The following is a 113,878-nucleotide window of genomic DNA, read 5'->3' as shown; positions in this document are numbered from 1 at the left end:
AAGAATCCCTTTTGCTTCAATAGCTTAGCGTATGCGACGTGACGGAAGCTGAGCGACGGGTGAGAGGCGGCGCCCTCTGCGAAGCGAGCCCGCGATGGTTGACCGACCTGGCGAAAGATTATTTTTATGGCAAATAAATCACATTTGCACGTGCCATTCAGCGCGTCGAACCCGAGTGTCCACCGACGGCACTCGGGTGAACAAGGAGGCTCCAGCGCAGCCTCCTCCCAACTGCTGTTTCCTGCCCATAGCGGAAAAGCGTCGCTTACCTGAACGGGGAGGTCGCCAATGTTGGCAGCGCTCAAGGCGCTTCAACTACTGCCCGCCCGAAGGCTCGACTCCATTTGCATCGCCACACTGCGATAGCCGGGGCCCGAGCAAACGATGCAGCAAAAGCCCGAGTGCGGCTCCAACGCACTCGGCGGCGATGAAGCCGGACACGCTCGACGGCGCGATGCCAGCAAAGCTGTTGCTGAACATGCGCCCGAACGCCGCCGCCGGATTGGCGAACGACGTGGAAGCCGTGAACCAGTAAGCCGCGCCGATGTAGGCAGCCACCATGGCAGACGCCTTACCCTGCGGCGTGCGCAGGATGACCAGCAGCAAACCAGCTGTCGCCACAGCTTCGGCAATCCATTGGCCGAGTCCGCTGCGCAGCTTGGTCGAGAACTGGATGAGCGACAGGTCGAACATCGCGTGCGCCAGCCATGCGCCCAGCACGGCGCCAACGAGTTGCGCGATCACGTAGGGCATCAGGTCAGCCCAGGGCAACTCACCCTGCGCCACCATCACCGCGCTGACTGCCGGGTTGAAATGCGCGCCGCTGGTCGGGCCGAACACCTCGATCAACACATACAGGCCGCCCACCGTGGCAGCCGTGTTGGCCAGCAACGCAATCGCCGCGTTCCCGCCCGCCAGCCGCTCGGCCATGATGCCCGAGCCGATCACGATGGCCAGCAGCAATGCCGTTCCCAATGCTTCGGCAAGAAGGCGGGTTCGCAGGTCAGCCATGGCGCTCAGCGTTGCGAGATGCGCTCGAGGTTGGCCTGCAGCTCGGTGTTGCTCAGCGTGTCGAGCGGCAACATCAGCAGTTGCAGCACGCGGTAGCCGATGGCTTGGCGCGTCATCTCGAAGGCGTGGCGCTTGCCTGCGTCACCGCCCGGTGCGTTGGATGGGTCTGCATAACCCCAGTGCACCTTGACCGGGCTGCCTAGCCAGTACGGGCATGGCTCGGCAGCCGCGCTGTCGCACACGGTAATGACGACGCGCATCTGTGGCGCACCGTCTGCCACGAACGCATCCCAGCTTTTGCTGTGGTAACCCTTGGTGTCCATGCCCGCATTGGCGAGCGCTTCCAGCGCGAACGGGTTGATACGGCCGCTCGGCGCACTGCCTGCGCTGTAGGCGCGGACATCCTTGTTGAGCACCTGCGCCCAGTGGTTGAGCATGCCCTCGCTCAGCACGCTGCGCGCGGAGTTGTGGGTGCAGAGAAACAATACGTTGGTGGTCATTGGTACACAGGCCTCAACACTGACAGGCCGTGGAACTGACATCGAGACATGGCTCGCCCTTGCAGCAGTTCTCACTCAGAAAGCCAAGCAGCGCGCTCATGTGAGCAAATTCGGCGCGATAGATGAGGTTCCGGCCATCACGCTCCTGCGTCACGAGTTGCGCATGCATCAACTCCTTCAGATGGAACGACAGCGTGGCGCCCGGCACATCGAGCTGCTCGGCAATGGCACCGGGCGTCAGGCCCGCAGGCCCCGCGACCACGAGCATGCGGAACACCCGCAGGCGCAGGTTGTGCGCGAGGGCGGCCAGGGAACGGATGGCGATGTCTTCTTCCATATTTCCAATTTACTGGAAATATGGAATAAATGAAAGCGCCATCGCTTGAGTAGATTTCGACGGCTGATATGTAGCGATATCTACAGCATTGCTGCGACTCGTACACCTATCTATTCTGCTGTCATGACACGTCTTCCGGACTCTTGGCTGTTGCTAATCGTCAGCTTGCCGACCTCCAGCGCGACCGTGCGCATGCGAGTGTGGCGCGCCGTCAAAGCGCTTGGCTGTGCCGCCCTGCGCGACGGGGCCTACCTGCTGCCCGCGCATACGGAGCAGGCTTCCCAGCTCAATGCACTTGCGGACGAAGCCGTGCAGGAGAACGGGCAAGCCTGGGTTCTGCGCGTCCAAGCTCAAGGGCCCGACGAGACAGCCGCCTACCAGGCACTGTTCGATCGCACATCAGACTACGCAGATTGGCTCGCTGAACTGGCCGAGGCCCGCAAAATGCTGCCTGACTTGGCAGCGGCCGACCTCAATCGACTGCGTCGCAGGCACGCCCGCGCATACGAGGCCATTCACAGGATCGACTTCTTCTCCAATGAAGCCTCCATCCGCGCACAAGCGCAGTGGCGCGATTTTGCGGGCGCGATTGAGGCGATGCAGTCGACCGGTGAGCCACGCGCGGCGGCCGGCAGCATCGCGCGATGCGACCCTACGCAGCATCAAGGGCGTGTGTGGGCCACGCGCCAACACCTCTGGGTGGACCGTGTCGCCAGCGCCTGGCTGATCCAGCGTTTCATCGATCCGCATGCGCGCTTCCTTTGGTTGGAAAGCCCAACCGATTGCCCCGCCGACGCACTAGGCTTCGACTTTGACGGTGCGACCTTCACCCACGTTGGCGACAAGGTGTCGTTCGAGGTGCTGCTCGCGAGCTTCGGTCTGGACGACAACGCAGGGCTTGCCCGCATTGGTGCCGTGGTGCACGCGCTTGATGTGGGCGGAACCACCGCCCCCGAAGCCAGTGGATTCGAGGCCATCCTGGCCGGCGCTCGCAAGCGGTTGGCCAATGACGATGTCCTTCTGATGGAATTCAGCGTCGTTCTGGACTCCCTATATGCCCACTTCTCGGGCAGCCGCAAACCAAGCTAGCCCCCCAAAAAACGATGACAAACGCGCCCCGCACCATTGCACCAATGCCGCCATCCATCCATGAGCGCCCAAGGTACGCGCTCCGGCAACTGGTGCTGTACTTCCTTCGACTCGGCACCTTTGGTTTTGGCGGTCCCGTTGCGCTGGCTGGCTACATGCGCCGTGATCTGGTGGAAGCGCGCCAATGGATTACGGAGGCCGACTACAAAGAGGGCCTCGCATTGGCGCAGCTCGCGCCCGGGCCGCTGGCCGCACAGTTGGCTATCTACTTGGGCTACGTTCACTACCGCATTCTCGGGGCGACCCTGGTTGGCATCGCCTTCGTGATTCCGTCGTTCCTGATGGTTGTGGCGTTGGGTTGGGCCTACGTGCGCTTTGGCGGGCTAGCGTGGATGCAGTCGGTGTTCTACGGTGTCGGCGCGGCGGCGATTGGCATCATCGCTATCAGCGCCTACAAACTCACGACAAAGAGCGTCGGCAAGGACAAGCTACTGTGGCTCATCTATCTGGTTCTGGCGGCGGTGACAGTCGCCACCGAGTCGGAGGTGGCTTGGCTGTTCCTTGCAGGCGGCGTACTCGTTTGGTTTTGGCGCGCGCCGCCCAAGTGGATACGCCAGGGCAAGGTGAACGCGTTTGCCGCGACACCCATCGCCGCAGGCAGCGGCATGCTGAGCATGATCGACTGGCCGCTGCTGTCCCAGATAGGTGTGTTCTTCGCCAAAGCTGGCGCTTTCGTGTTCGGCTCGGGGTTGGCCATCGTGCCATTTCTGTATGGCGGCGTCGTCACCGAGCACCACTGGCTCAGCGAGAAGCAGTTCGTCGATGCAGTGGCCGTGGCCATGATCACACCCGGGCCGGTCGTGATCACCGTTGGCTTTATCGGCTATCTCATCGCGGGCTTGCCGGGTGCCTGCGTAGCAGCGGCTGGCACGTTTCTGCCGTGCTACCTGTTCACCATCCTGCCGGCACCGTACTTTAAGAAATACGGCAAGCTGCCGGCCATCCTGGCATTCGTGGATGGCGTGACCGCAGCAGCCGTGGGCGCCATCACCGGTGCAGTGATCGTGCTAGCCAAGCGCTCCATCGTTGACGTGCCGACCGCGCTGCTGGCGCTGGTCACAGTGGCGTTGCTGCTCAAGTTCAAGAAGCTGTCGGAGCCAGTCATCGTTGCCGGTGCAGCCTTGATCGGCCTAGCCGTCTATCCGCTGCTCCATCATTGAGCTGGCGGCTGTCGTGCAATGGATCACCGACCCTGCACCGGACCACGAATGACAATGCCAACGGAATCAGCCACACTCAATGCTGCTTGGCATCGAGCATGTAGCCTTCGCCGCGAATCGTGCGAATCAGTTTGGGTTCCTTGATGTCTTCTCTCAGCTTGTGACGCAAGCGCGAGATCTGCACGTCGATGCTGCGATCAAATGCATCGGTTGACTTGCCGCGCGCGGCATCCATCAGGTATTCGCGGCTGAGTACGCGCCCCGGGGCGGCAAGGAACGCATTGAGGAGGCGGAACTCGGCGTTCGACAGCGGGATGACCGTATTGTCGACCGCGATCAAATGGCGGCCAATGAGGTTCAGACGCCAGTTTGCGAACCGGCACTCTTCCTGGGTATCGGCATGCGCATGCAATTGGGCGCGCGCGCGGCGCAGGATGGTCTGGATGCGCGCCACCAGCTCACGGGGCTCAAACGGCTTGACGACGTAGTCGTCTGCGCCCAGTTCGAGCCCTACGATTCTGTCTGTCATCTCACCGCGCGCCGTCAGGATGATGATCGGGATATCCGACTTCGCGCGAATTTCGCGACACAGATCGAGCCCATCGCCATCCGGTAACATCAGATCCAGCACGACAATATCGGCGGTGCCGTCTGCAAGCGCACGATGCATATCGGCACCGTTGGCGGCTTGCGTGGTGACCATGCCGAAATCGGCCAGGCAATCACACAGCAAGCCCCTGATCTGCGCGTCGTCGTCGACCGCGAGAACATGAATCGATTTGGTCACGGTGTCTCCCCCCTTTCCGGTGTCGTAGCAGCTGCGTGCCGCCCTCGCGCCCATGGAATTATGAGCCGCCAATATAAGGGCTTTTTTGTACGGATTATTTCAAGCTTGAAATAATCGATCTGGGTGCTGTTGCACATACGTCCACGGCCAAGCGCCCCGCAAGATTCCGGTCACGCCGGTAGCGCAGCGGGATGCGCGCTTCACACGCGCCATCGCGCCCCGCTCGGGCGCTACCTCCCGTGCATCCAGCTTCGTATCAACCTCGATACAAAGTCGAGATGAAGTGGAAATGCCCAGGCTTTAACGTGCTCCTCAACAAGACCTATCAAGGCAGGAGACACGTGGCATATGAACTACGCCCAACCCAAACCGCACGCTCGTCGAATGGCCGGCATCGCATTCGTGATCGCATTGCATGTGGTGATCCTGTACGCGCTGCTGAGCGGTATCGCGACCAACGTCGTGAAGATCATCACGACGCCGATCGAAACGCGTCTGATTGAAGAGGTCAAGCCTCCGCCCCCGCCTCCACCGCCCCCCAAAAAGCTGGCGGAGCCCCCGCCGCGGCCGAAGCACGTTGCACCACCGCCGTTTGTGCCGCCGCCGGAAGTCCATACCGCTATACCACCGTCGCAAAACACCATCACCGCGCAGTCGGCCGCACCAACGCCGTCTGCACCAGTCGCACCTCCAGCACCGGCGGCGGCACCCGCGCCCGTTGCCGCAAGCGTGGGCGTTGTGTGTCCGAACTCGACGCAGGTGCGCGCGGGCATCCGCTACCCGCGTGAAGCGATCAAAGACAGCCTCACGGGCGACGTTGTCGTGGCGTTCACGGTCGGTACCGACGGCAACGTGAAAGACCTGCGTGTCACGACATCCGCCGCACCTGTGTTGGATCGCGCGGCTGAGAACGCCGTGCGGCAGTTCCACTGCATCGCGCAAGGCCAGGAGGTGCGCGTGCAGGTGCCTTTCTCTTTCAAGCTCGATTGAGGCTGCAACCGACAGCCGATGCCATCACGTTGTTCCAACACGTTCCAGGAGACAAATATGTTCAAACGCTTCTACCCAGCTGCTGCCGCCATCGCTCTGACGCTGGCAACCAGCGCAGCGCATGCCGCCACCGATGCGGTCACGAATCCATACGGCCTCGAAGCGCTTTGGAAAGGTGGCGATCTGATTGCCCGCGGCACGCTGCTGATCCTCATCGTGATGTCGATGGGCAGCTGGTACATCATCGTCGCGAAGCTGCTTGAACAGGCGCGCGTGCTCCGCCGTGCAAAAGCTGCCGAAGAGGTCTTCTGGACTGCGCCCACACTTGCAGAGGGCGCACGCGCGCTCAACGAGGACTGCCCCTTCCGCTTCATTGCACAGGCCGGCCTCTCTGCATGGGATCACCACGATGGCGCGATGCTGGAGCAGATCAACCTGGATACGTGGGTCACCACCGCCGTTGAGCGCGCAACCAACACCGTTTCCAGTCGCCTGCAGGACGGCCTCTCCTTCCTGGGTACCGTCGGGTCAACCGCGCCATTCGTGGGGCTGTTCGGGACGGTGTGGGGCATCTATCACGCGCTCACGGCCATCGGCATTGCCGGCCAGGCGTCGATCGACAAAGTGGCCGGCCCGGTGGGCGAAGCCTTGATCATGACCGCCATCGGCCTGGCCGTGGCTGTGCCGGCTGTGCTCGGCTACAACTGGCTGGTCCGGCGCAACAAGGCGGTAATGGAGCGCGTACGCGGCTTCTCCGCCGAACTGCACACCGTTCTCTTCACGGGCAAGACCACGGCTGCCGCTGCCGCCGCCACGCGGTCCATGGCCATCGCGCGCGTGGGGTGAGCCATGGCCATGTCCGTCGGAACCGGCAGCAGTGACGAGCACGATGAGGTGATGTCCACCATCAACACGACGCCGTTGGTGGACGTGATGCTGGTGCTGCTGATCATCTTCCTGATCACCATTCCGGTGGTCTCGCACACCGTGCCGGTCACGCTTCCCAAAGAAGCCGTGCACCCGCTGCAAACCACACCCCAGAACGTGATCCTCGCGGTCACGAAAGACGGCGATGTGTTCTGGAATGAAGGCCGTGTGCCGGACACCCAAGCGCTTGTCGATCGGCTCAAAACGGTGGCTGTGCAAACACCGCAGCCGGAAGTGCACATCCGTGGCGACCTGGATGCACGTTACGCGGCCATCGGGCGTGTCGTGCTCGCCTGTCAACGCGCCGGTATCGCGAAGGTGGATTTCATTACCGAAGCACCGCCGCGCCAATAACCAGTCACCCATTCACACCACAAGGAGGCCCGTCATGGCAATGACGATGCATGGCGGCAACGGCGATGAGGCCGAGGTCATGGTCGAGATCAACACCACCCCGCTGATCGACGTGATGCTCGTGCTGCTCATCATGCTCATCCTCACGATCCCCATCCAAACGCATGCGGTAAAGCTGGACATGCCGACCGACGCGCCGGCGCAGCCCCAGCAGACAACGCCGACCATCGTGCAGATCGACGTCGCACCCGATGGCTCGCTCGCCTGGAATGGCGAACCGGTGGCCACCCGCGCGCAACTGGAAAGCCGGCTTGAGGCAGTCAGCGCGGACCCCGCACCAACTGAGCTGCATCTGCGTCCGGACAAGGCGGCGCCGTATCGGGCCGTTGCCATGGTTATGGCGTCCGCCCAGCGGCTGGGTGTGAAGCGCATCGGGCTGGTCGGCAACGAGCAGTACATGCCGTAAGCGGCGCTGCGCGGTCACTCGGCCCCCGGTCACCTTCTCGCACCCTCCTCACTTGTCGGCTCCGCCATGTTCGACTCGAAACTCGACTTACCTTCCCCCGCCATGGGGATCTCCCCGCCAAGGGAAGCGTCCGCTGGCGCGCTTGCCTGGTTCGGCCTCGCGGTACTCGTGATCGTCGCGTTCTTTGCCAATATCGACCGGCAGATCCTGGTCCTCCTTACCGAACCCATCCGGCAGGATTTCGGTCTCTCGGACCTGCAGATCGGCCTGCTGCAGGGCGCCGGCATCGCGCTCTTTGCGGGCGCGGCGGCGCTGCCGATTGGGTGGGTGGCCGACCGCGTCGACCGCCGCCTCGTGCTGGCGGTGTGCATCTTGGTCTGGAGCGCAGCGACTGCCACCTGCGGGCTCACCACTGGCTTCTGGCAACTCTTCATCGCCTCGATCGGATTGGGTATCGGAGAAGCCGGATTGATGCCCATCATCTACGGCATGATTCCCGACCTGTTTCCCGCACGACAGCGCGTGCTCGCCAACTCGGTGTTCGCGCTGGTCAATCTGCTGGGCGCCGGCGCGGGCATGGCCTTGGGAGGCGCGCTACTGCAAGGCGTCACGACGATGCACGGCACGCTACCCAGTGCGCTGGCCAGCTTCTCGCCCTGGCGTCTGGCGTTCTTTGCCGTTGCCATCCCTGCGCCGCTTCTGGTCATTCTGGTCGCCATGATCCGCCCCAAGCACGGCGACCCCAGCAGGCATCAGCACGCCGCCGGGCAAGTCGCTACGTCGCCCCTGACCGCGCGTGTCTACTTCCGGCGCGAATGGACCATGATGGCGAAATTCTTCGGCGCGATTGCGTTGGTCAACATGGCGTTCGCCGGCATCACCGCCTGGATGCCCATCGTTGCCGTGCGGAACTTTGGCGCGGCCCCAGCCGCGGCGGGTGGTGGATTGGGGGCCGCGGCCAGCATCGGCAGCATCGTGGGCTGCATCCTGGGCTGGCTGATCGCTCGCCGCATCGGGCCTCGTTTCGGCGTTTTGGCCCCGATGCGTGTGTGTGAGTGGGGCGCGCTGGCCGCGGGTGTTGTTTCCCTCCTCTACCTGACCGCCGGTTCGGTGACATTCGTCTACGGCCTCTTTGGTCTGCAGTTCACTTGCGTTGTCGCCGGCATGGTGCTGTTTCCCGCGATCATGCAAAGCATCTGCCCAGCACATCTGCGCTCGCGCGTGGCCGCCATCGGCGTGCTGACAACCATCGTCGTTCAGGCGGGTAGCCCGGTATTCATCGGCGTGATGTCGGACCACCTGCATGCGGTCAACCACGGTCTCCTGCTGACGATCATTGGCGTCGCCCTTGTTGGCTTCCTTTCCGCGTGCGTGCTGATGCGCGCGGCCGGCAAAGGCGTGCGTGACGCCATCGAGCGCTACGCATAGCGCACCGCCCCACCGTCCCCCGAACCCCATGACATCCTGCTCTCTCTCGACTCAGATCGAGCGCTGGCCGCTGGCTGCGCCTTTCCAGATCACCGGTTATCTCATCGACACGGCACAAGTGGTCGTCGTGACGATCGCTGACGAACACCATGAAGGCGTGGGTGAGGCGGCTGGCGTCTTCTATCTTGGCGAGACGCCCGAATCGATCGTGGCGCAAATCGAAGCCGTACGCCCCTCCATCGAACGCGGCATCACCCGTGCGCAGTTGCTGGCGCTACTGCCGTCGGGCGGTGCGCGCAATGCGGTGGACGCCGCGCTTTGGGCATTGGAATCGAAGCGTGAAGCCTTGCCGGTCTGGCGCATTGCGCAGCTTCCGCCACCGCGCCCGCTGCTCACCACGATGACGATCGGCGTCGATACCCCACAGGCGATGGCAAGCAAGGCGCGTAGCCTGGGCCAGGCCCGTGCGCTCAAGATCAAGCTCGATGGCAGCGTGCGCGATGCCAGCCGCCTGTTGTCGATTCGTGAGTCCAGACCTGACGTCCCGCTCTCCGTCGATGCCAACCAGGGCTGGTCGCGCGTGCACCTCGATACGATGCTTCCGGTGTTGCAGCAAGTCGGCATCGACATGCTGGAACAGCCGTTCGCCATCGGCGCTGACACCTGTCTCGACATGCTGGACTACCCGATTCCCCTGGCCGCCGATGAGTCGTTCCAGGATGTGCAGGACCTGCCCAGCGTCGCTCGTCGGTACGACATCGTCAACATCAAGCTCGACAAGTGCGGCGGACTTACGCGCGCGCTTGAACTCGCCAGCAGCGCACGGGCTGCAGGCCTCTCCGTCATGGTTGGCTGCATGCCGGGGACGTCATTGGCGATCGCACCCGCCTTCCTGCTTGGGCAGCTGTGCGACCGCATTGACCTCGATGGCCCGCTGTTCCTCGCCAAGGATCGTCCTGTTGGCGCCCACTACACGGACGGGCTTTTGCTGTATCCGGACGCTGCCTGGGGATCCGCCGTCGATAACGCTGTGCTCCCATAACGCCCGCCATGCAGCACATTGCCTCTTCACTTGCCGCAAAGCTCGACGCCCTCTTTGCGCCGTATCAGCGTAGTGACGCACCGGGCCTCGTCGTGGGCATTGCCTACGGTGATGCGTTGCGCTATCGCCGTGGCTTTGGCATGGCCAGCTTGGAGCACAACGTCGCCAATACGCCATGCACACGCATGCGCATCGGGTCTGTCACCAAGCATTTCGCTTGCCTGGCCGCCATGCTGCTTGTGGAAGCCGGCAAGCTCGACATTGACGCGCCGGCGCGCCGCTACCTCTCTGAGCTTCCCGCACGGGACAACGATCCCACGCTTCGCCAGCTCATGAATCATTCCGGCGGAGAGCGGTGCTTCCTTGACCTCTTCATGCTCACACAAGGATTGAGCATGGTGCCCATCGGTGCGCCACTGGCCATGCAGGCGCGCCAGTCCGAGGGCAACTTCCCCGCAGGCGAGCGCGCCATGTACACCAACGGCGGCTACCAGATGCTGTCGCTCGTGATTGAACGCATCAGTGGCATGTCGTTCGAGGCGTTCCTGGCAGAACACCTCTTCGGCCCGATGGGCATGATCAACACCATTGCGGCGCCCCACGACCTGCAGATTCTGCCTGGCATGGCGACGCTGCATGTAAGGGGTGCCACCGGCGGCTGGGAACGCGGGCTACTGCCTGGATGGCGTTGCCTGGGTGAGGGCGCCATCGTTTCGACTGTGGATGACATGCTGCACTGGATCGCACACCTGCGCGGCAAGAAAGGCATTGGTTGCGCTGCCACCTGGCATGAAATGCTCACCCCTGTCCGTTTCAATAGCGGGGAGGTCGGCATTTACTCGCTCGGCCTGATGCAGACAACCTATCGCGGCGTCCCGATGCTGCACCACTCCGGTGGCTCGATCGGCGGTGCATGCCAGATGTTGACGGTGCCTGAGCATGGCCTCGACATCGTGATCATGACGAATGCAGACACGATCAATCCGATCGCGTTGTCCAAGCGTGTGATCGACATCGTGCTGGAGGCGCATCTCTCGCCAGTGGAATGCCGCCCGGCAACGTCTGTTGAGTATCCCGCGTGGTTGGGGACGTACTACTCACACGAAACCGGCGCCTATTGCGAGATTGTTGACCGCGATGGCGCGCTGCATCTCATTCACCACAATCTCGTCATTCACCCCTTGCCGCTCAAAACGGTGCCAGACAGGCCGAGAACGTTGGCGCTGGATGAAGGCCCGGAGGGCGCGCTTTACCTGAAACTCCACAGCGACGGATCGCATCTCGACATGACGCAGTGCGGGCAAAGCCAGACGCTGGACCGCCTCGCCAATACGGCGCCCCATGCAGCCGATGCCGCCAACGGATTGGTCGGACGCTACGTCAGCCCGGATGCCGACGCGCTTGCCGTCATCACGCAAGCAGGCGATGCACTGGCGATGCATGTCCAAGGCAAACACGGCGCGGCGCACTACCGTCTCGACCCAAAGTCGAACGACATGCTTGCCTTCACGCCGCACGACCCCAGCAGCATGGCGTATGGAGCCATGCGCCTCTCACGCGACGGCAGTGGCAGCACAACGTCTTTCCGGCTTGACACCTGGCGCACGCGCAACTTGCTGTTCACTCGCGTTGACGACGATACAACCCCATGACAAGCACCTCAGAAAACCGCATGCACGAAGCGCTGTCGGCGCTGTTTCGCCCCTACGCGTGCAGCGATGGTCCGGGCGTGGTGGTCGGCATCGCACAGCATGGTGAACGGCTCTACCGGAAGGCATTCGGCATGGCGAGTCTGGAGCATGCACGAGCGCTGACCACCGCCACGCGCCTGCGTATCGGCTCTGTCAGCAAACACTTCACTTGCCTGGCGGTACTGCTGCTCTGCGAGGACGGTCTTCTTGATGCGGACGCCGGCATCGGAACCTATGTTCCTGAGCTATCGCGCGCTGGCAGTGCGCCAACGCTGCGTCAGCTGATGTCACATCGCGGTGGGCAACGCTGTGCGCTCGATCTGGCCTTGTTGACGCAAGGCTTGGCCATCCCGCCGCGTGGCGCAACGCTTGCTGCACAGATCCGGCAACGCGATGAGAATTTCCGCCCCGGCGAGCGCATGATGTATTCGAACGGCGGCTATCACTTGCTCTCGCTCGCCATTGAACGTGCCAGCGGCATGCCGTTTGACGCGTTCCTGCAAGCGCGGATCTTTACCCCGATGGGTATGCACCAGACCGCTTCCATCGACAGCGATATGACGGTTGTGCCGGGTATCGCCAGTTTTCATCTGCCCGACGGCAACGACGGGTACCTGCGTGGCATCTTTCCCTCAAGAGAGATCCTGGGTGAAGGCAGCATTGTTTCGACGGTCGATGACATGCTGCGATGGACCGCACACATGCATGGCGACAAGACCATCGGCACCGACGCAACGTGGGCGCAGATGCTGGAGATGCCCGTGTTCTCCAGCGGACAGCGCAGCCACTACGCCCTGGGCCTCAAGCAAACCAACTATCGCGGCGTCGAGCTCACCCATCATTCGGGCGGTGTTATCGGGGGCACCAGCCACATGGTGTTCTGCGCCACACACGGGCTGGATGTGGTGCTCCTCAGCAACGGCGCGCTCGATGCCCCAATCGACCTTGCCCATCGCATCGTCGACATCGTGCTCGCCGATGTACTGAGCGGCGACGGGCCACCGATACCGGTGCGTGCGTCGGCGCATGCGGCACGGCTGGGTTGCTATCGCTCGTTGGATAGCGACGCAGTGTATGCGCTGGAGGACCGCGACGGTGCATTGACACTGGGTGGCTGGCTCTGCGCGGGGAAGCCCCTGCCGCTCTATCCGATTGAAGGGAGCCCCACCAACGATGTCGCCATCGAAGCTGGCTCTGACGGCGCCTTCTCCGTGCATTGGGGAACACGCAACGCGCCCGATGACCTCGATCATCTGCGGATCGCCCATTGCGGCCATGCCGAGACATTCCAACGCCTCGCAGAACCACCGCTGATGACCGCTGACCTCGCCGCTGCTGTGTGCGGCATCTATGAGAGCCACGATGCCAACGCGCGCGCAACCATCGAACCCGATCCGGCTGACCGCAATGCGCTGATGCTTCGTATGCAAGGCTCGGCTGGCGGTTGTGATTACCGACTGACACCCATCGCAGAGAACGTCTTTGGCATGGCCCCCATTGCTCCCCTGGGTTTCATTGACGGCATCGTGACGCTATCGCACGGCCCATCCCAGCCGATGACGACGGGCTTCCGCATCGATACCCAACGGAGCCGGCGCATCGCGTTCACGCGGGCAGTTGGCAGTTGGGCCCGATACCCCGACCCCTGCATCTAAGAGAAGACAGCTAACCCCGGAAAAACGAAGCGGCACGGCTGCCGCTCCGCCCGTTCTCAAATCTCCCGCGAGAACGTGAGGTTGCGCGTGCGCGCGGTATCCAGCCAGAAACGCGAAACACGTCCATTGACACGATCGGCGGTCAGCACGCCGGTGGAGAAGCCTTGCGCATCTGCCGGCTCGAACATGAAGACGTCTTCGCTGACGGGGACAAGCCGGTAGTTGACGCCACCCATCGTGCCCTCAAGCCGCATCGACATGGCGCCGTTCGAAAGCGTCAGCCCGGCATGGCCTGCGGCATCACCGCTGAAGTAAGCGCCCTCCATACCGGCGAAGGCATCGGAGAGGGGCGGTGCCTCATCTGGCAGCCTGGCCAGCACCGATGCGTGGCCGCAATCCATGAGTTCGATCGCCGTCACGCGGCCAGCCGACGTTTCGACGGATCGGATCATCAACGCGCCACCAGTACCGTCCTCAATGTGCAAGCCCTCTGGCGTCTCGATCAGCGGTAACGCCAGGTGCTTCTGGTTGTGGATCACGGCGGCAAGGTGCCCATCCCGATCGACAACCTCACAGTACGCGCGATCGGCACGCGAGAAGTATCGGCCCAGCAGCGCTTCATGGCCATGAGTGATCAGTGGCGCGGCGCGCGGTGCACCGAGTACCTCGTCGCCCAGGACAACGTCGACGATTTGCGTTGCCAGTGCAATCGGGTCCACCGGCACGCCGTTGGTAAGAATCACCACATCGAGCGCATGCGCCGCCACGGTCAACATCTGGCATGAGCCGCCGAACACGCCGCCGGCGTGGTGCAGCAGTTCAACATTGCGATGCGGGGTGCGCATCAGCCCAAGCGCGTACACGCCCTCGGCCCCGCTGGAATAGCGCGGTTTGGTCAGCATCTGCCGCCACATGTCTTGGGTGCCAAGCTTGTCAGGCGCGCGCAGATGGGCCGTCCAACGGAGCATGTCATCGATGGTGGACACGATACCGCCTTCACCACGCACTTCCCACGAAGGGAACAGGCCGCGAATAAAGCCACCCTTTCCGTCCGGTACATGCTGGGTGGCCATGCGGGGCCGAATCTGCATATCGTCGGCAACGGCCTCGGTATCGACCATGCCCATCACACGGAAGATGCGTTCCGACAGGAAGCTCTCGAACGGCATGCCGCTGACGCGCTCAATGGCGAGCGACAGGAGGTGGTAGCCGCCGTTGCAGTAGATCATCCGCTCTCCGGGGCGGAAGTTGACGTCGCGTTGGCGAACCTCGGCCGCCAACGCCGCGCCCCGAGGCATGGTCACCACGCCCTGCGTCAACACCCATAGGTCCAGGTAACAGCGGTAACCACCCGTGTGGGTCATCAACTGACGGAGCGTGGGATTGCCGGCGAGGAACGGTAGCTCCGGAATGTACGTACGGATGCCCGCGTCAACATCCAGCTTGCCCTCCTCTGCCAGGAGCAGTGCGGCGAGGCACGTGAAGTGCTTGCTCGTCGAGCCGATCCGCATGCGCGTTGCGGGCGTGTTGATGGTGCCGTGCTCAATACTGGCCAGCCCGAAGCCGCGCCGGTACAGCGCATCCCCGCGCAACGCAACGCCGACCACGAGGCCCGGCTGGTCCGCCTTGTTGTACGGCTCCAGCAACGCGTCGAGTTGCTTCCTGATATCCAATCGATCGTATGTCATGCCAAGCAGCAATGTGAGTTAGAAGGGAACCGTCAGCGTTGCGCCGATCGTGCGAGGCTGTGCCACGCTGACCAGCGCGGGGCCACCCATCGGAACCAGCGACGTACCCGCCGCAAGCAAGGCACGACGGTCAAACAGGTTGCGGACGTAGAACGCGAGGCTGAACTTCTTGAAGTCGAGCCCCGCCTGCAGATCCGTCATGGCATAGCCCGGCAGGGGATAGTCCGGGCGACCTGTATTGCTACCAAAGCCTGCGTGGCGACTGCCGACAAACCGCTGGCTGACCCCTGCGTAGGCGGGATACCCATTCACCGCGAAGAGGTAGCTGGCCGATAGCGTGGCGGCAACCCGGGCAGAGTTCGGAAGCGGATCACCCGAATTGGTGCCCGTGCTGGCATTGCCCGTGGTCAGTTTTGCGTCGATGAGCGACACGCTCAGCCCGAGGTTCCAGTGGCGATTCGGGCGAAACGCGCTTGAGAGCTCCAACCCTCTGATCCTTGCATCGCCGGCATTGAGCACCTGGTTGACGCCATTGACCGCGCCGAACTGCTGGATGTTCTTCCACTGGATGTCGTACACCGTTGCCGCGACCGACATGCGCTTGTCCAACAGATCGGCCTTGTAGCCAGCCTCATAGGTCCACAGCGTATCGGGGCGGAACGTGGGATTCCCGGACGAAGGCAACCCCGTGACGGGGTCGACCAGCAGCGCATTCGGCCCACCTGGGCGATACCCGCTGGCCGCACGCAGATAGACGTTGCTGTCCTTCGTCAGCGCATAGCTCGCCGTAAGCATGTACGTCTTGCTGGTATCCGACGAGGGTGCGGTGATGGTCTGCGTCGGCCCTGCCAGCGCGCCAAACATGGTCTGCTGGTACTCCTGCGTGTTGTGGGCGACACGCAAGCCACCCGTCAACGACAGACGCGAAGTCAGGTGATAGGTCAGATCGCCATAGGCCGCGTACTCGCTGTAGGTGCTCGGGGCTTCAAGCGCAGTCAGGTTCGGGCCAATGGTGCCGTCGGACAACGTCGTGATGAGCCCTTGGCTCGCGTCACTGCGCTCGCGCGTGTAGAACACACCGGCAAGCCATTCCAGCGTCCGGTTGCCGGGCGAAGTCAGGCGAAACTCCTGTGTGAACTTGTTCGTCGTCGCCACGTTCTTGGCGACAACGGAGTTCACATTGAGCCCCAGGCCGTTGAGCAGCGGGACATACACCACCGACAGGTCTTGCGGTGCGTCAGAGCGCATCGACTGGTATGACGTGATCGAATTCGCGCGAGCCCAGCCGAACTCGTACTCAACCCCGGCGGAATAGAGTTGGACGTTCTGATGAAAGGGCTCTGTCGCAAAGAGCCGCGTTGTCAGATCGCCGTCCACAGGTTGCCCATTTTTGCCATAGGCAACGTAGTTCGGTGCATTGCGGTTGATGTTCTGCGTCAACGCGGTCAAGCGCAGCGTCAACTCACTCGTGGGCGTCAGCAGGAACGACGCGCGCGCGCCGTAGGTATCGCTGCGGTCAACACGTGAACCCGCCTGTGGTCCCACGGCATTGACATAGCCTGCGTCGTGCTGGCTGAACATCGAGATCCGTGCCGCCGCAACATCGGTCTTCAGCGGAAGGTTCAACACGGCGTTGGCAGAGTTGTTCACGCCGCCGTGCTTTGTCACGGAAAGGCCTGCAGACGCCTGGCCCGAGAACTCGCTGGAATCCGGCTCGTTGGTCACGTACTTGAGCAGACCGCCCATCGCGCCCGCACCGTACAGTGTTCCTTGCGGGCCCCGCAGAATCTCGATGTGGTTGAGGTCCAGCAGGCTCATGTCGAGCGCGAACGTCGCGCCCTGGGAGAACACCGTGCTCCCGCCAAATGCCACGTCATCGACATACACGCCAACGGTCGGCCCGGTCTGCTCGCCTGTCGTCACGCCGCGCATGCTGATCTGCCCGGAGCCGGCGCCGCCTGCCGTGTTCAGATCCACACCGGGTTCCGAAGACAGGAAGTCGGACATCGTCTTCGCGCCACCTTTCTGCAGCTCTTCAGCCGAGACCACGTTGATCTGCATCGGCACTTCACGTGCGGGCTCCCGGCGGCGCGTTGCGGTCACCACCACCGTGTTGAGGGTGGCGCCCTCCTTACCCTGCGACACGGAAGTCTCCGCTGCTGGTGCAGGCTTATCCGCTGGGGTCGGTGCGCTTGCGGGCTTCACTCCGGATGTCGTATCCGACGCGGCATCGGGCGCCGCAACCTGCACCGTCTCTTGTGAAGGCTTCACCGTTTGTGCCTGCGTGTACAGAGAAGCCAAACCAAGTACCGGTCCAGCAAACCACGTTATGTATCGTCCACGCTGGCGAAACAACGACGCGGTTGCATCCGCTCTACGTGTCCTTCGATTGTTCATTTTCACTGTCGTCTCCTCCGAGTTTTCCGCTTTCTGATAGCGGTGTTCAAAGCACTGCTCCACTTCGCAACTCATCGGCAACGGTAAGTGCATGGCATTTCTGTTTCGTGTGTACTTTGTATCGGCCTTGAAACAAGCGGAGGCGTGAAAGCGCTTCACGCATGCATTGTTTCAACGTTGAAATGGAATACAAACAAAGTCGATACAGTCGAGCGCGATAATCCCGCTACGCTTACTTGTATCCGTATTCGACGTACCGCAGGCCACCTATGCACAAGCCATCATTTGATTCCGCGTTCTATCGTTTGCTGTTCGTGATGCTGACGATGGTGCTGATGACTCAGGTCGGTGCCAGTCTCGCCGTGTGGCGGCTCTACAGCGATGCGGCGTTCAAGCCGCCTCCGGGCATGAGCGTTCCGTTACAGGTATTTCTGGCCGTGCTGATCCAGTTGGTGCCGCTATTGATCTCGGCCTGGATCGGCGCACGCATGCTCGCGGCACCCTTTCGTTCGTTGGCCCATGGGGCTGCCGAATTGGCGAACAACATCGACGCACCGCCCATCCGCGAAGCCGGCCCCATCGAAGCGCGACAGGCGGCCCAGGTTTTCAACTCGATGCAAGCGGCCATACGGCGGCAGATGAGTGAGCGGAACCGATTCCTAGCCGCCGTCTCGCATGATTTGCGCACGCCATTGACACGCATGCGGCTACGCCTTCGCACGCTGGAAGACTGGGAGTTGAATGACCGGCTGCAGAGCGACATCGACGAGATGACGCAGTTGCTGGACGCCACGTTGTCGTTCTTGCGGAATGCGGAAGTCGTTGAAGCCTCCAGCCCGGTCGATATCAACGCGCTGGTGGACGCGATAGCGGAAGATGCCGCCGAACGCGGGCAGCGCGTCACCATCAGCGGCGAGATACGCGCGGTGATGGCGCAACCGCTTGGTTTGAAGCGATGCCTGACGAATCTGGTGACCAACGCCATCCGGTACGGTGAGGAAGCGCATATTCGCCTGACCGACGGACCCTCGTTCATCTGCATTGATGTGGCCGACCGTGGCCCAGGCATCCCCGAGGCGCTGTTGGCACGCGTGCTTGAACCGTTCTACCGGCTTGAGAGCTCGCGCAACAAGGACACCGGCGGCACGGGCCTCGGACTCGCCATCGCGAGCGACATCGTCAAGCGACACAACGGATCGCTTGAACTGCACAACGATCCGGCGGGCGGCTTGATCGCGACGGTGAAACTGCCGCGACGGTAGCCGGACACCGCACAGCGCGCCAGCGCTCCCGTGTCGAACGCGATACAGAGTGCTCACAAACCAGCAACAGCGTATGCCTACAGTGAGGTTTCGATCTCGACGCCTCCCGTAGGATTCACGATGAAGCTATTCACCGCGCAACTTTCGACCGAAACGAATACGTTCGCGCCCTGCCCCACCGGCTGGGGCGGCTTTGAGGAATCGGGCATCTTCCACGGCGATGCAAGCCTGCGGGCCCCACAAGGCATGGGGTTCGCCCTTGCGGAAGCGCGGCGCCTTGCAGAGCGCGATGGGCATGAGATCGTCGAGGGCATCTGCGCAGAGGCACAACCATCAGGCCCCACGATTCGCGCCGTCTATGAATCGTTGCGAGACGAGATCCTTGGCAAGCTCGAAGCAGCCCAGCCGCTAGACGGTGTGCTCCTGCTGCTGCACGGCGCGATGGTCGCCGAAGGATACGACGACTGTGAAGGCGATCTGCTATCCCGGGTGCGTGCCATTGTCGGCCCCGAAGTGCCGATTGCCGCCACACTCGATCCGCACTGCCATTTCACGGAGCGCATGCGGCGCTCGGCGGACATCCTGATCGCCTACAAGGAGTATCCGCACACCGACCCCATCGACCGTTTGCGCGAAGCGTATCAACTGCTGCTCGACACCGCGGCAGGAAAGATCCGTCCCACGACAGGGGTCTACGACTGCCGCATGGTGGGTGCCTGGCACACCACCAGTGAGCCCATGGCTACGTTCGTTCAACGCATGAAATCGCTGGAAGGACGGGACGGCGTGTTGTCCGTGTCGTTCGGGCATGGGTTTCCGTGGGGCGATGTTCCGGAGGCCGGTGCAAAGTTCTGGGTCGTGACCGACAACAACCTCGCCGCTGCGACGGCGCTGGCCACGCAGCTTGGCCACGAATTCTGGGCCCTGCGCGAAGCCACGCGCCCTGCATGGCTCGACGTCGATGCCGGGCTGGACCGTGCCCTGGAAGTTGGCAGCGGCCCCGTCGTGATTGGCGACGTTGCCGACAACCCGGGTGGCGGAGCACCAGGAGACAACACGATGATCCTGCGCCGGATCATCGAGCGACAGATTGCCAACGTCGCCATCGGATGCTTCTGGGATCTCGGTGCGATCCAGATCTGTCACGACGCCGGCGTGGGCGCAACCTTCGACTTGCGCCTGGGTGGCAAATGCGGCGTGGCCTCCGCGGACCCGCTGGACCTGCGCGTGACCGTGCGTGCGCTGTCCGACCAACATACGCAAAGCATCTCGGGGCTGACCATTCCGTTTGGGCGCGCCGTTTGGCTCGAGGCTGCCAATGGGGTCGATATCGTTCTGGCCTCGGTACGCAACCAAGTGGTTGGCGTCGATGCGTTCACTGGCCTGGGGATCGATTTTGAAAGCAAGCGGCTGGTTGTCGTGAAATCGACCCAGCACTTTCAAGCCGAGTTCGCCCCGCGCGCCAAGGCGATCCTCCACATCGCAGCGCCAGGGGCTGTCACACCGAGCTTCGCCGATCTGAACTATCAGCGTCGCGACCTCAACTACTGGCCCCGCGTGTCGAACCCCTTCGAGGCGTAAGTCCGCAACCCAAGGGCATATCCGCCAGAAGCGCAAGAACATCTGCGGCCGTCAAACGGCCACGCCTTTCAATACGTCGGGCAGTCAGATCCATGAACATTGTCGTCGTGGGTGCCGGAATCTCAGGCACCGTCACCGCGTTGACCCTCGCACGCGAAGGTCATCACGTGCAACTGATCGAGCGCGCAGATGCCGCGGCGACCGGTGCCAGCTTCGCCAACGCAGGCCTGATCTCACCAGGACACAGCTTCAGTTGGGCGGAGCCTGGAATCATCCAAGTCGCGCTGCGCTCTTTGTTGCGCTCCAACGAAGGCCTGGGCATCTGCGCCCCTTGGAAGCCGGCGCTCCTGCGATGGGCGTGGCTGTTCGCTCGCGAGGCGACGCTGGAGCGGTGGCTGGACAACTCCCGAGCTGCGCTGGCGCTCGCCGCGTACTCGCGCGACCTGCAATTTGGCGATCCGCTGGTACTGACTGAAGCGTATGGCGGCAAGCAGGCCGGCATCCTGTATCTGTACGGGAGCGGGGCGCAACCCGGCCAGCATGATTCAGAACTGCTCGCTGCAGCCGGTGAGCCGTTTGAGCGGGTCGACACTACGCGGTTGTTGAACATTGAGCCCATGCTGCGCGGTGCGTCAGAACAGTTTGCACACGCAATCTACTGCCCGAAGGACGGGACGGGCGATGCAGCACGCTACGCACACGCAGCCTTGGCAGAGGCGGAGCGTCTTGGTGCGGTGGTGCGATTTTCCGAGACGGTACGCACGTTGAAAACGCGCGGTGATCGCGTCGTCGGTGTCGAGACGGAGCGTGATTGCATCCCGGCGGACGCCGTCGTGATCACAACCGGTCTGGCGTCGCGCCGGCTGCTGGCGCCCTTGGGATACGACCTGCCGATCTACCCCGTCACGGGCTACTCAATCTCTTACACAGGTGTTCGCGATGCATCGCCTCGTGTGGGCGCTGTCTCGATCCCTCACAAGATCGCGTGGGCATCGTTTGCACCAGAAACCGTTCGGTTCACGGGATTCGCCGACATCGGCAGGCCCAGTGCACAACGCATCGCCAAACGTCTTGCCGCCCTTGAGGCCTTTGCCGCACGTATCTGCACGCGTCTGAATCGCGTACAACCCAGCCGGTGGGTCGGCTATCGCCCCATGACGCCCGACAACCTGCCGTTTCTCGGCGCCACCCGCCATACCAACCTTTGGCTGAACTGCGGGCACGGCGCGATGGGCTGGACGATGGCGTGCGGCTCCGCGCGCACCGTAGCCGACCTCATCAGCCAACGACAACCTGTGTTGGATCCGTCGCCGTATCGCTGGGATCGCTATCGGCTTCTGGGCCGGCGCCAGGCACACGCTTGATCTCCCCCTCACCTCACCTCAACGCAATCCACCCCGATGACGACCTCCCCTGCTTACGTGCCTGCACCTCCTGGCCTACCTTTCTCGACGGCGGTACGTGCCGGCGGCTTCTTGCTGCTGTCCGGCCAAATTCCCTTTGATGCCGACAACAAGCCGCACGGCGGAACCATCGAAGAACAGACGCACGCTGTCCTGCAAAGCATTTCCACCACGCTTGAAGGCCTGGGCAGCTCTCTGCGCCGCGTCGTGAAAACTACCGTCTGGTTGAGCGATCTCGCGAACGTTGCCGCGTTCAACCAGATCTACCTGCGCCACTTTCAAGAAGGTGCCTACCCCGCACGGAGTCTGGTCGAGGCCAAGCTGGCTTTTGGCGTCGCCGTCGAAATTGAGGTGCTGGCCATTGATGACAGCGTGAGTTCGTAGCACCTCAGTTCAGCCACTACATACGCAAGCCACGCGTTACGAAATACCCATGCATTTCAGCGTCGACACCATCGAGACGCGATATGAATGCGGGTCGTTCTCGGCCACAAGCTGGAGAACGGCCCCGTTCCCCTCAGGCTTCGCTCGAACAGAGGCCTGGCGGCGCAGTATTGATCCTGACCAAGGGAGGCGGCAAACTCGAGCTTCTTCCCTGGTCAGTCCTGGAGGTTCGCCATGCGTGTGCTGATCGTCCTGCTTGCCGCGGTACTCAACACCTATGCGTGGGCGGATTGCCGGAGCCAAGTGGACCACGCCCAGCTGTCAGGCAAAGGTGCGCTGTGCCTTCTGGGCTTCTGCCTTTACGACGCGCAGCTATGGAGCACACAGACGCCACCCAGCTACGACACGCCGTTTGCGCTGGAGATCACATACCGGCGTGCCATCACCCGCGCAAAGCTCATCGAGACGGCGCTCGATGAAATCCGCCGCCTGAACGTGCCCCCGCCGCCCGACTCAACCTTGCTGCAGTGGCAGGAAGCCATGACGCCGGCCTTCATCGACGTGAAGCCCGGTGACACACTGTGCGGCGTCTATCTGCCGGGCCGCGGCGCACGCTTTTATGCCAATGGGCAACTGACAACCGAGGTGGACGACACCGCCTTCGCGCATGCGTTTTTCGATATCTGGCTGGCACCTGGCACCCGTGCTCCCGCATTGCGCCGCCGTCTTCTGGGGGAGTCCCATTGATGCATATACGACTGCACGCTGGAAGTGCTTGATGTCGTAGCGCACGCCTCAACCCGAGCAGGCGTTCTGGATGCCTGTACGGGTGCGGCTTGCACAACGCAATGACGGCATCAACGCGCTTGGCTAGGCAGACCTAGCACTTTTCAAACCGATAGAGCACCACGCCCCATTCATTGCCGCGCGCATAACCAAACAGTTCCGACACCGCCATATAAAACATGCGCCAGCGCTGAAACCACACCGCCGCATCGCGCTCGCCATAGGTCTGCACAAACACTGGCATCAGCCTGTGGCGCGCAGCGTCCAGGTTGGCGAGCCAATGATTGGCTGTACGTGCGTAGTGCGTGCCATTCACCCACCATTGACGCGTCACGCGCAGATCGTCCTGAAACTGCAGCAGCAGATTCTCCGAAGGCATGGTGCCGCCGGTAAAGAAATACTTCGACATCCAATCCGTGCCGCCCTGTACCTGGAAGTGATACGCCAGCGTGCGATGCGCGAAGAGGTGCACAAACAGCACGGCATCGGGCCGCATCCAGCGCGCGATCTTGCTGAGCAGCTGGCCGTAGTTCTTCATGTGCTCGAACATCTCGATCGACACCACGCGGTCGAAGCACCCGCGTGCCGGCACGTCGGCAAACTCGAAGTCGGCAATGTTGCCGGTGTGCACGGTCAAGTTTGCAATGCGGCGCTCGGCCGCCCGCGCGCGAATCCACGCGCGTTGGCTGTGCGAATTCGACAGCGCCACAATGCGCGCCTTCGGATACTGTGCCGCCATCCATAGCGACAGCGAACCCCAGCCACAACCCAGATCGAGAATGCACTGCCCATCCGCCAGGCCTGCGCGCTCTGCATAACACGCAAACATCGCGTCTTCGGCCTGTGCGAGCGTCTCTTCGCCCGTTGGGTACAGCGCGCACGAATACTTCAAGCGCGGGCCAAGATGCGCCGCAAAGAAGGCTGCCGGCAATTCGTAGTGTTGCGTGTTTGCCTTGTCCGTCTCAATGGCGATGGGGCTGACGCGCAACGCGTCGAGCAACGTGTTGAAACGCCGCGCACGTAACTCCCCGTCGTGAATCCCCTCGTCTTGCAAACGCTGCCGCATCAGCGTGCGCATGCCCATGCGGATGAGCGTGTCTGGCACCCAGCCCCGCTCACAGCATTGGATCAGCCAACCATCGCGCGGGTCCGGGGTGGCCTGGGCGGGTGCGGATGGTGTTGACGGCGTGCTCAGCGTGGTCATGCAGGTCTCCTCACGATTGGCAGATCAGCGGCGCGGCGGCCAGGGGATCAGAACACTGGTGGTGCGTGCGTAGTTCGCGTAGTCCGCGCGCGTGGTGTTGAACACGGCCACCAGCATCCGCAACACAACGAGAGCAGCAGCGCGCGGCGACAGGCTCACACCCGCTCCAGCAGGAACTGCGACACACCGATCCGGCCCTCATCAAACCCCGCTTCGCAATACGCAAAGTACAAGCGCCAGATACGGATAAAGGCGTCATCAAACCCGAGCGCGCGCACCGCATCGAGCTGGGCTTCAAAGCGCTGGCTCCAGCGGCGCAAGGTCTCTGCGTAATCGCTGCCGAAATCCAGACGATCGAGCACGCGCATGCCGTGTTGTTCTGCCAACTGGATAAAGCGTTCGCGGCTCGGCAGCATGCCGCCCGGAAAAATGAACTGCTGGATGAAGTCGGTGCCGGCGCGGTAGCGTTCGAACTGCGCTTCGTCGATGGTGATGCTCTGCACGAGTGCGCGGCCGCCATGGCGCAGGCAGCGCGCCAGCGTTTGAAAGTAAGTTGGCCAGTAAGCCTCGCCCACAGCCTCGAACATCTCGATGGAGACCACAGCGTCGTAGGCAGCGTCGATGTCGCGGTAGTCGCGCAGTGCAACGCGGGCGCGCGGTTCGTCCGCCAACCGCTGTGCGGTGTAGCCGCGCTGGGCTTCCGATAGCGTGATGCCATGCACATGCGCGCCGCGTGCACAGGCCATTTCCATCAGGCCGCCCCAGCCACAGCCGATCTCCAGCACATCCATGCCGGGCCCCAGCCTGAGCTGGTCGCACACGCGCCGGTACTTGGCCGTTTGCGCATCGGCCAGCGTCTGTTGCGAGTGGCCGTTGAACCAGGCGGCCGAGTACGTCATTCCCTCGTCCAGCCACAACCGGTAGAAGTCGTTGCCCAGGTCATAGTGCAGATGGATATTGCGGCGACTGCCTTTGCGGGTGTTCCGGCGCAGCAGATGGCGCACACGCAACCAGGTCCGCGCAAGGGCATGCCCGAAGATGGCCTGCTCCAGCGTGGCGGCGTTGACAATGGCCAACCGCAGCAGGTTGGTCAGATTGCTCGTGTCGATCCATCCGTCCCGATAGGCCTCGGCAAAGCCCACGTCGCCGCTGCGCAGGATACGGGCACAGGCACGCCAGTCGTGGATGCGCAGATCCGCATGCAACGGCGATGCCGCATCGCCAACCCGCACTTCGCCATCGGGCGTGGTGAGATGGAGAAAGCCGTGGCGCAGGCGCCCTGCCAGCGCCAACAGCAAGCGCCCGGCGGCGGGAACGTGGGGTGGCACCCAGGCAAGAGAATGCGTGGCTGTCATTGGGTGTTCTCCAGAGAAGAAGCCTCATGCGCGGCGCGGCCAAAAAACGGCACGCCATTGAACCACAGCCGCAGCGCCTGCCAGTGAATGCGGCCGATCACCTGCAGCGCCAGCAACGGTTGGCGCAGGAGTGCACGGCGCAGGTGCGGGGCATCGAACGGCTGCAGTCGCCCGCCGATGGCGGTGTGCAGCAGCAGGCCGTCGTGGTCGTGATAGTCAATGCGCGCGAGTGCCGTGGTTGCCGTCTCGGCAAAGCGGAATTGATAGCCCCCTTCGACCCGACAGAACGGAGAGACATGCAGTTCCTTTCGGCAACGCAGCACCGTGTGCGCACCAATGGCACCGCCATCCGCCGCACACAGCAGGTAGCGGTGGTGCTGGCCAAACGTGTTGTTGACCTCGGCCAGCACCGCGCGCAGCTGGCCGGCCGCATCGTGGCAATACCAGAACGACACGGGGTTAAACATCCAGCCCGCAATGCGCGGAAACGTCTGCAGCCAGACCTCGCCATCGGCGGCTAAGCCGGCGTCACGCAGCACGCCGCGAATCCACACGAGCAGATCAGAGCCGTCGCGTGGGCCGTAGTCACGCGTGCGCAGCGACAGCGGCCGCCAGCAGTCCACGCCAAACCACGTGCCCGTCAGCCGCTCAAGCGCGGAGAGCTTCACGCGCACCGCAAACACCGGGTAGACGAAGCGATTAGCCACCGGCCGCAAGCGGCGGTGCATGACCTGGCCGACGAGGAGCTGTGCGTCTTCGCTCATGACGCCACCTGCGCCCAGGCGGGTGCGCAACCAAAATCGGCAGCCACGCGCAGGGCGGATTTCAAGCCGTCTTCATGAAAGCCATACCCCGTCCATGCACCGGCAAACCACGTGCGGCGTTGCCCTTGCAGCGCGGGCAGGCGGGCCTGCGCGTCGATGGCCGGCTGGTCGAACACCGGGTGCTCATACGCGAAGCGCTGATACTCCAGTTCAGGTGCGGGCGGCGCTGGTGGGTTGAGCGTGACCACGACCGGAGTCGATACCGGCAGCGGCTGCAATTGGTTGAGCAGATAGCTCACGCAGGGTGCGCCGCCGGCTGCCCCAGCTTGCGATGCGTCAATGTAGTTCCAGGCCGACCAGACCCGCCGCCGGCGCGGCAGCAGGCGGGTATCGCGGTGCAGAAAGGCGGTGTTGGGCTGATAGCGGAATGCCCCGAGCACGGCACGCTCGTCATCCGTTGCATCGTCGAGCATGCGCAGCGTCTGGGGTGCATGCGTGGCCAGCACCACGGCATCGTAGCGCTCGCTGCCTGCATCAGTCAGCACATCAACATGGGTGGCCGCCCGGCGAATGCCGCGCACGGGTGTGGCAACACGGACATCGGCCAACCGGCTGGCGATGGCGTGCACGTAGCTGCGCGCGCCGCCTTTGACCGTGCGCCAGCGTGGCCGGTCGAAGATCTGCAGCAAGCCGTGGTTGAGGCAGAAGCGCAGAAATGTCTCGGCGGGAAACGAAAGGATGTCGCGGCTGGGGGTGGACCAGATGGCCGCCGCCATCGGGAGCAGATAGTGCGCGCAGAAGGGCTCGCCATAGCGGCCCGCGGCCAGCAACGCGCCAAGGCTGTGGCGGGCACGCCGTGCGGCCGCCAGGTTGGCGTGCGCCTGCCGGTTGAAGCGCAGGATGTCGCCCAGCATCGACAGAAACGGGGCAGACACCAAGTTGCGCGGCTGTGCAAACACCGTGCGCAGACTCGTGCCCGCCCACTCCAGCGCACCATTGCCCACCGATACGCTGAACGACATGTCACTCTCGCAATGCGCCACGCCCAGCGCATCAAACAGAGCAATCAGGTTCGGATAGGTGCGCGCGTTGAATACCAGAAAGCCCGTGTCCACCCCAAACACGTGTCCGCTGTCTTCAATGTCGACCGTGTTGGTGTGCCCACCCAATCTGGGCGCCGCTTCAAACAGCGTGACGGCATGGCGCTGCGCAAGACAGTACGCCGCAGCCAAGCCTGAGATGCCCGAGCCCACCACCGCAATGCGTTGGCCGGACGCCGGCACAACCGAAGGTCGTACGCCGTCAGCCGCCCCGGTATTGCCGGGTGGATCCAAGGACCATTCCATTGAAATTGTCTCCAAGTGCGGGCGATGCGCGCATCACCCCTACCGGTTCATGTGACGCTTACCGGCATATACGCAGCTAAGGCTCCGGTGGATGCAGCGTTTCAACGCGGATGGCGTATTCCATCGCGTCTTCGAGCATCAGGCGGGCACGGTTGGTGACGTCGCCCAGGTGCCGGTGCAGTTGTTCATCCACCGGGGAGCACACCGCGCAGGCAATCGCGGCGCATTCTTTTCCTGTGCCACGCGCGTCCCCTTGAATCACAGATTGCATCCAATGAAATGACAGAGCGCCAACCGGGTCAACAGAATGAACAGGAAAACACGGGGCAACCCCACTCATGAATCGCAATTGAGTTGAGTTGAGCTCACTTTTACGTGTCACACGGAAGCGCGGCGCGTAGCCGACCGTGACCCAACGCGGCTGGGTGGATTGCACGCACGGCAACGCGTTCCGGGCGATTGCGGCACATTGGCAAGCGGTGCACGTTGAAACAGGCGTGTCTTACTTATGCGGCCAACTCGATCTCAACAGTACGCCGCATTGCCGGAGGGGAAGCCGTGCAATCCCAAGCGACGCTTATCCCCCTGCCCACTCCCGCCGAATCAACTCCAGCCCTTCGCGATAGCTCGTCACCTTGAACTCCGGGAACCGACGCTTGAACCGGGTGGAATCGAACAGGTTGTCCTGCTCGTACCGCGGCAGCAGTTCGCGAATCTCGCGCACCGGCTTGGAGAAGAGGCCGGCAGCAGTCATGGCCCATTTGCCGATAACCGTGTAGGACGCCTCCCGGCCAAACACGTCGCTGGCCATGGCGACGAACTGCTTGTACGTCAGCCGGTCATCATCGCAGGGCAGATGCCAGGTCTGCCCGAACGCGTCAGGCGTGTTGCCCAGTGCGGCCAGCGCGCGGCTTGCGTCGGGGGTCCAGATGAGCGTGCGCCGGGTGTCGTCGCGCACCGGCACGCGGGGCTTCTTGCCGGCCTCCAGGTTTTCGATGATGAGCGCGTTGGTGAAGCTCTGCGTCTTGCCCGGGCCGTAGAACTCGGGGGCCCGGCCGATGAGCACGGGAATCTCTCCGCGCGCCATCTCGTCCAGCACCATGGACGCCATCGCCGCCCGCACCCGACCCTTGCGCCCCACCGGCGCGAACGGCGTGGCCTCCGTCTGCAGCCGGGCATCCTGCGGATACATGTAGGTGTTGTCGAAATAGGCGAACTTGGCGCCCGCTGCCCGACTGGCATCCAGCGCGTTCTTCAACATGACGGGAAACTGCGTTTCCCACAGCTGCGTGTCCGGCGGCAGGCCAGCGGTGAAATAAACGACGCTGCTTCCCTTCACGGCCTCGGCCGTCTGCTTCGCATCAAGGAGGTTGGCGGGCACCAGGCTGTCGGTGTCATTCACCTTGCGCGGCGTGCGGCTCACGAGCCGTAGTTCGCTTGTGTAGTTGCGGTGCAACTCCCGCGCCAGTTCCATGGCGATCTGACCGTTCGCTCCCAATATCGTCTGCATTTCTTCCGCCTTTGAGAAGTGGCTTCTCGTGGTTGTTGGCAGGAGACTAACGTTGAAGGCAACTTCAAGGTCAAGCCCGTCGCTGTACCGAATTCAAACGCCTTGACCTTCAAGTTGAGTTCAATCTTAGAGTGTGTTCGCTGGTCAACCCACAGAGGAAAGGTCAACGCACATGGATACGCGGTTTACACAGGTCGAATTCGGGCCGCACACGGTCGACGTGCTGAAAGGCGGCTATTACGACCGCTATCGGATGAACCCGAACCTGGATGAGGTGGCGCTGGACCCTGCCACAGGCAATATCGATTTCTTCCGCCGGATTCCCAAACGCCTGGCCGCCTCGCGCGTTGGCCCAACCTGGGCGCCCAACTTCTACTACCGCTCCAGCAGCATTCAACTGCTGTTTCTGGCGCCGCTCTCGCGGTTGCGGGCGACGCTGCCCGAACCGCTCGAACCATTGCGAGCACTCCCTGGCTATGGGCTCGTTGCGCTGACCTTCTTCTCCTATGCGGTGTGCGACAACGATCCGTACGACGAAGTGTCCGTTGCCGTGGTGATCCGCCGGCCCGGCGCGCGTGGTTCTCATGCGCTGGAGCTGCTCGATTCCATGCGCCGTCGCAGCTACGTCGCGCATGTGCTGGCCCTGCCCGTCACCACGGAAATTGCGCGGGTGCGCGGCGTGCATGGCTACCAGTTGCCCAAGTGGCGCGCCGACATCAGCATGCACATCGGGACCACCGTGCGCGCCAGCATTGCCGCGCCTGGGGGCAGACCAGACCTGACCCTGCATGCGCCGCTTCCGGCCTTGCACAACGTCGTGCCGCAGTCCCGCATGGGGACAGCGACCATGATCAACCAGGTCGATGGCGTATGGCATCAGAGCACGGTGCAGAGCAACACGCTGTCGTTCGCCCAACGCCTGTTTCCGCGCGGCATCAAGCTGGTGCGCAACGGCGGCCCACTGAGCCAGTTGCTGGACGGGCTCGGTGCATCTACCGTTCTTCGGTTGGACGTTGTCAAAGATGCGCAATTGGTTTTGAATCTGCCGACGCCGCTGCCGGCTTTTGATCATTCCGCACTGTGAGGACAACGGCGTTCATGCAGGCCCGCTCATCCGCCCAAGAAAGGAAGACCCCATGACCGCCCCGGACCATGACCTCGTCGTGTTTGGCGCCACCAGTTTTGTCGGCCAGATCCTGACCCGCTACCTGGCCGAGCAGTTCTCGGGCCAGGCGGAAACCCTGCGCTGGGCCATTGCAGGCCGATCCGAAGCAAAGCTCAACGAACTCAAGCGCTCGCTGGGCGCAGCGGGTGTCGCTCTGCCCATCATCGTGGCGGATGCGGCCAACGAAGCCCAGTTGCGCACGCTGTGCGCACAGACCCGGGTGGTGATGTCCACGGTGGGCCCTTACGCGCTCTATGGCGAGCCACTCGTCAAGGTCTGCGCCGAAAGCGGCACCGACTACTGCGACCTCACTGGCGAGACCCAGTGGATCAAACGGATGATCGAGAAGTACGAGGCGACCGCGCAGCAATCGGGCGCACGCATCGTCCACTGCTGCGGCTTCGACTCGGTACCGTCGGACATGGGTGTCTACTTCCTGCAGCAACAGGCGATGCAACAATGGGGCGCACCGGCCACCCACGTGAAGATGCGCGTCAAGACGCTCAAGGGCGGCGCATCGGGCGGCACCGTGGCCAGCCTGATCAACGTGGTGCAGGAGGCCGCCGCCGACCCCGCCTTGCGCAGGGCGCTGGCCAACCCGTATGCCCTCTGCCCCAACGGACATGGCTTCACGGCACGCCAGCACTCCACGAGGGGTGCGGCGTTCGATACCGATTTCGATGCGTGGATCGCCCCCTTTGTCATGGCGGCCATCAACGAGCGTGTAGTGCACCGCTCCAACGCGTTGTCCGGCAACGCCTATGGCAACCAGTTCACGTATGACGAAGCGGTGATCACCGGCAGCGGCCTGCAAGGCCGCCTGAGAGCCGTGACGATGGTCGCAGGCCTGGGGGCGTTCATGGTGGGCATCGTCATCAAGCCCACGCGAAGCCTGATGGAGCGCTTCCTGCTGCCCAAACCCGGCGAGGGCCCCAGCCCGGCAGCCCAGTTGGCGGGCCGCTACGACATCCGCTTCTTCGCGCGCACCGACGACGGCAAGACCTTGCGCGTGAAAGTGACGGGGGATCGCGATCCGGGCTACGGCTCCACCGGCAAGATGCTGGGCCAGGCCGCTGCCAGCCTCGCGCTGGACCATATCAAGAACGGCATCAAGACCGGGCGCCCCGGCGGCTTCTGGACACCGGCCACGATGTTCGATGACCGCTTCATCGCACGCCTGACCCGCTACGCAGGCTTGCGCTTCGAGCGCCTATGAGCGGCGTAGTAGAAGCGATGTAGAAGATAGAAGAAACAACACTGGAAGGCGGGCGACGCAGCAGTGCATCGCCCGCCTCCAGTGTGTGGCGCAGCGCTTAGTGGCTCGAAGCGCCCGCTGCACCAAGGCCCGTTTCCGAACGCACTTGCTGTGCCGCGAAGGAGGCCTTTTCAGCCTTGGCACGCGCGCTGGTATCCAGCACCGAGAACAGCCACACGCCCACAAAGCCGATCGTCATCGAGAACAGCGCCGGCGAGGTGTACGGGAACCACGCCGAGCCCTTCGGATACCCCAGCGTGGCTTCCCACACTGACGGCGACACGATCGTCAGCCCCACTGACGAGATCAGCCCCAAGAACCCGCCGATGACCGCGCCACGCGTGGTGCAGCCCTTCCACAGCATCGAAAGGAACAGCACCGGGAAGTTGGCCGACGCCGCCACCGCAAACGCCAGCGACACCATGAACGCGATGTTCTGCTTCTCGAAGGCGATGCCCAGCAGCACGGCGATCACGCCCAGCACCAGCGTGGTGATGCGCGACACCTTCAGCTCATCGGCGCTGTTGGCCTTGCCGTGCTTGAAGACCGTGGCATACAGGTCATGCGACACCGCCGACGCACCCGACAGTGTGAGCCCTGCCACCACCGCCAGAATCGTGGCAAACGCCACCGCCGAAATGAAGCCGTAGAACACGTCACCGCCGACCGTCTTGGCGACCAGCACTGCAGCCATGTTGGCTGTGCCCGCGCCGCCCTTGATCACACCCTTGGCCACGTCGGACAACTCCGGGTTGGTCAGCACCAGCGTGATCGCACCGAAGCCGATGATGAAGATCAGGACGTAGAAGTAGCCGATCCAGGTGGTGGCCCAGAACACCGACTTGCGCGCCTCCTTGGCATCCGGCACCGTGAAGAAACGCATCAGGATGTGCGGCAGCCCGGCCGTGCCGAACATCAGCGCCATACCGAACGAGATGGCCGAGATCGGGTCTTTGATAAAGCCGCCCGGCGACATCACCGACAGGCCGATCTTGGTGGCATCGTCCGGCGATTTGCCGGCATTTGCAGCAATAGCGGTCTTCACTTCAACGGCCTTGGCGAACAGCGCTTCCGGGCTGAAGCCGTACTGCGCCAGCACCATGATGGCCATGAACGTCACGCCGGCCAGCAGCAGGCACGCCTTGATGATCTGCACCCACGTCGTCGCCGTCATGCCGCCAAACAGTACGTAGACCATCATCAGCGCGCCGACGATGACCACCGCCACCCAGTAGTCGAGCCCGAACAGCAGCTTGATGAGCTGCCCCGCGCCGACCATCTGCGCGATCAGGTAGAAGGCCACGACCACCAGCGTGCCGACCGCGGCAAAGCTGCGGATCGGCCCTTGCTCAAAACGGTAGCCCGCCACATCGGCAAAGGTGAACTTGCCAAGGTTGCGCAGCCGTTCGGCCATCAGGAACGTGATGATGGGCCAGCCGACCAGGAAACCGATGGAGTAGATCAGGCCGTCGTAACCGGAGGTCATCACGGCAGCAGAAATCCCCAGGAAGGACGCGGCCGACATGTAGTCGCCCGAGATCGCCAAGCCATTCTGGAAACCGGTGATGCCGCCGCCGGCATTGTAGAAATCCGCCGCAGAGCGCGTGCGCGAGGCCGCCCACTTGGTGATCCACAGCGTGCCGGCCACGAACAGCGCAAACAGCACGATGGCCGTGGTGTTGGTTGCCTGCTTGGCGGTCTCGCCAACATCGCCGCCCGCCGCGATGGCGACACCGCAGGCGCCAGCGGCCAGAAGTGACACCAGCATCATGGAAAGTGTCTTCTTCATTTGGCGACATCCTGCAGGATGTCCTGCGTCAGTTGATCGTATTCGTTGTTTGCGCGGCGCACGTACAGGCCGGTGATGACGACGGTGAAAACGATCACCGCCATGCCGACGGGAACGCCGACACTCATCACACCCGCGCTCATCGGCTTGGCGAGAAACGGCTTATTGAATGCGATCAGTGCGATGTAGCCGTAGTACACGACCAGCATTGCCACTGTCAGAAAGAGGCCGAGCGCATTGCGTCGGCGCTTGAGCTGCGCGTACTTCGGATGCGCCGCGATTTTTGCTACCAAACCATCCTGCATCACCTGTCTCCTGAATTGCTCTTGAATGAGTGCGGCGATTCTGGATAGCGAAACTGACTGAACTCTTACTCGGGCCCTTGTGAGCGGTGTGGCAGGCACTATGGTTTTCCCTAGCGCTGTCGGGCTTGTTGCCGCGGCACGCGCTGCGGCGGCGATGGATAAATGCGCTCGCAACTGTGGTCACGTCAAAGCCGCACCACTCTTCACGAAATCGCGAGAGGTGGATGGTGACCGCCCTGTGGAGAGGACAGCGTTGCGTGAACCAGACGTGGAGGGAGGAGCGGTGAGCGATCTAACCGCTGCCGCAGGATCGGCGAGGTAACCGCGTGTGCGAGCCTGACGAAGACGCGCAAGCCGCCACGTGTCACATGGCCAGCACAGATCGAACCGATGGTCTGCGCCGCCTCAGATCAACTCACCGGTCTGAAGCGGCGCCCCGCGTTTTCGTTAGTTCTTGATGGATTGCTTTGCAGCCTGCTCAATAAGCTTCGCCACTTCGGCCGGATGCGAGATGTAGGCAACGTGGCTGGCGTTCTTGATCTCGATCGTCTTGCTGCCTGCACGTGAGGTCATGAAGCGCTCCAGGTCAGGATTGATCGCGCGATCTGCGGTGGCCACGAGGGCCCAGCTCGGCTTCGTCCTCCAGGCTGCCTGCTTGATCGGCACGCCAAACGACTGCGCAGCTGGTGTCACCTGCGAGATCGCCATGAACTTGGCTTCAGCGGCGGGCACGTCGGCGGCAAAGTCGGCATGGAAGGCTGCCGGGTCAAAGTACAGGAAGCCATCGGGGGTCGGCTTGATGGCCTGGGTGGCGGGCGGCATCTTCTTGGTCAGGTCGAGCGGGCTTTCGCCAGTGTCGGGCTGGAACGCGGCCACATAGACCAGACCTGCGACCTTCTCGTGGTTGCCAGCCTCCGTGATGACGGCGCCACCGTAGCTATGGCCGACCAGGATGCTGGGGCCGTCCTGCGCCTCAACCACGCGGGTGGTGGCCTTCACGTCTTCATCGAACGACGTCTCGGGTTGCTGCACAACGGAGACCTGGTAGCCATCGCGCATGAGAATCTTGGCCACGGCCTGCCAGCCCGAGCCATCGGCAAAGTAGCCGTGTACCAGCACGATGTTCTTGACGGGCGCGGCCGCCGCGGCGTTCGAGCTAAACGCCACTGCTGAGAAGGCGACTGCGGCGGCGCGGATGGCGTATGAAAGGGCTTTCATGGTGACACTCCTTGGGGCTGTGGAAAAAGGCACATCGTCTGAAGGCGAAGCGGCAGAACGAACGGTGGATCAGGGAAGAACAGCCGCTGATCGACGCGTCGCCGGATATCCGTCTTGTGCACCAGTTGTTCTACCTATGAACAGCTGTGCGCATAGCGGATGTGACCTGAATCCTAGGAATGCCACCAAAATTACGCAAATACATAGCACCGATATCGACTATCCGAATTTCAGATAGTGGTGGCGAGCCTGTTCAGCCCCCCACGTCGCGCCTATCGCGCCAACGCCTTATGCACCAGCAAACTCGATGACCGGTTCGCAACGGAAGGGGAAATTGGAAATTGACAGCGTTCGCCCGGTAGCACAGCGCATGCGCTTTGGGATGCAGTTCGGTAGCCAGCGCACGCTCGATGACCATCGCGCATCTCAATGCAGCCAGAGCCATCGTGGTGCAACGCGTCGAAAACGACTGCGGAGGGAGATCGTGCGCGGCCTGATCCGCAGATCAGCGTTGTGGGCGTTCAGTGGAGTCTGCGGATGCCTGCCCGATCGCCTGCGCAGCAGACAGCCCAGCCCCGTCTGGCTCGGACGGGCGCTTTGCATGGCCGATGCGCTGCGCGTGATAGATACCGGCGTGGCCTGAGAAGAGGTAACTCACCACGCAAGCAATGCCGGCAAACGTGCCGACCTCGGGGCCGAAGAGCTCCATCGCCATCAGGGTCGATGCAATGGGCGTATTGGCTGCGCCCGCAAACACCGCAACAAACCCCAGCCCCGCCAACAGCGGGAATGGCAGCGGCAACACATAGCCGAGCGCATTGCCCAGCGTCGCGCCGATGTAGAACAGCGGCGTCACCTCCCCGCCCTTGAAGCCGGAAGCCAGCGTCACGATGGTGAAGGCAGCCTTGCCGGCAAAGTCGTATGCCGGCAGCGGCGTGTGGAATGCATCAACGATGACGGGAATGCCCAGCCCGAGGTACCTGTCTGTCCCCAGCGCCATTGCTCCCGCCACGACTGCGCAGCCGCCCAGCACCGGGCGCAGCGGCCCAAACGGAATGCGGTGCTTCAGCAAGCGGCCGAGCTTGTGCGTAAGCGCCGCAAACGTCTTGCCCGCCAAACCGAAGACGATGCCGGCCAACACCACCAGGCCAATCGCAACCGGCGTGAGATGCGGAACAAACGGAATCGCATACGGCGTGTGATGCACCCCCAGCAGTGGCGGCACCAGATCACCAATGATGGCCGCAATCAAGCACGGCAGGATCGCGTCATACCGCAAACGCCCGATGGCGAGCACCTCCAAGCCAAACACGGCACCGGCCAGCGGCGTGCCAAACACGGAAGCAAACCCGGCACTGATGCCGGACATCAGCAAGATGCGACGGTCGCCCGGGTCAAGCTTGAACAAGCGCGTCAGATAGTCCGCAAAACTGCCACCCATCTGGACTGCCGTCCCCTCACGCCCAGCCGAGCCACCAAAGAGGTGGGTGACAACGGTACCGAGCAGGATCAGCGGCGCCATGCGCTTGGGCACCACGCGCTTCGGGTCGTGAATCTCGTCGATCAGCAGGTTGTTGCCGCCCTCCACCGAACGGCCCGCGTAGTGATACAGCAGGCCGACGGCAAGGCCGGCCACGGGCAACAACCAAAGCAGCCACGGGTGCGCGATGCGCGTATCGGTCGCCCAGTCCAGCGCCAGCAGCAGCACCGCGGAGCCCAGCCCGGCAAGCGTGCCAACGAGCGACCCCAGCGAGAGCCAGCGCAACAGATACGCCAGCATGAGCAGCGGCTCGGAACGTGTGATCTTTGTCTTCATGATGGCCAGATTCGAAGAACGCAAACCTGGACGACAGGATGTCGTATGGACGTGTGCCTACAACTTCCCTGTCCAGGAACTTGTAGGCATCATCAGCTGGCAGTTGCTGCCGGCGGTTAAGGGAGGAATGCCATCTCCACAAGATCGCGAATTGTGCCTGAAATCAGCAACGCCGTGGGCATGCGCGTGACGCCCATCACGGCACAGGCCGTGTCACTCGGCCTGCCCGGAGCGCGCAAAGATGTCCCAGCTCGCCATGAACAGCGCGGCGACGAGCGGCCCGATCACAAAGCCGTTGATGCCGAACAGCGCCATCCCGCCCAGCGTTGAGATCAGCACGACCCAGTCGGGCATCTTCGTATCCTTGCCGACGAGGATCGGGCGCAGCAGGTTGTCGACAAGGCCGATCACGCCCACGCAGAACACCACGAGGATCGCGCATTTCCCCAGCTCGCCCGTCGCCAGGAAGTACAGCGCGGCCGGCACCCAGACAATGCTCGCGCCAATCGCGGGCAGCAGGGAAAGAAATGCCATCAGTGCGCCCCACAGCACGACGCCCTCAATCCCCACGACCCAGAAGATGAAGCCGCCGAGTGCGCCCTGCACCAATGCCACCGCAATGTTGCCCTTCACGGTGGCACGCACGACCGTGGTGAACTTCGCCAGCAGCAGGTTCTTGTGCTCCTCATCGAGCGGCAGCGCGCGGCGCACGCGACGGCCGATCTCGCCACCGTCACGCAGCAGGAAGAACACCATGTAAAGCATCACGCCAAAGCTGACGACGAACTGAAACGTGTTCTGACCGATGCTGAGCGCCTGGGTGGCGGCAAACTGGCTGATCTGCGCGGCACCGTCGCTAAGCTTGCGCTGGAGCGCAGGCAAGTTGGCCAGACCGTACTTGGCAAGCAACTGCTGGATCGACGTCGGCAGTACATGGATGGCGTCCTGGAAGTACTGCGAATAATTGGGCTGCGCGTTCTTGATTTCCTGATAGACGTAGGCCACTTCCTGCACGAGCGTGATGGCCACGAACAAGAGCGGCAGGATCACGATCAGGATGATGAGGGTGAGCGTGACAAGCGCGGCCAGATTGCGTCGCTTGTTGAACCGGGCGACCAGCCAGCGCTGCACGGGCTGGAACAGAATCGCCAGGATGCCCCCCCAGAACACCGCCCCAAAGAATGGCGAGAGTATCCAGCAAAGCCCGATGGTGACGATAAACAGCAGAAAGTAGAAAAAATACCGGCGGTCGTTTCCGCTATCCATGGTGCGCCTTCGCGTGCAGGTGAAGTCTGAAGGCCCCGGGCAAGGCCAGAGCCACGTGAGTTGAACCGGAGTATGCCCGCGACGGTGCTGTTGTCATAGCGGTTGCGCACGCCACCACCAGCGCAAACAAAGGTGGGGTTACACGGGCGTCGGGTTGCGCAACCCGAAGACCATCAGCGCAACCAGGCGTTTCGCACCGGCTTCCCAATCCGTGTCGACGCCGAACGTTGCAACACCGGCGATTGCGCACAGCAGTTCAAGCGGCTCGATCGGATGATGGATCTCGCCCGCCTCTCTTGCACGCTGCATCAGCAAGGTCAGTGCCTCGACGATCGCGTCGGCAGACAGGGTGCATACATCGCTCTCGCCGCCGGCCATGCAGTTGAGCACGTCGGCATGAATCTGCTTGTTGGCCAGATAGCCGACGAACAGGAGCAGCCAAGCCTGAATGGCGTCCAATGGCGCGCGTTCGGCGGACAGCTGCTGCGCAGCCTCCACGAGGCGATTGCCTTCATCCCGGTAGATCTCGTCGATCAGCGCCTCGCGCGTCGGAAAGTGCCGGTACAGCGTGCCGATCCCCAGGCCCGCCTCGCGCGCAATCTCTTCAAGGCTGGCGGAAACCCCCTTCTGCGCAAACGCCACCTTGGCCACGTCCAGCAGGCGTTGGCGGTTGCGTTCGGCATCGGCTCGGGGTTTTCGGTTTGTGATCTTCTCGGCCACTGAATCAGGTCTCGCTTGACAAACGGAGGATGCCTCCGCATATTAAGCGGAGGCCGCCTCATGTTATGTCCTCCCATCCGACGGCGCAAGGCATCATCACAGCGGAGGACGCATCAGCCGGGGCTCGATGCCCTTGCCTGGTCCGCTAGCCCCTTGCTGTTGGAGTTCCCCCTCATGTCCGCTTGGCCCTCACCGTCTGCCGCCCCGAGTACACCGACCGTCTCCGGCACAGATCGCGCTTTCCACAACGCAGCCCGCCGACCCAAGACCGGTTTCTGGGCAGGACTGCGTCTGCTGTGGGCCTTCATCAACAAGCCGACAGGTACGGTGCCGGACCAACCGGTGCCAACCCAGGCGTTGACGCGTGACGCACTGCTGGCGGCGCCCGATCGCTCGCTGTTCCGCCTCGGGCACTCGACCGTGCTGCTCAAACTGCGCGGGGTGTTCTGGCTGACCGATCCAGTCTTTGCGGAGCGTGCCTCGCCGGTGCAGTGGCTCGGCCCCAAGCGGTTCCACGCGCCGCCCATCGCGCTGGCAGACCTGCCGGAGATCGAGGCGGTCATCCTCTCGCATGACCACTACGACCATCTGGACCGCGCGACCGTCCGCACGCTGGCGCCCAAGGTGAAGCACTTCCTCACACCATTGGGCGTGGGCGATCGGCTGATCGATTGGGGCATTGCCGCCGACAAGGTGCAGCAGCTCAACTGGTGGGAATCGACCACGGTAGGCGGCCTGCAGTTCACCGCCACGCCGGCGCAGCACTTTTCAGGCCGCACACCGTTTGACAACAATCGCACGCTATGGGCGTCGTGGGTCATGATCGATGACGACCTGCGGCTCTTCTTCAGCGGCGACACCGGCTACTTCCCCGGCTTCAAGACCATCGGCGAGCGCTTCGGACCATTCGACCTGACCCTGATGGAAACCGGTGCCTACGACCCGCGCTGGGCCTACGTGCACATGCTGCCGGAGCAGACCGTTCAGGCGCATCTGGATTTGCGCGGGCGCCGGCTCGTGCCGATCCACAACGGCACGTTTGATCTGGCGTTCCATGCCTGGCAGGAACCGTTCGAACGCATTGCCGCGGCGGCGCGAGCTCACTCGGTAGAGGTGCTGACGCCAACCATCGGTGCGCGGCTCGACATGGTGCAGCCGGGTCCGACGCCCGCTTGGTGGCGCGCCCGGCCCGAAGCATCGCCGCTGGCTACCGAGCCTTCCACGGCAACCTGAGCTGCCCGCCACGCTACAAGTTCACCGGTCAATCATCGGCAGAACTTGCTCCCGCACGATCGCCATGATGTGCGATCGCTGTCGGCAGGCCGCCCATGACCTCCCATTGTCGTAGGTCAAGTCGCGCACGAACCTGCGCGCGCGAAATCACGGGCAACGGGTTCGCTGACAGCACCAGTACTGCTGCCACGACAGAAGTCTGTGACGCCAATATCCCAACGTTCCGCTCCAGGCACGCCACCGGGAATTCGCCGCGCACGCTAAAGGATCCGCAAGAATCTTTTTTCATTTGTTTGCAGTCTGGGGGCCGCACGCGCGTTCAATGGCGGCGTAAAGATGCCCTCCGTCCTGCCGTTAGGCTGGATGAGCATCGCGCACATCCGCTGCGCCGCCACCTTCGCCGATTTGCCCGCCAGGCCCGCCACGACGCCACTGCTCCCGCTCATGTCCTCAGAAACGTCGATGGACAGGCGCTTCGGCGCCAGTGTCGCCATCGTCCTCATCCCGGTGCTCTCGCTCTCATGCTGGCTGCTCGGCTATGCATGGCTTGCCTATGGCCGGGCAGATGACGCCGCGCGCAGCTTCCAGGCGCTGCGCGCCGTGCTGTTGACGATGGAGAGGGTCTCGGCCGAGCGCGGCCCCACCAACGGTGTGCTGGGCGAAGACCTGCCGCTGCCGGCCGAACGTACCGCCGCCCTGCAACGCATGCGCGCTGCCAGCGATGAACACTTCGCCACGCTACTCGCCACGCTGCAACCCGATCGCTGCCCCGGCTGCATTGCCGACGCCGATGCCGTGCGCCAGGCGCAGGCTGACCTGGCCAGCGCACGCCGGAACGTAGACAACCTCGTCGCCCTGCCCCTGCCGTCGCGCACCAACGGCGCGCTGGCGGATGCGGTGGACCGCATGATCGGGGTGATTCCCGAATTCATGCCGATCGTCAACGCGCGCACGGCCAACATCACGCGCGGCGACCCCGACGCGCTCAACTGCCTGACACTGGCCCGGCTGGCCGCCGACCTGCGCGAATATGCCGGCCAGCTCGGCTCGCGCTTCACCAGCGCGCTGGCCATGCGCCGCAAGCTCACGCTGGATGAACAGCTCGCCATTGCACGCACGCATGGCCGTATCGACCAGTTGCGCGCCATGATCGAAACGCGCGTCGTGCGCGGACCCGCGCTTGGCCAGCACGCCATGGACACACTGAATGCACAGTACTTTGGCGATGGCTTGCGCTATGTCGAAGCCGTGCGCGCCGCCACCAGCCAACCCGGCGGCGCGGATATCACCACCGGCCAGTTCGCCGAGCGCTATGTGCCGACCATGCGCGCCATCACCGATTTTCGCGACAACGTGTTGCGCCTGGCCGAAGACGATATTCGCGAGCACCGGCGCGCCATGCTCTGGGTGCTGCTGGGCTCGGCGGCGGCGGTGCTGTCGGTGCTGGGGGCGCTGGCGTGGATGATCGTCTCGTTCCGCCGTGACGTGGTGCGCCCGTTCGTCAACGCCACGCGCCTGATCGATGCCATCGCAAGCGGCAACCTGAGCCTGCATATCCCGACCAGCTTCACGCGGCGCGAGATCCGCGCGATGTTCGAGGCGATCCGCGTGCTGCGCATCAACAGCATCGAGCGGCGCCGGCTTGAACTGGAGCGCGCGCACCTGATGCAGGAACTCGCGCGCATGGCCGAGACCGACCCGCTCACCCAACTGCTCAACCGCCGCGCCTTTGAAGATCAGTCGATTGCGATGTGCAGGGCGCCCACACCCAAGGCACCGCTCATCGCGCTGGTGATGTTTGACGTCGACCACTTCAAGCGCATCAACGATACCTACGGCCACGCAATCGGTGACGAGGCACTGCGCACCGTCGCGCGCCTGTGCCGCACCGATGGCCGTGCGGCCGACCTGGTGGCACGCATTGGCGGCGAGGAATTCGCGGTGATGGTGTGGGCGGAAAGCCCGGAGCAAGCACGCAGCGTGGCCGAGCGCCTACGCAAGCGCATTGCCGAGGTGACCGTACCAACCGGCACCGACGTACCCTGCCGCATGACGGCCAGCTTTGGCGTGGCCGTGGCGCAGGCGGTGGACCACCCTTCGCTCGAATCGCTGCTCAAGCGCGCTGACCGCCTGCTGTACGAGGCCAAGCTGGCCGGGCGCAACCGTGTGATGACCGATCCGCCGTCGCCTGTACACGACCTGTCGGCGGCGGCCGAGTAAGACGTATGGCGCGTCAGGGTTGATTGGCGCGCCAGTACTCCGCCGGCGCCTTGCCGACCAGACGACGGAAATCGCGCGTGAAGTGCGCCTGGTCGAAATAACCCAGCGCGTGCGCAAGTTCTGCCAGATCGACAGTCGCGCCGTTGGCAAGCTGATCGGCCGCTTCATGCAGGCGGTAACGGCGGATCACCCACTTGGGCGTCACGCCAACGTACTCAGAAAACACCTGCTGCAGCGTGCGCTCACTCAGGGCCGCGCGTTCGGCAAGATCGCGCACCTGGGTCAAGCCTGCGTTCTGCTGCAGCATCTGCAGGATGGCGTGGATGCGCTCAACCTGCGGGTCGGGCGTCGGCAGCACACGCAGCAGCAGCGTTTCTGCGGCGGACACCATGCCCGCGTCATCCGGCGCGCTGAGCACGATGTCTTCGGCTTGCGCATCGTCGCAATCGAGCAGCGTGGACACCGGCAGCACCTTGTCGGTCAGCAGGTGCACGGGCTTGCCGAAGAACGCGCGGAAGGCGCCGGGCCGAAAGCGCAGGCCGATCACGCGGCCCGCCTCGGCCAGCGTGGTCTCGAAGGCGCCCGACACCACGCCAAAAATGCCCGTCTGCCGCCGGTCGAACACCACGTTTACGCACGGATACGGCAGTGTCCGCTGCGTAAATGGCGGCAGACCGCGCAAGTCCCATTCAACAATCCAGTGGTGATCCAGCACACCGGCCAGCGCGGCACTCGGCTGGTAGCGGTTCAAGCGAACGCGCTGACGAAAGGCCAGCGGATCGACCACGCCCTTGGGGCTGTCGGCAACGTCACGCAGGTCGGCCATGGAAGTGCCATCAGAAGCAATGCCGCGATGATGCACCGCCACAGCGGATTTTTCCAAGACGGTGCGGAATCGTCAGCCTACAGTGGCAATCTCAGATCCACGCACACACCGGAGACCACGATGTCGCAAGACCGCCACCTGATCCTCTACCACTCGCCGCGCAGCCGCTCGCGAGGCGTGCGCATGCTGCTCGAGGAACTGGGCGCCGACTATGAACTGCGCCCGTTCGACCTGAGCACGGGCCAGCATCACAGCCCCGAGTTTCTTGCCATCAACCCGCTGGGCAAGGTGCCGACGCTGTGCCACGGTGATGTGGTGGTGACCGAGCAAGCCGCCGTCTACATGTATGCGGCAGAGCTGTATCCGGAAGCCGGTCTGTCACCGGCAGTGGGCGATCCGCTGCGCGGCGCATACCTGCGTTGGATGGTGTTTTACGGTGCGTGCTTTGAGCCGGCCGTGGTGGACCACTCGATGAAGCGCCAGCCAGCCGCCTATTCGATGTCGCCTTATGGCGACTTTGACACCGTGATCAACACGATCAACGCACAGCTCGCCAAGGGGCCATACCTGCTGGGTGAACGCTTCACGGCGGCAGACGTGCTGTGGGGTGCCGCGTTGGATTGGATCACGAAGTTCAAGCTGATGCCGGAAACACCGCAGGTGCGTGCCTACATTGACCGCGTCATGGCGCGCCCGGCCATGCAACGTGCGCAAGCGGCCGATCTGACGCTGGCGGCACAACAGGACGCAGCCAAGGCGGCCGCCAGCGCAGCCGCCCCGGGAGCCTGAGTCAGGCTCAGTGCGACAGACGGAACTGCCCCACAGCCTCGTTGAGGTTGTGGGCCTGTTCCTCGAGCGATTCCGCCGCAGCGGCAGCTTGCTCGACGAGCGCCGCATTCTGCTGGGTCACCTGGTCCATCTGGTTGACGGCCTGGTTGACCTGCTCGATGCCACTGCTCTGTTCTTCCGACGCCGACGAAATCTCGCCCATGATGTCCGTCACGCGCTTCACCGCATCAACAATCTCGGCCATCGTCACGCCGGCCTGATCGACCAGCGCCGTGCCGTTGGAAACACGATCCACCGAGTCGCTGATCAGCGCCTTGATCTCCTTGGCCGCACCGGCTGAGCGCTGCGCCAGGCTGCGCACTTCGCTGGCCACCACGGCAAAGCCGCGACCTTGCTCGCCCGCACGGGCGGCTTCCACCGCAGCGTTCAGCGCCAGGATGTTGGTCTGGAACGCGATGCTTTCGATCACGCCGATGATGTCGGCAATCTTCTTGCTGCTCTCGTTGATGCCGCCCATGGTCTGCACGACCTGGCCGACCACGTTGCCACCGCGCGTGGCGACGTCTGATGCCGTCACGGCGAGTTGGCTCGCCTGACGCGCGTTGTCGGCGTTCTGCTTCACGATCGACGTGAGTTCTTCCATGCTCGATGCGGTTTCTTCCAGCGAGCTGGCTTGCTCTTCCGTGCGCTGCGACAGGTCGGCATTGCCGGCGGCAATCTCCTGCGCGGCGGAGCGCACCGAATCGCTGCCCAGGCGGATCTGCTGCATCACTGCCGTGAGCTTGTCGGCAAACGCATTGAACGAGCGGGCGATCTGCGCAACTTCGTCTTCGCCGTCCGACGGCAGCCGCTTGGTGAGGTCACCGCTGCCCGAGCCGATGTCGTCCATCGCATCGCGAATCAACGACAGGCGGCGGAACGCACGCGCAGTCATTGCGCCGACGATCAGGGCGGCGACGATGGCCACCGCCACCAGCGCGCCAATCGAGGTCATCACCAGCGAGCGCATGCCGGCCGTGGAATCAGACTTGTCCAGCGCCACGATCAGGCCCCAGTCGGTGCCCCTCACGCTCTGGCGCCACAGCAGCTTGGGAGCGCCCTCGATGCTGACTTCCGTCAGCTTGTCGGCTTGTGCCAATGCCGCCAGCGCGCTTTCGCTCAGCCCGGCGGCCAGGTCGGTCGCCGGCTTGAGCGTCAGCTTGTCATTCGCATGCGCGACGATCTTGCCGGCCGCGTTGACGAGGAAGCCGTAGCTGGCCGGCGTCGGATGAATGGCCTTGACGTTGGCGATCACGCTGTCCATCGCCACGTCACCGCCGATCACGCCCTTGAGGGCGCCGCCCTGCAGGATGGGCACCGCAAACGTCACCACGAGCTGGCCCGTGCTGGCGCTGACGTACGGCGGCGTCACCACCGGCTTGCCGGCGTCCACGGCCTGCTTGTACCAGGGGCGCGCGGTCGGGTCGTAGGTAGGCGGAATGCCTTCCGGGTTGGAGAATTTGTACGTCTTGTCGGGATAGCCGACATAGATGTTGATGAAGCCGCCTGCCTGGTGCACAGCCTTGAACACCGGCACCGGGTCAGCCGTGAGTGCAACATCTTGCAGGGACGCCACCATCTGCGTCTTGGTGGCAACCCACTCATCAATGGTGGAGGTACTGCCACGCACAATGGCCTGCAGGCTCTGACGGGTCGATTCTTCGTTGTACGAGCTGGTAACGAGGTAGTTAAGGCCACCAGCGAAAGTCAATGCGCCGACCACGATGGCAACGCAGGTCAGCAAAATGCGGGTACGAATGGAAGCAAGCACGGTATGGTTTCCTACGAAGCCCATGGCGGCGGTTCCGCCATGTAAGGCAAGCAGCACATGGCCCTGTCAGCCGTGCCGTCGCTCAAGAAACGGCCGTCGTAAGGAAATCTGAAGCCTGGTCTGATGCCAGTTACGCGCATGACACATTGCCGTGGCAGGCAACGCACTACAATCGCCCGTTTCGTATCAAGCCGATAGCCAAACGGCGCCTCATCTACCAAAAGGAGTCCACATGAAAACCAAAGCCGCCATCGCCTGGAAAGCCGGTGCTCCGCTCACTGTGGAAGACGTTGACCTGCAAGGCCCGCGCGCTGGCGAGGTCCTGGTCGAGATCAAGGCCACCGGCATCTGCCATACCGACTACTACACGCTCTCGGGCGCCGACCCGGAAGGCATTTTCCCGGCCATCCTGGGCCATGAGGGTGCAGGGGTGGTGCTGGAGGTAGGCGCTGGCGTCACTTCGCTCAAGGCCGGTGACCACGTGATCCCCCTCTACACGCCGGAATGCCGCCAGTGCAAGTTCTGCCTGTCGCGCAAGACCAACCTGTGCCAGGCGATTCGCGCCACGCAAGGCAAGGGTCTGATGCCCGATGGCACGTCGCGCTTCTCGCTCGACGGCAAGCCACTGTTCCATTACATGGGCACGTCCACGTTTGCCAACCACATCGTGGTGCCGGAGATTGCGCTGGCAAAGATCCGCCCCGATGCGCCGTTCGACAAGGTCTGCTACATCGGCTGCGGCGTCACCACGGGCGTGGGCGCGGTGGTGTACACGGCCAAGGTGGAAGCCGGTGCCAACGTGGTGGTGTTCGGCCTGGGCGGTATCGGGCTGAACGTGATCCAGGGCGCCAAGATGGTCGGCGCCGACAAGATTATCGGCGTGGACCTGAACCCCGCGCGTGAAGCCATGGCGCGCAAATTCGGCATGACGCACTTCATCAACCCGAAGGACGTCGGCAACGTGGTCGACCACATCATCCAGCTCACCGATGGCGGCGCGGACTACTCGTTCGAATGCATCGGCAACACGCAGGTCATGCGCCAGGCGCTGGAGTGCACGCACAAGGGCTGGGGCCAGTCGATCATCATCGGCGTGGCCGAGGCTGGCGCGGAAATCAGCACGCGCCCGTTCCAGCTCGTCACCGGTCGTGAGTGGAAGGGCTCGGCCTTTGGCGGCGCACGCGGCCGCACGGATGTGCCGAAGATCGTCGACTGGTACATGGAAGGCAAGCTCAACATCGACGACCTGATCACGCACACGCTGCCGCTGGAGCGCATCAATGAGGGCTTCGACCTGATGAAGCGCGGCGAGTCGATCCGGTCCGTCGTGCTGTACTGAGGATTGGAGAGCCACGCGATGACCATCCCCGTGCCCGCACTTGAGTTGATCTCCGAGCACGCCTGCTTTGGCGGCGTGCAGCGTTTCTATCGGCATGCCTCCACGGCGATCGGGCTGCCGATGCGCTTTTCGGTCTACCTGCCGCCGCAGGCGCTGGCTGGGGAGCGCTGCCCCGCGCTGTTCTATCTGGCCGGCTTAACGTGCACGGAAGAAACCTTTCCGGCAAAAGCCGGCGCGCAGCGCGTGGCTGCACGTGAAGGGCTGATCTTGCTCTCGCCCGACACCAGCCCGCGCGGCGCCAACGTACCCGGTGAAGCCGACAGTTGGGATTTTGGCGTCGCTGCCGGCTTCTATCTGGACGCGACGCAGGCGCCGTGGAGCCAGCATTACCGTATGGAAACCTACGTGGTCGAGGAGTTGCACCACATCGCGCGGGTGGCCTTTCCGGTGGCGGCGGGGCGCATCGGCATCTTCGGGCACTCGATGGGCGGTCACGGCGCGTTGACGCTGGCGCTACGCCACCGGGAGCGCTTTGCCTCCGTGTCTGCGCTTGCACCGATTGCGCATCCATCGGTCTGCCCGTGGGGCATCAAGGCGTTCACGGGGTATCTCGGTGACGATCGCGCCACCTGGGCCGCGCATGACGCCACGCTGCTGATGCAACTGGCCAGCAACCCGTTTCCCGGCGGCATCCTGATCGACCAAGGCGAGGCGGACGAATTCCTTGCCGAGCAGCTCTACCCTGAAGCCTTCGCTGCCGCATGCGCCACCGCAGGGCAACCGCTGCAACTGCGCCGACACGCCGGCTACAACCACCTCTACTACTTCGTCGCAACCGTCATCGAAGACCACCTGATGCACCATGCGGCGCAATTGCGCGCCTAGCACTAGCGCCAAGGCCCGCCAGCCATCCCAAAGAGAGGGAAACCTTCAAACAGTGTGACTGGCGGGATTCTTGCTGCACCCAAGGCATCCAACGCCGAATCTGCCGGCGTATTTATACATTCAAAGGCGAACGTATAATCGCCACCCACTCAGCTTAGCGTGGACTACGCTTCGCCAAGTGACGTAGCGGCCGGTTGTTGGCCGCATGCCGCCCAGACGATGGAGTTGTTCGACGTGAAATTCCCCTTCCCGCTGCCGCAGTCGTGGCGTGCGGCCCTGCCCGGGCTGGCGCCAGATGACGCATCGGGCGCTGCCTCCGCCACACCTGCCGCCCCGGTCGCACAGCCGCTCCCGGGAGACCCCGACGCGTGGATCGCCTGCGAGCACTGCGACACGCTGCACCGCCACGAGGTCATCGCGCTGGATGAAGAGGCCCGCTGCACGCGCTGCGGCGTCAAGCTGTATCGCAATCAGAGCGAGCGGCTCTCGGTACTGCTGCCGTTGATCGTGACAGGGCTGATCGTCTACTTCGTCGCCAACAGCTTCCCGATTGCCGAGCTCAACGGCGGCGGCAACCGCAACACCACCACGCTGTGGGGCGCCGTTGAAGCGCTTTACAACTACAACATGGTGTTTGCGGCGGTACTGGTAGGCCTGACCACGCTGCTGTTCCCCCTGCTGTACATGGCCGTGCTGGCACCGCTGCTGATTGCGCGACTGCGCGGGCGGCAACATCCGGCTGCGGCACTGGCGCTGCGCGCGGCGGCGTTGATCCGGCCCTGGGCCATGATCGAGATCTTTATGCTGGGCGTGGTGGTGGCACTCATCAAGGTGGCGCACATGGTGTCGCTGCAGGCCGATGCGGGCCTGTGGGCATTCGGCGCGCTCACGGTATTCATGACGATTGCGCTGTCGATCGACCTGCGCCCGTTCTGGCGCGAGATCGGCATGACGCTCCAGCCAGGCACGCAGGTCGATGCGCCCACCGGCATGGATGCGGCTGCCCGCCCCGGTGAAGCAACCGACGGCGAGGGACGCGCATGAGCACCGCCGCTCCCTCCTCGCAACCCGCCCGCCCCATCCGGGCTGCCGCACACGGCCTCGCCACATGCGAGCGTTGCGGCCTGCTCGCGCGCATGCCCGGTGCACAGACCGCCGCCCGGGCTGCGCTCGCACACGACGACGCGCCCGAGCACGCCGCCGCGCCGGTCTGCCCACGCTGCGTGTCGCCCATGCACGCGCGCAAACCCGACAGCCTGATGCGTTGCTGGGCGCTGTTGATCGCCGCCATGGCCATGTACCTGCCGGCCAACATGCTGCCCGTGATGATTACCGACACGCTGGTCGGCACGCAGCAGGACACCATCATGAGCGGCATCGTCTATCTGTGGACGTCGGGCTCGTGGCACCTGGCCATCATCGTGTTCATCGCCAGCTTTTTTGTGCCGCTGGCCAAGCTGGGCATCCTGGCGGTGCTGTGCCTGTCGGTGCAGCAGCGCTGGCGCTGGAACCCACGCTTTCGCACGCGCCTGTATGTGATTGTCGAAGCGGTTGGCCGCTGGTCGATGCTCGACGTATTCGTGGTGGCGCTGCTGGCAGGGCTGGTGCACCTGTCCACGCTGGCCGTCATCAAGCCTGGCCCCGGTGTCGGGCCATTCGCCGCCGTGGTGGTGCTGACCATGTTCGCCGCCCGCTGTTTTGACCCCCGCCTGATCTGGGACGCCGTCGACGAGCCCGATCCCGAAGAGACCGATGCATGACCGACCCTATTGATAAAGACAACGTCCCCCCGCCGCGTCGCATGAAACGCAAGCGCTGGCTGCCCTCTCTGATCTGGCTGGTGCCCATCGTTGCACTCGTGGTGGGCGGCACGCTCATGGCACGCGTGATCCTGGCACGCGGTGCGCAGATCACGGTCACGTTCAGTTCGGCCGAGGGCATCGAAGCGGGCAAGACGCGCGTGAAATACAAGAGCGTCGACATTGGCGTCGTGAAGTCCATCGGGCTGACGGACGATCGCTCCGGCGCCGTTGCCCTGATCGAACTCACGCACGACGGCAAGGCCTTCGCTGTCTCCGACGCGCGCTTCTGGGTCGTACGCCCACGTGTTGCGGCCGGCAGCGTCTCGGGGCTGGGCACGCTGCTCTCAGGCGCTTATATCGGCGTGGACGGCGGGCGCTCCCACGACAAGAAATCCACGTTCAAGGGGCTGGACACGCCGCCCGCCATCTACGCCGACACCCCTGGCAAGCAATTCACGCTGCATGCGCCAGATCTCGGCTCGCTCGATATCGGTTCACCGGTGTACTTCCGCCGCGTGCGTGTAGGACAGGTCACCAGCTACGACATCGATATCGACGGCAAGGGCGTGACGCTGCATGTCTTCGTGAATGCGCCGTTCGACAAGTTCGTCACACGTGGCACACGTTTCTGGAACGCCAGCGGGATCGACCTCAAACTCGACGCCAACGGCCTGAAGCTCGATACGCAATCCTTGCTGACCGTCGCGCTGGGCGGTATTGCCTTCCAGACGCCGGAAGAGGCCGACCATGAGCCGGCCACGCCCAACACCGAGTATCAGCTGGTGCGCAACGAAGCCACGGCGCTCAAGGATCCGGAGCACATTTCACAAACGGTGGTGATGTACTTCCATCGCTCCCTGCGTGGGCTGACCGTGGGCGCGCCGGTGGAGTTCAAGGGCATCAATGTCGGCGAGATCAAATCGATCGGCATCCACTACAGCAAGAAGCACCATGAGTTCGTGCTGCCCGTCACTGCCACGCTGTACCCGACGCGCTTTGGCATGGACATTCGCGACGACAACCCGCAACACGCGGTCGAGGATGTGCGCACACAGTTCGACGTGCTCATCAAGAACGGCATGCGCGCGCAGTTGAAAAACGCCAGCTTGCTGACCGGCCAGCAATTTGTGCAACTCGACTTTGTCGACCCGGGCGATCGCGAGAAGACGCCGCCGCGCTTCGGCATGCGCGATCGCGATGGCGCCTACGTCTTCCCGACTGCCGACAACCCGACCGACGACATCGAAGCGCAGCTCGCCGGCATCGCCAAGAAGCTCAACAAGGTGCCGTTCGAGCAGATCGGCCAGGACATGCATCGCGCGCTGGGCACGCTGGACGCCACGCTCAAGCAGACCGAGCAACTGGCCAAGACGGTCAACAGCGATCTGGCCCCGCAGATGAAGGAAACGCTGGCCGAGGCGCGCCGCACTCTGGAAACCGCACGGCAAACCTTCTCTGAAGATGCGCCGCTGCAACGCAACGCGCGCGACTCGCTGGATCAGGTTGCCAAGGCTGCCGCCTCGGTGCGCGTGCTGACCGATTACCTGCAAACCCACCCCGAAGCGCTGATCCGGGGCAAGGCAAAGGATGCGCAATGATGCAAACGTCGACGCTATCGTCTTCCCTTCGACTGGCCAGCGCCGTTGCCGCTGCCGCATTGATGGCGGCGTGCGCCTCGCCCGAGCCGACGCTGCATACGCTGTCGCTGCGCAACGAAGCCCCCGCGCCGGATGCACGCTTCCAGCGCGCCTTCCGCCTGTCTGGCGTGCGCGTGCCTGACCGTCTGGACAAGCCGCAGATTGTGCTGCGCACGTCTGACAGTGAAGTGCAGGCGCTGGAGCAGCAACGCTGGGCGGCACCCTTCGGCGCGGAACTGCGCGATGCGCTGTCGGCCAATCTGGCTGGCGCGCTGTCGGCGGTGGATGTGGGCGGTGGCGTGGTGCCTGCGGGCGTGCCGCTCTATCGCATTGCCGCTGACATGCGCAGCTACGATGCGCGCCCCGGCCAGAACGTGACGGCGCTGGTGACGTGGCGTGTGACGCGCGATGCGGCAACGCAGGCGCAGGGCTCCGCCACTGCCCTCACCTGCCAGAACACGTTGACGGTGCCGGCCAGCGCGGGTGTCGATGCCGTGGTGGCATCGACCCAGCAGTTGGTGCAGCAGTGGTCGCAGCAGATCGCACAGAGCGTGCTGGGTCTGGAGTCGCACGCAGCCATGCCGGCCTGGTGCCGGTAGTTGCGCCTCGCTTACGCTTCGGTGAGTTGCCGCGTCAGCTCGCCCAGCGTGGCCAACGCGGTCTCCAGGTTGGCCGAGGGCGCCAGCCCGAAGCAGATGCGGAAGAAATGATCGAAGCGGTTCAGGTTCGAGAACATCGTCCCCGGTGCAATGCGGATGCTGTGCTTGAGCGCCGCATCAAACAAGGCCACTGACGAAACGTTGGTCGGCAACTCCACCCACATCGCCAACCCGCCCGACGGCACCGACAACCGCGTGCCGGCGGGGAAACACTCCGCAATCGACTCCGCCATGCGCTCGCGCTGCTCGCGCAAGGTCTGACGCAGCGTGCGGATATGGCGGTCATACGCCCCCGAGGCGATAAAGCGTCCGGCCACCACCTGCAACAACGAATCGTTCGGCCGCGACTGCGCAAACTTCAGCATCTGCACGCGCCCCTGCCAACGCCCCGCCGTCATCCAGCCCAGGCGCAGGCCGGGTGCCACCGTCTTGCTCAGTGAGGCGCAGTAGATCACGTTGCCCGTGCGGTCCCACGCCTTGATGGCCTTGAGCGGCGTGTTGCTGTCGGCCAGCGGGCTGTAGGTGTCGTCTTCAATCAGGGCGATATTGTGCTGCTCGCAGAAGGCCACCATGCGACGCTTGGCCGCGTCGGGCATGATGCTGCCCAGCGGGTTCTGCAGATTGGGCACCACCACCACCGCGCGGATGTTGTCGTAGGCCTGCACCGCCATCTCCAGCGCTTCCAGCGACATGCCGGTGCGCGGGCTGGTGGGAATCTCCACGGCGCGCATGCCCAGGCTCTCCAGCACTTGCAGCAAGCCGTAGTACGTGGGCGATTCCACCGCCACCGTGTCGCCTGGCTGCGCCACTGCGCGCAACGCGAGGTTCACCGCTTCGATGCACCCATGCGTGACAACCACGTCGTCCGGCGCAATCTGCATCCCCATATCGAGCGCGCGGCGCGCCACGGCGATCTGGAATTCGGGATGCCCATTGGGCATGACGGCCTGCGTGAGCATGAACGGATGCCGGCGCAGCACCTGCGTGGTGATCCGGTTGAGCGCGGCCGCCGGGTACAGCGCCGGTGCCCCACTCGCGCCTGACAGATCGACACGCACATTGGCCTGCTGGCCGCGCGCCACGATAGCCGACACCCGCGCATGCACCCCCACGTAAGCAGCGGGGTCCGGCGTAGCCAATTCCGGCTCCTTCACCGGCGCAAGCAAGGCGCGGCGCGGCTGCCGCACGAAGTAACCCGAGCGCTCGCGCGCTTCCAGCCAGCCATCGGCCTCAAGATGCCGGCACACCTGCAACGCGGTCGACAGACTCACCCCATGCGTGCGCATGAGCGCGCGCACCGACGGCATACGCTCGCCCGGCATCAGCACCCCGCTGCGAATCGCGCCGAGGTAGTGATCAGCCAGCATCCGATAGAGAGGCTGCGCAGGCTGCGTGGGCGGGAGGGTCAACTCGGTGACGGTCATGACAGACGGGCGACGGTGGGAGTCTCCCGCAGATCATGCAGGCAGGGACGTCACCGCAACAGATACAGACAACGCAAAACTGTACCGTAACAGATGGGCACAATGCAGGCGCTGTTGTGGTGCAAGCAGCGCTTTCTGTGTCTGTTACGGCCCGGGGCGCATGCTTAGTCTGCAGTCATGTACAGGAGATCGACATGACTGCCAGCACCCCCGACACCCCGCTCCACACCGAATGGCCTGCCTTACTACGCGGTGAATCCCGCCTCGAATGGTTGCCCACCGGCACCGTCGTAGTGGTCCTGGCGGGCAGCATCACGTTGGAATACCCGCCGCGCTGGCTGGCCGGCGAGGCGTACCGGATCCGCCAGACCTTTACGGAGGGCCACGCGTATGCGCTGGAGACTTCCGGCTGGTGGGGCCTGTACGCAGACCGGCCGGGCGGCGCACAACTGCGCGTGCTCGTGCCCGCCGAACCAACGTACAGGTGGTCGCTGCTGACAACGCTGCGCCGCTGGCTCGCGCATCTCGGCGTGCGGCAGCAAACCCGGCGCGGACGCGCCTAGCACTCGCGCTGGGCAAAACGGGGGATTCGGTTCAACGCGATCGACATGGTCATCCCACGCAAAGGCAAGGGCGCCCCTGGGCAGCGGCGCGGCTAGCCGGCTAACCATTTGTAATCAAGTGCCGCCAGCGCATGCGCCGGCTGCGCCCTACACTGGCGCTCGGACTCGCGTCCATCCCCGCCCACGCTTAGGGCTCCTCCACTGGAAACCGCCATGCCACGCCTGTCTCCCGCAGCCGGCACCTTCGCCGCACTGGCCATCGCCGCCGCCTCGCTCTTCACGCAAACCGCCTTCGCCGCCGACAGCGCGCCGCCCACCCGTGTGCGCGCGACCATCGTCGCCACGCACGGCAACACCATCGATGTGACCGACAAGGCGGGGAACCAAGCCACCGTCACCCTGCCTGCTGAAGTGACGGTCACGGAAGTCGCCCCGATCGAGCCGTCTGCCATCAAGGCCGGCAGCTATATCGGCACGGCCGCCGTGAAGCAACCCGACGGCACCTTGCGTGCGCTGGAAGTGCACGTGTTTCCCGAAGCCATGCGCGGCACGGGTGATGGCCATCGCCCATATGACCTGGGCCCGAACAGCACCATGACCAACGGCACGGTCGAACAGGCCGGCGCCGTCACGAGCGTGTCGGGCACGCAGGGCCGTACGTTGTCAGTCAAGTACAAGGATGGGGAGCAGCGCATCGTGGTGCCGCCCGAGGTGCCGATCGTCACCTTCGAACCAGGGCAGCGTGATGCACTGACCGCCGGTGCGCACGTGGTGCTGTTCGTGCGTGCTGATGCGCAAGGCGCGTTGACTGCGCAGCGCGTGCTGGTCGGCAAGGACGGAATGGTCCCGCCGATGTGAGGAAGAAAGGGCCGGCGCTGATGCCCGGCCCTTTTTGCTTAGAACGGCTTGCTGACGGACAGCAGGAACGTGCGGCGCGGCGCAAACTGCGGTGCGCCCACGCCGATGCCCGTGCCGTCGCGCAACTGATAGCTGCGGTCGAAGATGTTCAGCACGGTCAGGCGCGTCTTGAACTTGCCGAGCATCGGCAGGTTGAAGTCGCGCGCGGCACCGATATTCATCTGCCAGTAGGCCGGCAGGTGGTTGGTGTTGGCAAAGCCGCTGCGCAGGCCCGTACCGAACAGTACATCGCTGGTGTAGGTTGTGCTCGAATACAGGTATGACACACCGGCCGACGCGGTCAGGCGCTGGTCGTGGTCCAGGTTGACCCAGTGGCTGTTGATGTAGGCCAGCTCATCCGCACCAAAGTTGAACTGCCCCGTCTCGATGCCCTTACCCTGCGCGCGCGATACCGCCACGTTCACATACGCACCCAGGTTGCCGTTGCGATAGTTGGCGCTGCCTTCCAGACCGTAGATGCGGCCACGCTCGTAGTTGAACGCCGAATACAGCAACGCATTGCCGAACTGGCCTTCATCCTGCAGGTGGCGCACGTCGCGGTAGTACGCATCCAGGCCCACCGTGAGGTGCGGCGTCAGCTGGTGCGAGACCCCCAGGTCAAAGTAGTTCGAACGCTCCGACTTGACCGCCGTGTTGGCATCCGACGGCAGCGCATTGGTCGTGCCGAGGAAGCTCGCCACCGAGGTGCTGTCAAACTTCTCGGTCGGCGGCGGCGTGAAGTAGCGCGCGTAACCGGCATGCACGCGGGTGCGCGGCGTCAGGTCATAGGTCAGGCCCAGGCGCGGGCTCAACTGCTGCTCGCTGACGATGGTGTTGACGTGGTCATAGCGCGCACCGTAGTTGACGGTGAGCTTGTCGGTCGGCTTCCACTCGTCCTGCAGGTAGACGCCCATCGTCGTGCCGGTGCCGCTGTGGTTGTCGACGATGGTGAGCGGCGTGCCGCTGGTCTGTGCGCCGGTGCTGTCGGCCGGGAACACGCGGGAAGTGTTGTCCGTTCCGAAGCGCTCGCGCTGCACGAACACACCGGCACGCAGCGTGTGCTTGTCATTGAGCTTGTAGCTGGCGTCGCCCTGCAGGCCGTAGGCTTCATTGCGACGCGTGAGGTCGGCCGCCACGCCGTTGTAGACGAGATCCCCGATCGGATCGGGCGTGTAGTCGATCCGGCTGGAGCGGCGGAACACCGACACCTGGTAGTCCAGCTTGGGCGACACCTTCTGCTGATACGTCAGGATCTGGAAATCGGTCTTCTCGCGCTGATTGGCGTTGAGCGCCTCCGATGCCGGCGGCACTGCACCGTCCAGCGTGAACTGCGGCGTCAGCCCGGGGCGCGTCGGAATCTGGAAGCGGCCGTTGGACGAGCCGAACATGAAGCTCACGCGGCTGTCGTTGTCGAGCAGGTACGAGAGCATGCCGAACGACTTGTTCTGCGTGGTGTGGTCGTGCGTGGCGTTGCGGTTGCCCGTGGGGTTCTCGATGCCGAGGTTGTTCTCGGCAAACACGCCGCTCAAGTAATAGCTGAAGCGGTCTTTCGTGCCCTGGATCTGCGCGTTGACCTCGTGCGTGGCGTTGCTGCCGAGCACCGTGCCGATCTCGCCGCCGAAGGCCTTGGGCTCGCCGTTCTCATCGGTGGAAGCGCCCTTGGTGGTGATGTCCACAATGCCGGCCGTGCGATAGCCATACTGTGCCGGCAGCGCGCCGGTCAGCACATTGATCTGGTTGGCGAACCGCGTATCCAGCATCTGCCCGAAGCCGCTGATCGGCTCGGGAACAATCACACCGTTGATGCGGTATTGCAGGTTGGAGTGGTCCCCACGCACATGCAGTTGGCCGTAGGAATCCTGCACCACGCCCGGCGCTTGCAGCAGCACCTGGTTCAGCGGCGTAGCGTCCCCCAGCGGCAGGCGGGCGATGTCGTCGGTATCAAACTTGTAGACCGAGCTGCCGGTGTCCGGCGACAGCGCATTGCGTGCCGCATCCAGGCGCTTGGCGGTGACGCGGGTTTCGCTGAGATCGCGCACGTTGGTGGCAGGTGCCGCTGACGTGGCAGGCGCGGCATTGGTGGTGGGGCTCTCGGCCGGAGCCGTTTGTGTCGTGGCTTCTTGCGCCAGAGCGGAGACGGAGGCGAAGGATGGCAGCACGGCAGCAAGCGCCACCACCAGCTTGGCAGGCTGGAACGGAATCATGGAAAGACCTTTGAATCGAACAAATGCGTCAAACGGCGGCTCGTGCATCAAGACGCGAGCCGACAGGCAAGTCGAAAATCAAAGGCAGAACGGTGGATCGCGCGAACAGACGGCGACCGGAAAGACCGGCGCCGCGGCGCGAAAGCCGATATGAGGAAAGTGCCAGCGCCGCGTGCTGCGCAAACGCAGTACCAGCAGCATCGGCAGCGCAGCCGCGAGCGCAGCAAAGGCCGCGCACTGCAAGCAGGCAGCGTGCTCCTGCGCGGGCTGACTGCCGCGTTCGGTGCCGGCAGGTGTGGCCGCGACGCTCAGCTCAGCCGAAGTCCCTTCGCTCCAATGCGACAGCGCATGCCGCAGCGCGCCCTGCTGACCAAACAGCAGCAGCACGGCCAGCAGGCAAGCCAGCCAGCGCAAATGCGAGAAGGAGGAGCGGAAAGCGCGCACGGTTTGAGGAGCAGATGCAGGCGCGCAATCTTTCCGGTGACTGAGCGCCCAATGCAACTAAGTTGCGAATTCTGACACCGGCCGCCCGATTCGGCAATCCGTCGGGTGGAGGGAGGCGGCAGGGAAAACCGCCCGCCACCCTACCGCCTTCGTATTACAGGCGCGTGTGCGCGAAACCTGGCCCGAAGCCCGTCTGCACGCCCAGGCTCGGCACGGGCACACGCTTCCAGTTCGGGCGGGCCTTGCGGGCGGCCTCGGCACGCTGGGCTGGCGCGCCCACTTCCGTGGCGTCATGCAAGTTGGCCAGCCAAGTGCCGTAGTCAAACCAGCCGTCACGCACGAGCTGCTCACCCACGCAGTTGGCAAAGCGGTCGGACTTGGGCAGGAAGCACAGTTCGAAGCCCTCGGTCTCGCGGCGGCCGTGCATCCAGCGATGCGGCACCTGGTGACTGGCGAGCGCTTCCGACAAGCGCGTGCCATAACGCTGCTGCCCCTGACGGCGCGCGGCAATCACGTGGAAGCCATCCAGCAGCCGACGCAGCCCCAGCGCAGAGCGCGCATGGCGTACCTCGGCATCCACCAGCAACACGCGATTCTGCGTGCGTGCCTGCAGCGCCAGCGCAGCAAAATGGTGCGCGCCCCATTCATTCATGAAGAAGAGTTCGGCGCCCGCAAAGTCATAGGCGCGGAACACGTTGGTCTGATCCGCATAGCGGAACACGTGGCGCTGGTTGGCGGCAAAGTCCGCATCAGTGCTGTGCGGAATGCGGCGGCAATGCTGATGCGCAAACACCAGCATGCTCGGGAACGAGTGCACCGAGCACGGCGACTGCGCCAGCCCCGTCACCGCACGAATGTCGATCTGGCAATGCTCACGGCGCACGCCTACCAACTGGCTCAGATGGTGGTGGAGATCATCCACCCAGTCGGCGTGTGCCAGATGCTTGGGAAACAGTTGATGCGCAGGCTCGGCCAGGCCGCCCTCGAACAGGAACGGCACGCTCTTGTGCCAGATATCGAGCTTCCAGTGCGACAGTGCATCGCGCTCGGTGCGATGGTGCGCAACCGATTGCGTGACATTGAAGGCTCGTGACCGGATTGCCCAGTCCGAAACCGCATGCAGCATGTTGGAAACGTTCATGTCACCCCCCGGAAGACCGAATCGTTTATTTGAGAGGTTGCTGCCGTTGCTCTTGATGGCAATCAGTCAACAACGTAAAAATCAACGACTCAACGGTACCCCACTTTAGAGGGGTGCGGCATGAAGTTTATTGAAGTCCGTGTTAAGAAAAAGACACAAAAATCGAAGGGGCTTGCCAAATGAACAGCGCCGCACTTTGGCGGCGCTTACGTTGCATTCTGATCAAACCAGGCACATGTCAGAGACCTCTTCGTCCGACAGCCCCCAGGTGGCGGCATCTTCCACGGTGACGATGGAATCGTCCGACTTGCCCAGGCTGATGCGCTCGGGGCGCACGCGGGTCTTGGTATTGCCGGAATAGAACACCACGATGTCCGGCTTGAGGGCCGACGCTTCGTTCTGGTGGACGACCACGCCCAGCCGGTTGGTACGCAGCTTGACCAGCGTGCCGACGGGGTAGATGCCCACGCTGCGGGTGAAAGCCTGGAACACGGTGCGATCGAACTGTGTGTCAGTGCGGGCCATCATGTACTTGAGCGCCTGTGCCGGCGACCACGCATGGTGATACGGGCTGCTCGACGTCAGCGTGTCATACACGTCGCAGATGGCCCCCATCTTGGCCCACAGACTGATCCCTTCGGTCTTCTGTGCGTCGGGGTAGCCGCTGCCGTCAATGCGCTCGTGATGGTGCAGGCAGATCTCGCGCGCAATCTCACTGAACTGCCCCGTGCCCTGCAGCAGGTGATGGCCGCCCACGGCATGGGTCTGCAGCAATGCCAGTTCGTCCTTGGTGAGCGCCGTGCTCTTGTCGAGCAGCGTGCGCGGCATGGCCGATTTGCCGATGTCGTGCACCAACCCGCCCAGGCCGCATTCGCGGATCTCGTCTTCCGGCAGGCCCAGCGTGCGGGCCAGCGCCACCATCAGCGCGCAGACCGCAAACGAGTGCAGGTAGGTGTAGTCGTCCTTGTTCTTCAGGCGCGCCAGCGCAATCAGCGCATAGGAGTTGCGCGCCAGTGAGTTGGACACGTCATCCACCAGCAGCAGCGCCTTGTCGGTCTCCAGGGCGCGGCCCATGCGGGCTTCGGCAAACATGTGGCCGAGCGTCGCCTTGCCGCTCTGCATCAGCTTCTGGGCGTGCTGCCACTCTTCCTTGAGCGACGTGGGCGTAATCGGCGGGCGGGCGGCAACGGTTTCGCGCGTAAGCGGCTCGGGCTCGGGCGCCGAAGTGGACACCCCAGCGGCTGCCGGCGTGGGCATCAGGCCCTGAGCGACCACGTCCTCGCCGCGCTCCGGATCGATCCAGATCTCGGTGATACCCGCCTTGAGGATGTCGTCGATCTGACCCTGGTGCGACAACTGAAACTGCGTACGCCAGAAAGGATGTTTCAACCAGGACCCACCCAGCTTCATCACAAACATACCGACACGCAATTGGTTCGCATCGATTCGCTTCATACCCTGCCCGCCTCGGCTCGAAGTCCGGTTTTGATTGAAATAGGGATGCGGCACGTCAGCCGACACTGACGCCGTTTTGGCCATTCGAGTCTACGACCCAGGTGGATGCTCGGGGCCACCAACAAACCAAACCGCGCTTGGCTTATCGGCAGCCCCCGCACAAAACTTGAGGGCAGAGGTGGATCAGGCGGCGCGTAGCGCGCTTCGAAACAGGGACATCGGGGAACGTCGGCGCTCGCAGCGGTCGAATCAAACAGGTGGTGCGTCAAGACCCACGCCCGTCGGGCTGCCGACCGGGGCGACGGCGGCGTACACTAAGCCCCATGGAAGTGCATCCGACATGACTCACGATCCCGCATCCCAACGCAAGGAAGCAAAACCCGATGACTTCGCGCTCAACCGCGACGCCATCCGCTGGCTTGCGTCCTTGCCGGAAGATGTCCGGCCGATCGAGCTCGGCCGCAAATTCCCGCGCATCATCAACTCCATCGCCGCCAAATGGGTCGACTTCATCGGCTGCCGGCGCTACCTCGACAGCCTGCAGATTGATGACCGCGGTGGGCGCCAGGGCTTTCCATTCGAGATCGTGCAGGAGATCTGCACACTGCGCGAACACTTCGATTCGCTCTACCCACCCGACAAAGACCTCTGGCAAAAGGCCATCGACGCTGACAAGCGCTAAGCCAACCCAAAGACGATGTTGCGGCCCGGAGTCGGTTCACTCCCCGGGCCGTTTTCATTCAAGCGCGTTCAATCGCTGTCCGGCCCCGATGCCAGCTTGTTGAGCAACGCTAGCAAACGCTGCTTCTCCTCACCGGACAGATGGGCGGTCACGCGGGTATCGTGCGCGGTGACCGCACGCGTGATCTCGTCGAGCGTGGTGGCGCCCTTGGCCGTCAGCACCAGGCGAAAAGCGCGCCGGTCCGTCGGCGAAGGCTGCCGCTCGACCAAGCCCATGTCTTCCAGCGTGTCGACCAGCAGCACCGCACCGGAGCGCGCCACGCCCAAGATATTGGCCAGTTCGGTCAGCTTGAGGTTGGGGTTGTGCGCGATCACGGTCATGGCCGAGAAGCGCGGCGGCGTGATGTTCCACGCCTGCAGCGAGCGCACAAAATCTTCGTAGATATGCAGCTGCGCACGCCGCACCGCATAGCCGATCAACCCGTCGAGTGCGCCGTACTCTACGTCCGCGATATGCGGATTGAAGTGACCGGATTCAGCAACGGCTGGGTACAAGTCGTCGGCTTTGGGTTGGCGCGGCATGGTGGCGTCAGGCATACGGAATCCGTCGATTATCGTCGGCCGCGTGCCCGTCAGCCATGAACCGAGAAGAATTTCAGTTCTTCACGACAGCTTGATCGGCGGGCAGCAGCTTCCACTTGCCGTGATCCACGGTCAGCAGCACACGGCCGCGCGCGTCAAAGCCAAAGTGGTCGGCCGCCGTGTAGTTCAGCACGCCGTGCGAGACGACGATGTCGTGCTCGGTCTCCAACGCATGCTTGAGCGCGCGGCGGAATTCCGGCGTGCCCGGTTTGGCCGTCTTGAGCGCCACCGGCACGATGCGCTGGAGCACCTGCAGCGCATCCCACGTGTGCGCGCCAAACTGCGTACGTGAATCGGGCCCGTAGGTCTTCTCGTAGCGCGTCACATACTCGAGCGCAGTCTTCTTGCTCGGATGGCTGTCCGGCAGTTGCTCGGCCACGATCACCGGCCCGGCCGGCAGGATGGCTCCGTCGACGGCCTTGCCACCGATGCGGATCAGGTCCTTGGTAGCGGCACCATGCGTCTGGTAGATCGGCCCGGCATAGCCGCGATCACGCAGCGAGGTGTGCGGCAACGCGGCGCCTGTGCCTGCCCCCGCCACGAGAACGGCGTCGGGCTTGAAGCTGATCAGCTTGGCGACCTGCCCTGTCACATTGGTATCGGCGCGCGCGTAGCGCTCCACATCCACCACCTTCAGGCCGCGCGGCGTAGCGGCCGCAGTGAAATCCTTCAGCCAGCTCTCGCCGTACGCATCGGCAAAACCGATGAAGCCGACGGTCTTCACGCCGCTCGACGCCATGCGCGCAGCAATCGCCTCAGCCATCAGCGAAATCGGCTGCGCCAGGCGATACGTCCAATCGCCCTTGCCTGGCTTGAGCTCCACGGGGGCGAGCGACAACTGCGGCGTCTGCGATTCGGTGGCGACTTCGGCAATCGCAATCGACGGCGCCACGGCGGACGAACCGACGATCAGATCCACGTGGTCTTCCGTCACCAGCTTGCGCGCCATGCGTGCGCCGGTGCTCGGGTCAGAGGCGTCATCCACCAGCACCAGGCGCAGCTTCTCGCCACCGATGGTGTCTGGATAGAACGCCAGCGAATTCTTCTGCGTGATGCCAAGCGACGCCGACGGCCCGGTGGTCGACAGGCTCACGCCCACGACGATCTCGGCATGCGCGGCAGTCACAAGCAGGAGCGCGGCGGCAGCGCAGATGGTGCGGTGGATGATCATGGGTCTCCTCTCCTCTTCTGGTGTTCTGGCGGTATGGGTTCAGGCGGGTACGCGTGTGCGTGCTGGCATCGGCGGCTGGTCACGCAGCGATTGCGGATCGAAGCCGGCCAGCTTTTTATAGCGCATCGCAATCCCTTCCAGCTCGGCGCGCGGGATCACGCCATCGATATCGGCGAAACCTTGCGGTGCGCGTTCGTGCGCGAGCTGCATGACCTGCTCCGGGCCGTTGAGCCGATTGCGCAGCACGATACCAGCGGTGCGCGGCAGGCGGTCGGCCTCGTACTCACGCAGGGCGATGCCAGTGTCGCGCGTGGCGAGCAGGCAATCGACCAGTGCACGCGCATCGAGAATCGCCTGTGCGCTGCCGTTCGAGCCGATCGGATACATCGGGTGTGCGGCATCGCCCAGCAGCGTGACGCGCCCGAAGGTCCAGCGCGGCAGCGGGTCCTTGTCGACCAGTGGGAATTCATACACCGCCTGCGCGCCGTCGATGAGTGCGGGAATGTCGATCCAATCCCATTTCCAGTCGGCAAAGGCGCTGCGGAAGATGGCGCGGTCGACCTCGCGGTTCCAGTCGCTGCGTGGCGGCGCTTCGTCGGGCACGCGCAGCTCGGCAATCCAGTTGATAAGCGAGCGGCCCTGCTGCCGCAGCGGCTCAGAGATCGGGTAGGCGACGAATTTCTGGTCCTGATGGCCGGCCATGAACATGGTGCGTCCATCGAGGTACGGTGCGGCTTCCGTGGTGGCACGCCAGAGCATGCGGCCCGCAAAGCGCGGTGCATCGCCGCTCGAATAGAACTGACGGCGCACGGCGGAGTGGATGCCGTCCGCACCGATCAGCACGTCGGCAGACGATTCGACGAGCGCGTCGTTGGTGCGTTCATTGCCCCGATTCCGCAGCGTAAAGCGCACCGGACCGCCGCCCTCGCCCGTCGATTGGATGGCATCAAAGCTATGACCAAGGCGGATGCAATCCCGCCCAAGGCGCTCGCCCACGGCATCGGCCAGTGCCATCTGAAATTGGCCGCGATGAATGGAGAATTGCGGCCAGTCGTAGCCCGCCGCCAGCCCACGCGGCTCATGCCAGATCGGCTGACCGAAGCGGTTGTAGTAAGCCAGCGCGGAGGTGCGGATCGCCAACGCACCAAGCGTGTCTTCGAGCCCCAGTTCACACAACTGACGCGCGGCGTGCGGCAGCAGGTTGATGCCCACGCCCAGCGGACGCAGCGTCTGCACTGCCTCCCACACCTCGACCTCGAAGCCCTGGCGCTCGGCCATCAACGCGAGCGTGAGCCCGCCGATGCCCGCGCCGATGATGGCGATCTTCATGGCTGTCTCCGTGAAATTTGTTGCAGTCTATAACAAATATCAGCGACAACCAGAGCGTGCCGGATCAGGGCAATCCCTAGGCTAATGTGGCGTGTGGATGCCTTGACGCTCAGTGATATATCACAATACCATCACTCGACTTTTACGAAATCCGAGACTGCCTCATGTCGCGTCCGATCAAGCTTGTTACCGCGGAAGCGCCCGTGCCGTTCGCCGCCGAACCCGCCGCGCACGCCCCCAAGGGCGCTGCCCTGCGCGAGCTTGCCTACGGCGAGATCAAGCGCCGCATCATGGCGTGCGAATTCCGCCCCGGCGAGCCACTCAACGAAGCGCAGTTGAGCGCGCTGCTGGGCCTGGGCCGCACGCCGATCCACCAGGCCCTGCATCGCCTTGAAGTGGAAGGCCTGGTGCAGATCCTGCCGCGCAAGGGCGTGCTGGTGACCCCGCTGTCGCTCAACGACGTGCTCGACATGATCGAGGTGCGCGCCACCAACGAGATCCTGTGCGTGACGCTGGCTGCCGAGCGCGCCCACCCGGCGGACTTTGAAGCGATGCGCGCCATCGTCGATGCATCGCCCGCGCTGATCGAGCACCGCGACATCGCCGCGCTGGCGGCGCTGGACCTCAAGTTCCACCTCGCCATCTCCGCCGCCTCGCGCAACCGCGTGCTGGCCGAGCTGCTGCGCGGCCTGCATGAAAAGCAGGCGCGCTTCTGGTTCCTCTCGCTGTCGGAGCCGCAACACCTGCAGAACGTGTACGACGAGCACCTCGCCGTGCTCGATGCGCTGGAACGCCGCGACGTGCCCGCTGCCCGCGAGGCCATCCGCGAGCACATCGACGAGTTCCGCCGCACGATCATCCGCACGCTCTGATTCCCGTTCCCCCCGCCCTCTTTCCGGAATTCCGCATGACCACGCTGCACCTGAACCTGATCGGCCACGGCCCCGTCGACGTGACCGTGGACCACCTCGTCATCGCCGGCTGGACCGGCCGCGACGCTGAAGCTGTTGAACACCACATCGCCGAACTCGAAGCGATTGGCGTGGCGCGCCCGGCGCGTGTGCCGTGCTTCTATCGCGTGTCGCATTCGCTGCTGACCACCGATGCGCGCGTGGAAATTCCCGGTGCCGATTCGTCGGGCGAAGCGGAGTTCGTGCTGTATTCCACGCCGATGGGTCTGCTGGTCGGCATCGGCTCTGACCACACCGATCGCAAGGTCGAAGCCTATGGCGTGACCGTCTCCAAGCAGATGTGCGCCAAGCCCGTGAGCCGCGATGTGTGGCGCTTTGAAGCGCTGGCCGATCACTGGGACAGCCTGCAGATGAAGACCTGGCGCACCCGCAACGGCCAGACCGCGCTGTATCAGGAAGGCAGCGTCACGCGCATGCTGGACCCGCGTGACCTGATCCGCCGCTACACCGGCGCTGACACGCTGCCGGTGGGCACCGCCATGTTCTGCGGCACGCAGCCCATCATTGGTGAACTCGGCTTTGGCGAGGCGTTCGATATGGCCCTGATCGACCCCGTCTCGGGCACCGAGCTGCGCCATCAGTATGCTGTCGACACGCTGCCCGTTGAGGGCTGAAGCACCCCCTACCGGAGACCCTCTGCATGATGACGCCCCGCCCGAACATGATCCGCGCCCTGGCCGCTGAACTGGCCAGTGGTCGCACCACCAGCGTTGCGCTGACCGAAGCCGCCCTGGAACACGCCGAAGCGCATCGCGCCGCCGGCGGTGCCGCCTATGTGAGCATCGACGCGCAAGCGGCGCTGGCCATGGCACGCGCTGCCGACGCCGCCCGCGCGGCGGGCAACGTGCCATCGCTGCTGGCAGGTCTGCCGGTATCGATCAAGGATCTGTTCGACGTGGCGGGCCAAGTGACGGCCGCAGGCTCGCGTGCGCTGGCGCATCAACCGCCCGCCACTGCGGACGCTGCTGCAGTCGCCCGCCTGCGTGCTGCCGGGGCCGTGCTGCTCGGCCGCACCAACATGAGCGAATTCGCGTTCTCGGGCCTGGGCCTGAACCCGCACTACGGCACGCCGCGCACGCCGGCAGATGGCACGCGTGCTGCGGGCGGTTCCACCTCAGGCGGCGCTGTCACCGTGGCTGGCGGCATGGCGGTGGCGGCCTTGGGTACGGACACGGGCGGCTCGATCCGCATTCCGTCGGCCTTCTGCAATCTGACTGGCTTCAAACCCACCGCACGCCGCGTACCGATGATGGGCGGCGTGCCGCTGTCCACCTCGCTCGATTCCGGTGGGCCGCTGACCAACTCGGTGGATTGCTGCGCCATCGTCAATGCCATCCTCAGTGGTGAATCGCTCGACACTGATGCAGTGCCGCTGGCCGGCCTGCGCTTCGGCATCACGCAGGACTACGTGGGGGCGGATCTCGACGACGTCGTCGCCAAGGCATTCAACCGCGCCATAGAACGCCTCGAACGTGCCGGTGCGCATATCGTGCGTTTCGATTTTCCCGAACTGCTGCAACTGCCCGAGATCAACGGCGGTGGCGGCCTCACGGCGGCGGAAGCCTGGGCATGGCATCGCCCGGTGCTGGCACGTGCCGAGGCGCAGTACGACCAGCGCGTCGCTGCACGCATCCGCCGTGGTGAACAGATGGGTGCCGCCGCTTACATCGACGTATTGGACGCGCGCACCCGCATGATCGCCGCCGCGCACAAGCGCCTGGGCAACGTCGACGCTTGGCTGATGCCGACGGTGGCCATCGTGCCGCCGGAAGTGGCACCACTCGAAGCAGATGACGCCCAGTTCTTCCGCACCAATGCACTGACGCTACGCAACCCGAGCGTCATCAACTTCCTGGACGGCTGCGCACTGACGCTGCCCATCCATGCCTCCGGCGAACTGCCGGTCGGCCTGTCGCTGTGCGGTCTCGCCAATGACGATGCGCGCATCCTGCGCGTCGGCCGGGCGGTGGAGGCTGCACTGCGTTGATCGACTAGACCGAACACTCCCCGCCGGCGTCCGGGCCACGCAGGCGGTTCTTTAAGCCACGAAGACAAGGCGCGCTACAGACGCGTCCGGCCCCACTCACGCCTGCGTTTTGACAACAAAGCGCAGACGCCCTTGCACGCTATTGGAGGAAACCATGTCGCAAACCCAAGCCCTGCCGGCCGACCGCACGGACCCGGCCAGCAGCCCACCCCACGGCACCGTGCTGGACGCCACCTACCGCCGCATCGCATGGCGGCTGGTGCCGTTCCTGGTCTTCCTGTTCATCCTCGCGTGGATCGACCGCGTCAACGTCGGCTTTGCCAAGCTGTCGATGCTGCAGGACCTGCAGTTCAGCGAAGCGGTGTATGGCCTCGGTGCCGGCATCTTCTTCATCGGCTACTTCCTGTTTGAAGTGCCGAGCAACCTGCTGCTGGAGAAGATCGGCGCACGCAAGACGCTGGCGCGCATCACCATCCTCTGGGGCCTGGCCTCGATGGCGATGATCTATGTGAAAACGCCGGCCTCGTTCTACGCGCTGCGCTTCCTGCTGGGCATTTTTGAAGCCGGCTTCTTCCCGGGCGTGGTGCTGTATCTGACGTACTGGTTCCCTTCGGCCTACCGTGCGCGCATCAACGGCCTGTTCATGACCTCGTTTGCGATTGCAGGCGTGGTGGGCGGCCCGGTGGCGGGCTTCATCATGAGCACCATGGAAGGCGTCGGCCACCTCGCCAACTGGCAGTGGCTGTTCCTGCTGGAAGGCATTCCTTCGGTGCTGGCCGGCTTTGCCGTACTGGCCTGGCTGCCGGAGACGCCACGCCAGGCCAAGTGGCTCTCCGATGCGGAGCAGGAAGCCGTCGTCCGCTCCATCGACGCAGAAAACCGCGATCCGGCCAAGCACGTGTCGTTTGGTGCGGCACTGTCCAACGCCCGTGTGTGGATCTGCGCGGCAATCTACTTCTGCGTGGTCAGCGGCAACGCCACCATCGCTTTCTGGACGCCGTCGATCATCAAGGAGCTGGGTGTACAGGGCAACTTCCACATCGGGCTGATCAGCGCCATTCCGTTCATCGCCGGCACGATCGCGATGGTGTGGAACGGCATGCATTCAGACCGCACAGGTGAACGCCGCATGCATTGCGCCATCGCCGCCATCATCGCCAGCGCAGGCCTGATCGCGACGGGCGCAACGCTGGGCACACCGGTGCTGGCACTGGTTGCGCTCACCGTGGCAGCCATCGGCATCCTGGCGGCATTCCCGGTGTTCTGGTCGATTCCGGCAGTGTTCCTGGCCGGCACCGCAGCCGCAGGCGGCATCGCCCTCATCAACTCGATCGGTAACCTGGCCGGCTTCGTCGCCCCGTACATGATCGGCTGGCTGAAGACGAGCACCGGCCACCTCTCGGCCGGCCTGTACTTCGTCGCCGTGTTGGAACTGGGTGCCGCCGTGCTGGTCATCGTAGGCACGCGCAAACACTGAGCAAACCACCAGGGAAACTATCGCGGCGCCAACCCATACGCCGCGATGGTTTGGCCTTTGACGTTCCTGCCCTAGATGGCGCCTTGAATTTCTGTAAGCGGGCGGAAAAAAGAAGGAGGCCTGTCTGAGCGAAGCGAGTTTGCCTCCTTCTCCGCCCGGTTACATAAATTCAAGGGGAAGTCGCCATCTCGGGCGCGCCTCTCTTTGCTTACTTTCTCTGGCAAGACAGAGAAAGTGAGTCGGCCCCGGCAGGGGACGAAACGCGGGATGCACCACCAACATCCATCGCCAGCGAATCGTGGCACAAGCCGGCTACCCCGCCACCTTGTACCCAATCCTCAACCCACCCCAGTGCCGCCCGTTCACATAGATCGGCGCCGACACATCCTTCATCATCACAAACGCGCCGTTCCCCATATCGCGCCGATACGTCTGCAATAAGAACGCCTCGGTATTGCGTGCCGCCCCCAACCCCGTGCGATCGGCAAACACCCGCCGGTTACGGCTGTTGGCCGCGTTCCACACCGGGTCACTGCCCTGTGGCTGCGAGAACTTCAGGTTGTGCGTCGGCAGATAGCCGTTAGTGTCCACCGCCGCACAAAACACCACCCGCGGGTCGAGCCCCAGCAGCGGCTCCTGCAGCGCAGGCAACACGCGGTCCGTAAACGCCGTGAAGCGCGCCAGATGCTGCGGCGGGTCGGTGTTAGCGATAGGCTGATATGCGCGGTCAAACAAATCGCCCTCACTGATGTCGCCACGCGCGACGGCCGACTCGAACAGCGCACCGATCCTGCGCGCCGTCGCCTGAACGGCATCAATAAACGGCGTATCGGCACTCTGCACACCGGTAGCGGCCGTGTGGCGAATCAACGTTTCCGATACCGCCAGAAGGCCGGAAAGCTGCTGCCGCGCGTTGTCGATGTTCTGGCTCGATTGCCGGACACCCTCGGCCATGGCCTCCACCTCGTGGGCAAGCGAAGCGCACTCGTCTTCAATCGCGGCGGTGGAGTCGGCAATGCTGGTGGCCTCGGCGTCAAACCGTGCGATGGCCTCGCCCGCAACACCGATCACCGCACCAATGGCCTGCGTGCCGGCATCCACACGCTGTGCACGTGCCACGTTAGTGCTGCTGTCACCGATCAGCTTGTCGGTCTGGCCAGACAAATCCGCCAGCGTGGTCTCGATACGTTGCGTGGCCTCTGCCGTCTGGCCGGCGAGCTGCTTGACTGCGCCTGCCACCACGGCAAAGCTGCGACCGGATTCCCCGGCACGCGCCGCCTCGATGGCGGCATTGATGGCCAGCAGGTTGGTCTGCTTGGCAATCTGCGAAATCTGTTCCGACGCCTGCGCCACCTGCACCAGCGCGTCGCGCAGCGCAGCAATCTGCTGCTCCATGCTGGCCACGCCGATCGCCAGTTCGCGGATGTCGCGCAACGAGGCATCCACCGTGGCGCGTGAATCACGCACCTCTTCGCTGGCGTGCGACGCCACTTCACGCGCGTGGCGCGCGGCCACGGCAATGTCGTGGTTACCGCGCATGGTGGCGTCAGCAGCGCTGCGCAGTTGCTCGAATACATCGGCCTGGCGACGCAGGCGCACGGCCACGTCCTCCACGTTGCCGGACACCTCGCAGATGCCCATGCCCACGCGGCCGGCCTCTTCGGCAATGCGGGCAATCAGTTCGGAAGAGGCTTTTGGGCCGCGGCCCCAGGCAAATGGCTTCACGTGCAGTGGTCTCCAAGGTCGTTGTTTTATGCGCCCTCGCAACGGTGGCGGGGCAACCCTCTATGGGGCATATCGGCGCGGGCGGATGCGCGCTGGAGAGACGCTACGCGCCCAGACTTACGCTGGCATTACGGCTAGATCATGCCTGCGCGGCGCGGCTACGGCGCAAACGCGCCTCGTAGGCAGCCGCCGTCATGGGCGGGCCAAACAGGAAGCCCTGCAGCTTGTCGCAGCCAGCGGCCTGCAGGAACTCGGCCTGCTCCAGCGTCTCGACGCCCTCGGCGGTGACGGTCATGTCCAGCGACGCCGCCATCGCCACGATGGCGCGCGAGATCACCACCGAATCGCGGTGGCGCGGAATGCCCGAGACGAACGAGCGGTCCACCTTCAGGTTGTCGATCGGGAAGCGCTGCAGATACGACAGCGAGGAATACCCCGTGCCGAAATCGTCGATCGAGATGCGGATGCCCAGCGCGGTGAGCGCATCAAGTACGGGCATCACGGCGGCGGTGTCGCGCATGAGCAGGCCTTCGGTGATCTCCATCTCCAATGCGCACGCGGGCAGGCCGGCTTCGGTCAGGCACCGCGAGATGGTCGGCACCAGCCCCTCGCCAAACTGGCGCGGCGACAGGTTCACGGCCACGAAGAAGTTCGGCATGCAGGTGGCCCGCCAGTGCGCGGCCTGGTGGCATGCCTGCCCCAGCACCCACTCGCCAATCACGCCGATGAGCCCGGAGTCCTCGGCCACGGGAATGAACTCGGCAGGCGACACCTCGCCCAACTCCGTGCTGTGCCAGCGCAACAGCACTTCTGCGCCGACAATCTCCATTGACGTTGCATCGACGATGGGCTGGAAACGCAGCGACAACTCTTCTGCCGCCAGTGCGCGGCGCAGGTGGTACTCAAGCTGAAAGCGCCGCTGCGCCCGCTGCGACAGCCGCGCGGTGTACACGCGATGCTGGTTACGCCCATTCTGCTTGGCGTTGTACATGGCGGCATCGGCACAGCGCAGCAGCGTGGCGGCATCGCTGCCGTGCTCGGGATACACCGCAATGCCGATCGACGCGCCCAGGTAGTACTCCGTGCCGCTGGTGGAGAACGGCTGCGCGATGGCCTCGACGATGCGCTGGGCCAGCCGCTCGGCCTCGCCCAGCGAGCGCACGTTGTCGAGCAGCACGACAAACTCGTCGCCCCCCAGGCGCGCCAGCGTATCGCTCTGGCGCACGCAGGCCGACAACCGCTGCGCGACGATGCGCAGCAGGTGGTCGCCCGCTTCGTGGCCGGCGGTGTCGTTGACCTTCTTGAAGCCGTCCAGATCCAGGAACAGCACAGCCACCTGACGGCCATCGCTGGCCGCCTCGTCCAGCACGGCCTGCATGCGCTGCGAGAAATAGGCGCGGTTGTACAGGCCGGTCAGCGCATCACGCTGCGCCAGGAACTTGAGCTGCTGCTGGGCCTGACGTGCCGGGCCGATGTCGTTGAACGAGATGAGCACGGCGGTGGGCGCATCGTCGCCGGGGCGTGCGATGGGCAGCACGTTCTCGTGCACCCACACCACATCGCCATCCACCAGTTCCAGGCCGATGGTCAGGCCCAGCAGCGGGCGGCCGGTGCTCAGCACCACGTGCGTGGGCCGCTCGTTGAAGGGAATCTCGCTACCGTCTTCGCGCAAGGACCGGCGCATCAGCGCAAGGTGGCTGGTGCCGACCGGCGACACATTGCCCGCCCGCAGGATGCGCCGCGCGCTCGGGTTGCACGCGAGGATGGTGCCGTCGGCCGCCTGCACGACGATGCCTTCGGTCAGGTTGTCGACAGCCAGGCGGTAGCGCTCTTCGCTTTCCTGCAGCTCACGCGCGATGTGCGCCTTCTGAATCGCCACCCCGACGATGTCGGTGATGCCGTCAAGCAAGCCCATCGTGTCGTGCGTGGGCGCACGCGGCGTGTCGTAGTAGACGCCCATCGCGCCAATCATCTGCGCGTTATCGCCACGGATGGGAGTGGACCAGCAGGCACGCAATCCGAGCGGCTGGACGATGTCGCGGTAGTCGTCCCACAGCGGGTCGGTGTCGATGTCTTCCACCACCACGCGTTTGTTGAGGAACATGGCCGTGCCGCACGAGCCGTGCGCGGGCCCGATCGCCAGCCCGGTCAGCACCTGCGAGAGCATGAACGGCAGCGACGGCGCCACGGCCTGTGTGACATGTTCGCTGTCGCTGCTCAACAGGACAGAACACATCGCACCGTCGTCAAGCAACGCTTCCACCAGCCGACATACCTCGGCCAGCAGGTCAGACAGCGGCACGTTGCGCGAACTCAATTCGAGCACGGTCTTTTCGCAGCGCAACAATTCCTTGGCACGTGCTGTCTCTGCGGCCAGGGCGCGGTAGTTGGCTTCGGAGTCACGCAGGGCCTGTTCGGCCTGCTTGCGCTGGGTGATGTCGCGCGCGACCACCTGGATGGCGGTGCGCCAGCCGAGTTGCACGGGCGCGGACAGCACCTCCACATCGACGGGCGTGCCATCGCAGCGCAGCAAGGTTTGCTCCACCGGCGGCAGGCCTGCGCCGTGCGCCACCATCCACGCGCGGCGCTGGCGGGCAAGGTGCACCGAATCCCCATGCACGAACTCGTCCAGCTCGTGGCCGACGATGTCGCGGGCATGCTGCGCACCGAACAGCCGAACACCTGCCTCGTTGATGAAAACGATGATGTCGTCCGCCACGATGTACAGCGCATCCGGCATCTGCCGGACGAGCGCCTCGTAGCGGTCATCAGCAAGCGGTAGCGGCCTGATCATGTCCGGGCCGGTCGTATCCGGTTCGGGACGGTCGGGCCGCTCTGCGGAAGTGGCGTCCATAGGGCTGGGGGGCCTGTTTCTCTTGCTATCGACCATCGTGTCAGGAAAGTTAAGGCGTTTGGATGGTCCTCCCCTCTTCAGAGTGGTGCAAATGACCGAGGTCAGGTCGAATGACACATGAGTTGCGGCACAATGCCGGCACAACTTCGATGCGCGCGAGCACCGCAAACGCGCACACTTTCTCTCAGGCACGGGCCATGCAATCGTTTTCGTCCTCTGTCGGTCACTTGGCCGGCCTCGTTTCGCGCCGCACGCTCCTGGCCGATGGGCTGGTGGAAGCGGCGGTCCAGTTTCGTGACGGCCATATCGCTGCGTGTGACGCCAACCCGACGCGCGGCATGCTCGACTGTGGTGACCTGCTCGTGCTGCCCGGCATTGTCGATCTGCATGGCGATGCCTTCGAGCGCGCCGTCATGCCGCGCCCGGGCGTGGCCTTTCCGTACGACACCGCGCTGGCCGATGTGGACGGCCAGTTGCTCGCCAACGGCATCACCACCGAATTCCACGGTGTGACCTACTCCTGGGAAGGTGGCCTGCGCGGCCACGCCTATGCGCTGCGCATGCTCGATACGCTCGAAGCCATGCGCCCGCACCTGGGTGCCGAGCATTTGATGCACCTGCGCTTTGAGTTGCACCACGCAGACGGCGTGGCCGATGCGCTGGCCTGGATGGCGGCAGGCCGCGTGCACTTCCTCTCGTTCAATGACCACCTGCCGATGATGCGCGACAAGCTGGGCGACGCGCGCAAGCTCGCGCAATACGCCGACCGCGCCGAGTGCGACGTCGACACCTTCCGCACGCGTCTGGACACCGCCGCCGTCAACGTGCACAAGCTCGACGAGGTGCTCGGCGTGCTGGCACGGGCGGCGCAGCAGCGCGGCATCCGCATGGCCTCTCACGACGAACCGGACGTGGCCACGCGCAACACCTTCCACGCGCACGGCTGCACCGTGACTGAATTCCCGCTGACCGAGGAGGTGGCCCGCGCGGCGCGTGCGCACGGGGGGCACATCGTCTTTGGCGCCCCCAATGTGGTGCGCGGCGGCAGCCATAATGGCGCGCCCAACGCCGCAGCCATGGTGGCGGCCGGGCTGGGCACGGTGCTGGCCTCCGACTACTACTACCCCGCCCTGCTGGCCGCGCCGTTCAAGCTGGCCGAACGCGGCGTCGTGCCACTGGCGCAGGCGTGGGATCTGGTGGCCGCCAACCCGGCAGAAGCCGCGGGGCTGACCGACCGCGGCAGATTCGCCACCGGCTTGCGTGCCGACGCCATCGTGGTCGATGACCACCGCCCCGGCCTGCCGCGCGTGGTGGCTGCCGTGGTGGGAGGCCGCCTGCGCCACGCCACCGGGCATCTGCCGCTTATCGCCTGAGGACTTGGCTGCCGATGGACGCACCGCTGCAACCGTTGCCTGCGCTCCCCAACGCCTGGCGATACGCGCTCTACCTGCTGCCGCCCGAGCCCTGGTACACGCTGGGCACCCGCTGGCTCGGCCGCTGCGCGCTGCACGGCGGGCCGATCGACACCGATGCGCGCCAACCGCTGGCCCGCGACGCCCGTATTGACCTCACCACGCTCGACCGCTGGACCGCAGACCCACGCCACTACGGCCTGCACGCCACCTTCAAGCCGCCATTCCGCCTGGCAGAAACACGCACCGTGGATGACCTGGATGCGGCGCTGCGCCGGTTCGCGCTGGAGCAAACCCCATTCACGATCGAACCGGCGTTGCAAACGCTGCGCGGCTTCCTGGCCTGGCGCCTGCGCCACGGCGATCCCGCCCGCGATGCGCTCCACCAGTTCGCCGATGCCTGCGTGCGTGAGTTCGACACCTTCCGCGCACCGGCCCCGCCCACCGAGCTTGCGCGGCGGCGCCAGGCCGGGCTCTCGGACGCGCAGGAGCGCCACCTGCAGCGCTGGGGCTATCCATACGTGTTCGATACGTTCACCTTCCACATCACGCTGACCGGGCGCCTGGGCCATACCGAGCAACTGGCCTGCTACCGCGCGCTGGAAGCCGGCAGCGTGATGCTGCCGCCCACCATGTCCATCGACAATATCGCGCTGTTCACGCAGCCAGAACCCGAGGCGCCCTTTACCGTGGCGCGCGTGTACCGCTTCGACGGCAGCGTTGAATGATGTCGCAGCAGGTATTGATGCTCAGCGCGTGAGATCGACCACGTCGATCACCTGCGTCTGGCCGTGCTGCTCGACCTCCTGACGCATCACCACGCCGGCTTCCGGGCAGAACCAATCGGTCAGATGGGCCACGGTCGGCTCGGGTTCGAGCGATTCATTGCCCAGCTTCAACACGCCCAGCGTGGCCGTACGCGTGTAGCGGATCGGCCGGCACTGCAGAATGCCGACAACGGTGTTCATCGGCTGCGGTGGCCCGACCTCACGCTCGGACACCTCCACCTTGGCGTGCTCGGCGCGCATGTGCCCGACTGAAATCCCCACGCGGGGCGATACCACATCAAAGTCGAAACTCGATTCGTACGTATCGCCCGGCAGCATCTCGGCTTCGGGTGCCAGACCCGCGCCGTAAAGAAACATGCCGGAGATGGCCGTGCTGACGGTGCCGACCAGGTCAGCATGCTCGCTTTGCGCAAACACACGCCCATTGATGCTGACCACGCGCGTGACGACGCCGGCCTCGTCCACCAGCAGTTGGTGCTCCTGCACCGTCTCGATGGGCCGACCGCCGAGCGCCACAAGGCCAGACTTGGCGTAGATGTGCAGGCCGATCTCGCAGCCGTCCTGGATGTCGCGGTTGACGTCGTGCAGCGTGAACTCGACGATCATCGGCGTCTTGCCGTTGCCGTCCAGTCGCAGGCGGCTACCGTCATGCACCCAGGACGCGGTGCACAGGCCGGCAGCGTGCGCGGGCAGCGCCGCACAGGCCACCATGGCTGCAACCCATAAAGAAAAACGCCGATGCACCTGGCGATGCATCGGCGTCTTCATGAACCTGAACGGCATAGGCTTACTGCTTGTTCTGGTCCTTCGAGTACGGGCTGGTGGCATCACCTTGGCGAGCACCCTGGCTGTACGGATCGAACTTGTCGCCGGCCTTGGCACCCTGCGTGTACGTATCGTACTTGCCCTTCTCGACATTGGCCGGCTGGGCACCCGGGTTCAGTGCGCTGGCGGTGCTGTCATCCTTGTTGGCACCCTGCGAATACGGGTCGAATTTGTCGCCGGCCTTCGCCCCTTGGGTATACGGGTCGAACTTCTTGTCGGCGTTGGCGCCTTGGCTGTAGGGGTCGAACTTCTTGTCGGTTTGCGCGTGCGCCACACTGCTGATGGCTGCCACGACAGCAACCGCTGCCACGAGGTTGAGACGTTTGTACGGCATCTGAAGCTCCTTTCCACTGGGTCGTTTGGGCTGATCACATCGTGCAGCCTCATTTTGAACATATTCCGGTGCCGTCAATCACGGTTTGACCATGACGCCACATCGGAGAACCCCCTCTCCTCGTCGTACGCTATGGCAAGCGCACGCGAAAGTCAACGCACAGGAAGTGCCTATTTTTTTGGCGACATGCACAACATCAGTGTTGACCCTTAAGCCCTTTCTAGCCCTTCTGGCCTTTCTGCCGGATTGCTCCCGGCCCCGCAACGGCAATCAGCGCCATCGTCAGAGCCACCACAGACAGCCCCCAGCGCAAATCTGAGTGGTGGGCGATCAACCCGATGATGACCGGGCCAACCAGCAAACCTACGTAGGCAAAACGCGCCACCGCCGCAATGCCCTCTGCAGCCGGCACGCCCGGCAGGCGCGATGCGGTAATGAAGAAGATCGGCACCATGTTGGCTGCGCCCACGCCCATCAGCGCAAAGCCAGCCAGCACTGCCGCCGGGTCCGGCCACAGCAGCGCCAGCAGGATGCCGCCCGTGGCCAGCACACCGCTGGCGCCCAGCACGCGCATGTTGCCCCAGCGCCCGCGGGCGAAATCGCCGCCGAAACGCGCCAGTGCCATACCGCCTGAGAACGCTGCATACCCGGCGCTGGCAACGGCCTCGGGCGATTGCGCAATCTCGCGCATGTAGACGGTGGTCCAGTCGTACATCGCCCCCTCACCCAGCAGCCCGAAGAAGGCCAGGAGACCGAGCACGAACAGCGTGCGGCCGGTGCTCGGGTGTGCGGGTTCGCCTTCCGCATGCACGTGATCGGGCAGCATGAACGGCCCGGCGCACAGCGCGGTCGCCATCAAGACCAGCGCCATGCCGCCACAGTGCACGGCCGGCGGCACCCCCAACTCCAGCAGCACGCCGCCCACGGCTGCGCCCACCATGCCGCCCAGGCTAAACATGCCGTGCAAAGACGAAATGATCGGCTTGTGGTGGTTGGCTTCCACCGTGGTGGCCTGTGCATTGATGGCCACGTCGAACCCCACGGTGCTGACGCCAAACAGAAAGAGCGCCACCAGCAGCGCCGGGTAGCTGGGCATCAGCATGATCAACGCGAGCATCGCGCTGAACGCGATGCCGCCCCGCACACTGGCGTGCTGCGTGCCAACGCGCGCCACCCAGCGGCCCACAAATTTGATCGAGAGGATGGCACCAAAGGCAACCATGAACATCGCCAGCGACAACGATGCCTCGGACAACCCGAAGCGCGCCTTCACGGTGGGAATGTGGATACCCCAGGTCGCAAACGTTGCGCCGTTGACGAAAAAAAGAGCCATCGTCGCCGCGCGGGCTGACAAGGGTAGCCGGCGAGGCTGCAGCACGCCGGCAGATTGCACGAATTCGGAAGACATGAGGACGGCGAGGAATGCGCATGCCGCACGAACGTCGCGCGGCAAAGCCGTCATGCTACCGCGCCAAGCTGATCACTGCTTTGCGCAGGGTTGCCCACGCGATGACCCCGCCGTCACACGCCGATGATTCCCCAGGAATTGGACGATGAATGCCGCATTGCTTGTCGTCCGAAGCGCGGGGCCACTGCGTTAACATGCCTGCATCCGCACTTGGCGCACGCACGTGTGCCCCACTCTGCCCCCGCCCAATGGCCCGAATTCGCTCGACCCGTTTGCCGTACCTGTCGCGCTGCGCACTTGCCTGCGCAACCCTCCTCACCCTCGCGGCTACGCCCATCGCGCATGCCAAGAAGCCCAAAGCCCAGGTGGCCCACGCAACTTTCGCCGCCACCGCAGCACAGAAGCGTCAGGCCGCACGCAATCCCGCCGGGTTGCCCGCCAATGTGGCGCTGGCATTTGCCCGAGCGCATATTCCGCTCGATGCGGTGAGCGTGTTCGTGATCCGCACCGGCACCGCCAACCCCATCCTGCAGTGGAACGCCGATGCGGGCATGAACCCGGCGTCGACCATGAAGCTGCTGACCACCTTTGCCGGGCTGGATCTGCTGGGCCCCGACTTCCGCTGGAAGACCACGGCCTATGCCGACAACCAGCCCATCAACGGCACGCTCAACGGCAACCTCTATCTGCGCGGCCAGGGCGATCCGAAGCTGATTCCCGAAGAGCTGGTCAAACTGGTGAGCGACGTGCGCCGCGCCGGCGTGGATGAACTCGCCGGCAACATCGTGCTGGACCGCACGTATTTCGAGAACGGCCTGTCTGAAGCGCCACCGCTCGATGGCGACAGCGGACGTGCCTACAACGTGGCACCCGATGCGCTGCTGTATTCGTTCAAGACGCTCACCTTCACGCTCACGCCGGACGCCGGCAACGGCGCGGTCAACATCGACGTGTCACCACCGCTGGCGCAACTGCAGATCGACAACCAGTTGCGCACCACGCGTGGCGGCTGCGGCGACTGGAAGACGGCCTCCGGCGCCAACATCACCACGCAGACCGACGGCCACGTGCTCGCCAGCTTCGGCGGTCGCTATGCTGCCGCCTGTGGAGAACGCGTCTACAACATCGCCGCGCTCACGCATGCCGACTTCATCTGGGGCGGCTTCCTGGCGCTGTGGCAGCAGGCGGGCGGCACGACACGCTTCACGCCCGGCCTGCGCGAAGGCAAGGTGCCGCGCCAGGCTGTACTGCTGGCCACGCACTACGGCCCCACGCTGGCAGAAGTCGTGCACGACATCGACAAGTATTCGAACAACGTGATGGCACGCCAGCTCTTCCTCACCATTGGTGCGGAGATCGGCCGCAAGCCTGCCTCGGTGCCGCAATCGACCGAGGTCATCAACCGCTGGCTAGCCAAGCAGAACCTGACGATGCCGGAGCTGGTGCTGGAAAACGGCTCGGGCCTGTCGCGCACGGAACGCATCAGTGCACGCAACATGGGGCGCCTGCTGCAACAGGCCGATGCGAACCCGAACGGCGGCATCCTGCGCGACGCGCTACCCGTGGTGGGTGTGGACGGCACCATGCGCAACCGCCTCACGCGCGCCGGCGTGGCCGGCAACGCCGAGATCAAGACCGGCACGCTCAACGATGTGCGCGCCATCGCCGGCTATGTGGAAGGCGAAAATGGCGAGCGCTTCGTTGTCGTCAGCATGATCAACCACCCGAACGCGAGCGGCGGCCAGGCTGCACACGACGCGCTGCTGCAATGGATCTACCAGGGCGCGCCACGATGATGCAGTCGAACCCACGCGCGGCAATTCTCGGCATCACAGGCACCTCGGGCAGCGGCAAGACCACGCTCGTCGAGCAACTCATCGCGCGCTTCGTGCGCGATGGGCGCCGCGTGGCCGCCGTCAAACACACGCATCACGGCTTCGATCTCGACACGCCGGGCAAGGATTCGCACCGCATGCGCTCGGCCGGCAGCGCCGAGGTGGTGCTGGTGGGCGGCGAGCGCCTCGTGCTGATGCGCGAATTTGCCCCCGCACAAGAGCCTGAGTTGGCCGACGTGCTGGCACTGCTGTCCCCCGAGACCGACGTGGTGATCGTGGAGGGCTACAAGCGCAGTACGTTCCCGAAGATCGAGGTGTTCCGCCCTTCGCTGGGCCGTCCGCCGCTGTGGCCGGAAATTGGTGGCGTGGTCGCGGTGGCGACAGATGCCACCGATGGCGTGCAAGTGCCGGCAGGCATTGCCGTGCTCGACCTCAACGATGTCGATGCGGTGTACCGGTTTGCCGTGCAGCAGATTGCAAAAGCATCCACATGAAGCACTCTTAACATCTGCGCGAAGCAGCTTGGCTATGATGGGGCGTTGCAATTTTCGCCAGCCCCCCTCCCAACAATATGCTTTCCCGTCTGTCAGCCGCGCTTCTTGGCGCGGCATTTTTTTGCTCTGCCGTACCTGCTGCCGCGCGCGATTGGGTCGCCCCGACAGCCACGCTCGGCCGCGGCGCACAGGTCCATCAGTTCGTGCTGACCGATCCCTCGACCGGGAAGCCGATGCCCAACGCGCGTTACCGCCTATTCCTACCGGGCCACACCATCGCCGGCAAACCGCCCAAGAAAGACGAAAACGATAGCGTGATCTTCGGCACCACCGATGGCGCGGGGCGCACGGTCAAAGTCCGCCTGCCCAAGCGCTACCCAGCCGCGCGCTGGATACTCAACCCGGTCATCGGCCAGGGTGAATTTGGTGAATCCTTCCATCTGGTCGGCACGTCCAGCGGCGACCCGATGGGCGGTTACCCGTACCTGCTGGATGTGACAGACGAATACCTGATCTGCGGCCGTGCCAATGCGGGAGGTTATTCGTACTACGCACAGTCACGTGAGTCGCGCGCAGTCCAGCTCGATATCGACATGCAGTTCACGCCCGAGGACTACGCCTGGTGCGCAGGCCCGGGCAGAGCCATCGCCAATGCAGACGCGGCGCAAAGCCCGTCGGCGCTCTATACGCAATACCTCGGTGCGCTGACTGCCAACGGCACCACGCTCAGCGAAGGTTTTCAGAACCGCCTTGCGCGCAAGCTGATTTCGCTGGCGATCGCCGAGCGCAACCTCGAACACATCGACTACGCGCTCGATCTGCGCCCGGTGCCAGAAGACAAGCTCAACGGCTACGGCTATGACCTCGCCGACGCGGGGCTGCGTGTGGAGCGTGGCCTGTCCATGATCGAAGCCTATCTGGCACAACACCCAGACGACCCGTTCGCGCTCGACAGCAAGGGCTGGGCGCTTTACCGGCTGGGCCACAGTGAAGAGGCGCTCACGTGGCTCGACCGTTCCATCGCTATCTTCAACCAGCCGGATGGCAGCTACGGCGTGAGCGACGACGCGGTGCGCGATGCGCGCGCGGAAGGTCTCGCACACAAGGGCGAAGTGTTGTGGAGACTCGGTCGGACCGACGAAGCACAGGAGGCCTTCAAGCAGGGCCTCGCGATCTGGCCGAAGAGCGATGCGCTGCAGGCAACACTGGCACGCCTGGCGGTAACGTTACCCACGCCAACCGCGCAGTAAGCCTGCCCACGCGTCATCGCCACAAACAAAAACGCCCGATTGCGCGGGCGTTTTGCTTACATCGGGACTAGCCGGATCAGTGCATCAGGCTGTCCGCCAACAGGCGTTGCAGCACGTTGCTGGCGATCAGGCGATGGCCGCCCGTGGTCGGGTGCACACCGTCGGCAAACAGGTAGGACTGATCCGCCCCCGCTGCCACCAGCGTGTTGGCCGAGCAGAACAGCGAGCTGCCGCCAGCGCCCGGCACCAGTGCGTTGATCTTGGTCGCGTCGCAAGCCGGCGTGCTGGTGTTGCTGAAGCCAAACTGCGTGCCGTTCTGGATCACGGCGGTCAGTTGCGAGTTGAAGTCGATCACGCGCGCGGTAGTGCCCGCCAGGCCGGTTTGCAGCGTGGTGTTGAACACGCCCACCAGTGCATGCAGCAATGCCTGGCCTTGCGGGCCGCTCGACACGCCCTGCGGCGTCAGGCTGCTGTCGGGCAGGTTGAACACGTAGAGCTGCGTCGCGTTCTTGCTGATCATGTCCTTGATGTAGCCGACCAGATCAGTCGCGGCCTGCTGCACCTGTGCGGTGGCGATGGCCGGCGTTATCACGACACCGCCGGGGCCAGTTTGGCCCACCGCCGCTGCCCAATAGAAGATGTCGTTGTTGCCACCAAACACGAACACCACGTCGCCGCTACCGTTGAACGTGTTGCTGCTGGCCGCGTAGAAGTTGGCGAGCTGTTGCTTGACCGGATAGGTCAGCGCGCCTGCGCCGCCGTTGTGGCCGATCCCATTCGGGTCGGTCACACGCGAACCGCCTTGCGCATAGTCGAAGCAACCGGGTTTCGGGCAGGTCTGCACCTGGTTTGCGTAACCCATCACCGCCGGCGTAAGTGCCACGCCCAGTTGCGATGCCACGGTTTCCGCCCACACCGGACCAGGGTTGGTGGTGAACCTGCCGCCACCTAATGCTGCCGCGGCGGGCGTGTAGGTACCAGCGTCGCTCAGGCTGTCGCCGAACACCACCATGCGCTGAACCTTGGGGTTGCCGCTATTGCTGCTACCGCTCTGATCGGATTCGCCGCCGCAAGCGGTCAGGCCCAAGGCGAGGGCTGCCGATGCGAGCCCCATCCATTGACGCAACTTCATGGTCTGTCTCCCGTGTGGAATTTTTATGATGTGTAGGGTGCGTTGTCCGCGCACGTTTGAAGCACGCGGAACGACACAACGACCAAGTGTAGCGAGGTTGCCGGGCGCACGGCGAACGCGTGCCCCGTAAGAATTAGAGGCTCGTCTCGAACGCGGCGGCGGCGCGACGCAGGCGATCGTTAACGGCCGCCCAGGCGGGCGTATCGGCTAGGGTTTCTACCCAGATGGCGTCGTACCCGCCGCGATCGAGCTCGCGCAGCAGCGCATACAGCGCGTTGGCGTAGGCCGCCGGCGTGGCGGGTGCGGCTTGCTGGTCGCAGCCGGCCGGCAATGCCATGGGGGCACCCAGCCAGACGATGCGCTTGCCGGGTTGCAACGCCAGACGTACGGGCACTTCGGCTGCGGAAAGCAGATACAGCGGCGTGCGCGGTGCGTAATGCGCCTTCAGCGTACCGGAGGCACGCGGTGCTGCGGCATCCGGCAGTGCGGGCACCTCGCCGGTCACGCGCTCGATGTCTTCGGGGGTGATGGCACCGGGGCGCAGCAGCACCGGGCCGATGCCCTGGTCCAGGCGCGAGAGATCGACAATGGTGGATTCAATGCCCACGTCAACGCCGTCACCTTCGAGCACGAACACGGCATCGCCGAATTCATCACGCACATGCTGTGCGGTGGTGGGGCTGACCTGGCCGAACTTGTTGGCCGATGGTGCCGCAATGCCACCGCGTCCGCGCTTGAACCGCGAGAGCAGCGCCTGCGCCACCGGATGCGACGGGCAACGCAGCCCGATGCTGTCCTGCCCACCCGCTACGGCAGCCGGAATGTGCGGCGCGCGTTTCAGAATGAGCGTGAGTGGCCCCGGCCAGAAGGCTTCGATGAGTTGAAGCGCGATGCCGGGCACATCGTCGGACCAGTAGGAGATGTCCGCACCATCGACCACGTGCACGATCACCGGATGGTTGGATGGCCGACCCTTGGCCGCGTAGATCTTGGCGATGGCCTGCGGGTTTTCGGCATCGGCGCCGAGGCCGTAGACGGTCTCGGTCGGGAAGGCGACCAGCTCGCCCGCCTCCAGCTTGCGCGCGGCTTCATCCAGGCGCTCGCGCGAAGGCATAACGTAGGGCGTGGTCGACTTGTGCATGATGATGCGTGCTCGCTTAATCCGGCTGCAAGCCGAGCACGTGTGCGGCGTGACGGAAGGCTTCATCCACCACTTCAGGCGACGTGCCGACGCAGTTCACGTGACCCATCTTTCGGCCCGGGCGCGCATCGGCCTTGCCGTACAGGTGGACCTTGGCGCCGCTGTGGCCCATGACCTCGTGCCACGCAGGCGTACGTTCCAGACCGTATTCGAACCACACATCGCCCAGCACGTTCAGCATACGCCCCGGCGAGTGCTGGCGCGTGCTGCCCAGCGGCAGGCGGGCCATGGCGCGCACCTGCTGCTCGAACTGGCTGGTCTCGCATACATCCATGGTGATGTGGCCGGAGTTGTGCGGGCGCGGCGCCATTTCGTTGGCGATCAGCGAGCCATCCTGCAGCACGAAAAACTCGATGCACAGCACGCCGACGTAGCCCATCTCTTCCGCGATCATCGCGGCAGCGGCACGCGTGCGCGTGGCAATGTCGTCCGACACGCTGCGCGACGGCATGATCGTCGAGAACAAGATGCCGTCACGATGCTCGTTCTCGGCCAGCGGCCAGGTGGCGGTGGTGCCGTCGGCGGCACGGGCGGCCAGCACGGACACTTCGTACGCCAGCGGCAGCATCTTCTCCAGCACGCACGGCACGTGCTGCATGGCGCCCCAGGCAGCGCGCAGCTCGTCGATGGTGGAGACGCGGGCCTGGCCCTTGCCGTCGTAGCCCATGCGGGCAATCTTCAGGATGCCGGGCAGGATGTCGGCGGGTAGCTGCTCGATGTCGGCTTCGTGCTCGATCACCCAGCTCGGTGCCGGGTGGATGCCGGTGCGGGCGGCGCACAGCGCGAAGAACTTTTTCTCGGCGATGCGGTTTTGCGTGATCGACACGCAGTTGGCGCGCGGCGCAACGAATGCGCCGAGTTGCTCCAGGCGGTCCAGCGCCTGTGCGGGCACGTTCTCGAATTCGGTGGTGACGGCCGGGCACAGCGCCGCCATTTCGGCCAGCGCGGCCTCGTCCGTATAACCGGCACAGATGTGGCGCTCGGCAATGGTGCCGGCCGGGCTGTTCGGATCCGGATCCAGCACGCAAACCTTGTAGCCCATCGCTTGCGCAGCGTGCGCGAACATGCGGCCGAGCTGGCCGCCACCCAGCATGCCCAGCCAGGCATCGGGCAGGATCGCGTTGGGAACGTTCAGCGCGCGGGATTCCGCGGTGTGGGCTTGCGCCAGGCGCGGGTTCAGGTCGTCGGCCATGAATGGGGTCGTCTGTTGCTTAGGCACCTCAGGCACCGTGCACCGGCAGCGTCATGCCGCGTGCCACTTCGGTCTGCTGTGCGCGGAAGGCTTCGAGCTTGTCGGCCAGTGCCGTGTCGGTAGTCGCGATGGTGGCGATGGCCGCGAGCGCTGCGTTGGCCGCACCCGCTTCGCCGATGGCGAACGTCGACACCGGAATGCCCTTGGGCATCTGCACGATGGAGAGCAGCGAGTCTTCGCCACGCAGGTACTTGGACGGCACCGGCACGCCGAACACCGGCACGATGGTCTTGGCGGCAATCATGCCCGGCAGGTGCGCTGCCCCGCCGGCGCCGGCGATGATGGCGCGCAAACCCCGGCCGCGGGCGGCTTCGGCGTAGCGGAACATGTCGTCCGGCATGCGATGTGCCGAGACAACCTGCGCCTCAAACGGAATGCCGAACTGGGTGAGCATGTCCACGGCGTGGCGCATGATTTCCCAGTCGGAACTGGAGCCCATCACCACGCCAACGAGCGGAGCAGATTGTGCAGTCATCGTCATCGCTCCGGTTTAACGCAGGGACTGACCGGTCAGGCGGGTCAGCGCCTCGCGGTATTTGTCGGCGGTCTTTTCGATCACGTCGGCGGGCAGTTCCGGTGCCGGGGCAGTCTTCGGCCACGGCTTGCCGTCGATGCGCACGGCTTCAAGCCAGTCGCGCACGAATTGCTTGTCGAACGACGGCGGGTTGGTGCCCACCTGGTACGAATCGGCCGGCCAGAAACGCGAGGAATCAGCGGTGAGCGCTTCGTCCATCAGCGTGAGCGTGCCATTCTCGTCCAGACCGAACTCGAACTTGGTGTCAGCAATGATGATGCCGCGCGTGGCGGCAAAGTCGGAGGCTTCCTTGTACAGGCGGATGCTCACGTCGCGGATCTGCGCGGCGAGGTCCGGGCCGATGCGGCGCTCGACTTCATCGAAGGAGATGTTCTCGTCATGCTCACCCATCTCGGCCTTGGCGGCGGGGGTGAAGATCGGCTCGGGCAGCTTCTGCGCGTTCTGCAGGCCAGGGGCCAACTGCACGCCGCAGACGGCGCCGGTGGCCTGGTAGTCCTTCCAGCCGCTGCCGGCCAGGTAGCCGCGCACCACAGCTTCCACCAGGATCGGCTTCAGGCGCTTGACCACGATGGCGCGGCCGCGCACCTGGTCGACTTCGTTCGGGGCCACCACGGTTTCCGGCGCGATGCCCGTTTCGTGCGTCGGCACGATGTGGCGCAGCTTGTTGAACCAGAAGTCCGACATCTGCGCGAGCACCTTGCCCTTGTCCGGAATCGGCTGACCGAGGATCACGTCAAACGCCGACAGGCGGTCGGTGGTGACCATCAGCAGCTTGTCGTCGCCGACGGCGTAGTTCTCGCGCACCTTGCCACGGCCGAGCAACGGCAGGCTGGTGATCGACGATTCGTAAAGGGCGGAGGATGCGGCGGGGGTAGCGGACACGACGGAACCCAGTGGAGGATGAGAAAACGTGGAAGGCCAGCATTATACGTGGCCTGTGCAATGCAAAACGGCTGGCGCAATGCCAGCCGTTTGCCAGATGTGACGCGAAATGCTTATTGCACCACTTGCGCCAGCTTGCCGTTTGCGTAGTCAGCGGCCATCACCGACATACCCACCGGCTTGATCTTGCCGGCCTGGCCTTCGCAGCCGAACTGGATGTAGCGGGCCTTGCAGACTTGCTTGGCGGCTTCGCGGGCGGGCTTGAGCCATTCGCGGGCGTCGAACTTGTCCGGGTTCTCGGCCAGGAACTTGCGCACCGCGCCGGTCATGGCCAGGCGGATGTCGGTGTCGATGTTGATCTTGCGCACGCCGTACTTGATGGCTTCCTGGATCTCTTCGACCGGCACGCCGTAGGTTTCCTTCATCTTGCCACCGTACTGGTTGATGATGGCCAGCAGCTCTTGCGGCACGCTCGACGAGCCGTGCATCACCAGGTGGGTGTTCGGGATACGCGCGTGGATTTCCTTCACGCGGCTGATCGCCAGGATGTCGCCCGTGGGCTTGCGCGAGAACTTGTACGCGCCGTGGCTCGTGCCGATGGCGATGGCCAGCGCGTCGAGTTGGGTAGCCTTGACGAACTGGGCAGCCTCTTCCGGATCGGTCAGCAGCGACGAGTGGTCGAGCACGCCTTCAGCGCCAATGCCGTCTTCCTCGCCAGCCATGCCGGTTTCCAGCGAGCCCAGGCAGCCGAGTTCGCCTTCCACCGTCACGCCAACCTTGTGGGCCATTTCCACCACGCGGCGCGTCACGTCGACGTTGTAGTCGAAGTCGGCCGGGGTCTTGCCATCTTCACGCAGCGAGCCGTCCATCATGACCGAGCCGAAGCCCAGGTCGATGGCACCCTGGCAGATCGCCGGGCTTTGGCCGTGATCCTGGTGCATCACCAGCGGAATCTCCGGGTAGGCTTCAACGGCGGCCTGGATCAGGTGCTTGATGAAGGACTCGCCGGCGTACTTGCGCGCGCCTGCGCTGGCTTGCAGGATGACCGGCGCGCCGGTTTCCTTGGCGGCTTCCATCACGGCCTGGACTTGCTCCAGGTTGTTGACGTTGAATGCCGGCAGGCCGTAGCCGTTTTCGGCGGCGTGGTCCAGCAGTTGGCGCATGGAAACGAGTGGCATGGTTTTCTCCTATGGGTCGATCTGTATTCGGTTCTCAGGCACACCGTAGCAACCGGTGTTCCCTCGTGCAGGACATGCAGAGCGTCAATGCATGCCCACGCGGACAATCTTGAGTGTGTTGGTGCCGCCCGCCTGCCCCATCGGCTCGCCGACGGTCAGGACGATGAAGTCGCCGCGTTGCACAACGCCGCGCGCAACCAGCAGTTCTTCCGCCTGATGCAGCGCCTCGTCACGGTCGGAGCTGGTGGCCATCGGCAGCGCCTGCACGTTGCGGTACAGCGCCATCTTGCGTTGCGAGCCCACATTGGGCGTCATCGCATAGATCGGCACGTTGATACCGTGACGGCTCATCCACAACGCGGTGGCGCCGGAATCGGTCAGCGCGGCAATCGCCTTCACCTGTAAATGGTAGGCCGTGAACAGCGCCCCCATGGCGATCGATTGGTCGATGCGGCTGAAGGTCTGTTCGAGGAAGTCCGTGTCCAGGTGCACCGGCTGCGACTTCTCGGCTTCCACGCAGATGGCTGCCATGGCTTCGATGGTCTCGACCGGGTAGCGGCCGGCGGCGGTCTCGGCGGAGAGCATCACGGCATCGGTGCCATCCAGCACGGCGTTGGCGACGTCCGACACCTCGGCGCGCGTCGGCACCGGGTTGACGATCATCGACTCCATCATCTGCGTGGCGGTGATGGTCAGCTTGTTGGCTTCGCGCGCGAGCTTGATCATGCGCTTCTGCAGCGCCGGCACGGCTGCGTTACCGACTTCCACGGCTAGGTCACCACGGGCGACCATGATGCCGTCGGACGCGGCCAGAATTTCTTCGAGCACGCCCGGGCGGATGGCTTCGGCACGCTCGATCTTGGCGATCATGCGCGGCTTGTGGTTGTGCGGTGCGCCGGCCACCACGGCCAGTTGGCGCGCCATTTCCATGTCGGTGGCGTTCTTGGGGAAGCTGACCGCGACGTAGTCGGCGCCCAGCGCCATCGCGGTCTTGATGTCTTCCATGTCCTTGGCGGTCAGCGCCGGGGCCGACAGCCCACCGCCCTGGCGGTTGATGCCCTTGTTGTTGGACAGCTCGCCGCCGATCTTGACGATGGTTTCGATCTCTTCGCCCACCACGCGCTCGACCTGCAGCACGATCAGGCCATCATTCAACAGCAGCAGATCGCCGGGGCCGACGTCGCGCGGCAGTTCCTTGTAGTCGAGGCCGGCGCGCTCCTGGTTGCCCAGTTCGCAACGCGCATCGAGCGTAAAGCGGTCGCCCGGGTTCAGCGTGATCTTGCCGTTCTCGAACTTGCCGACGCGGATCTTCGGGCCTTGCAGGTCGGCCATGATGGCCACTTCGCGGCCCACCGAGCGCGCCACCTCACGCACGAGCTGTGCGCGGTCGATGTGATCCTGCGCGGTGCCGTGCGAGAAGTTCAACCGCACCACGTCCACCCCCGCCGAGATCATGCGGGTCAGGACTTCCTGCGTGCTGGACGCGGGGCCGAGCGTGGCGACGATCTTGGTAGCGCGGGTCATGGGCGGTGTCTCGTTGGTGTTGTGGGGTAGCGCGAAGTCAAGCGCAATCAGGCCGTGGTTGCCTGGTTCTGTGCGCGCTGCTCGAGGATCTCCACGGCCGGCAGCGTCTTGCCTTCCAGGAACTCCAGGAACGCACCGCCGCCGGTGGAGATATAGCCCACCTTGTCGGCGATGTTGTACTTGGCGATGGCAGCCAGCGTGTCGCCGCCACCTGCAATCGAGAAGCCCGACGAGGCAGCGATGGCCTCGGCCAGCACCTTGGTGCCGTTGCCGAACTGGTCGAACTCGAACACGCCGACGGGGCCGTTCCACACGATGGTGCCGGCGGCCTTGAGTTGGTCAGCCAGTTGCGCGGCGGTCTTCGGGCCGATGTCGAGAATCATGTCGTCGTCCGCCACGTCCTTTGCGTCCTTGACGGTGGCAGCTGCGGTTGCGCTGAATTCCTTGGCGCAGACCACATCAACGGGAATGGGCACCGAGGCACCGCGCGCGGCCATCGCTTCGATGATGGCTTTGGCGTCGCCCACCAGATCGGCTTCGGCCAGCGACTTGCCGATCTTCAGGCCGGCCGCCAGCATGAACGTGTTGGCGATGCCGCCACCGACGATCAGGTTGTCCACCTTGTCGGCCAGCGACTTCAGGATGGTCAATTTGGTCGACACCTTGGAGCCGGCCACGATGGCGACCAGCGGGCGGGCCGGCTGGCCCAGTGCCTTGCCCAGCGCATCCAGTTCAGCGGCCAGCAGCGGACCAGCACAGGCCACCGGGGCGAACTTGGCGATGCCGTGGGTGGTGGCTTCCGCGCGGTGGGCGGTGCCGAAGGCGTCGTTGACGTAGACGTCGCACAGCTTGGCCATCTTCTGGGCCAGTTCGTCGCTGTTCTTCTTCTCGCCCTTGTTCACGCGGCAGTTTTCCAGCAGCACGACCTGGCCGGGTGCCACTTCCACGCCGTCGACCCAGTTCTGCACCAGCTTCACATCACGGCCCAGCAGTTCCGCCAGGCGCTTGGCAACCGGCGCCAGCGAGTCTTCCGGCTTGAATTCGCCCTCGGTCGGGCGGCCCAGGTGCGACGTGACCATCACGGCAGCACCGGCGCCCAGCGCGGCTTCGATGGCCGGTACAGAAGCGCGGATGCGGGTGTCTTCAGTGATGTTGCCGGCGTCGTCTTGCGGCACGTTGAGGTCGGCGCGGATGAACACACGCTTGCCGGCAAGCTTGCCTTCGGAGATGAGATCGGACAGACGCAGAACGTGAGGCATGGCGGCAACAGGAGGAATCACGGAAAACGACGATTTTACCTGATGCGACTGGTCAAAACGTGCGTTCTTGGCGCGCCCCTTTGACGGGCCCTCCCGGGCTCCGCCATCTTGCCGAGGCCGAATGACGGGTGTCTAAGCCGGCAGCGGCGTGCGGCGGCGCAGCCGCATCCAGCTTTCGGCCGAATACACCGCAAGACCCGCCCAGATCAGCACATAGCCCGCCACCTTCGGCCCGGCAAATGGCTCGTTATAGAGCCACACGCCCAGCAGCAACTGCAGCGTGGGGCTCACGTACTGCAACAGCCCCAGCAGCGAAAGCGGAATGCGCCGCGCCCCGGCGCCGAACAGCAGCAGCGGCAACGCCGTCAGCGGGCCGGCCAGCGCCAGCAGCAACTGCATGCCGGGCGACGCGGCCAGGAAAGCGTTCTGCTGCTGCGCGGCCAGCCAGCCCAGATAGGCCAGCGCCAGCGGAAACAGCAGCAGCGTCTCCAGCGTCAGCCCCTCCAGCGCACCCAGCGGCGAAGTCTTGCGCAGCAGGCCATAGAAGCCGAACGAAAACGCCAGCGCCAGCGCAATCCACGGCAGCGTGCCGGCCTGCCAGGTCAGCCACGCCACGCCGGCCGCAGCCAGCGCCACCGATACCCACTGCACTGGCCGCAGCCGTTCGCCCAGCACCAGCGCGGCCAGCATCACCACCACCAGCGGATTGATGAAGTAGCCCAGGCTCGCGTCGAGCACATGGTCATGATTCACCGCCCAGATGTAGGTCAGCCAGTTGGCCGCCAGCAGTGCGGTGCTGGCCGCGTAGCGCCCCACCACGCGCGGCTGCGTGCGCAGCGCCCACAACCACGCCCAGTGGCGCTTGACGAGCAGGATCACCACCATCACCGCCAGTGACCAGATCACCCGGTGCGACAGGATCTCCACCGGCGACACGGCCTTAAGCAGCTTGAAGTACAGCGGAAACAGGCCCCACATCGTGTAGGCCAGAAACGCGAAGATCACGCCGTTGCGCGTGGAAACAGAGCCCGACACAGTCATCCCCAGAGGCGCAGCACAGTGAACACCCCCATGCCGACGAAAATCATGCCCAGCATGCGCCGCGTCGCCACGTAGAACGCGGTGGCCGCAACGCCAGCCATCAGGCGCGGGTTGGTCCAGGTCACATCGAAGTGACCCTGATTCCAGAGCAGGTCGGGCAGCACGATGGCGATGAGCGCTGCGGCCGGTGCAAAGCGCAGTGCGTGCTGCAGACGCGTCGGCAACGCAACCTTGTCGCCCACGATCAGGAACAGCGAGCGCGTGACAATCGTCACCACCGTCATACCGGCTATGACCAGCCAGATCTCCAGCGCGCTCATGCTTCGTCTTCCTTGGGTGCGGCCTGCGCCGTGCGGCGGCGCTGCCATTGCAGGCGCGCGGCGGCCTCATCGGCGGCCAGGCCTGCAGCCATGGCGCCGGTGACGGCAATCACCAGGCTCAATCGATACGGCAGCTTGAAGGCAAGCAGCGCCAGCACCGCCGCCACAGCCACCGCCATGAGGGTGGCCCGGCTACGAATGGTCGACACCATGACAGGAATCAGTGCGAGCGTCCCGGCCAGCGCCAGGCCCCACGCATCAGGAAACAGGCTCGCCGCGACGATGCCCAGGATGGACGACACCTGCCAGGCCACGAAGCTCAGCAGGACCATGCCCCAGTAGTACCCTTCCTTGCCCGCCTCCGGCGCCGCGGAGGGATATTTCTGGGTGAACAGCACAAACGGCAGATCGCCGTTGAACACGCCCAGCACCACCCGCCGCACAAACGGCAGATGCCCGAAATGCTGCGCGAGCCCCGCGCTGAAGATGATGAAGCGCACGTTGACGATGAACGCCGTCAGCAGCACCGTCCAGATCGGCAGCCCCGCAGCCAGCAGCGGCAGCACGGCCAGTTGCGACGACCCCGCATAGACAAAGATCGACATGCCGATCGCCTGCGGAATGGTCAGCACCGACTTGCTCATCGCCACGCCGGTCACCACGCCCCAGGTGAACACCGGCGGCAGCGACGGTGCGTAGGCGCGGATGCCGGTGAAGAAACCGGCCCGCTCGGCAGGATCGATGGCCTGCCAGCGGCGTTGCAGCGCAGCGCCCCAGCGGACTAGTGCCATGACGCCCCCTCAAGCGGCGCATTCGTCTCTTTTTTATAGTCCGGCAAAAGGCTGCCGGCAGCGCGCAAGCGCGGATGCGTCGGGGGCGACATGGGTGGCTCGTAGGAAACGCACGATTATACTTTTGATGTTAAGCGTCCGCTTAACGCCAATGCGCACGCGCCTTGTCCGGCGCAACGATTCGTGCCGGGCGCCACGCAGTGCAACAATCGGCGTTGGCGCGCCCGCGCCCACCCCTTACAATTTCGCCTCTTCGTCGAAATTTTCGACATTTGAATTTGCGGCCCAGACCAAGGCACGGCTGACCTGTTCAGACCGCGCCGGCACTCCTACTCATCATGACCACGCAAACCGCACCCACCATCGAAATCGGCGCAGACGACCTGCCGCTGCACTGCCCGACCGCCAAGACTCCGGCCTGGAACTACCACCCGCGCGTGTTCCTCGACATCGCCGACACCGGCGAGGTCAAGTGCCCGTATTGCGGCACCGTCTACAAGCTGGCTCCCGGCGTTGAACTGAAGGGCCACCATTGAGCCGTCTTCACACGCAGTACGACGCCGGTCGCAACGTATGCCCGGCACGTCAGGCGAGGGGATGATGCGCAAAATCCTCGTCGTCGCTCCGAACTGGATCGGTGATGCACTGATGGCGCAGCCGCTGTTTGCGCAGATCAAGGCGCGGCATCCGCGCGCGCAGATCCACGCCATCGCGCCCAAGTGGGTGGCGCCGGTGCTCGCGCGCATGCCCGAGATTGCCCGCGTGCTGCCGACCGACCTCGCGCACGGCAAGCTGCAACTCGGCAGCCGCACGATGTTCGCCCAGCAACTCAAGAACGAGACGTTCGATGCGGCCTACGTGTTGCCGAACTCGTTCAAGAGCGCGCTGATCCCTTGGCTGGCCGGCATTCCGCTGCGCATCGGTTACAAGGGCGAATCGCGCCTGGGCGTGCTGAACGTGCGCTACCCGAATCCGCCCAAGAACGCGCGTCCGCCGATGGTGCAGCACTACGCGGCGCTGGCCTTCAAACCCGGCGCCAAACTGCCCGACGCCCTGCCCGACCCGAAGCTGAACGTTGATGTGCAGCGCGTGGCCGCCACCTCGGCCAAGTTCGACATTCCCGGCAATGCGCGCCTGGTCGCCTTCTGCCCCGGCGCCGAATACGGCCCCGCCAAGCGCTGGCCCGCCGAGCACTTTGCCGAGCTTGCGCAGATGCTGCGCCGCTCGTTCCCGTATGCGCAAATCGTCGCGCTCGGTTCGGGCAAGGACCGTGAGATGGCCAACGCCATCGTCGAGCGCGCGCCGTTCGTACGCAACCTGTGCGGTGAGACCTCGCTGGATGAGGCCATCGAACTGCTCGCCCGATCCGAAGCCGCCATCTGCAACGACTCGGGCCTGATGCACGTGACCGCAGCCCTGGGGCGCCCGCAGGTGGCCGTGTTCGGCTCCAGCGATCCGCGCCATACGCCGCCCCTGTCGCCCGCTGCGAGTATCATGTGGCTCCATCTGGAGTGCAGTCCGTGCTTTGCGCGCGAATGCCCGCTGGGCCACTTGCGCTGCCTGCGCGACATCGGCCCCGAGATGGTGTTTCATGAGTTGCGCCGGCTGTTGCAGCCGGCATAGATTCGTAACGCTTGTCCGCAGTCCTTCCCTGAACGTCCAGCCGCCATGCCACGATTTGCCCGCCTGTTCGAAGCCGCCGAGGACATCCTCGAAGCCTATCGCGATGCGCTCAAGCGCCGCGATGCCGATGGCGCGCTCCGGCTGTGGCTAGACGAGGATTCCGTCAGCTTCATCCTGCCCGACGGCCAGCGCCTGCACGGCCACGAGCAACTGCGTGGCTGCCTGGATGCGCTGGTCGAGAAGAACCCTGTCTGGATCGAATGCCTCAGCCAGCAGGTGCACTCCTCGCTGGGCGTGTCGATTTTCGAATCGACGGAAGCGCTGCGCTTCTCGGCCACCGCCACCGAAGCGGATCTGTACGTGCACACGACCTACGTGCTGATGCAGAACCACGAAGGCTGGCGCATCGCCCACGTGCATTCCAGCCAGGCGGCGGAAGAACGTGTGGCCGCCTCCATCTCCAGCGCCACGCACTCCCTGCACTGAGCCGCGCCACCCCGGCGTGGCAGTTGCATCGTCACGATGAATCGCCCGCTCCGCCAAGCTGCCCCCGTTGAACTGAACCTCGGCGCCATGCTGGCGGGGCCGTTCGAGCCGCACGCGTTCCGCTCGCCGTGGTGGCTGATCGGCGGCAATGCGCAGACGATTGTGCCGGCGCGCCTCTGGCGCTTTCCGCGCATCACCTACCGGCGCGAGCGCTGGGACACACCCGACCAGGACTTCATCGACCTCGACTGGACGACGCATGACACCGATGCCCACGCGCCGCTCGTCGTCATGTTCCACGGCCTGGAGGGTGATTCGCGCAGCCACTACGCGCGCCTGCTCATGGATGCGCTGCGCGCGCGCCGCTGGCCCGGCGTGATCCCGCACTTCCGTGGCTGCTCGGGCGAGATGAACCGCGCACCCCGCATGTACCACTGCGGCGACGGTGCTGAAATCGCATGGATTCTTGAGCGGATCTACCGGACGGTCTGCGAGCCCCAGGGCCGCAAGTTGCTGGCCGTGGGCATCTCGCTGGGCGGCAATGCGCTGCTGCGCTACCTGGGTGAGCACGGCACCGGCGCGCGGCACCTGAGCGCCGCCGCAACGGTCTCCGCCCCTCTGGACATGCGTGCTGGTGGCGCGGCGCTGTCGCGTGGCTTCAACATGGTGTACACGCGCATGTTCCTGCGCACGCTCAAGGAAAAAGCCAGCGCGAAGCTCGACCAGCACCCTGGTCTGTACGACCGGGCTGCCATGCTGGCCTCGCGCAACCTGAGCGAATTCGACAACCTCGTCACCGCGCCACTGCACGGCTATCGCGACGTGCTCGACTACTGGACGCGTGCGTCGTCCAAGCCGATCCTGCGCGATGTGCGCGTGCCGGCGCTGGTGCTCAACGCGCGCAACGATCCGTTCCTGCCGGGTCAGCACCTGCCCGGCCCCGCCGACGTCTCACCCGACGTCGTGCTCGACCAGCCGCAACATGGCGGCCACGTCGGCTTCCTGCTGCGCCACGACGGCGGCCAGCGCCATATGACCGGCCGCATCGACTGGATGCCCGCACGCGTGCTGCATTTCTTTGATGACGTGCTCGGTCGCCAGCCGCAGGCCGGGGGCTTGGATTCCCATGGATGACATCGTCCGCCAGGCGATGGCCAAGTGGCCAAACGTGCCGAACTGTTTCGGCTGGCTGGCGCTGGACCGACGGGGCCAATGGCGCATGCGCAACGAGTTTGCACAGGCCAACAAGCTCTCAGGCGACCCGATACGCCACCCATCGCTCATCGATTTCATCGTCCGCAACTATGCGCACGATGATGCGGGGCAGTGGTTCTTTCAGAACGGGCCGCAACGCGTGTTTGTGGAACTGGACTACACGCCGTGGATTGTCCGGCTGGTGGCGGATGGCGCAGTCCCTAGCTTCACCACCACAACAGGCGCGGCCTTCGCGCCCACCGGCTGTTTTGCCGATGAACAAGGCAACGTGCTGCTGTCTGGCCGCGTGGCGGGGTGGGATGCAGAAGACACCATCGCCGTGCTGCACGACCACGACCTGGAGCCGTTCTCGTCGCTCGCGCAATGGCATGGACAGGCGTGCGGCGCCGCACTCGGCACACTCACCATCGACAGTCGCACGTTCGACATCGAGCCGATTCGTCGCGCAGAAGTCGCACGGCGCTATGGATTCGTGTCGCATCCCGCACCGTAGCAATGCGAGGCGACTGCGTGTGCCACCCTACTTCGGCAGCGCCTTATCCTCGGCCTTCTCTTCCTTGTACTGCCGCTCCATCTGATGCAATCGCGCATCGACTTCGGACAGCGTGTAGAAATCCGCATCGCCCGCTTCACGCGCCAGCTTGAGTTGCTCGACTGCTGAGCCCCACGCACCGTCACGCGCGTACTTCTCGGCCAGCGCGCGGTGCTGCTCCAGGCGCTTGCCCTTATCGGCATAGGCACGCGCGAGCATGTCCCACCAGATCGATTGCGCGGTGTCTTCGCGGGTCTTGTCCTTCAGATACGGAATGACGTCATCAATCCGGCCGGCTGCCAGCAGCGTCTGCGCATAGGTCTGGCCAACTGCGCGCGATAGCGGATACGCGACAAGTGCCGCGCGCGCCAAGGTCAGCGCCTCAGGCATGCGGTTGCGGGCACGCGCCAACTCGATGGCCGTCACGTCCAGATCAACGCTGCCTGACGTGATGCCGGGGATGTTGCCGTACAGGCGACGCGCCTCCAGCAGCGCTTGCTCGGCCTCCTCCAGCCGGCCCGCCATCTGGTTGGCCACCGCAATGCCGTACCACAGCGCAGCGCGCTTCTCGACTGGCGCATCCGGTGCCGAAGACAACTGCGACTGCATGGCATTGCGCACATCGATGTAGGAGCTGGTCGACGTTTCCTGCAGCACACGCGCACGCGCCTTGGCGAAACCGAACTCCGGCCGGCGCGGTTGGCGCGGGTGCGGCAGGCCACGCGCGCGGTCTGCCATGTCGGCGATGCGCTCACCGGTCAGCGGGTGCGTGCGCGCATAACCGGGAACCACACCGGTATCCGCAATGTTGGTGACCCGCTGCATACGGCGAAAGAAGTCCGGCATGCCCTCCGGGTCATAACCGGCGCCGGTGAGCAGCGTAAAGCCGACACGATCCGCCTCACGCTCGGCACTGCGCGAGAACGAAAGCTGGTTCGACACCGCTGCCGCCTGCCCGCCGATGGCCAGCGCCTGCGCAGCATCGCCACTCTTGGTGGCCGCCAGGCCCGCCAGCAGGAGCGACGCCAACGCAATCCACATCGACTCGCCCGACTTGTCGATGCCGCGCGCGATATGCCGCTGCAGCACGTGGCCGATTTCGTGGCCGAGCACGGAAGCCAGCTCCGACTCGCTCTCGGTGGCCACCAACGTGCCGGTGTTCACGCCGATATAGCCACCCGGCAGCGCAAACGCATTGATGGCCGGGTCCCGCACCGCGAACAGCTCGAAGCTCGACGACGACGTGCTGCCCGCCACGTGCTGCCGGCGCGCCGCCTCAATCAGCTTGAAGCCGATGGTGTTCAGGTAATCGCCAAGCAGCGGATCGGACACGTAATCCGGATCACGGCGGATCTCCCGCATCACACGGTCGCCCAACCGGCGCTCCATGTCCGGCGACAGCGCCGCTGTGGACGGATCGCCCATGTCGGGCAACTCGTACGTTGGCGCGTCAATGACGGTCGGGTCTTTCTGCAGATACGGCGACTGGCGGCCAATCTGCACGCTGCGGTTCAGGTTGCTCTGCACCTGGTCTGCCTGGGCAGCGGAACCGAGCCCCAGATTGGCCGAAGCCGCCGGCGCAGAAGCCGGCACCTGCGCCAGCACAGGCAGAGGCAATGGCCCCAGCCACGTCGACAACAACACAACGGCCGTCAGCTTGCGTGCGCGCGGCCGGGAGAGGAAATGCGTCATACGGAAAGCGCAGTGTGCAGGATCAGCCCGGCGGCATCGGGAACCGCCGGGCGCTTGCTATCATAAAACGCTTCGTCTTCTGCCCCGCAATCCTGCGGTTACTTATGTCGCAACTCACCCACTTCGATTCCGCCGGACAAGCCCATATGGTTGACGTCGGCGACAAGGCTGTCACGCACCGCGTGGCGGTGGCTACCGGCACGATCCGCATGCTGCCCGATACCTTTGCGCTGGTGCGCGACGGCACGGCCAAGAAAGGCGACGTGCTGGGGATTGCGCGCATTGCGGCGATTCAGGGGTCGAAACGGACGTCTGACCTGATTCCGCTGTGTCATCCGTTGGCGTTGACCAAGGTGGCGGTTGAGTTTGAGTTGGATGAAGCGGCTCACACTGTCCGTTGCACCGTCCGCGCGGAGACGCGTGGGCAGACTGGCGTGGAGATGGAAGCGCTAACCGCCGTGCAGGTGGGGCTGCTTACCATCTATGACATGTGCAAGGCCGTGGATCGGGGGATGGTGATTGGGGATGTGCGGTTGATGGAGAAGCACGGGGGGAAGTCGGGGGATTGGGTGGCGAAGTAGCGCACGCTTACCTCGCCAATACAAAGAGCGTCCTGAAGACGCTCTTTTTTTTCTGCGTGCGCCAGATCAGCGGCACTCTGAGGGAGCGAGATTCGCTGCAAGTGTTGGAGAGCCGACCAACGAAACAGAGCCTGCGCGAACTTTGGCATCTTTTGCATAACAATCCCAACGGATGGGGCCTACAGGCCGGCTCTCACCACCCAATGGAGCATCATTTGCCGTTGGCTTGAGAACCACGGTATTTTGACCATTCGGGGCGACGTTACTCGCATAGGCGATCGTAATTTCACCTGTTGATGCATCAATGGCAATACCTCTTGCCTCAACGCTCTTTGTCGCTTTGGTATCAGAGGCATAGCCCTGGTCTAGCGCCACACCGGCAATGGCATTCTCAGAAACCAACGCCTTGGCGGCCGAGGCCAATGTCAGCCCCTCCGTAACACGGGAACGTGCAATGTAGTCCTGATAGGCAGGTACAGCGATCGCGGCCAGAACGCCAACGATGGCAACGACAATCATGAGCTCAATCAGTGTGAAACCTGCTTCGCGATGCCTAGCCATCCGATACTTCATGTTCACTGTCTTCTCCTTGATAGTTGAAATGACTCAGAAAATGCCTGCATTATTCGCGGGCAACCGAGTTAAGGAAGATTAAGCGAACATCTCAGCATCGACATTAGATGCAATCAATTTTGATAGTTGCCGATCAGATATTTGATCCCAACAAAAAAAAGCGCCATCAAAGATGGCGCTTGATTCGATTATCTATCGCTTAGCTACTTCTCAGAAACCTCTGATTTCTTTTCAACCAGAAGCCCCTCAGCCCTAATGCGATCACAAAAGACTTTGAGATCCGGTGGGTTCTTGGCGCAGGACTCGGTGAGATAGGCAGACCATTTTGGATAATCTTCGACATACTGCAGATGGAGTCGGCGAACCTGCGTCACCGCCTCGTCAGTCTTGCCAAGGTAGGCAAGAGAGAGCGCATAGCGTTGGATCGGCGCAGCGCCTGGGTAGAACTGGATCACCTGAAGCTCGAGCTCGGCTAACGAATGTGCCATCGGCTTGATGACAATCCAGTTCGACGCGATCGCGAGCTGTCCATAGGGCGCGTAGATGTTCCCGCCGCGCGCGCGATAAACGTCGGCACTCTTCTCTCGGTCCACGTTGTAGCTCAATCGCTCGACGGCATGATAGTCCCCCCACAAGGGGACCATCAATGCCGCGACGCCAACGCCGAAAATGCCTGTCAGGAGCGACACCATCCGCACCGAGGGGTAGCGAAGGGGCGACTCATCAACATAGCCCAGCGCAAAGGCAAACGGCAGAAGGAAGAACAGATAGTGAAGTGGGTACTCAAGCATTGAGTGCGCTGCCAGGATCAGAATAATCGCAAGAAAAAACGCGCGCTCCGGCGTGTTCTGTCGCTTGACGACTCGATAGAGGAAGCCAGCAAAGGGGATGACAAGGGCAAGCAGCCCCACGACACCGGCTTTTGCGAGGGTGTCGAGAACAATGTTATGGGCATTCATCGAAAGAATGACCGGCCCAACGATTTCCGTCTGGGTGTACTGGTTCCAAGCGTAGTCTCCCCAACCCGCACCGAACCACGGGTGCGTGACAAACATGTGCCACGCGTGCCGCCAGAGCGGAATACGGTCCGATACGCCGTGCTCCATGCGCTGGCCCAAGGAGGTCGGGAGGTCGAGATGCCACGTAACGTTGGCGTACGCAATGACTTCACTGCAAAGCACGAAGGAAACGAAAAGCACAACCATCGGCAAGGCAGCCTTCAATGCGCGATATCGCCCCTCTTCAGAGGTGTAGATCACCCAGCCCGCAAGCAACCCTATGGCGGCCAAATGCAGCCATGCCGTGCGGGAATACGTCAGCACCATCCCCGCCTCAAAGGCAATCGCGATGATCGCCAGCGGGATCATCCACCGGCGATACTTGCGCGCCAGCAGCATGCATCCCGCGATCCCAATCGCGAGATAGGAGGCCACATGATTGGGCTGGTTGAGGTTGCCCCAGAGGCGCCGCTCGCCCGTCGACAAGTCAGGCGTCATGACATCGAGCGGCAAACTGGTAATACGAAGTAACTGAGCAATTTCGATGGCAAACGTCAGCAAACCGCCAAGCATGAACCCGAGCACGATGGCGTCGACAGCTCCGGGAATGTCGCGGCAACGTGCTCCCAAAACACAGGCGACGATTGCTCCCAACAAACAAAGCGTCGCAGCGATGGTGAAGAACGGGTTGATCGGCGGTGCAAATGCCATCTGCGCAAAAAGCGCCAGAATCAACAACGCTGGTGCAAGTGCAATGCGCGGCAAATTGCCCAGCTGAAACCGCGTTGTGGCCAGCAACACCAGTGCGAGCGCGGTCCAGCAGCCGCTGGCCACGTACTCGCTGTAGAAGGTCGGCAGCGGATAGGTATGCAACGCGACCAGATAGGGGGCGGTTGCACACAATGCAAGCAACACCCACGCGGGCAGCAATGGAAGGCGAGATCGAAGCATAGGAACGTCAGTCAAGCTGGATTATTGCGACTGCACGCGAGGAGATGCCAAACACCTCGAGGCAAAGCTTGGCAATATAGCGCAAGGGAAATGCGTGGCGCGAACAATTGCGCACACCACATCTCGATACACGACCACAACAGCAAAAAGAAAAGGGCGCCAAAGCGCCCTCTCCCTTCCAGAGACTACAGCCTGATCAGTTTTGGCAAGCTGCCGGCAGGTACGGGTACATCGAAGCCTGCGAGGCGGGAGCCGTTGCAGTGGCGGTGGCGGTGCCGCACGTCCAGGACACCGTGCCATCAGCCTGGCCAACGCCGAAGATACCCAGGTACTTCTGGTCAATCTGAGAGGTACCCGGCATGCTCAGTTGAACCACAACGGAGACCTGGCTGGCGTTGTTGGCATAGCTAACAGCCCGCACATACTTGGCGTTGCTAGCCAGCGGTGCGACCGGCGAGGCGCTCGGGAATGCGCCGGTACCTGCAGAGGTAAATGCCTCGGTCACGGCAATCTTGGCCGCATCCAGATCCGTCGTCGCTTCAACCAGCTTCGACTTGACCATGTAGTTGTTGTAAGCCGGCAGCGCGATGGCAGCCAGGATACCGATGATCGCGACCACGATCATCAATTCGATCAGCGTGAAACCCTTTTGGACACGCTTGTTGATACGCATCGACTTCATGAAATCCCCCGGAAATGTGTGGTTAAAGATGATGCGGGTTCTACAAAGCAGGGATCGTGCCAGCCGCAAAACCCGCATTCGCACTCCAGAAACAGGCCCAAACTAGGCAAAACGCGCAGCATCAAATGACAATTCTTGACACCACATGACAGAAGTCGTTAGTTTTGTGACTATTGATCCACAATTTTGCTGATATCTTGATGCTTCTGTGAACCGCTCGTGATTGGGCGAAAAAGACGGCAGACCCGCGACTTCGTCTCGTGCCTCCCGGGCGGGATCAAAGCAAAACGGGCGGCGAGTTACCTCGTCGCCCGCACCAAACACTCGGTGTGCAGACTAGCCCCGCCTTGCGCCTCTCAGTTTTGACACGCTGCCGGCAAATACGAATACATGGTTTGAACCGCAGCCCCCACCGCGTAGTCATTCGCGGTTTGCGCAGTGCCGCAGGTCCACACCACAGTTCCATCGGACTGCCCGATGCCGAACATACCGAGATAGTGACCATCGATCTGCGGGATGCCCGTCTTACCAAGCGTCACGACTACACCAACGCTGGAAGCCGTTCCTGGATAGTTGTACTTGATGGCCGTGACATACTGCGCGTTGCTCGCCACCGCCTGGGTGATGATGGGCGGCGAATTTGTACTCGGAAACGCGCCGCCGCTAGACGAATACGCTTCGTTCACCGCGACCCGCGCAGCATCCAGCGTCGTCGTCGCTTCGGTCAGCTTCGATTTGACCAGGTAGTTGTTGTACGCCGGCAGCGCAATCGCCGCCAAGATCCCAACGATCGCCACCACGATCATCAGCTCGATCAGCGTAAAGCCGTGCGCTCGGCGCCGTGTTCCCCTGCTGTGCTTGAAGCCCATGACCTATCCCCAAAAGGCATTTTGTTGTGGGAGGCCACGGTGCAGGGACTATGCCAAGGCACACACTGCGTTTTCGGGCGAAAAACTGGCGCACCTTGATGGAAATTTAGCCGCGAATCTGACCATTCTTGACAGATTTTCAGACAGATCGCGTCATCACCTACTTTCGGGGGGATTCGTTCGGATTAGGCCTGCCGCAACGTCCGTCGGCTCAGCCACCAGCCGACGGTGACCACGATCAGCGCACCGGCGCAGCCAACCACTACATCCGCGTATGGCACCGAGTACGCAAACCACGCAGCATCGACAGGGTCCGTGACCAGCATGTCGCCGGCCAAATAACCGAGCAGCGCGGCGCCCAGCGTGACGATGATCGGAAACCGCGCCATCACGCTCACCAGCAACGTGCTGCCAAAGACGATGAACGGAATCGACAGCCCGAGGCCCAGGACAAGCAGGAGGAAAGTCGTGCCCGGCGGCCCCTTCTCCGCCGCTGCGGCCACGGCGACCACGTTATCGAGCGACATCACCAGATCGGCAATCAGGATGGTCTGGACAGCAGGCCAAAGGCCATCCCGTTGCTTGCGATCATGCGCGTCGCCCTCATCCGCTTCGGCCAGCAGCTTGATGCCGATATAGACCAGCAGCACAGCACCGATCGTCTTCAGATAAGGCAACGCGAGCAACTTGACGGCCAGGATCGTCAGCACGATACGCAGCACGATGGCGCCGGCACTGCCCCAGAAGATCGCCTGCTTCTGCTGCCGCTGTGGCAGATTGCGCGCAGCTAGGGCGATAACGACCGCGTTGTCGCCCGACAGCACGATATTGGTCAAGATGATGGAACCAAGCGCAAACCAGAATGCGCTGGACGTAAGCACCATGAATGTTCCCGAGGATCTTTTTGTTGGAGAGGGATAACAGGCAAGAGACCACGTCTTTGCTTATACACAGGTCGTGCACGGCGCGCATGTTGCATCGCTCGCAAACCGTCGCGCCCAAACAAAAACGGGAGCCGAAGCCCCCGTTCTCGCACAACCTCAAACCTTGCCGATTACAGCATCGCCTTGAGCAGACGCGCCATTTCCGACGGGTTCTTGGTGGTCTTGATGCCGCACTCTTCCATGATGTCCAGCTTGGCTTGCGCGGTGTCGGCACCGCCCGAGATCAGCGCGCCGGCGTGGCCCATGCGCTTGCCCGGAGGCGCGGTCACGCCAGCGATGAAGCCCACCACCGGCTTCTTCATGTTGTCCTTGATCCAGTAAGCCGCATTGGCTTCGTCCGGACCGCCGATCTCACCGATCATGACCACGGCGTCCGTTTCCGGATCGTCGTTGAACATCTTCATCACGTCGATGTGCTTCAGACCGTTGATCGGGTCGCCGCCGATACCGACAGCCGACGACTGGCCCAGGCCCAGCGCGGTCAGCTGGCCCACGGCTTCGTACGTCAGCGTGCCCGAGCGCGACACCACGCCGATGCGGCCCTTGCGGTGGATGTGACCCGGCATGATGCCGATCTTGATTTCGTCCGGCGTGATCAGGCCCGGGCAGTTCGGGCCCAGCAGCAGCGTCTTGCTGCCGGCCTTACGCATCTTGTCCTTGACCATCATCATGTCGCGCACGGGGATGCCTTCGGTGATGCAAACCACCAGATCCAGTTCGGCTTCGACGGCTTCCCAGATTGCGTCAGCGGCGCCTGCGGGCGGCACGTAAATCACCGACACGGTGGCGCCGGTTTGTGCCTTGGCGTCCTTGACGGTGGCGTAGATGGGAATGCCTTCGAAGTCTTCGCCAGCCTTCTTCGGGTTCACGCCTGCCACGAAGGCGGCCTTGCCGTTGGCGTAGTCGCGGCAGCCGCGGGTGTGGAACTGGCCGGTTTTACCGGTGATCCCCTGGGTGATGACCTTGGTGTCTTTGTTGATCAGAATCGACATGCTGTAATCCTTTTATGCAGCGAGCCGCGCCGTCATGTTCAACGGGCGCTGCTCGCGTTCGCGTATGGTTGGGTCAGCGGGCGGCTTACTTGCCGGCGGCTGCGGCCACGACCTTCTCGGCGGCCTCTGCCATCGTGTCAGCGGCGATGATGGGCAGACCCGAGTCAGCCAGCATCTTCTTGCCGAGGTCTTCGTTCGTGCCCTTCATGCGCACAACCAGCGGCACCGACAGCGACACAGCCTTGGCCGCAGCGATCACGCCTTCGGCGATCACGTCGCAACGCATGATGCCGCCGAAGATGTTGACCAGAATGGCCTTTACGTCCGGGTTCTTCAGCATCAGCTTGAAGGCTTCGGTCACCTTCTCGGTGGTGGCACCGCCGCCCACGTCGAGGAAGTTGGCCGGCTCGCCGCCGAACAGCTTGATGGTGTCCATCGTGGCCATGGCCAGACCAGCGCCATTCACCAGGCAGCCGATGTTGCCGTCGAGCGAGATGTAGGCCAGGTCGAACTTCGAGGCTTCGATTTCGGCCGGGTCTTCTTCATCCAGATCGCGGTAGGCCACGATTTCCGGGTGACGGAACAGCGCGTTCGAGTCGAAGTTGAACTTGGCGTCCAGCGCGATGACCTTGCCGTCGCCGGTCAGGATCAGCGGGTTGATTTCCGCTTGCGAAGCGTCGGTTTCCCAGAATGCCTTGTACAGGCCTTGCAGGGCTTGGCGGGCTTGCGGAACGCTCGCGTCCGGCACGCCGATCTTGCGGGCGATGTCGTCAGCGTCAGCATCGGTCAGGCCGGTCGACGGTTCGATGATCAGCGTGTGGATCTTTTCCGGGTGCGATTCAGCGACTTCTTCGATGTCCATGCCGCCTTCGCTCGAGGCCATCAGCGCGACCTTCTGCGACACACGGTCCACCACCAGCGACACGTACAGTTCCTTCTTGATGTCCGCGCCTTCTTCGATCAGCAGGCGCTTGACCAGCTTGCCTTCCGGACCGGTCTGGTGCGTCACCAGGGTCATACCCAGGATGCTGCTGGCGTATTCCTTGACCTGGTCGATGCTCTTGGCAACCTTCACGCCGCCGCCCTTACCACGGCCGCCCGCATGAATCTGTGCCTTCACGACCCACACCGGGCCGCCCAGGGTTTCAGCGGCTTTGATAGCCTCGTCGACCGAGAAGGCCGGAATGCCGCGCGGAACCGGCACATTGTATTTGCGCAGGATTTCCTTGCCTTGGTACTCATGGATATTCATGCGTGTTTCCTTTGCTAGGCAGAGTGAGTGTGATGAATGTTAAGGATCGAAAAAAGCGCGCGAGCAGCGCGGCGCCCTTCAGGACGAGGGCTCTGGCGACAGCTCGGTGCGTGGCGGTTGGATCTTGGTCTCGGGCTGGTAGGCATACCAGCGCGGATAATGCTTACGGACCACCTCGCCCTCGAAGTGCAGGGCATGGCAGCCGTGGAGTTGGTAAGGCGGCTTTTCGTCGGGCTCGATCGGTCGGAGGTCGTTGGAGTTGTCGCGCACCGGAAAGACATCGCCCGCAAACGCCTGGATGGCGGCAGTCGGCAGCACGCCGCACAGCTCGGTCAGGTGCGTACAGCCCGCCACGCCGCCAAGTCTCTCACGCGAGGCCTTTCGAAAACCCTTCATCAGGTTCAGGCCGATGAGCTTGCGGTAGGCCGGACCGATGGTGTCGCAATGTGTGGGGTACGGCACCCAGTCGGAGCACGCTTCAGCGTCCACGACGTTCATGCGGGTATCGATGGTCACGCGCAGCCACAGGTCATGCAGCGGCTGGCCTTCCGGGCGGACGCCGCCGCTGGCCAGCGGGATATCGCGAGGCTTGGTGTCGGTCAGGCGCGCTTCGATGTCCCACAGGCCGTCTTCCCGCAAATAGGCCTCCACCGTGATGGCACGGCGGTGGCGCATGACGCGCGGGACGGGAGCAGACAGAGGCATGGACCAGACAGACCGATAGGACCGATGGAGGCGGCGCACGCGGATCTCGCGCATCGCCTACGGGACGTCTGCAGCAGCGCATCAGCCGCCACACACGAACACAACCCGTCCTGCAACCGAAGTAGAGGACGGTATCAAAGACTTGGATTTTAACACGTCGTTACGACTGTACTGCGTCGTATGCTGCAATGCGGTGCTGGATGGGTTGCAACGACCGCCTGAGGTGCAACCTCTTGGATCGGCACGCAAACGGATTGTCCGCGCAAATTGTCGAGAGATCGCCGACGTTCAGTCGGATTCATCACCGCCATCCAGCAATTCATCTGCGCCCGAAATGATGCGCGAGACCACCGAACGAGAGAATCCGCGCGCCATCATGTAGCGGACTTGCTTGGCACGCTCGGCCAGATCAGCCGGTGTGCGGCCGAAGCGCTTATCCCAAAGTGCCTTGGCCCGCGCTACCTCGGTACTCTGCAGTTGGGCCTTCACCTCACCCAGCGTTTCTTCGCCGAGTTGGTGCGTTTTCAGTTCCTGCATCAGCCGGGCGGTACCGTAGCGGCTCGCCCGGCGGTGCACCACGCTTTCAGCGAAGCGTGCATTGGACAGCCAATTCTCGCCTTCCAGCCAGTCCAGCAGCGCATCCACTTCCTCCGCAGATTCCGCATGCGGTGCCAGCTTGCGGCGCAGTTCGGCACGGCTATGCTCGCGCCGGGACAAATAGCCCAGCGCGCGCGCCTTGAGTGATAGCGGTTGACGGGGCAACGGCATGTGGCTTCACACCCCAAAGAAAAACGCCCGCCGTTGGGGAACGGCAGGCGTATGAAGCTCGATAGAGCCGCCAATCTGCGCCGGCGGCCAACCCAATTACTCTTCCTCGACCTCGACTGCGGCCGCCACGACAGCACTCATTGGTGTCACGCCCAGTGCTTCGCGAACCTTGTTCTCGATGTCGCGGGCCAAGTCAGGGTTCTCGCGCAGGTATTCGCGGCAGTTGTCGCGGCCTTGGCCGATGCGCTCGCCGCCGTAGCTGTACCAGGCGCCGGACTTCTCGACGATCTTGGCCTCGACGCCCAGGTCGATGATTTCGCCTTCGCGCGACACGCCTTGGCCGTAGAGGATGTCGAAGATGGCTTCGCGGAACGGCGGCGCCACCTTGTTCTTCACAACCTTGACCTTAGTTTCGTTGCCGACCACGTCATCGCCCTTCTTGATCGAGCCGATGCGGCGGATATCCAGACGCACCGACGCGTAGAACTTGAGCGCGTTACCGCCCGTGGTGGTTTCCGGCGAGCCGAACATCACGCCGATCTTCATCCGGATCTGGTTGATGAAGATAACCATGCAGTTGGTCTTCTTGATGGTGCCGGTCAGCTTGCGCAGGGCCTGGCTCATCAGACGGGCTTGCAAGCCGGGCAGCGCGTCGCCCATTTCGCCTTCGATTTCAGCCTTCGGCACCAGCGCGGCCACCGAGTCGATGACGATCAGGTCGACCGAACCCGAGCGCACCAGCGCATCAGCAATTTCCAGGGCCTGTTCACCGGTGTCGGGCTGGGAGATCAGCAGGTCCGGCACGCTCACGCCAATCTTGTCAGCGTAAGTGACGTCCAGTGCATGTTCTGCGTCAATGAATGCGCAGGTGCCGCCCAGCTTCTGCATCTCAGCAACCACTTGCAGCGTCAGCGTGGTCTTACCGGACGATTCCGGACCATAGATTTCAATCACGCGGCCGCGCGGCAGACCACCGACGCCCAGCGCCACGTCCAGCCCCAGCGAGCCCGTGGACACGACCTGGACCAGCTCCACCTCGGCATCGCCCATCTTCATGATGGAGCCCTTGCCGAACTGCTTTTCGATCTGCGCGAGCGCGGCAGCCAGCGCCTTCTGCTTTTCTGCGCTCATCGTGGCTGCCTTCTTGCCGTCTTCCATGGTCGTCCTTCGTGCGATTTGGTGTATAAATGGGCCGCAAGGGCCGATGATTCCTGCGTTTGTTCGCAACAGCAGATCCGCTGCACGGCCTGACGCTGGAACCAATCTCGATACTTTAGCGCCGCCAAGACTACAGCACCGCGAGTTCGGAGTACTGTATAAAAAACCAGTGGTTTTGACAAGCCTCCAGCGCAGCGATTGCGCAACAACACGCGTGAAAATAATGTAGCGGGCGGGATGGGCAGGCCAGACACCCTGCTCAGCATCGCGGGGAGACACGCATGCGCATCCTGATAGCCGAAGACGACGCCACCCTGGCCGACGGGCTGACCCGTTCGCTGCGCCAGGCCGGCTATGCCGTCGACCGGGCCGAAGACGGGGCCGCCGCCGACGCGGCGCTTGCCACGCAAACGGCCCAGACCTATGACCTTCTGATCCTCGACGTGGGGTTGCCGCGCCTGTCAGGGCTGGAGGTGCTCCGACGCCTGCGTTCGCGCGGGGCCATGCTGCCGGTGCTGATCCTGACCGCCGCAGACAGCGTGGAAGACCGCGTCAAGGGCCTGGATCTGGGCGCCGACGACTACATGGCCAAGCCCTTCGCCCTGTCCGAACTGGAGGCACGCGTGCGTGCGCTGGTCCGGCGCGGCACGGGCGGCGGCGCCACGCTCGTCCGGCACGGCCCGCTGGCGTTCGACCAGGTCGGCCGCATCGCCTATATCCATGACCAGATGATCGACCTGTCGGCGCGTGAGATCGGGCTGCTGGAGATCCTGCTGGCGCGCGCGGGCCGGCTGGTGTCGAAGGAGCAACTGGTCGACCACCTGTGCGGCTGGGGCGAAGAGGTCAGCAACAACGCCATCGAGGTGTACGTCCACCGCTTGCGCAAGAAGATCGAGGTGGAGGGCATCCGCATTGCCACCGTGCGCGGGTTGGGCTATTGCCTGGAGCGCGCTGCCGCCCCCGCCACCTCAGCCACCGCCCATGGCTGATCGGCTGGCCTGGCCGTGGCGTCGCCACCGGATACCGCGCGCACCGCGCCCCGGCGTTGCCCCCCAGGCTGACGACCGCGACCTCGCCGATACCCTCCCCCACCTCGAAGACGACGCCACCGGGCCCGTCGCCCGATCGCTGTTTGGCGAGATTCTCGACTGGATGCTCGCGCCACTGTTGCTGCTCTGGCCGATGAGCATTGCGGTGACGTACCTTGTGGCCAAGTCCATTGCGAATGCGCCCTACGACCGCGCGCTGGAATCAAGCGCCATCGTGCTCAGCCAGCAACTGCGCGAAGTGAACGGGCGCGTGACGCTGCAATTGCCGATCTCCGCGCGCGAGATCCTGCGCGCGGATGAGACCGACAACATCTATTACCAGGTGCTCGGCGAGAGCGGCGAGTTCGTCTCGGGCGATCGCGACCTGCCGCTCCCCCCGGAAGAAGACGCCAATGCCGGCAGCCTCGTGCAATTGCGCGACGACCATATCCATGGCGCAGAGATCCGCGTGGCGTATACGTTTGTGCAGCGCCCCGGCATGACCGGCGGCAAACCCGCGCTGGTGCAGGTGGCAGAAACGCTCGACAAGCGTGCGCAACTGGCCAACGAAATCATCAAGGGCGTGATCCTGCCGCAGTTCGTGATCCTGCCGCTGGCGGTCATCCTGGTGTGGTTCGGGCTCACGCGCGGGCTGGCGCCGCTCAATGCGATTCAGGAGCGCATTCGCGCGCGCAACCCGGGCGATACCAGCCCCATTGACGAAGGCGCCGCACCGCAGGAACTGACACCGCTGGTGGCATCGTTCAACGACCTGCTCGGGCGGCTGGAGCAATCCGTGCAGACGCAGAAGCGTTTCATTGCCGATGCCGCGCATCAGATGAAAACGCCGCTGGCCGGCCTGCGCATGCAAGCCGAGTTGGCCCAGCGCGAACAGTCGCCCGACGAGTTGCGCCGCACGCTCGCCCACATCGCCGACAGCTCGGACCGCACGGCGCACCTCGTCAAGCAACTGCTCTCGCTGGCGCGCATGGAGAACATGGGCGCGACCGATGTCCTGGTGCCGCTCGACATCTGTGCGCTGTCGCGGCAGGTGGTGGCCGACTGGCTGCAGAAGGCGTGGGCCAAGCAGATCGACCTCGGCTTCGAAGAGCCCGGACCGCCGGTCATGACGTCCGGCAACGCGACGATGCTGGCCGAGATGCTCAACAACCTGCTCGACAACGCCATCCGCTACACGCCTGACGGCGGCCATGTCACGGTGCGCGTGACCACGGCACCGTTCGAGCCATTCGTCTTCATTGACGTGGACGACACCGGCCCCGGCATCCCCGTGGCGGAACGTGAACGCGTGATGCAGCGCTTCTATCGCATTCTCGGCACGCAGGCCGAGGGCAGCGGGCTGGGCCTGGCCATCGTGCGTGAGATCGTGCAGCAGCACGGCGGCGACATCGAGGTGCTCGACAACGTCTACCAGGCATCGCCACGCCTGGCGGGCGCGCGCTTTCGCATCACGCTGCATCGCAGCGCACCCGATGGGGACACCACCGCATGAGCATCACGCCCGGAACACCCGCACGCCGACGCTGGGTCGCCAACATGCGCTGGATCGCCGCGCTGTTGGGGGTGTGGTTTGTCGTCACCTATGTGGTGGCATTCTTCGCGCGTGATCTGTCGATGCGCTTCTTCGGTTGGCCATTCGCTTACTGGGTGGCGGGCCAGGGCGCACCCATCGTCTACGTGCTGATCACCGTGCTGTATGCGTGGCGCACCAACCGCGCAGCGGATGCTGCATCGCAGGATGACGAGGCATCGCAGCACGAAGCCGCTGAGCCCACTCCACCGCCTTCCATTTGATGCGCTGAAGCAGCGAATTGCGCTGCAACGCAACGCGCACATCCTCGTGTATACCCCGACGAAATTGCCCTGTTGACAGGGCGTTCGTGTCAGAACGCAGTAAGTTTCGCTTTCCACAATCGTTCACAATTCCGCGGGCGATTGCTTTGCGTTGTCGTGTCCATGCCCAGCGGGACGACCTACGAAAACAGGAGACAACATGGCAACCGTGCAAAGTGCACCGAACGCGCCCGCCGGGCGTGTCCAGCCTGCGCCCATGACGAAGGAGGAGAAGAAGGTCATCTTCGCCTCGTCGCTCGGGACGGTGTTCGAGTGGTACGACTTCTATCTCTACGGCTCACTGGCGGCGATCATCGCCAAGCAGTTCTTCTCGGGCCTCGATCCAACGGCGGGTTTCATCTTTGCACTGCTGGCCTTTGCCGCCGGCTTCCTGGTGCGCCCGTTCGGCGCGCTGGTGTTCGGCCGGCTGGGCGACATGATCGGCCGCAAGTACACGTTCTTGGTCACCATCGTGATCATGGGCACGTCGACGTTCATCGTCGGTCTGCTGCCCTCTTACGGCACGATTGGCGTGGCCGCGCCGATCATCCTGATCGCGCTGCGCATGCTGCAGGGCCTGGCGCTGGGCGGTGAGTACGGTGGTGCCGCCACGTATGTGGCCGAGCACGCGCCGCACGGCCGCCGCGGTGCCTACACGTCGTGGATCCAGACCACGGCGACACTGGGCCTGTTCCTGTCGCTGGTCGTCATCCTGGTGGTGCGTGAACTGACCGGCAAGTCGTTCGACGATTGGGGCTGGCGTATCCCGTTCCTGGTGTCGATCCTGCTGCTGGCAACGTCGGTGTACATCCGCCTGTCGATGAGCGAATCGCCGGCGTTCCAGAAGATGAAGGCCGAGGGCAAAACCTCCAAGGCCCCGCTGACGGAAGCCTTCGGCCAATGGCGCAACCTGAAGATCGTGATCCTGGCGCTGATCGGCCTGACCGCCGGCCAGGCTGTCGTGTGGTACACGGGCCAGTTCTACGCGCTGTTCTTCCTCACGCAGGTGCTGAAGGTGGACGCGTTCACGGCCAACGTGCTGATTGCCGTGGCGCTGGCCATCGGCACGCCGTTCTTCGTGTTCTTCGGCTCGCTGTCGGACCGCATCGGTCGCAAAAAGATCATCATGGCCGGCTGCCTGCTGGCGGTGCTGACCTACTTCCCGCTGTTCAAGGCGCTCACGCACTACGCCAACCCGGCGCTGGAGCGTGCCCAGCAGACCGCGCAGATCACCATCACGGTCGACCCGAAGGAGTGCTCGTTCCAGGGCAGCCCGATCGCCCGCGAGGTGGATTTCCGCTCGTCGTGCGACATCGCCAAGCGCACGCTGGCGCAATCGTCGGCTAGCTATGAGACGGTGGAAGGCCCGGCCGGTACGGTTGCTTCGGTGACAATCGCAGGCAAGCAGATCGCCTCACTCAACGCCAGCCGCACAGCGGACGGCCAGAGTTTCGACGCCGAGAGCAAGGCGAAGATCGCCGACTTCAAGAAGCAGGTGAGCGAGTCGCTCAAAGCCGCCAACTACCCGACCAAGGCCGATCCGGCGCAGATGAACACGGTCATGGTGCTGGTGATCCTGGTGATCCTGGTGATCTACGTGACCATGGTCTACGGCCCGATCGCGGCGATGCTGGTGGAAATGTTCCCCACACGCATCCGCTACTCGTCGATGTCGTTGCCATATCACATCGGTAACGGCTGGTTCGGGGGGCTGCTGCCGACCATCTCGTTCGCCCTGGTGGCGCAGAACGGCAATATCTACCACGGCCTGTGGTACCCGATCTGGATCGCGGCCATCACCTTCGTGATCGGCGTGCTGTTCGTGCGCGAAACCAAGGACGTGGACATCTACAAGAACGACTGAGCAACATGACGAATCAAGGGGCTTGACAGATTCGCCGAAGGCTGTAGAATCTCGTTTCTTCGGCGAATTAGCTCAGTCGGTTAGAGCGACGGAATCATAATCCGCAGGTCCGGGGTTCGAGTCCCTGATTCGCCACCATCTTCAAAAAGGCTCTGCAATCAACAGGTTGCAGAGCCTTTTTCTCGTCCGGCAGGTTACTTGGTTGGGCATCCCCACGCGCAAGTTGCCGGCTGTACAAGTCACGCCGCGGCGCGTACGACTTGCGCATCATTTGCATCCATTTGATGGCATTAAAAAAGCACCCCTTGAGGTGCTTTTTTAACGCTGATTTCTGCCCCGAACCCCTTTTGGATGATCTCGAAAAGAAGCCCTGCGATGCGGTCAATTCGTTTTTGAAATGACACCCGTCATATACTCATTCAGATCACGAAAATCTTTAACCGTCCATGTGAATGGAGCCAACTTGACTCCATTCTCTCGCAATGTCTTTGGAATTAGATCCCCGTTTGGCCGGAGTATGACGGACGACACGATGACGCCCGGATAATCGATCAAGCGCTTCTTGAACGCACGCGTTGTGAGATCCGGCGTGGGAGGGACGCTTTTATTGGCCAGAGGTCCTGTGCCTTTGATATCGACTCCGTGGCACATAGCGCATCGCTTCAAGAAGATTCGCTCCCCATTGATAGCATCCGCAAAGGACATCGATGGCGCTAGAAGTAGCAGCAACAATGCGGTGATGAAACTTTCCTTGGCTTTCATACGTTCCGTCTT

At 63.9% G+C, this 113,878-nt stretch carries 104 protein-coding genes, 1 tRNA gene and 1 riboswitch; of the genes, 49 read left to right on the top strand and 56 right to left on the bottom strand.

Annotated elements, in window-relative coordinates; genetic code table 11:
* Positions 1 to 315 precede the first annotated feature (315 nt).
* From F7R11_RS06000 to F7R11_RS05990, 3 genes are read right to left on the bottom strand one after another with little or no spacing between them, the layout of a single operon-like run.
* Positions 316 to 1,011: an aquaporin gene (locus tag F7R11_RS06000; RefSeq protein WP_064801921.1), complete on the bottom strand. Its 696-nt coding sequence runs from the start codon at positions 1,009 to 1,011 to the stop codon at positions 316 to 318.
* A 5-nt stretch (positions 1,012 to 1,016) separates the two neighbouring features.
* A complete protein-coding gene (locus F7R11_RS05995) occupies positions 1,017 to 1,511 on the bottom strand; it encodes an arsenate reductase ArsC (protein WP_064801919.1) in 495 nt (164 codons plus the stop codon).
* 13 nt (positions 1,512 to 1,524) lie between these two features.
* Entirely contained in the window at positions 1,525 to 1,848 is a 324-nt protein-coding gene (locus F7R11_RS05990) for an ArsR/SmtB family transcription factor (protein ID WP_021196701.1), read from the bottom strand.
* 123 nt (positions 1,849 to 1,971) lie between these two features.
* On the opposite strand from F7R11_RS05990, the gene F7R11_RS05985 reads away from it, so the two are divergent.
* A complete protein-coding gene (locus F7R11_RS05985) occupies positions 1,972 to 2,937 on the top strand; it encodes a chromate resistance protein ChrB domain-containing protein (RefSeq protein WP_064801916.1) in 966 nt (321 codons plus the stop codon).
* A gap of 44 nt (positions 2,938 to 2,981) precedes the next feature.
* Positions 2,982 to 4,157, top strand: a complete 1,176-nt coding sequence (locus F7R11_RS05980; RefSeq protein ID WP_064801914.1) for a chromate transporter — start codon at positions 2,982 to 2,984, stop codon at positions 4,155 to 4,157.
* 76 nt (positions 4,158 to 4,233) lie between these two features.
* Here F7R11_RS05980 and F7R11_RS05975 read toward each other — a convergent pair whose 3' ends face one another.
* A complete protein-coding gene (locus F7R11_RS05975; protein WP_082932775.1) occupies positions 4,234 to 4,998 on the bottom strand; it encodes a response regulator in 765 nt (254 codons plus the stop codon).
* Positions 4,999 to 5,292: 294 nt separating this feature from the next.
* Here F7R11_RS05975 and F7R11_RS05970 point away from each other — a divergent pair, with 294 nt between their 5' ends.
* From F7R11_RS05970 to F7R11_RS05935, 8 genes are all read left to right on the top strand, one after another.
* A complete protein-coding gene (locus F7R11_RS05970; RefSeq protein WP_104577542.1) occupies positions 5,293 to 5,934 on the top strand; it encodes an energy transducer TonB in 642 nt (213 codons plus the stop codon).
* 57 nt (positions 5,935 to 5,991) lie between these two features.
* A complete protein-coding gene (locus tag F7R11_RS27415; protein ID WP_064801910.1) occupies positions 5,992 to 6,780 on the top strand; it encodes a MotA/TolQ/ExbB proton channel family protein in 789 nt (262 codons plus the stop codon).
* Positions 6,781 to 6,783: 3 nt separating this feature from the next.
* Positions 6,784 to 7,215 (top strand): ExbD/TolR family protein, encoded by a 432-nt coding sequence (locus tag F7R11_RS05960; RefSeq protein WP_064801908.1) that lies wholly within the window; start codon positions 6,784 to 6,786, stop codon positions 7,213 to 7,215.
* A gap of 34 nt (positions 7,216 to 7,249) precedes the next feature.
* Positions 7,250 to 7,681, top strand: coding sequence for an ExbD/TolR family protein (locus F7R11_RS05955; protein WP_064801906.1), 432 nt, complete (start codon positions 7,250 to 7,252; stop codon positions 7,679 to 7,681).
* A gap of 66 nt (positions 7,682 to 7,747) precedes the next feature.
* Positions 7,748 to 9,109 carry an MFS transporter gene (locus F7R11_RS05950; protein ID WP_064801903.1) on the top strand — a complete coding sequence of 454 codons (1,362 nt, stop codon included), beginning with the start codon at positions 7,748 to 7,750 and terminating at the stop codon, positions 9,107 to 9,109.
* A gap of 28 nt (positions 9,110 to 9,137) precedes the next feature.
* On the top strand, positions 9,138 to 10,151 hold the full coding sequence (locus F7R11_RS05945) for a dipeptide epimerase (protein ID WP_064801901.1): 1,014 nt from the start codon (positions 9,138 to 9,140) through the stop codon (positions 10,149 to 10,151).
* An 8-nt stretch (positions 10,152 to 10,159) separates the two neighbouring features.
* Positions 10,160 to 11,803: a serine hydrolase domain-containing protein gene (locus tag F7R11_RS05940; protein ID WP_064801899.1), complete on the top strand. Its 1,644-nt coding sequence runs from the start codon at positions 10,160 to 10,162 to the stop codon at positions 11,801 to 11,803.
* On the top strand, positions 11,800 to 13,497 hold the full coding sequence (locus F7R11_RS05935) for a serine hydrolase domain-containing protein (protein ID WP_064801897.1): 1,698 nt from the start codon (positions 11,800 to 11,802) through the stop codon (positions 13,495 to 13,497). Before F7R11_RS05940 ends, F7R11_RS05935 begins: the two co-directional genes overlap by 4 nt.
* Positions 13,498 to 13,553: 56 nt before the next feature.
* Here the strand turns inward: F7R11_RS05935 and F7R11_RS05930 are convergent, their stop codons facing one another.
* Together F7R11_RS05930 and F7R11_RS05925 are read right to left on the bottom strand one after the other, a co-directional pair.
* Positions 13,554 to 15,185 (bottom strand): serine hydrolase domain-containing protein, encoded by a 1,632-nt coding sequence (locus F7R11_RS05930; protein WP_064801894.1) that lies wholly within the window; start codon positions 15,183 to 15,185, stop codon positions 13,554 to 13,556.
* Between the two features lie 18 nt (positions 15,186 to 15,203).
* Positions 15,204 to 17,330 carry a TonB-dependent receptor gene (locus F7R11_RS05925; RefSeq protein WP_231973156.1) on the bottom strand — a complete coding sequence of 709 codons (2,127 nt, stop codon included), beginning with the start codon at positions 17,328 to 17,330 and terminating at the stop codon, positions 15,204 to 15,206.
* 521 nt (positions 17,331 to 17,851) lie between these two features.
* Between F7R11_RS05925 and F7R11_RS05920 the strand changes: the two genes are divergently transcribed.
* The 5 genes from F7R11_RS05920 (at position 17,852) to F7R11_RS05900 (ending at position 22,959) form a co-directional block, all read left to right on the top strand.
* Entirely contained in the window at positions 17,852 to 18,844 is a 993-nt protein-coding gene (locus tag F7R11_RS05920; RefSeq protein ID WP_064801890.1) for an ATP-binding protein, read from the top strand.
* A gap of 120 nt (positions 18,845 to 18,964) precedes the next feature.
* On the top strand, positions 18,965 to 20,425 hold the full coding sequence (locus F7R11_RS05915; RefSeq protein WP_064801888.1) for a M81 family metallopeptidase: 1,461 nt from the start codon (positions 18,965 to 18,967) through the stop codon (positions 20,423 to 20,425).
* Positions 20,426 to 20,517: 92 nt separating this feature from the next.
* Complete coding sequence (locus F7R11_RS05910; RefSeq protein WP_064801887.1) at positions 20,518 to 21,789, top strand: FAD-dependent oxidoreductase; 1,272 nt, start codon at positions 20,518 to 20,520, stop codon at positions 21,787 to 21,789.
* Positions 21,790 to 21,825: 36 nt separating this feature from the next.
* Positions 21,826 to 22,212, top strand: a complete 387-nt coding sequence (locus F7R11_RS05905; RefSeq protein WP_064801886.1) for a RidA family protein — start codon at positions 21,826 to 21,828, stop codon at positions 22,210 to 22,212.
* Positions 22,213 to 22,446: 234 nt separating this feature from the next.
* Positions 22,447 to 22,959: a chalcone isomerase family protein gene (locus F7R11_RS05900; protein ID WP_064801885.1), complete on the top strand. Its 513-nt coding sequence runs from the start codon at positions 22,447 to 22,449 to the stop codon at positions 22,957 to 22,959.
* 133 nt (positions 22,960 to 23,092) lie between these two features.
* Here F7R11_RS05900 and F7R11_RS05895 read toward each other — a convergent pair whose 3' ends face one another.
* From F7R11_RS05895 to F7R11_RS05870, 6 genes are all read right to left on the bottom strand, one after another.
* The gene (locus F7R11_RS05895; protein ID WP_064801882.1) at positions 23,093 to 24,202 is read right to left on the bottom strand and encodes an SAM-dependent methyltransferase; all 1,110 of its coding nucleotides are present in this window, start codon (positions 24,200 to 24,202) and stop codon (positions 23,093 to 23,095) included.
* A 24-nt stretch (positions 24,203 to 24,226) separates the two neighbouring features.
* A complete protein-coding gene (locus F7R11_RS27410; protein WP_257784470.1) occupies positions 24,227 to 24,361 on the bottom strand; it encodes a hypothetical protein in 135 nt (44 codons plus the stop codon).
* Entirely contained in the window at positions 24,358 to 25,557 is a 1,200-nt protein-coding gene (locus F7R11_RS05890) for an SAM-dependent methyltransferase (RefSeq protein ID WP_064801880.1), read from the bottom strand. The genes F7R11_RS27410 and F7R11_RS05890 overlap by 4 nt, the downstream gene beginning before the upstream one ends.
* Positions 25,554 to 26,321 carry a DUF1365 domain-containing protein gene (locus tag F7R11_RS05885; RefSeq protein WP_064806181.1) on the bottom strand — a complete coding sequence of 256 codons (768 nt, stop codon included), beginning with the start codon at positions 26,319 to 26,321 and terminating at the stop codon, positions 25,554 to 25,556. Before F7R11_RS05885 ends, F7R11_RS05890 begins: the two co-directional genes overlap by 4 nt.
* Positions 26,318 to 27,667 (bottom strand): NAD(P)/FAD-dependent oxidoreductase, encoded by a 1,350-nt coding sequence (locus tag F7R11_RS05880; protein WP_082932773.1) that lies wholly within the window; start codon positions 27,665 to 27,667, stop codon positions 26,318 to 26,320. Before F7R11_RS05880 ends, F7R11_RS05885 begins: the two co-directional genes overlap by 4 nt.
* Positions 27,668 to 28,244: 577 nt before the next feature.
* Positions 28,245 to 29,177: an SDR family oxidoreductase gene (locus tag F7R11_RS05870; RefSeq protein WP_064801878.1), complete on the bottom strand. Its 933-nt coding sequence runs from the start codon at positions 29,175 to 29,177 to the stop codon at positions 28,245 to 28,247.
* Between the two features lie 172 nt (positions 29,178 to 29,349).
* Here F7R11_RS05870 and F7R11_RS05865 point away from each other — a divergent pair, with 172 nt between their 5' ends.
* Both F7R11_RS05865 and F7R11_RS05860 read left to right on the top strand, forming a co-directional pair.
* Positions 29,350 to 30,261 carry an acetoacetate decarboxylase family protein gene (locus tag F7R11_RS05865; RefSeq protein ID WP_064801875.1) on the top strand — a complete coding sequence of 304 codons (912 nt, stop codon included), beginning with the start codon at positions 29,350 to 29,352 and terminating at the stop codon, positions 30,259 to 30,261.
* Positions 30,262 to 30,313: 52 nt separating this feature from the next.
* A complete protein-coding gene (locus F7R11_RS05860; protein WP_064801873.1) occupies positions 30,314 to 31,558 on the top strand; it encodes a saccharopine dehydrogenase family protein in 1,245 nt (414 codons plus the stop codon).
* Between the two features lie 97 nt (positions 31,559 to 31,655).
* Here F7R11_RS05860 and F7R11_RS05855 read toward each other — a convergent pair whose 3' ends face one another.
* From F7R11_RS05855 to F7R11_RS05830, 6 genes are all read right to left on the bottom strand, one after another.
* Positions 31,656 to 33,386 (bottom strand): cation acetate symporter, encoded by a 1,731-nt coding sequence (locus F7R11_RS05855; protein WP_064801871.1) that lies wholly within the window; start codon positions 33,384 to 33,386, stop codon positions 31,656 to 31,658.
* Positions 33,383 to 33,691 (bottom strand): DUF485 domain-containing protein, encoded by a 309-nt coding sequence (locus tag F7R11_RS05850; protein ID WP_021196673.1) that lies wholly within the window; start codon positions 33,689 to 33,691, stop codon positions 33,383 to 33,385. The genes F7R11_RS05855 and F7R11_RS05850 overlap by 4 nt, the downstream gene beginning before the upstream one ends.
* Before the next feature lie 447 nt (positions 33,692 to 34,138).
* The gene (locus F7R11_RS05845; protein WP_064801869.1) at positions 34,139 to 34,909 is read right to left on the bottom strand and encodes an alpha/beta hydrolase; all 771 of its coding nucleotides are present in this window, start codon (positions 34,907 to 34,909) and stop codon (positions 34,139 to 34,141) included.
* A 505-nt stretch (positions 34,910 to 35,414) separates the two neighbouring features.
* A complete protein-coding gene (locus F7R11_RS05840) occupies positions 35,415 to 36,725 on the bottom strand; it encodes a voltage-gated chloride channel family protein (RefSeq protein ID WP_064806177.1) in 1,311 nt (436 codons plus the stop codon).
* 76 nt (positions 36,726 to 36,801) lie between these two features.
* Positions 36,802 to 36,872, bottom strand: a riboswitch (Fluoride riboswitch).
* A gap of 66 nt (positions 36,873 to 36,938) precedes the next feature.
* Complete coding sequence (locus F7R11_RS05835; RefSeq protein ID WP_064801863.1) at positions 36,939 to 37,991, bottom strand: AI-2E family transporter; 1,053 nt, start codon at positions 37,989 to 37,991, stop codon at positions 36,939 to 36,941.
* A 138-nt stretch (positions 37,992 to 38,129) separates the two neighbouring features.
* A complete protein-coding gene (locus F7R11_RS05830; RefSeq protein ID WP_064801860.1) occupies positions 38,130 to 38,711 on the bottom strand; it encodes a TetR/AcrR family transcriptional regulator in 582 nt (193 codons plus the stop codon).
* A gap of 174 nt (positions 38,712 to 38,885) precedes the next feature.
* Between F7R11_RS05830 and F7R11_RS05825 the strand changes: the two genes are divergently transcribed.
* Positions 38,886 to 39,944 (top strand): MBL fold metallo-hydrolase, encoded by a 1,059-nt coding sequence (locus F7R11_RS05825; RefSeq protein WP_064801858.1) that lies wholly within the window; start codon positions 38,886 to 38,888, stop codon positions 39,942 to 39,944.
* A gap of 462 nt (positions 39,945 to 40,406) precedes the next feature.
* Positions 40,407 to 42,164 carry a GGDEF domain-containing protein gene (locus tag F7R11_RS05820; protein WP_064806175.1) on the top strand — a complete coding sequence of 586 codons (1,758 nt, stop codon included), beginning with the start codon at positions 40,407 to 40,409 and terminating at the stop codon, positions 42,162 to 42,164.
* Between the two features lie 13 nt (positions 42,165 to 42,177).
* On the opposite strand, the gene F7R11_RS05815 is transcribed toward F7R11_RS05820, so the two are convergent.
* Complete coding sequence (locus F7R11_RS05815; protein WP_064806173.1) at positions 42,178 to 42,990, bottom strand: DUF6597 domain-containing transcriptional factor; 813 nt, start codon at positions 42,988 to 42,990, stop codon at positions 42,178 to 42,180.
* Between the two features lie 120 nt (positions 42,991 to 43,110).
* On the opposite strand from F7R11_RS05815, the gene F7R11_RS05810 reads away from it, so the two are divergent.
* On the top strand, positions 43,111 to 43,779 hold the full coding sequence (locus F7R11_RS05810) for a glutathione S-transferase family protein (RefSeq protein ID WP_064801855.1): 669 nt from the start codon (positions 43,111 to 43,113) through the stop codon (positions 43,777 to 43,779).
* Positions 43,780 to 43,786: 7 nt separating this feature from the next.
* Here F7R11_RS05810 and F7R11_RS05805 read toward each other — a convergent pair whose 3' ends face one another.
* A complete protein-coding gene (locus F7R11_RS05805; RefSeq protein ID WP_064806171.1) occupies positions 43,787 to 45,589 on the bottom strand; it encodes a methyl-accepting chemotaxis protein in 1,803 nt (600 codons plus the stop codon).
* A 232-nt stretch (positions 45,590 to 45,821) separates the two neighbouring features.
* Between F7R11_RS05805 and F7R11_RS05800 the strand changes: the two genes are divergently transcribed.
* The 6 genes from F7R11_RS05800 (at position 45,822) to F7R11_RS05775 (ending at position 51,851) form a co-directional block, all read left to right on the top strand.
* Positions 45,822 to 46,928: an S-(hydroxymethyl)glutathione dehydrogenase/class III alcohol dehydrogenase gene (locus F7R11_RS05800; protein ID WP_021196663.1), complete on the top strand. Its 1,107-nt coding sequence runs from the start codon at positions 45,822 to 45,824 to the stop codon at positions 46,926 to 46,928.
* Between the two features lie 18 nt (positions 46,929 to 46,946).
* Positions 46,947 to 47,813 (top strand): S-formylglutathione hydrolase, encoded by an 867-nt coding sequence (gene fghA, locus F7R11_RS05795; protein WP_064801853.1) that lies wholly within the window; start codon positions 46,947 to 46,949, stop codon positions 47,811 to 47,813.
* 219 nt (positions 47,814 to 48,032) lie between these two features.
* Positions 48,033 to 48,857 carry a paraquat-inducible protein A gene (locus F7R11_RS05790; protein WP_031329896.1) on the top strand — a complete coding sequence of 275 codons (825 nt, stop codon included), beginning with the start codon at positions 48,033 to 48,035 and terminating at the stop codon, positions 48,855 to 48,857.
* Positions 48,854 to 49,573, top strand: coding sequence for a paraquat-inducible protein A (locus F7R11_RS05785; protein ID WP_064801851.1), 720 nt, complete (start codon positions 48,854 to 48,856; stop codon positions 49,571 to 49,573). The genes F7R11_RS05790 and F7R11_RS05785 overlap by 4 nt, the downstream gene beginning before the upstream one ends.
* A complete protein-coding gene (locus F7R11_RS05780) occupies positions 49,570 to 51,213 on the top strand; it encodes a PqiB family protein (protein ID WP_064801849.1) in 1,644 nt (547 codons plus the stop codon). Before F7R11_RS05785 ends, F7R11_RS05780 begins: the two co-directional genes overlap by 4 nt.
* On the top strand, positions 51,210 to 51,851 hold the full coding sequence (locus F7R11_RS05775) for a PqiC family protein (protein ID WP_064801847.1): 642 nt from the start codon (positions 51,210 to 51,212) through the stop codon (positions 51,849 to 51,851). Before F7R11_RS05780 ends, F7R11_RS05775 begins: the two co-directional genes overlap by 4 nt.
* An 11-nt stretch (positions 51,852 to 51,862) precedes the next feature.
* Here the strand turns inward: F7R11_RS05775 and F7R11_RS05770 are convergent, their stop codons facing one another.
* On the bottom strand, positions 51,863 to 53,335 hold the full coding sequence (locus tag F7R11_RS05770) for an aminotransferase-like domain-containing protein (RefSeq protein WP_064801845.1): 1,473 nt from the start codon (positions 53,333 to 53,335) through the stop codon (positions 51,863 to 51,865).
* A 194-nt stretch (positions 53,336 to 53,529) separates the two neighbouring features.
* Between F7R11_RS05770 and F7R11_RS05765 the strand changes: the two genes are divergently transcribed.
* Both F7R11_RS05765 and F7R11_RS05760 read left to right on the top strand, forming a co-directional pair.
* A complete protein-coding gene (locus F7R11_RS05765) occupies positions 53,530 to 53,898 on the top strand; it encodes a hypothetical protein (protein WP_064801842.1) in 369 nt (122 codons plus the stop codon).
* 213 nt (positions 53,899 to 54,111) lie between these two features.
* Positions 54,112 to 54,756: a hypothetical protein gene (locus F7R11_RS05760; RefSeq protein ID WP_064801840.1), complete on the top strand. Its 645-nt coding sequence runs from the start codon at positions 54,112 to 54,114 to the stop codon at positions 54,754 to 54,756.
* Between the two features lie 38 nt (positions 54,757 to 54,794).
* Here F7R11_RS05760 and F7R11_RS05755 read toward each other — a convergent pair whose 3' ends face one another.
* From F7R11_RS05755 to F7R11_RS05740, 4 genes are all read right to left on the bottom strand, one after another.
* Positions 54,795 to 56,999, bottom strand: coding sequence for a TonB-dependent receptor (locus tag F7R11_RS05755; RefSeq protein ID WP_064801838.1), 2,205 nt, complete (start codon positions 56,997 to 56,999; stop codon positions 54,795 to 54,797).
* 78 nt (positions 57,000 to 57,077) lie between these two features.
* Entirely contained in the window at positions 57,078 to 57,443 is a 366-nt protein-coding gene (locus F7R11_RS05750; protein ID WP_031329893.1) for a hypothetical protein, read from the bottom strand.
* A 154-nt stretch (positions 57,444 to 57,597) separates the two neighbouring features.
* Positions 57,598 to 58,584, bottom strand: coding sequence for a DUF6685 family protein (locus F7R11_RS05745; RefSeq protein ID WP_021196652.1), 987 nt, complete (start codon positions 58,582 to 58,584; stop codon positions 57,598 to 57,600).
* Between the two features lie 222 nt (positions 58,585 to 58,806).
* Entirely contained in the window at positions 58,807 to 60,039 is a 1,233-nt protein-coding gene (locus F7R11_RS05740; protein WP_064801836.1) for a cyclic di-GMP phosphodiesterase, read from the bottom strand.
* Positions 60,040 to 60,379: 340 nt separating this feature from the next.
* Between F7R11_RS05740 and F7R11_RS05735 the strand changes: the two genes are divergently transcribed.
* Positions 60,380 to 60,721, top strand: a complete 342-nt coding sequence (locus tag F7R11_RS05735; protein ID WP_064801834.1) for a hypothetical protein — start codon at positions 60,380 to 60,382, stop codon at positions 60,719 to 60,721.
* Between the two features lie 68 nt (positions 60,722 to 60,789).
* On the opposite strand, the gene F7R11_RS05730 is transcribed toward F7R11_RS05735, so the two are convergent.
* The 3 genes from F7R11_RS05730 to F7R11_RS05720 form a co-directional block, all read right to left on the bottom strand.
* Complete coding sequence (locus F7R11_RS05730; RefSeq protein WP_064806170.1) at positions 60,790 to 61,302, bottom strand: MarR family winged helix-turn-helix transcriptional regulator; 513 nt, start codon at positions 61,300 to 61,302, stop codon at positions 60,790 to 60,792.
* Between the two features lie 73 nt (positions 61,303 to 61,375).
* Positions 61,376 to 62,533 (bottom strand): ABC transporter substrate-binding protein, encoded by a 1,158-nt coding sequence (locus F7R11_RS05725; protein WP_064801831.1) that lies wholly within the window; start codon positions 62,531 to 62,533, stop codon positions 61,376 to 61,378.
* 39 nt (positions 62,534 to 62,572) lie between these two features.
* Positions 62,573 to 63,862, bottom strand: coding sequence for a flavin-dependent oxidoreductase (locus tag F7R11_RS05720; protein ID WP_064801829.1), 1,290 nt, complete (start codon positions 63,860 to 63,862; stop codon positions 62,573 to 62,575).
* A gap of 164 nt (positions 63,863 to 64,026) precedes the next feature.
* Here F7R11_RS05720 and F7R11_RS05715 point away from each other — a divergent pair, with 164 nt between their 5' ends.
* From F7R11_RS05715 to F7R11_RS05700, 4 genes are all read left to right on the top strand, one after another.
* Positions 64,027 to 64,734, top strand: coding sequence for a GntR family transcriptional regulator (locus tag F7R11_RS05715; protein ID WP_064801827.1), 708 nt, complete (start codon positions 64,027 to 64,029; stop codon positions 64,732 to 64,734).
* A gap of 35 nt (positions 64,735 to 64,769) precedes the next feature.
* Positions 64,770 to 65,447, top strand: coding sequence for a DUF2848 domain-containing protein (locus F7R11_RS05710; RefSeq protein ID WP_064801824.1), 678 nt, complete (start codon positions 64,770 to 64,772; stop codon positions 65,445 to 65,447).
* Between the two features lie 26 nt (positions 65,448 to 65,473).
* The gene (locus F7R11_RS05705) at positions 65,474 to 66,820 is read left to right on the top strand and encodes an amidase (RefSeq protein WP_064801822.1); all 1,347 of its coding nucleotides are present in this window, start codon (positions 65,474 to 65,476) and stop codon (positions 66,818 to 66,820) included.
* A gap of 154 nt (positions 66,821 to 66,974) precedes the next feature.
* On the top strand, positions 66,975 to 68,297 hold the full coding sequence (locus F7R11_RS05700) for an MFS transporter (protein ID WP_064801820.1): 1,323 nt from the start codon (positions 66,975 to 66,977) through the stop codon (positions 68,295 to 68,297).
* Between the two features lie 312 nt (positions 68,298 to 68,609).
* Here the strand turns inward: F7R11_RS05700 and F7R11_RS05690 are convergent, their stop codons facing one another.
* Positions 68,610 to 70,022, bottom strand: a complete 1,413-nt coding sequence (locus F7R11_RS05690) for a methyl-accepting chemotaxis protein (RefSeq protein ID WP_064801818.1) — start codon at positions 70,020 to 70,022, stop codon at positions 68,610 to 68,612.
* A gap of 139 nt (positions 70,023 to 70,161) precedes the next feature.
* Positions 70,162 to 72,876: a sensor domain-containing protein gene (locus F7R11_RS05685; RefSeq protein WP_064801816.1), complete on the bottom strand. Its 2,715-nt coding sequence runs from the start codon at positions 72,874 to 72,876 to the stop codon at positions 70,162 to 70,164.
* A 197-nt stretch (positions 72,877 to 73,073) separates the two neighbouring features.
* Between F7R11_RS05685 and F7R11_RS05680 the strand changes: the two genes are divergently transcribed.
* Together F7R11_RS05680 and F7R11_RS05675 are read left to right on the top strand one after the other, a co-directional pair.
* Complete coding sequence (locus tag F7R11_RS05680; protein ID WP_064801814.1) at positions 73,074 to 74,249, top strand: alpha-D-ribose 1-methylphosphonate 5-triphosphate diphosphatase; 1,176 nt, start codon at positions 73,074 to 73,076, stop codon at positions 74,247 to 74,249.
* Between the two features lie 14 nt (positions 74,250 to 74,263).
* Positions 74,264 to 75,016 (top strand): DUF1045 domain-containing protein, encoded by a 753-nt coding sequence (locus F7R11_RS05675; RefSeq protein WP_064801812.1) that lies wholly within the window; start codon positions 74,264 to 74,266, stop codon positions 75,014 to 75,016.
* A 21-nt stretch (positions 75,017 to 75,037) separates the two neighbouring features.
* Here F7R11_RS05675 and F7R11_RS05670 read toward each other — a convergent pair whose 3' ends face one another.
* From F7R11_RS05670 to F7R11_RS05660, 3 genes are all read right to left on the bottom strand, one after another.
* Positions 75,038 to 75,844: a hypothetical protein gene (locus tag F7R11_RS05670; protein ID WP_374754718.1), complete on the bottom strand. Its 807-nt coding sequence runs from the start codon at positions 75,842 to 75,844 to the stop codon at positions 75,038 to 75,040.
* A gap of 19 nt (positions 75,845 to 75,863) precedes the next feature.
* Positions 75,864 to 76,235, bottom strand: a complete 372-nt coding sequence (locus F7R11_RS05665) for a hypothetical protein (RefSeq protein WP_021196637.1) — start codon at positions 76,233 to 76,235, stop codon at positions 75,864 to 75,866.
* Positions 76,236 to 76,455: 220 nt separating this feature from the next.
* Positions 76,456 to 77,643, bottom strand: a complete 1,188-nt coding sequence (locus F7R11_RS05660; RefSeq protein ID WP_064806168.1) for an MFS transporter — start codon at positions 77,641 to 77,643, stop codon at positions 76,456 to 76,458.
* Between the two features lie 248 nt (positions 77,644 to 77,891).
* Between F7R11_RS05660 and dacB the strand changes: the two genes are divergently transcribed.
* The 3 genes from dacB to F7R11_RS05645 all read left to right on the top strand — a co-directional run bounded on the left by dacB (position 77,892) and on the right by F7R11_RS05645 (position 81,222).
* On the top strand, positions 77,892 to 79,439 hold the full coding sequence (gene dacB, locus F7R11_RS05655) for a D-alanyl-D-alanine carboxypeptidase/D-alanyl-D-alanine endopeptidase (RefSeq protein ID WP_064801810.1): 1,548 nt from the start codon (positions 77,892 to 77,894) through the stop codon (positions 79,437 to 79,439).
* Entirely contained in the window at positions 79,436 to 79,972 is a 537-nt protein-coding gene (gene mobB, locus F7R11_RS05650; protein ID WP_021196634.1) for a molybdopterin-guanine dinucleotide biosynthesis protein B, read from the top strand. Before dacB ends, mobB begins: the two co-directional genes overlap by 4 nt.
* 77 nt (positions 79,973 to 80,049) lie before the next feature.
* The gene (locus tag F7R11_RS05645) at positions 80,050 to 81,222 is read left to right on the top strand and encodes a tetratricopeptide repeat protein (protein WP_064801808.1); all 1,173 of its coding nucleotides are present in this window, start codon (positions 80,050 to 80,052) and stop codon (positions 81,220 to 81,222) included.
* A gap of 76 nt (positions 81,223 to 81,298) precedes the next feature.
* On the opposite strand, the gene F7R11_RS05640 is transcribed toward F7R11_RS05645, so the two are convergent.
* The 11 genes from F7R11_RS05640 to F7R11_RS05590 all read right to left on the bottom strand — a co-directional run bounded on the left by F7R11_RS05640 (position 81,299) and on the right by F7R11_RS05590 (position 92,337).
* On the bottom strand, positions 81,299 to 82,354 hold the full coding sequence (locus F7R11_RS05640; RefSeq protein ID WP_021196632.1) for an SGNH/GDSL hydrolase family protein: 1,056 nt from the start codon (positions 82,352 to 82,354) through the stop codon (positions 81,299 to 81,301).
* Between the two features lie 133 nt (positions 82,355 to 82,487).
* Positions 82,488 to 83,495 (bottom strand): L-threonylcarbamoyladenylate synthase, encoded by a 1,008-nt coding sequence (locus F7R11_RS05635; protein ID WP_064801806.1) that lies wholly within the window; start codon positions 83,493 to 83,495, stop codon positions 82,488 to 82,490.
* Positions 83,496 to 83,511: 16 nt separating this feature from the next.
* Positions 83,512 to 84,747, bottom strand: coding sequence for a 5-(carboxyamino)imidazole ribonucleotide synthase (locus F7R11_RS05630; RefSeq protein ID WP_064801804.1), 1,236 nt, complete (start codon positions 84,745 to 84,747; stop codon positions 83,512 to 83,514).
* 28 nt (positions 84,748 to 84,775) lie between these two features.
* Positions 84,776 to 85,282 (bottom strand): 5-(carboxyamino)imidazole ribonucleotide mutase, encoded by a 507-nt coding sequence (gene purE / locus F7R11_RS05625; RefSeq protein WP_031329887.1) that lies wholly within the window; start codon positions 85,280 to 85,282, stop codon positions 84,776 to 84,778.
* Between the two features lie 15 nt (positions 85,283 to 85,297).
* Positions 85,298 to 86,224, bottom strand: coding sequence for a phosphoribosylaminoimidazolesuccinocarboxamide synthase (locus F7R11_RS05620; protein WP_031329886.1), 927 nt, complete (start codon positions 86,222 to 86,224; stop codon positions 85,298 to 85,300).
* A 113-nt stretch (positions 86,225 to 86,337) separates the two neighbouring features.
* Complete coding sequence (fba, locus tag F7R11_RS05615; RefSeq protein ID WP_021196627.1) at positions 86,338 to 87,402, bottom strand: class II fructose-bisphosphate aldolase; 1,065 nt, start codon at positions 87,400 to 87,402, stop codon at positions 86,338 to 86,340.
* Between the two features lie 84 nt (positions 87,403 to 87,486).
* On the bottom strand, positions 87,487 to 88,926 hold the full coding sequence (pyk, locus tag F7R11_RS05610) for a pyruvate kinase (RefSeq protein WP_021196626.1): 1,440 nt from the start codon (positions 88,924 to 88,926) through the stop codon (positions 87,487 to 87,489).
* 47 nt (positions 88,927 to 88,973) lie between these two features.
* On the bottom strand, positions 88,974 to 90,185 hold the full coding sequence (locus tag F7R11_RS05605; RefSeq protein WP_048934104.1) for a phosphoglycerate kinase: 1,212 nt from the start codon (positions 90,183 to 90,185) through the stop codon (positions 88,974 to 88,976).
* A 132-nt stretch (positions 90,186 to 90,317) separates the two neighbouring features.
* Entirely contained in the window at positions 90,318 to 91,226 is a 909-nt protein-coding gene (rarD, locus tag F7R11_RS05600) for an EamA family transporter RarD (RefSeq protein WP_064801802.1), read from the bottom strand.
* Complete coding sequence (locus F7R11_RS05595; protein WP_064801800.1) at positions 91,223 to 91,546, bottom strand: AzlD domain-containing protein; 324 nt, start codon at positions 91,544 to 91,546, stop codon at positions 91,223 to 91,225. Before F7R11_RS05595 ends, rarD begins: the two co-directional genes overlap by 4 nt.
* On the bottom strand, positions 91,543 to 92,337 hold the full coding sequence (locus F7R11_RS05590; RefSeq protein WP_064801798.1) for an AzlC family ABC transporter permease: 795 nt from the start codon (positions 92,335 to 92,337) through the stop codon (positions 91,543 to 91,545). The genes F7R11_RS05595 and F7R11_RS05590 overlap by 4 nt, the downstream gene beginning before the upstream one ends.
* A 338-nt stretch (positions 92,338 to 92,675) precedes the next feature.
* On the opposite strand from F7R11_RS05590, the gene F7R11_RS05585 reads away from it, so the two are divergent.
* The 5 genes from F7R11_RS05585 (at position 92,676) to F7R11_RS05565 (ending at position 96,154) form a co-directional block, all read left to right on the top strand.
* On the top strand, positions 92,676 to 92,873 hold the full coding sequence (locus tag F7R11_RS05585) for a zinc-finger domain-containing protein (RefSeq protein ID WP_048934100.1): 198 nt from the start codon (positions 92,676 to 92,678) through the stop codon (positions 92,871 to 92,873).
* 61 nt (positions 92,874 to 92,934) lie between these two features.
* Complete coding sequence (gene waaF, locus F7R11_RS05580; protein WP_039600698.1) at positions 92,935 to 93,960, top strand: lipopolysaccharide heptosyltransferase II; 1,026 nt, start codon at positions 92,935 to 92,937, stop codon at positions 93,958 to 93,960.
* Between the two features lie 45 nt (positions 93,961 to 94,005).
* Positions 94,006 to 94,446 carry a YybH family protein gene (locus F7R11_RS05575; RefSeq protein WP_021196618.1) on the top strand — a complete coding sequence of 147 codons (441 nt, stop codon included), beginning with the start codon at positions 94,006 to 94,008 and terminating at the stop codon, positions 94,444 to 94,446.
* A gap of 36 nt (positions 94,447 to 94,482) precedes the next feature.
* Positions 94,483 to 95,580: a YheT family hydrolase gene (locus tag F7R11_RS05570; RefSeq protein ID WP_064801796.1), complete on the top strand. Its 1,098-nt coding sequence runs from the start codon at positions 94,483 to 94,485 to the stop codon at positions 95,578 to 95,580.
* Positions 95,573 to 96,154: a DUF2946 family protein gene (locus tag F7R11_RS05565; protein WP_064801794.1), complete on the top strand. Its 582-nt coding sequence runs from the start codon at positions 95,573 to 95,575 to the stop codon at positions 96,152 to 96,154. Before F7R11_RS05570 ends, F7R11_RS05565 begins: the two co-directional genes overlap by 8 nt.
* Before the next feature lie 27 nt (positions 96,155 to 96,181).
* On the opposite strand, the gene F7R11_RS05560 is transcribed toward F7R11_RS05565, so the two are convergent.
* Positions 96,182 to 97,885 carry a beta-barrel assembly-enhancing protease gene (locus F7R11_RS05560; RefSeq protein ID WP_064801792.1) on the bottom strand — a complete coding sequence of 568 codons (1,704 nt, stop codon included), beginning with the start codon at positions 97,883 to 97,885 and terminating at the stop codon, positions 96,182 to 96,184.
* A gap of 104 nt (positions 97,886 to 97,989) precedes the next feature.
* On the opposite strand from F7R11_RS05560, the gene moaC reads away from it, so the two are divergent.
* On the top strand, positions 97,990 to 98,466 hold the full coding sequence (gene moaC / locus F7R11_RS05555) for a cyclic pyranopterin monophosphate synthase MoaC (protein ID WP_064806166.1): 477 nt from the start codon (positions 97,990 to 97,992) through the stop codon (positions 98,464 to 98,466).
* A 66-nt stretch (positions 98,467 to 98,532) separates the two neighbouring features.
* On the opposite strand, the gene F7R11_RS05550 is transcribed toward moaC, so the two are convergent.
* The 10 genes from F7R11_RS05550 to recA form a co-directional block, all read right to left on the bottom strand.
* The gene (locus tag F7R11_RS05550; RefSeq protein WP_082932770.1) at positions 98,533 to 99,039 is read right to left on the bottom strand and encodes a pilin; all 507 of its coding nucleotides are present in this window, start codon (positions 99,037 to 99,039) and stop codon (positions 98,533 to 98,535) included.
* Between the two features lie 203 nt (positions 99,040 to 99,242).
* Positions 99,243 to 100,988 carry a PglL family O-oligosaccharyltransferase gene (locus tag F7R11_RS05545; RefSeq protein WP_064801790.1) on the bottom strand — a complete coding sequence of 582 codons (1,746 nt, stop codon included), beginning with the start codon at positions 100,986 to 100,988 and terminating at the stop codon, positions 99,243 to 99,245.
* 196 nt (positions 100,989 to 101,184) lie between these two features.
* The gene (locus tag F7R11_RS05540; RefSeq protein ID WP_064801788.1) at positions 101,185 to 101,670 is read right to left on the bottom strand and encodes a pilin; all 486 of its coding nucleotides are present in this window, start codon (positions 101,668 to 101,670) and stop codon (positions 101,185 to 101,187) included.
* 356 nt (positions 101,671 to 102,026) lie between these two features.
* Positions 102,027 to 102,539: a pilin gene (locus F7R11_RS05535; protein WP_064801786.1), complete on the bottom strand. Its 513-nt coding sequence runs from the start codon at positions 102,537 to 102,539 to the stop codon at positions 102,027 to 102,029.
* Positions 102,540 to 102,724: 185 nt separating this feature from the next.
* On the bottom strand, positions 102,725 to 103,423 hold the full coding sequence (locus F7R11_RS05530; protein ID WP_064801784.1) for a TerC family protein: 699 nt from the start codon (positions 103,421 to 103,423) through the stop codon (positions 102,725 to 102,727).
* Between the two features lie 170 nt (positions 103,424 to 103,593).
* Complete coding sequence (gene sucD / locus F7R11_RS05525; protein ID WP_021196607.1) at positions 103,594 to 104,475, bottom strand: succinate--CoA ligase subunit alpha; 882 nt, start codon at positions 104,473 to 104,475, stop codon at positions 103,594 to 103,596.
* A gap of 85 nt (positions 104,476 to 104,560) precedes the next feature.
* On the bottom strand, positions 104,561 to 105,727 hold the full coding sequence (gene sucC / locus F7R11_RS05520; RefSeq protein ID WP_064801782.1) for an ADP-forming succinate--CoA ligase subunit beta: 1,167 nt from the start codon (positions 105,725 to 105,727) through the stop codon (positions 104,561 to 104,563).
* Between the two features lie 78 nt (positions 105,728 to 105,805).
* Positions 105,806 to 106,432, bottom strand: coding sequence for a DUF2889 domain-containing protein (locus F7R11_RS05515; protein WP_064806164.1), 627 nt, complete (start codon positions 106,430 to 106,432; stop codon positions 105,806 to 105,808).
* Positions 106,433 to 106,720: 288 nt separating this feature from the next.
* The gene (gene recX, locus F7R11_RS05510; RefSeq protein WP_064801780.1) at positions 106,721 to 107,200 is read right to left on the bottom strand and encodes a recombination regulator RecX; all 480 of its coding nucleotides are present in this window, start codon (positions 107,198 to 107,200) and stop codon (positions 106,721 to 106,723) included.
* Positions 107,201 to 107,296: 96 nt separating this feature from the next.
* On the bottom strand, positions 107,297 to 108,358 hold the full coding sequence (recA, locus tag F7R11_RS05505; protein WP_064801778.1) for a recombinase RecA: 1,062 nt from the start codon (positions 108,356 to 108,358) through the stop codon (positions 107,297 to 107,299).
* Positions 108,359 to 108,639: 281 nt separating this feature from the next.
* Here recA and F7R11_RS05500 point away from each other — a divergent pair, with 281 nt between their 5' ends.
* The 5 genes from F7R11_RS05500 to F7R11_RS05480 all read left to right on the top strand — a co-directional run bounded on the left by F7R11_RS05500 (position 108,640) and on the right by F7R11_RS05480 (position 113,242).
* Positions 108,640 to 109,347: a response regulator gene (locus F7R11_RS05500; protein ID WP_064801776.1), complete on the top strand. Its 708-nt coding sequence runs from the start codon at positions 108,640 to 108,642 to the stop codon at positions 109,345 to 109,347.
* A complete protein-coding gene (locus F7R11_RS05495) occupies positions 109,340 to 110,899 on the top strand; it encodes a sensor histidine kinase (protein WP_064801774.1) in 1,560 nt (519 codons plus the stop codon). The genes F7R11_RS05500 and F7R11_RS05495 overlap by 8 nt, the downstream gene beginning before the upstream one ends.
* Positions 110,896 to 111,201 carry a DUF4212 domain-containing protein gene (locus tag F7R11_RS05490; protein WP_064801772.1) on the top strand — a complete coding sequence of 102 codons (306 nt, stop codon included), beginning with the start codon at positions 110,896 to 110,898 and terminating at the stop codon, positions 111,199 to 111,201. Before F7R11_RS05495 ends, F7R11_RS05490 begins: the two co-directional genes overlap by 4 nt.
* A gap of 199 nt (positions 111,202 to 111,400) precedes the next feature.
* Complete coding sequence (locus F7R11_RS05485; protein WP_021196599.1) at positions 111,401 to 113,104, top strand: MFS transporter; 1,704 nt, start codon at positions 111,401 to 111,403, stop codon at positions 113,102 to 113,104.
* A gap of 61 nt (positions 113,105 to 113,165) precedes the next feature.
* Positions 113,166 to 113,242, top strand: a tRNA-Met gene (locus tag F7R11_RS05480).
* Between the two features lie 243 nt (positions 113,243 to 113,485).
* Here F7R11_RS05480 and F7R11_RS05475 read toward each other — a convergent pair.
* Positions 113,486 to 113,866, bottom strand: coding sequence for a c-type cytochrome (locus F7R11_RS05475; protein ID WP_064801770.1), 381 nt, complete (start codon positions 113,864 to 113,866; stop codon positions 113,486 to 113,488).
* Positions 113,867 to 113,878: the final 12 nt, after the last annotated feature.

It is taken from the genome of Ralstonia insidiosa (genome assembly GCF_008801405.1).
Lineage (GTDB): Bacteria > Pseudomonadota > Gammaproteobacteria > Burkholderiales > Burkholderiaceae > Ralstonia > Ralstonia insidiosa.
Note: the sequence above shows the minus strand (reverse complement) of the source record. Positions and strands in the feature narration are given on the sequence as shown.

Excerpts from the sequence above, each read along its gene's own strand:
- F7R11_RS06000 (WP_064801921.1), bottom strand. The coding sequence starts at position 1,011 with ATGGCTGACCTGCGAACCCGCCTTCTTGCCGAAGCATTGGGAACGGCA.
- F7R11_RS05995 (WP_064801919.1), bottom strand. The coding sequence starts at position 1,511 with ATGACCACCAACGTATTGTTTCTCTGCACCCACAACTCCGCGCGCAGC.
- F7R11_RS05990 (WP_021196701.1), bottom strand. The coding sequence starts at position 1,848 with ATGGAAGAAGACATCGCCATCCGTTCCCTGGCCGCCCTCGCGCACAAC.
- F7R11_RS05985 (WP_064801916.1), top strand. The coding sequence starts at position 1,972 with ATGACACGTCTTCCGGACTCTTGGCTGTTGCTAATCGTCAGCTTGCCG.
- F7R11_RS05980 (WP_064801914.1), top strand. The coding sequence starts at position 2,982 with ATGCCGCCATCCATCCATGAGCGCCCAAGGTACGCGCTCCGGCAACTG.
- F7R11_RS05975 (WP_082932775.1), bottom strand. The coding sequence starts at position 4,998 with ATGGGCGCGAGGGCGGCACGCAGCTGCTACGACACCGGAAAGGGGGGA.
- F7R11_RS05970 (WP_104577542.1), top strand. The coding sequence starts at position 5,293 with ATGAACTACGCCCAACCCAAACCGCACGCTCGTCGAATGGCCGGCATC.
- F7R11_RS27415 (WP_064801910.1), top strand. The coding sequence starts at position 5,992 with ATGTTCAAACGCTTCTACCCAGCTGCTGCCGCCATCGCTCTGACGCTG.
- F7R11_RS05960 (WP_064801908.1), top strand. The coding sequence starts at position 6,784 with ATGGCCATGTCCGTCGGAACCGGCAGCAGTGACGAGCACGATGAGGTG.
- F7R11_RS05955 (WP_064801906.1), top strand. The coding sequence starts at position 7,250 with ATGGCAATGACGATGCATGGCGGCAACGGCGATGAGGCCGAGGTCATG.
- F7R11_RS05950 (WP_064801903.1), top strand. The coding sequence starts at position 7,748 with ATGTTCGACTCGAAACTCGACTTACCTTCCCCCGCCATGGGGATCTCC.
- F7R11_RS05945 (WP_064801901.1), top strand. The coding sequence starts at position 9,138 with ATGACATCCTGCTCTCTCTCGACTCAGATCGAGCGCTGGCCGCTGGCT.
- F7R11_RS05940 (WP_064801899.1), top strand. The coding sequence starts at position 10,160 with ATGCAGCACATTGCCTCTTCACTTGCCGCAAAGCTCGACGCCCTCTTT.
- F7R11_RS05935 (WP_064801897.1), top strand. The coding sequence starts at position 11,800 with ATGACAAGCACCTCAGAAAACCGCATGCACGAAGCGCTGTCGGCGCTG.
- F7R11_RS05930 (WP_064801894.1), bottom strand. The coding sequence starts at position 15,185 with ATGACATACGATCGATTGGATATCAGGAAGCAACTCGACGCGTTGCTG.
- F7R11_RS05920 (WP_064801890.1), top strand. The coding sequence starts at position 17,852 with ATGCACAAGCCATCATTTGATTCCGCGTTCTATCGTTTGCTGTTCGTG.
- F7R11_RS05915 (WP_064801888.1), top strand. The coding sequence starts at position 18,965 with ATGAAGCTATTCACCGCGCAACTTTCGACCGAAACGAATACGTTCGCG.
- F7R11_RS05910 (WP_064801887.1), top strand. The coding sequence starts at position 20,518 with ATGAACATTGTCGTCGTGGGTGCCGGAATCTCAGGCACCGTCACCGCG.
- F7R11_RS05905 (WP_064801886.1), top strand. The coding sequence starts at position 21,826 with ATGACGACCTCCCCTGCTTACGTGCCTGCACCTCCTGGCCTACCTTTC.
- F7R11_RS05900 (WP_064801885.1), top strand. The coding sequence starts at position 22,447 with ATGCGTGTGCTGATCGTCCTGCTTGCCGCGGTACTCAACACCTATGCG.
- F7R11_RS05895 (WP_064801882.1), bottom strand. The coding sequence starts at position 24,202 with ATGACCACGCTGAGCACGCCGTCAACACCATCCGCACCCGCCCAGGCC.
- F7R11_RS05890 (WP_064801880.1), bottom strand. The coding sequence starts at position 25,557 with ATGACAGCCACGCATTCTCTTGCCTGGGTGCCACCCCACGTTCCCGCC.
- F7R11_RS05885 (WP_064806181.1), bottom strand. The coding sequence starts at position 26,321 with ATGAGCGAAGACGCACAGCTCCTCGTCGGCCAGGTCATGCACCGCCGC.
- F7R11_RS05880 (WP_082932773.1), bottom strand. The coding sequence starts at position 27,667 with ATGGAATGGTCCTTGGATCCACCCGGCAATACCGGGGCGGCTGACGGC.
- F7R11_RS05870 (WP_064801878.1), bottom strand. The coding sequence starts at position 29,177 with ATGCAGACGATATTGGGAGCGAACGGTCAGATCGCCATGGAACTGGCG.
- F7R11_RS05865 (WP_064801875.1), top strand. The coding sequence starts at position 29,350 with ATGGATACGCGGTTTACACAGGTCGAATTCGGGCCGCACACGGTCGAC.
- F7R11_RS05860 (WP_064801873.1), top strand. The coding sequence starts at position 30,314 with ATGACCGCCCCGGACCATGACCTCGTCGTGTTTGGCGCCACCAGTTTT.
- F7R11_RS05855 (WP_064801871.1), bottom strand. The coding sequence starts at position 33,386 with ATGAAGAAGACACTTTCCATGATGCTGGTGTCACTTCTGGCCGCTGGC.
- F7R11_RS05850 (WP_021196673.1), bottom strand. The coding sequence starts at position 33,691 with ATGCAGGATGGTTTGGTAGCAAAAATCGCGGCGCATCCGAAGTACGCG.
- F7R11_RS05845 (WP_064801869.1), bottom strand. The coding sequence starts at position 34,909 with ATGAAAGCCCTTTCATACGCCATCCGCGCCGCCGCAGTCGCCTTCTCA.
- F7R11_RS05840 (WP_064806177.1), bottom strand. The coding sequence starts at position 36,725 with ATGAAGACAAAGATCACACGTTCCGAGCCGCTGCTCATGCTGGCGTAT.
- F7R11_RS05835 (WP_064801863.1), bottom strand. The coding sequence starts at position 37,991 with ATGGATAGCGGAAACGACCGCCGGTATTTTTTCTACTTTCTGCTGTTT.
- F7R11_RS05825 (WP_064801858.1), top strand. The coding sequence starts at position 38,886 with ATGTCCGCTTGGCCCTCACCGTCTGCCGCCCCGAGTACACCGACCGTC.
- F7R11_RS05820 (WP_064806175.1), top strand. The coding sequence starts at position 40,407 with ATGGACAGGCGCTTCGGCGCCAGTGTCGCCATCGTCCTCATCCCGGTG.
- F7R11_RS05815 (WP_064806173.1), bottom strand. The coding sequence starts at position 42,990 with ATGGCCGACCTGCGTGACGTTGCCGACAGCCCCAAGGGCGTGGTCGAT.
- F7R11_RS05810 (WP_064801855.1), top strand. The coding sequence starts at position 43,111 with ATGTCGCAAGACCGCCACCTGATCCTCTACCACTCGCCGCGCAGCCGC.
- F7R11_RS05800 (WP_021196663.1), top strand. The coding sequence starts at position 45,822 with ATGAAAACCAAAGCCGCCATCGCCTGGAAAGCCGGTGCTCCGCTCACT.
- fghA (WP_064801853.1), top strand. The coding sequence starts at position 46,947 with ATGACCATCCCCGTGCCCGCACTTGAGTTGATCTCCGAGCACGCCTGC.
- F7R11_RS05790 (WP_031329896.1), top strand. The coding sequence starts at position 48,033 with ATGGAGTTGTTCGACGTGAAATTCCCCTTCCCGCTGCCGCAGTCGTGG.
- F7R11_RS05785 (WP_064801851.1), top strand. The coding sequence starts at position 48,854 with ATGAGCACCGCCGCTCCCTCCTCGCAACCCGCCCGCCCCATCCGGGCT.
- F7R11_RS05780 (WP_064801849.1), top strand. The coding sequence starts at position 49,570 with ATGACCGACCCTATTGATAAAGACAACGTCCCCCCGCCGCGTCGCATG.
- F7R11_RS05775 (WP_064801847.1), top strand. The coding sequence starts at position 51,210 with ATGATGCAAACGTCGACGCTATCGTCTTCCCTTCGACTGGCCAGCGCC.
- F7R11_RS05770 (WP_064801845.1), bottom strand. The coding sequence starts at position 53,335 with ATGACCGTCACCGAGTTGACCCTCCCGCCCACGCAGCCTGCGCAGCCT.
- F7R11_RS05765 (WP_064801842.1), top strand. The coding sequence starts at position 53,530 with ATGACTGCCAGCACCCCCGACACCCCGCTCCACACCGAATGGCCTGCC.
- F7R11_RS05760 (WP_064801840.1), top strand. The coding sequence starts at position 54,112 with ATGCCACGCCTGTCTCCCGCAGCCGGCACCTTCGCCGCACTGGCCATC.
- F7R11_RS05755 (WP_064801838.1), bottom strand. The coding sequence starts at position 56,999 with ATGATTCCGTTCCAGCCTGCCAAGCTGGTGGTGGCGCTTGCTGCCGTG.
- F7R11_RS05745 (WP_021196652.1), bottom strand. The coding sequence starts at position 58,584 with ATGAACGTTTCCAACATGCTGCATGCGGTTTCGGACTGGGCAATCCGG.
- F7R11_RS05740 (WP_064801836.1), bottom strand. The coding sequence starts at position 60,039 with ATGAAGCGAATCGATGCGAACCAATTGCGTGTCGGTATGTTTGTGATG.
- F7R11_RS05735 (WP_064801834.1), top strand. The coding sequence starts at position 60,380 with ATGACTCACGATCCCGCATCCCAACGCAAGGAAGCAAAACCCGATGAC.
- F7R11_RS05730 (WP_064806170.1), bottom strand. The coding sequence starts at position 61,302 with ATGCCGCGCCAACCCAAAGCCGACGACTTGTACCCAGCCGTTGCTGAA.
- F7R11_RS05725 (WP_064801831.1), bottom strand. The coding sequence starts at position 62,533 with ATGATCATCCACCGCACCATCTGCGCTGCCGCCGCGCTCCTGCTTGTG.
- F7R11_RS05720 (WP_064801829.1), bottom strand. The coding sequence starts at position 63,862 with ATGAAGATCGCCATCATCGGCGCGGGCATCGGCGGGCTCACGCTCGCG.
- F7R11_RS05715 (WP_064801827.1), top strand. The coding sequence starts at position 64,027 with ATGTCGCGTCCGATCAAGCTTGTTACCGCGGAAGCGCCCGTGCCGTTC.
- F7R11_RS05710 (WP_064801824.1), top strand. The coding sequence starts at position 64,770 with ATGACCACGCTGCACCTGAACCTGATCGGCCACGGCCCCGTCGACGTG.
- F7R11_RS05705 (WP_064801822.1), top strand. The coding sequence starts at position 65,474 with ATGATGACGCCCCGCCCGAACATGATCCGCGCCCTGGCCGCTGAACTG.
- F7R11_RS05700 (WP_064801820.1), top strand. The coding sequence starts at position 66,975 with ATGTCGCAAACCCAAGCCCTGCCGGCCGACCGCACGGACCCGGCCAGC.
- F7R11_RS05685 (WP_064801816.1), bottom strand. The coding sequence starts at position 72,876 with ATGGACGCCACTTCCGCAGAGCGGCCCGACCGTCCCGAACCGGATACG.
- F7R11_RS05680 (WP_064801814.1), top strand. The coding sequence starts at position 73,074 with ATGCAATCGTTTTCGTCCTCTGTCGGTCACTTGGCCGGCCTCGTTTCG.
- F7R11_RS05675 (WP_064801812.1), top strand. The coding sequence starts at position 74,264 with ATGGACGCACCGCTGCAACCGTTGCCTGCGCTCCCCAACGCCTGGCGA.
- F7R11_RS05670 (WP_374754718.1), bottom strand. The coding sequence starts at position 75,844 with ATGAAGACGCCGATGCATCGCCAGGTGCATCGGCGTTTTTCTTTATGG.
- F7R11_RS05665 (WP_021196637.1), bottom strand. The coding sequence starts at position 76,235 with ATGCCGTACAAACGTCTCAACCTCGTGGCAGCGGTTGCTGTCGTGGCA.
- F7R11_RS05660 (WP_064806168.1), bottom strand. The coding sequence starts at position 77,643 with ATGTCTTCCGAATTCGTGCAATCTGCCGGCGTGCTGCAGCCTCGCCGG.
- dacB (WP_064801810.1), top strand. The coding sequence starts at position 77,892 with ATGGCCCGAATTCGCTCGACCCGTTTGCCGTACCTGTCGCGCTGCGCA.
- mobB (WP_021196634.1), top strand. The coding sequence starts at position 79,436 with ATGATGCAGTCGAACCCACGCGCGGCAATTCTCGGCATCACAGGCACC.
- F7R11_RS05645 (WP_064801808.1), top strand. The coding sequence starts at position 80,050 with ATGCTTTCCCGTCTGTCAGCCGCGCTTCTTGGCGCGGCATTTTTTTGC.
- F7R11_RS05640 (WP_021196632.1), bottom strand. The coding sequence starts at position 82,354 with ATGAAGTTGCGTCAATGGATGGGGCTCGCATCGGCAGCCCTCGCCTTG.
- F7R11_RS05635 (WP_064801806.1), bottom strand. The coding sequence starts at position 83,495 with ATGCACAAGTCGACCACGCCCTACGTTATGCCTTCGCGCGAGCGCCTG.
- F7R11_RS05630 (WP_064801804.1), bottom strand. The coding sequence starts at position 84,747 with ATGGCCGACGACCTGAACCCGCGCCTGGCGCAAGCCCACACCGCGGAA.
- purE (WP_031329887.1), bottom strand. The coding sequence starts at position 85,282 with ATGACTGCACAATCTGCTCCGCTCGTTGGCGTGGTGATGGGCTCCAGT.
- fba (WP_021196627.1), bottom strand. The coding sequence starts at position 87,402 with ATGCCACTCGTTTCCATGCGCCAACTGCTGGACCACGCCGCCGAAAAC.
- pyk (WP_021196626.1), bottom strand. The coding sequence starts at position 88,926 with ATGACCCGCGCTACCAAGATCGTCGCCACGCTCGGCCCCGCGTCCAGC.
- F7R11_RS05605 (WP_048934104.1), bottom strand. The coding sequence starts at position 90,185 with ATGCCTCACGTTCTGCGTCTGTCCGATCTCATCTCCGAAGGCAAGCTT.
- rarD (WP_064801802.1), bottom strand. The coding sequence starts at position 91,226 with ATGACTGTGTCGGGCTCTGTTTCCACGCGCAACGGCGTGATCTTCGCG.
- F7R11_RS05595 (WP_064801800.1), bottom strand. The coding sequence starts at position 91,546 with ATGAGCGCGCTGGAGATCTGGCTGGTCATAGCCGGTATGACGGTGGTG.
- F7R11_RS05590 (WP_064801798.1), bottom strand. The coding sequence starts at position 92,337 with ATGGCACTAGTCCGCTGGGGCGCTGCGCTGCAACGCCGCTGGCAGGCC.
- F7R11_RS05585 (WP_048934100.1), top strand. The coding sequence starts at position 92,676 with ATGACCACGCAAACCGCACCCACCATCGAAATCGGCGCAGACGACCTG.
- waaF (WP_039600698.1), top strand. The coding sequence starts at position 92,935 with ATGATGCGCAAAATCCTCGTCGTCGCTCCGAACTGGATCGGTGATGCA.
- F7R11_RS05575 (WP_021196618.1), top strand. The coding sequence starts at position 94,006 with ATGCCACGATTTGCCCGCCTGTTCGAAGCCGCCGAGGACATCCTCGAA.
- F7R11_RS05570 (WP_064801796.1), top strand. The coding sequence starts at position 94,483 with ATGAATCGCCCGCTCCGCCAAGCTGCCCCCGTTGAACTGAACCTCGGC.
- F7R11_RS05565 (WP_064801794.1), top strand. The coding sequence starts at position 95,573 with ATGGATGACATCGTCCGCCAGGCGATGGCCAAGTGGCCAAACGTGCCG.
- F7R11_RS05560 (WP_064801792.1), bottom strand. The coding sequence starts at position 97,885 with ATGACGCATTTCCTCTCCCGGCCGCGCGCACGCAAGCTGACGGCCGTT.
- moaC (WP_064806166.1), top strand. The coding sequence starts at position 97,990 with ATGTCGCAACTCACCCACTTCGATTCCGCCGGACAAGCCCATATGGTT.
- F7R11_RS05550 (WP_082932770.1), bottom strand. The coding sequence starts at position 99,039 with ATGAAGTATCGGATGGCTAGGCATCGCGAAGCAGGTTTCACACTGATT.
- F7R11_RS05545 (WP_064801790.1), bottom strand. The coding sequence starts at position 100,988 with ATGCTTCGATCTCGCCTTCCATTGCTGCCCGCGTGGGTGTTGCTTGCA.
- F7R11_RS05540 (WP_064801788.1), bottom strand. The coding sequence starts at position 101,670 with ATGAAGTCGATGCGTATCAACAAGCGTGTCCAAAAGGGTTTCACGCTG.
- F7R11_RS05535 (WP_064801786.1), bottom strand. The coding sequence starts at position 102,539 with ATGGGCTTCAAGCACAGCAGGGGAACACGGCGCCGAGCGCACGGCTTT.
- F7R11_RS05530 (WP_064801784.1), bottom strand. The coding sequence starts at position 103,423 with ATGGTGCTTACGTCCAGCGCATTCTGGTTTGCGCTTGGTTCCATCATC.
- sucD (WP_021196607.1), bottom strand. The coding sequence starts at position 104,475 with ATGTCGATTCTGATCAACAAAGACACCAAGGTCATCACCCAGGGGATC.
- sucC (WP_064801782.1), bottom strand. The coding sequence starts at position 105,727 with ATGAATATCCATGAGTACCAAGGCAAGGAAATCCTGCGCAAATACAAT.
- F7R11_RS05515 (WP_064806164.1), bottom strand. The coding sequence starts at position 106,432 with ATGCCTCTGTCTGCTCCCGTCCCGCGCGTCATGCGCCACCGCCGTGCC.
- recX (WP_064801780.1), bottom strand. The coding sequence starts at position 107,200 with ATGCCGTTGCCCCGTCAACCGCTATCACTCAAGGCGCGCGCGCTGGGC.
- recA (WP_064801778.1), bottom strand. The coding sequence starts at position 108,358 with ATGGAAGACGGCAAGAAGGCAGCCACGATGAGCGCAGAAAAGCAGAAG.
- F7R11_RS05500 (WP_064801776.1), top strand. The coding sequence starts at position 108,640 with ATGCGCATCCTGATAGCCGAAGACGACGCCACCCTGGCCGACGGGCTG.
- F7R11_RS05495 (WP_064801774.1), top strand. The coding sequence starts at position 109,340 with ATGGCTGATCGGCTGGCCTGGCCGTGGCGTCGCCACCGGATACCGCGC.
- F7R11_RS05490 (WP_064801772.1), top strand. The coding sequence starts at position 110,896 with ATGAGCATCACGCCCGGAACACCCGCACGCCGACGCTGGGTCGCCAAC.
- F7R11_RS05485 (WP_021196599.1), top strand. The coding sequence starts at position 111,401 with ATGGCAACCGTGCAAAGTGCACCGAACGCGCCCGCCGGGCGTGTCCAG.
- F7R11_RS05475 (WP_064801770.1), bottom strand. The coding sequence starts at position 113,866 with ATGAAAGCCAAGGAAAGTTTCATCACCGCATTGTTGCTGCTACTTCTA.